This window comes from Listeria sp. Marseille-Q6474 (assembly GCF_946902005.1).
GTDB lineage: Bacteria > Bacillota > Bacilli > Lactobacillales > Listeriaceae > Listeria > Listeria innocua.
In genome coordinates, this window is the sequence record NZ_CAMPPS010000001.1 from 346,030 (window position 1) to 461,372 (window position 115,343).

Consider the following 115,343-nt stretch of genomic DNA (forward strand, 5'->3'; position numbering starts at 1 on the left):
TATTTCTTTAAAAAGCGACTCATCAAGTACTTTTTTATAATGATCTAGAAAAAGTGTCAAATCTTGCAAATTTATTCACCATCCGCTTCAAAAGGAATTTCTTCTCCTGCTTCTGTGACTACTTTAGCCATTCTTTGCTCAGCTGATTGCAATTTATCTTGGCATAATTTCGTTAATTCGATTCCTTTTTGATACATATCAAGAGAATCTTCAAGTGAGGCACTACCGTTTTCGAGCGCTTCTACGATTGTTTCTAGTTCTGCGATTGCTTCTTCAAAAGTTTTCTTTTTAGTTGCCACTTGTATCTTCCTCCTTTGCGGTAATATGTGCGTCTATGTGTCCACCTTGCATTTTCACTTGAATATTATCGCCAATTTCCAATTCTTGAACGGTTTTAACTAACTCTCCTGCTTTATACGTTACACCAAAACCACGTTTCAATAAAGCGAGCGGGCTTAAATGTTCTAAAGCCTCGACTTGTCTAATAAAAGCTTGTTGTTTATCTTTAAGTTGTTGTTTCATTGCTTTATCTAGCGCTTGCTTGCGTAATGTTATTTGCTCTTTTTGTAAGGCTATTTCTTTCTTAGGATGATAATAGTGTAAGCGATCATTTAGTCGGTTAAAAGTAGTTTGTTTTAGCAATATTTGCTTGGAAAACGCATTTTTTAGTCGTTCAGCAAAATAATCTGTACGTTCCATTTGCTGTTCTAATTGATGTTTTGGCCCATTTAAGATTAAATGTTGTTTTAGTTGCTCAAGTGTTCTTTCTTTACGTTCTAACAACTGCCTTGTAACTGCTAATAAGCGATATTTACGTTCTGCAAGTCTTTCTTCTAGATCGCGATAATCTGGAACCGCTAGTTCAGCTGCTGCGGTTGGTGTCGCTGCTCGAACGTCTGCTGAAAAATCACTGAGGGCAAAGTCTGTTTCATGTCCTACAGCAGATATTACAGGTACATCAGAATCATAAACTGCTCGAACAACTGGCTCTTCATTAAAAGCCCATAGTTCTTCGAGAGAGCCACCACCACGACCGATAATCATCACATCAATATCATTTCGCTGATTGATTCGACCAATGTTTTCTACTATTCGCTGTGCTGCCTTATCACCTTGAACGACTGTAGGGTACACGATTACTTCCACCGAGGGCATTCTACGATGAATCGTTGTTAAAATATCCCTTACAGCAGCACCTGTTTTAGATGTAACTACCGCAACTTTGGACGGGAAAGAAGGAAGCACTTTTTTATGCGCTTCCGCAAAAAGTCCTTCCTTTTCTAATTGTGATTTCAGCTGTTCTAATTGAATATATAGTGCACCGACGCCATCTGGTTCCATATGTTCGGCATAAAACTGATAACGTCCAGCTTTTGTGAAAACGCCAATTCGCCCCGTGATAAGTACATTCATACCATCTTCTGGAACAAAACCAATCTTTTGAACTGCTTTTTGAAACATGACAGAACGAAGCATAGCAAATTCATCTTTCACCGTAAAATACAGATGTCCACTCGCTGGTTGTTTTAAATTAGAAATTTCTCCGCGCACGAATACTTGTTTCATATACGGATCAACTTCAAATTTCTTTTCAATATATTTGGTTATTGCGGCTACCGTTAAATATTTATCTTGTTCCATCATTTCACATCCAATTAATCAATTCATCTTCCAAATGCGTTTTGCAGCTTTTAATGTATTAGCAAGAAGCATGGTAATTGTCATTGGCCCAACGCCTCCTGGAACTGGAGTGATGAATCCTGCTTGCTCTTTAACATCATCAAAATCTACATCGCCACATAATTTATTGTTTTCATCGCGGTCCATACCAACATCAATAACAATTGCGCCTGGCTTAATGTATTCTTTTTTAACAAATTTAGCTAATCCTGTTGCAACAACTAGAATATCGGCTTCTTTTGCCACTTGAGGTAAATCTTTTGTACGGCTATGAGCTATTGTTACTGTAGCATTTTCATTTAATAATAATTGTGCTACTGGCTTACCTACAATATTACTTCTGCCAATAACGACTGCTCGTTTGCCTTCTATTTGAGTGCCGGTTGATTTAATTAACTCAATGATTCCTGCAGGTGTGCACGGAACGAAAGAATCTTTACCAATGAATAAGTTACCTACATTCACTGGGTGGAAACCGTCAACGTCTTTGTCAAAACTAATAGCATCAATGACTTTTTCTTCTGAAATATGTTTTGGTAAAGGTAATTGTACCAATATACCATGAATTGTATTATCTTCGTTTAACTCTTCTACTACTTTTAGTAATTTTTCTTCTGTTACTGTTTCAGGAAGTTCAATTAAAACAGATTTCATTCCTGCTTCTTCAGTACGTTTTTGTTTATTTCTAACATATGTACGAGAGGCTTGGTTATCTCCTACGAGCACAACTGCAAGACCCGGTTTTTTACCTTGTTTTACTAATTCAGCTACTTCTGATGTTACTTTCTCTTGGATTTCTTTGGCTAACTTTTTGCCATCAATAATTTCTCCCATGAGTTTGGCCCCCTTAAAATACTTTCCACGCTATTATGCTTAAAAATCGCGAAATAAGGGAGTGCAAGGAAAACCTTGCACTCAATCAAGTTTATTTATCTTCAGGTGCAATATTAGCAAGTACGCCATTAATAAATTTACTTGATTTTTCATCGCTGTAAATTTTCGCAATTTCTATGGACTCATTTAAACTAACTCGATTTGGTACGTCATCCAAGTACTTAATTTCGTAAACGCTTAGTCGTAGCAAAGAAAGATCTACTTTGTTCAAACGATCGATGCGCCAATTATCCAAGTTAGGCTCAATAATTGCATCTATTTCAGCTTTATTTGCCATAACTCCTTCAACTAATTGCTCCATATAATCGTCTTGTTCGTCTTCCATGATGTTTTTAATGGCTTGATCTAACGACATTTCGTTTAATTCGATTTGGAATAATGCTTGAAGTGCTTTCTCGCGCGCTTCTCTTCTTTTCATGTTAAGGCTGCTCCTTTTTTTCCTTGAATTTTAAAGCTCAAAATCATCGAAGGAAAGTGTTTCTGTTTTTTCAAATTGTACGCCAACGATATGCACGTTGATTTCAAGAACATTCAAGCCTGTCATATTGAAAATAGTATCTCGGACAGCATCTTGAATATTTTGAGCAACAAGTGGAATAGTTGCACCGAATAGTACAGAACAATAAAGTTCGATTAGAATACCTTCTTCAGTTAGCTCTACCTTAACACCTTTACGGTAGTTAACAGCGCCACTGAATTTTTCGCGCATTTCTGTAGCAAAGCCACCTTGCATATACGCAACATTTTCGATTTCACTCGCAGCAAGACCAGCAATTACACCAATAACTTCTGGCGCAATTTCTATTTTACCAAGTGGTGCATCATTTTGTTTTCTTAAATCTTTTGTGTAAGCCATTTTTAGCCCTCCTTAGAAAGATTCATTACATCATTTTGCTCCAAGAATTTTGTATTAAAGTCTCCTGACAGGAATACATCGTTATCTAACACACGTAAATGGAACGGTATTGTGGAAGGAATGCCATCAATAGCAAACTCCGAAAGTGCCCGTTTCATTTTTTGAACAACTTCTTCACGTGTTTCTGCATAACAGATTACTTTTGCAATCATTGAATCATAAAATGGCGGGATTTTGTAGTTTGGATATGCTGCTGAGTCAATTCGAACGCCTAAGCCACCTGGTGGAAGATAAAATTTAATTTCTCCTGGTGCTGGCATAAAGTTTTTCTCAGGATTTTCAGCATTAATCCGACATTCCATCGCCCAACCAGTTAATTTAACATCGGCTTGTTTGATTTTCAGTTCTTCACCTGAAGCCACTAAAAATTGTTGTTTTACTAAATCAATACCAGTAACAAGCTCTGTTACAGGATGTTCTACTTGGATACGAGTATTCATTTCCATAAAGTAAAAATTATTTTCGTGATGATCAAAAATAAATTCGATCGTTCCTGCACCCGAATAATTCACGGCTTTTGCAGCTTTGACAGCAGCTTTACCCATTTTTTGGCGTGTCTTTTCATCGATAGCTGGTGAAGGTGATTCTTCAATTAGCTTTTGTAAGCGACGTTGAATACTGCAATCACGTTCTCCTAAATGAATAACGTTACCATGATTATCGGCAAGCACTTGGATTTCTACATGGCGGAAATCTTGAATGTATTTTTCTAAATAAACGCCAGGATCTCCGAAAGCTGCTTCGGCTTCTTGTTGTGTAGTTTGAATACCAGAAATTAGTTTTTCTTCGTTTTCTGCTACACGAATACCTTTACCTCCACCACCAGCAGTTGCTTTGATGATTACAGGATAACCGATTTTTTTAGCGATTTTTTTGCCATCTTCTACATCAGCGACAATTCCTTGTGAACCAGGTACGATTGGTACACCAGCTTTTCGCATTGTTTCGCGAGCCACATCTTTTGTCCCCATTTGTGAAATTGCAGAGGCACTTGGCCCAATAAAAGTGATGTTGCAGTCTTCGCACAACTCAGCGAAGTCAGCATTTTCAGCCAAGAATCCGTAACCAGGATGAATAGCATCACAGTTTGTTAAAACAGCAAGACTAATAATATTAGACATATTTAAATAACTATCTTTTGTTGCCGCGGGACCTACACAATAAGCTTCATCCGCTAGCTGAATATGTAGCGCTTCTTTATCTGCTTCCGAATAAATCGCCACTGTCTCCACTCCAAGTTCTTTTGCAGCGCGAATGATACGGACAGCGATTTCTCCACGGTTCGCTACCAGTACTTTTTTAATCATGTTTTTCGACCCCTTATTTTTTTCTAACTTTGAATAGTGGTTGTCCAAATTCGACTAATTCGCCACTTGAAACAAGAATTTCTGCGATTTCTCCGTCAATGTCAGCAGTGATTTCATTGAATAATTTCATTGCTTCTACAATACATACGACAGATTGTGCGGATACTTTAGAACCAACACTAACGAAATTCGCATCTTCTGGTGAAGCAGATGCATAAAAAGTACCAACCATAGGAGAGGTGATAACTTCTAACCCTGCATCAGACGTAGTTGTTTCCGCTTGAGGTGCCGCCGCTTGTTCAGTTGCTTGTGCTTGAACTGGCGCTGGTGTTACAGCAACAGGTACTTCTACTTGAGGCGCAGAAACCACTGTTTTATTCTTCTTAAGCAAAATCTTACTATCCTTTGTTTCTAACTCAAATTCATCTAGAGTTGACTCGTCAATCAGCTCAATTAGCTGTTTAATTTCATCTATTGATAACATTCCATTTACACTCCTTAATAATACTAAAAATAAAAAATTGCATGAATCACGCATTGTCCTTATTGTACCATACTTTTTATTCAAAAGGTGTACAGGAAGCGCTAGCAAATAGAAAAAACAGCTGAAGAATTAACTCCAGCTGTAATGAACTCTTCTTTCTTACGCCCGAGAAACATATGCCGCTTCGGTTGTATTAATTACTAGTTTATCTCCTTCATTAACGAAAAATGGCACTTGGACAACAAGACCAGTTTCAAGAGTGGCTGGTTTAGAACCACCTGAAGAAGTATCACCTTTAATTCCAGGATCAGTTGCAGTAACAACTAATTCTACTGTATTAGGTAAATCAATACCAATTGTTTCGCCTTGATACATGATAATATTAATTTCCATATTTTCTTTTAAGAATTTAAGCTCATGAGCAATTTGGTCTTCTGGAAGCTCAATTTGTTCATAAGACTCATTATCCATGAATACATGATTTGTACCATCAGCGTATAAGTAAGCCATTTTACGATTATCAATTTGTGCTTTTGCAACTTTTTCGCCACCACGGAATGTTTTTTCTTGGATTGCACCTGTACGAAGATTACGTAATTTGGAACGAACGAATGCTGCTCCTTTTCCGGGTTTTACATGTTGGAAATCTAGCACACGCCAAATACCATTATCTACTTCTATTGTTAACCCTGTTTTAAAGTCATTTACTGAAATCATGTTTTTCCTCCTGTAATTTGCAAAGTATCTTTATTTGGAGCATATTAAAACTGCTCATTCTTCCTTATTTAACCATAAAACACACAAAGTTACAAAGGAATTTTATAAAATAATTAATTCTTTTGGTGAATGAATTAAAATCTCATTACCAGTTTCAGTAATTAAAAGATCGTCTTCAATTCTAACCCCGCCGATTCCTGGCAAATAAATTCCTGGTTCATCTGTAACAACGTGACCAACTTCCAATTTTTGAGGGCTTTTGAATGATAAATTAGGTCCTTCGTGAATTTCTAATCCAATCCCGTGGCCTAATGAATGTCCAAATGCATCGCCATAACCAAAGGAAGCAATATAATCACGTGCAATGGCATCTGCTTCAATTCCAGTCATACCTGGTTTTAAGCTATCGATTACTTTTAATTGCGCATCTAAAGTAATTTGATAAATTTCTTTTAATTTTTCAGCAGGTTCACCGACAGCAATTGTTCTTGTCATATCAGAGCAATAACCGTCATAGTAACAACCATAATCCATCGTTACAAAGTCGCCAACCTCAATTTTTTTATCAGAAGCAACACCATGCGGAAGTGCAGAGCGAACACCCGAAGCAACAATTGTATCAAACGAAGATGATGTAGCTCCAGCACGTCTCATAAAGAATTCTAGTTCATTGGATACTTCAATTTCTGCCATTCCTGGTTTAATGAACTTAATAATATGCGCAAATGCAGCATCTGCAATGTCACAAGCCGTCCGAATAGCTTTCAATTCGCTCGCTGTTTTTACTTTACGCATTTCTTCAAAAAATCCAGTAAGAGGAATTAATTGACGATTAAACACGCGTTCCATTTGTTTAAATTCTGATACCGTTACATAATCCGCTTCGAAATGTAGCGTTTTTGTATCATTTTTAATTAGCAAATCTTCTACTGTATCAAAAATCGGTCCTTCATGTTTAACAATTTCGTATCCCTCAGCTTGTTTAGCCGCTTGTTCTGTATATCTGAAATCTGTTACAAAATATGCTTTTTCAGGCAAAATGAGTGCTACACCACTAGTTCCAGTGAAACCTGAGACATACCTTCTATTAAATTCACTTGTAACAAGAACCGCTTCTATCTTTTCCTTGCCAAGTGTTTCTTGAATTTTAGTTAATTTAGACATTTTTATTCCCCCACTTTTATTAAATTTTAAGCCAGCAAAAATCGCATTATTAAACGCGTTCGAAACTATTTTATCACAATTTAGAAAAAATAACTTTTTTTAGACGTTTTGCGCTATACGAAAAACAGTTTTTAGCGTAAAATAACATATTAGTAAACATGAATAGGCTGGTGAAAAGTTTGAGCAAACAAAACGTGCCATCATATGGTGGGCAGGCTGTTGTAGAAGGCGTCATGTTTGGCGGCAGAAAACAAACAGTTACAGCTGTTAGACGTATAGATGGTTCATTAGAATATTTTTATTTAGAAAAACATAGCCCAGTTTGGGTCATGCGTATGAAGAAAATTCCTTTTTTAAGAGGTATTGTTGCTTTAATTGAATCTAGTGCTATCGGTTCCAAACACCTCGCTTTTGCGACAGACCGATATGATGAGGATCCAAATAACCCTGTTGAAGAAGAAAAAATCGAGAAGAAAGAATCGAAAATTGCGATGTGGTTAGGTGTTGCGGTAATCGGTATCTTATCTTTCGTTTTTGCTAAATTTGTGATGACGTTAATTCCGGTCTTTTTAGCGGAGTTATTTCGCCCTATCGTTCCAGGCGACACAGCACAAGTGTTTTTAGAGAGTTTTTTCAAATTGATTCTGCTATTAACTTATATTTTTGCAGTTTCTCAAACTCCAATTATTAAACGAGTGTTTCAATATCATGGATCTGAACATAAAGTAATTAACTGTTACGAAGAAAATTTACCTTTAACAGTGGAAAATGTTCAAAAGCAGTCACGACTTCATTACCGCTGTGGTAGTAGTTTTATTTTATTTACAGTTATTGTTGGTATGTTTATTTATTTGCTAGTTCCAACTGACCCACTTTGGCTTCGGGTTGTCGACCGGATTTTACTTATTCCAGTTGTACTAGGTGTAGCATTTGAAGTTTTACAATTAACCAATAAATGCCGAAATATCCCAGTGCTTAAATATTTAGGCGTTCCTGGACTGTGGCTCCAACTTCTTACAACTAAAGAGCCGTCCGATGATCAAGTAGAAGTTGCCATTGCGTCATTCAACGAACTTTTACGTGTTGAAAAAGAATGCGCTCCAGTTGATGCGGCTGAACCTGAGAATCTGGAACTTTTAGAATAGGAGTTGATTCATAGTGAAGAAATATCCTCTTATTGTTATTATTTTACTCGCGCTGGTTGGTATTGGGCTTTTAATGGGTGGTTTTAAATCATTTTTCATATTAATAATTTCTGTTTTAATTGGTACACTTATTTTCACCCTACTTCTAAGACTTTTTGCTAATAGAAAAACAGATACAAATTACCAAAAAGCAGTGAAACAATCAAAGAATTTACATGATCCGAAGAAAAAAACGAAGAAAAAACGAAAATCTTCTTTTAAAGTGATTGATGGCGGCAAAAAATAAGTTATAATAGAAAAGGATGCTTTAAAAAAAGCAGTTTTCAGGATGAAAGGGGTTTACACAATTGATTAGTTGGATTATAGCAATTATCATTCTGGTTATTCTTTTAGGATACGAAATTTACCAGTTTGTAATGCGACGTAAAGCACTAAAAGTTTTAACAGAAGAAGAATTTAAAAAAGGTTATCGTAAAGCACAGTTAATTGATGTTCGCGAGCCAAATGAATTCGATGCTGGACATATTCTCGGAGCTAGAAATATCCCAGTTACACAAATGAAAAATCGGACAACAGAGATTCGTCAAGATTTACCAGTTTACTTATACTGCCAAACAGCACAACGCAGTAACCGCGCAGCTATTATGCTGTATAAACGTGGTTATAAAGATGTTTATCAGCTTAAAGGCGGCTATCGTAAATGGACAGGTAAAACAAAATCTAAATAAGAAAAAGCCTTGCCGTGAGATCCATGGCAAGGCTTCTTTTTTATACTTCTTTTTGATAACGTAACACTGGTTTTCTGGCAGCTCTTGTTTCGTCCAGTCGTTTCACGTAGGTGCTATGCGGCGCTTCTTGAACGATTTCAGGATTTTCTTCTGCTTCTTTAGCAATTTTCAGCATTGTATCAATAAAGGAATCAAGTGTTTCCTTCGATTCTGTTTCAGTCGGTTCAATCATAATTGCTTCACCAACAATTAATGGGAAGTAAACAGTTGGTGGGTGGAAATTATGATCTAGTAAGCGTTTTGCAATATCAACAGTGCGGACGCCAAGTTTCTTCTGTCTATTACCACTTAAAACAAATTCATGTTTGCAAACTTGGTCAAATGGTAAATCATAAGCGTCTTGTAATTTGCGCATCATATAATTGGCATTTAAAACAGCGTATTCTGTCACTAATTTCAAACCATCAGGCCCCATAGTGCGAATATAAGTATAAGCGCGCACATTAATGCCAAAGTTACCATAATACGGCTTCACTCGCCCAATAGAATCAGGATAATTATAATCAAATGTATAAGCATCGTCCTTTTTCGTAAGGACTGGCGTTGGTAAGAATGGAATTAACTCTTTTTTAACACCAATTGGCCCCGAACCAGGTCCACCGCCGCCGTGAGGACCAGTGAATGTTTTATGCAAGTTTAAATGTACTACGTCAAAGCCCATATCTCCTGGTCTAACTTTTGCCATGATTGCATTTAAGTTGGCACCATCGTAGTATAATTTTCCTCCAGCTGCATGGACAATTTCTGCCATTTCAACAATATCTTTTTCAAAAAGACCTAATGTATTTGGATTTGTAAGCATTAGTGCAGCTGTATCTTCACCTACTACTTTTTTCAAATCAGCAACATCGACAAGCCCTTTTTCATTGGATTTAACTGTAACCACATCAAAGCCAGCAACTGCCGCAGAAGCCGGATTAGTACCGTGCGCGGAGTCTGGAATGATTACTTTCGTACGTTTTGTATCACCATTTTTTTCATGGAAAGCACGAATTAACATTAAGCCGGTCCACTCACCGTGCGCCCCAGCAGCTGGTTGTAGCGTTACTTCATCCATTCCAGTAATTTCAACTAAACTTGTTTGTAAATCATAAAGCAGCTCTAGCGCACCTTGGACAGAACTTTCTGGTTGGTTAGGATGAATATTGGCAAACCCAGGGAATCTAGCTACTTTTTCATTAATTTTCGGATTATATTTCATCGTACAAGACCCAAGCGGATAAAAACCAGAGTCTACACCAAAATTATGGTTGGACAAATTGGTATAATGACGCATAATTTCCAGTTCACTGAGTTCAGGTAAATCTGCTGGTGTGGAACGAAGATATGCTTCATCAAAATAGTCACCTGCATTTGTTTCGGGAACATCACTTTCTGGCAAACTAAAACCAATTCTTCCTGGAATAGAGCGTTCAAAGACTAATGGCATTGTTTCTTCTAAATTCATTTTACACCCTCCAAGCTTGCCACAAAGGCATCAATTTCTTCTTTTGTACGCATCTCTGTGACAGCTACAAGCATATGTTGTTCGTATTTAGCATCATAAAAACCGAGGTCATAACCACCAATAATGCCTTCATCTAGAAGCGATTCATTTACTTCTTTAATTGGTTTAGAAAGCTTAACAACAAATTCATTGAAAAAACCATCAGAAAATAATACTTCAAAGCCATTTTCGCGGAATTTTTGTTTAGCATAATGAGATTTATCAAGATTTTGTTTCGCCATCTCTACTAGCCCAGTTTTTCCAAGTGTCGCCATAGCAACTGAAGAAGCTAATGCATTTAAAGCTTGGTTTGAACAAATATTGGAAGTAGCTTTATCGCGGCGAATATGTTGTTCGCGCGCTTGCAATGTTAGAACGTAACCACGTTTTCCATTTTCATCTACCGTTTCCCCGACTAAACGTCCAGGAACTTTACGCATTAATTTATTTGTTACCGCAAAGAAACCACAGTGCGGTCCACCAAATGATTCTGGAATACCAAACACTTGAGAGTCACCAACAACAATATCCGCGCCAAATTCTCCTGGTGGCGTTAGTAAGCCAAGAGATAGCGGGTTACTTGAAACAAGAAGTAAAGAATTATTTTCATGAACCAATTTTTCTAATTCTGCTAAAGGTTCTACTTGGCCATAAAAGTTCGGATATTGTACAACAAACCCTGCAATATCATCGGAAAGAGCTTTTTTTAGAACATCTATATCCGTTTTGCCATCCAATTCAGGAATAACTTCAACTTCAATATGTTGACCTGTAGCGTAGGTTTTTAGGACATTAATGCTCTCTGGATGAACCGCCCCTGAAATAAGGATTTTTTTGCGTTTAGTATGTCCGCTTGCTAACATCGCTGCTTCGGCAAGAGCTGTTCCACCATCATACATGGAGGAATTCGCTAAATCCATTCCAGTTAATTCTGCAATCATCGTTTGGAATTCAAAAATCGCTTGTAGCTCCCCTTGCGAAATCTCTGGCTGATAAGGCGTATAAGCTGTATAGAATTCTGAACGAGAAATAACGTGATCTACCACAGTTGGAATATAGTGACTATATACACCAGCTCCTAAAAAGGATGCATATTCTGAAGTATTGGCATTTTTAGAGGCAAGTTTAGATAATTCTCGTAACAACGCCGGTTCTGATTTTGCCGGTTTTAAATCATAATCCCGCTTAAATCTAATTTTTTCTGGAATATCTTGAAATAAGTCATCAATCGACTTAACCCCTATCACTTCAAGCATTTCCTTCTCATCTTGTTCCGTCATTGGTAAATAACGATGTTTTGCCATATTATTTCCTCCTTTTTACTTTGCGCGTTTATAAAATGGTGTTGGTACTACTTTTGCTTTTACTTTCTTATTTCGAATTCCGACTTCTAGTTCTTGGTCTAATTCAGTATAAGCAGTATCTATTAATGCCAAACCGATATTGGTGCCAAGAGTTGGAGATTGGGTGCCAGAAGTGATAACTCCAATTTCTTTATCATTTAGAAATACTGGATAGTCGTGACGCGGTATGCCTCGCTCAATCAATTCAATCCCAACTAATTTTCTCGTTAGCCCCGCTTCTTTTTGCTTGATAAGTGCTTGTTTTCCGATAAAATCTGCTTCTTTTTTTAATTTCACTGCAAAATTAAGGCCAGCTTCAAGCGGAGTAATATCTTTACTCAATTCTTGACCATAAAGCGCAAGAACTGCTTCTAGACGTAGCGTATCACGAGCTCCAAGACCGATTGGCGCTACACCTTCAGCCAAGATTGCCTCGAATACTTTTCCAGCATCCGCACTTTGCATGTATATTTCAAAACCATCTTCTCCAGTGTATCCACTTCTCGATATAATTGTTTTCACTCCAGCAACATCAGCATCTTCTATAAAACCAAAGAAGCTTATAGAGCTTAAGTCCGCATCTGTTAATTTAGAAAGGATTTTTTCTGCATTTGGTCCCTGTAAAGCTAACTGTCCAAACTCCGAAGAGACATTTTTAACCGTAACATCCCCAACAATATTTTGAACCATCCACTCAAAATCTTTTTCTGTATTTGCCGCATTGACGACAAGTATGTATTCGGTTTCTGATTTCTTATAAACAACTAAATCATCTACTGTTCCGCCTGTTTCATAGCACATAATATTATATTGTGCTTTCCCTATTTTTATTTTCTCTATGTCGTTAGATAACAAATACTGTAAATAAGAAGTACTGTCAGGGCCTTCCACCAAAATTTCGCCCATATGGGACACGTCAAATAACCCTGCATCAGTTCGCACGGCCTCATGTTCTGCTTTTATTCCAGCAAATTGTACTGGTAAATCCCATCCGCCAAAATCAATGGTTTTCGCACCATATTTTGCATATAGTGGATGAATCGGTGTTTTAAGTAATTCCGTCATTATTATATCCTCCTTTTTCACATAACAAAAAGGCTTATATAGTTCATAAGCCCTGTCGTGACATAAAAATGACTCCAGAGTTGCGTCCCGTAAACATCCTTTTGCCTGAGAGTTTCACATAACTTATGCTTTCCCCGTCGGCGCTGCTTTTCACAGTCTCTCTGTTTACATTCACCCGCTAATTCTATTATGTATCTGCCTTTTCTATAGCTTATCACGAGTTGTATTGTTCGGCAAATAATTAGTTTTATTCCTAAAAAATTCTTATTTTAATAGCTTCGTTCGGAATGTAAGGGCTTTATCTTGATTTAAAGTTCTTATTATACGCTTGTTACATTACGCACAAAGATTGTGAAAATATAATAAATGTGAAAAAAGTTTTTTCTATGGGCTGAGATACACTAAAAAGATTTTTTAATAAAGCATTTTCTATCATCTGACTCTTTTTAACTAAGAAAATCGCTTTTTAGTTTTTGTGAAAAATCGTTTAAGAAAGGATTTTAGACACAGATGCAGAATATGACTTGTAAGGAGGTTGTTATGCCAAAAAAACTAATGGATCATATTACATCTCAAGCACTTCGGGTTAATGCAAGCGATATTCATATCCACCCTTTAAGGAACCGTTATTTGCTTCGTCTCCGGGTCAATGGAACACTCATGCCACTTCTCTATCTTTCCTTCGATGTTGGTGAAAAGCTAATATCATTTCTCAAATTTCAAGCTGCTCTAGATATAAGCGAAAAACGAAAGCCTCAATCTGGTAGCTACGAGAAAGAAACTAAATCTGAAAAAATAGCTTTAAGACTTTCTACCATGCCTAATAAAGACTTTCACGAAAGTATGGTAATTCGTATTTTTCGCTATAAATACCCAATCCCTTTTTTAAAGTCTTGTATATTTCCTAAGGTAGCTAAACAAATTTTACAACTATGTAATAACCAAACAGGATTGTTTCTTTTTTCAGGGAGCACCGGTAGCGGAAAATCAAGTTCCATGTATAGTTTAGTTTCCTCTATAGAAAATAAAACTGAACTTCAAGTAATTACAATTGAAGATCCTGTTGAGCACTATTCTCCTGGTTTTCTCCAAGTGGAAATTAATGAAAAAGCTAATATCACTTATGCCCCCGTTGTTCGTTCTGTTCTTCGCCATGACCCTGATATTCTTATAGTTGGAGAAATTCGCGACTTTGAAACTGCAAAAATTGTAGTACGTGCTGCTCTAACAGGTCATTTGGTATTTAGCACTGTTCATGCTGGTGATACTTATGGAGTTTTATTAAGATTGCTTGAATTTGGCGTTAGCAAAGAAGAATTAGCTCAATGTTTACTTGGTATTAGTTTTCAACAATTATCCCATTTATATTGTGTCTATTGTGGTTCAAAGTGCCATCCACTTTGTAGCCATTTACAGCGAAAAAGAACAGCTATCTATGAAGTAATCACTAAAAAAGATATACAAAATTATTTTAATTCAAGCTATCAACAAAACAAACCTAAATATACATTAGATGCAATTTATCAGAAAGGAGTCGCTTATGGCTTTTTTTCACCGGATTAATTGGAAAGACGATGGCGAATTTTTAATTAGAATTGCTAGTTTACTTGATAAAGGTTTTTCGCTGGAGTCAGCTATTAGTTATTTAAGCATCACCACTCCTAAACATAGCGAGCGATATAGGCAAATTATCGCTTCCCTTGCAGTTGGCAACTCTTTTTCTTATGCCCTTAGACAAAGCGAGTTTCCAGAGTTTATTTGTTCTCAACTTCATTACGCCTCTAATCATGGTTTTTTTATTCAAACAATCCAAGAAACAGGCATTCATATGAAAAGAAAAGCTGAAGAAAAAAACGCCTTAATGAAAACATTTCAATATCCACTAGTTTTATTTTCAACAGTTATTGTAGTATTTTTCTTGCTTCGAATATTTCTTTTACCAAAATTCGAACTATTATTTTCGCAACTTGCAAGTAATGGTTCACTTGGCACTAATTTCACTTATTTTTTGCTTGAAAAAATGCCGATTATATTAGGTGCTATTTTGCTCACTCTCTTTCTTTTTGTTGGTTTTATTATTAGAAAGCAAAATAAAAAATCAGCTTATGAACGCGCTTATTTTTATTGTCGTGTCCCTTATATAAAACAGTTCGTCAAAATTCATTATTCGCAATATTTTTCACGAGAAATAGGTTACTTATTAAAAAGCGGCCTTTCTATTTCTCATGTTATGCAATTGTTTGCGCGAGATGACTCCCCGGCTTTTTTTCGTTCGATAGCCAAGCATATTATTCCTTCACTTGAAGCCGGTTTATCTTTAACAAACGCATTAGAAAAAATTCCTATTTTTGAAAAAGAACTATATTACATTGCTATACATGGAGAAAAAAATGGTAATTTAGCAGAAGAATTTTTATTCTATTACAATTTATGCCATCAAAAAGTATTACAAAAAACAGAAAAACTATTTTCATTTATCCAACCAATTGTTTTTATAATTATCGGAGTTTTAATCATATCGATTTATTTATCAATTTTATATCCAATGTTTTCCATGGTAAATCAAATTTAGAGGAGGAGTTCTAATGTATAAATTCAAAATAGACTGGAAAGATGATCGAGGCTTTACCTTAGTAGAAATGCTCATCGTTCTTTTAGTTGTCAGCGTATTATTACTTCTAACCATTCCAAATATCGTTACACAAAGTAAATCTATTAATAACAAAGGTTGCGAGGCTTTTATTTCGATGGTTCAAGGACAAGTTCAATCATACCAGCTAGACAAAAATTCGATACCGTCAGTAAATGACTTAGTTAGTGGTGGTTATTTGAAATCCACTCAAAAATCTTGTCCTAATGGAAAAAGCATTAAAATAGACAGTTCAGGAAATGTTTCTGAGAATAAATGAAAAAGAACGCCTTCACTTTACTAGAAATGTTACTCGTCTTATCCATTAGTCTCACTATGATTACCCTAACTATTTATCCCATTTCAAACACTATCTCTGCACTTACAGAGAAACAACTATTAGAGGAAGTAAAAGCCGCTATTTACCTTGCCCAAATAAATGCTATAACATCAAAACAAGATACTACCATTTCTTTTATTCCTAGTGAAAATCAATTCATTGCGACTTATAACAATCAACCACTTATCACTATTCCATTTGGAAATACTTTAAGTTTACAACAAACCAAAATTGAGAATTATCGTTTTTCTAGTCTAGATGGTACTATCAATCGTTTTTCTACGATTCATCTTTCAGGAACAAATAAAAAGTATAAGATTATATTCCAAATTGGGAAAGGACGTTTTCGAGTTGAATAAGGTTAATGGATTCTCATTAGTAGAAAGTATGGTTTCTTTACTGCTTTTCTCTATTGTATGTAGTTTTTTGTTACCAATTTCTATGACTATTTTTCAAAAGCTAGATCAGCAGAAAGAAATTAGCCAACTATATCAACAAATTTTCGAACACAGCGAGCTACTACGTTTTAGAAGTGTTCCAGTTATTTTCGATGATGAGCAAATAAAAAGCTTTTATTATCAAGGAGGTATCCAAGTTTGTGCAAAAACTAATACAATTGAAAAATGTACATTATAAAAAGAGCACATCAGCCTTCACTTTGCTTGAAACAATTCTATCGATCACCATCGTTTTAAGTATCAGCTCTCTTATTCCATTATTTTTCGAATGTTATCATAAAACTATCCAGCTTAGTAATTTAGATCAAACAAGTGAATGGCAATTATTTTTGGTACAAACTCGGTTAGAATTAGAAAAAGCAACAAATATACAAGTACATCCAGAAAAACTATCTTTCCAAGTAAATGATAATCTCGTTACTTATTCAAAATACAATAACATTCTACGGCGGCAAGTAAACGGTAAAGGACATGAGCCTTTATTACACAAAGTAACTAACTGGCAAATTACCAATGAGGAAAACCAGCTTATTTTAAAAGTTACTTTTTCCAATAATAAGTTCTATACTTCCAAATTCCCTTTGACGAAAGCGAATGAATTCTAATGAAAAATAATGGATTTACGCTCCCGTTTATACTTTTTATAGCGTTGATTACAATATTAATTGTGACAGGTAGCGCTTCAATTTTTAAGACTCAAATTCAATATGAAAAACAACTTCAAAACTATTATTTAGCATCTGCAGAGTTGAATTTAGCACTGTTAGTAGCAAAAGATGATTCGATGTTAGCCAACCAACTTAACATAAAATACGGTAGCTCAATAATAAAATGTCAATCAACTGACGATACTTTATCTAGCTTTAACTGCAACATCACCCTAGAAAATGGTTATACGCTAACAAAAACAACGAACCCATAAGCAAGAGTTCGTTGTTTAAAAAGATTTAGTTGGTGTATTGATTAAATTATACATTTTGCCAGTTTTCGTATCAATAACCTTATCAAATAGATAACCATAGAGCACTAAGTCTCCTGTTTCATACGATAAAATAGGTTGATTATCCATTAATTCGAGTACCGTTGTTTCTTTTTTGTTCGTCGGATCAACTTTTACCAATTTATATTCATGTGGCCCACTGCTTATTTTTTGACTCTTATAAGGTACGAAAGTTAAAAAAGTATTTTTATCAAAATTTATATCAAAATACGGGATAAAAGTTCCTAATTCATCATACTCTCTTGCTGAATCATAAGAGAAAAAATTTTGAAAACCTATTGTTCTAAAAACATACAATAATTTTTCATTCGAAGATTTCTCAATCGTAAGTAAAACATTATCATGTACAGCAAATTGCATTATATTAGCAACAATTAAACTTTTAGTGGCATTATCTCTAATATCTTGTAAATATAAGTTTCCTAATTCATCATCTGGTTTATCTTTATTATTTGAAATAACCAAATTATCACCATACCAAGAGATAAACGGAGATACTAAATCTACATTATCAACTTGATTAGTTGTATAATCCCAGTTCTCAATATGAAAATTCCACTGAGGACTATAAGTCACAAACATTATTTTTTCAGGCGATTCATCATTCCAATAGAAAGTTGTCGTTAGCGGTTTAGTATCTCTAGACGCCACTATTGATCCATCATTTAAGGCGATGATTCGCATGGTTGCTTTTTTGTCTGACTCAGCAGAATAAAGCAAAATATTTCGATAATCTGGACTAATTTGGACTTCTGAAATAGATTCATTTGTATTAAAGATAGCACGCTTTTTTTCATTATAAATATCTAATTCTTCAAAGTAGGTTGTCCCATGTTTTTTGGTTTGTAACAAGACAGTATCTTTTGACAACCAGCCAACAACACGTTGGAATTCTTTTGTTTTAATTTGAACACCCTGAACTTCTTTTGCAGTCTTTTTTGGCGTTTCTTTTTCCTCTGAGCAACCAAAAGAGATAAAAACCAAGCCCATTAACAAGGTAATTAGCAAAAAAGCTTTTGATTTTTTCATCTCTGGCCTCCAATCTCTCTATGCTAGAATTTTACCCTTTTCATAGTAAGCTAAAACAATGAGTGATAGAAAGATCATCTTAAGTAAGATAAGCTACAATAATGGAGTGTTATTGTAGCTTATAAAAATTATTAATCTTCAACTGGTAATGCTAACCAAGCAGCACCTATTATCCCAGCGTCATTCCCTTTTGTCGCAATGGATAATTTAGTGGATTCTTTAACTGCTGGAAATACCATTGTCTCAAAATAATTTCTGACAGGTGTTAAAAGTTGATCTCCTGCTGCTGAAACTCCCCCGCCGATAATGATTTTTTCAGGATTTAACATGTTGCCGATGTGACTAAGTGCTAGAGCCAAATAGAAAGAGATTTTATCAATCGTTTCATTTGCTAATTTATCATTTTCTGCACCTAATTCAAAAATTAATTTAGAAGTAATAGTTTCTTGTTTATTGATGGCTTCTTTAAGTGCTGATTCACCAGTAAATTCTTTTGCTAGATCTTTTGCTACACGCACAATACCAGTTGCGGAAGCTACAGTTTCTAAACAACCTTTTTTACCGCAAGTACAATCATAGCCATTTTCTGGAACAACTGTTACGTGACCGATTTCACCTGCTGCGCCACGAATTCCGTGAAGAATTTTACCTTCTGCAAAGATTCCACCGCCGACGCCTGTTCCAAGTGTTACAAATACAACATTCGCACCACCTTCACCAGCACCTTTCCAGCGTTCACCTAGTGCTGCAACATTCGCATCATTATCTAATTCTATTTTTAAACCAGTAATTTTTTCTAAGTCTTCGCTAACATTTTGTTCTTCGGCCCAGCCAAGGTTATATGCACCTTTAACTGTTCCTGTTTCGTAATTTACTGTTCCTGGAGTTCCCATTCCAATACCGTAAAAAATGTCATTATCCAACTGTAAGTCAGTTAGTTTTTGATTAATAGAATCACCGATGTCTTTTACAATATGAGCACCTTTATCCTCAATATTTGTATCGATAGTCCATTTTTCTTCAATGTCGCCTTCTTTTGTTAAAATAGCTAATTTTGCAGTTGTCCCGCCTAAATCTACACCAATTAATTTTTTGTTCATTCTGCTGTTCTCCTTATAATCAATTTAATTTAAACTACTATTTTTTCGTTGTTCTTTGATTAATTCTTGTTTCAATATACTGCGAGCTCTAGCAAAAACTTCTCTATCTAAAATATTATGCTTAAAAAGTTCTGTGACTTCATATTCCATCATTTCGATGTCGTATTGTCGCTTTCCTAAATAAACAATTATGCCATGCTTTCGTAATAATTGAGCAACATCATAAACTGTTTTCACATTAAAAACCTCTTATTCTTTGCTTTTTTCTAACTCATCATAATAAGAATCAAAAAACGGATTACTGGATAATTGTTTAGCAGTATCGGCTTCTTTAAGGGCGCCCTCTATATTCCCTTGTACTCTATAACAAAAAGATAAATAATAGTGGGCTTCTGGGATGTCGTTATCCAGACTAATTGCTTCGTTCGCCATATCTTCTGCCTTATCTATTTGCTTATTTTGTAAAGCAATAGATGATGCATAAGTATAAGAATAGCCATCAGCACTTCCGCTTTCAATTAAATTATCTATAATTTTTGTAGCTTCTTCTTTGTTATGTTCTTGCAAATATTGTTGAACTGCTATATTGGCTGGCATGGGATCATAAGGCTGTTCCCCTTTTTGGAAACCAAAATATAAAAAGAGGATAGCTACTGCAACAAGGGATACTCCATAAGCAAGTCTACGCCAATGGAAAAATTGTTTTGGTAACGATAATGCTCCCGCGAGTAAAAATCCGCCAACTAATCCACCAATGTGACCAGCAATATCAATTTGCGTAGAGAAGACATCTATCAGTAGATTAATCGCTACTAAGGAAGCAATACTTGTTCCAATTGTTTTCGCATAAAGATTTGGTTTTAATACAACTAAATATAATAGTGCACCCATTACAGCAAAAACTGCCGTGCTAGCCCCAACGGATAAATTCATATTTAACGCAAAGCTTGCTATGTTACCACAAATACCACCTAAAAGAAGTATAAGAATATATCGCCATTTACCATAAATACGCTCTGCCCATGCACCAACAATGTAGAGCATTACTGCATTGGATGCAAGATGAATTAGACCGCTATGGAGAAAAATTGGTGAAATAAAGCGCCACCATTCCCCGGCATAAATAAGTGGGTTGAATTTCCCGCCCCATTTAATTAAGTTAAAAGTATCTGTTGAGCCACCTTGGAAGGTAACCCATAGAAATGCTGCAACTATAAGTCCAATAAATGAATACGTGACAATTGGCTTAGAATTTCTGGCTACTTTTTGTTCTTCATTTACTTTAGTAGTAATATAAGTGATTACTTGCTCACGTTCTTTTGCTACCATTTCTTTTGTTATTTCATTAGGAAGAATAAATGCTTCTTCTGGTACATCTAGTTTTTTTATAAGTAATTCAAGGTGCTCCTGCATCTGCTCGTTTGCAAGTAATATATTTTCTAATTTCACTTTTTCGTTTGGAGACGCAATAGTTTGTCCAAAAAAAGGCGAAATGTCACCCATAGGCTCAAATGGAGTTATATATATATTAACAAGAGGCAATTTTAAGCGTCCCATTTGCTTACGAAGGTTTTCAGTTACATGTAATGTGTGGGTCACATCACGTTCCACCACATTTGCCCAACTTAATTCTTTCATCTGAATACGGATGACTGGTCTTTTTTTCTGGCTGGTATTTTCTAACCAAAGTTCTTGTTTCTCCTCATGAAGATGGATCAAACGGTATTTTTCAACACCCAAGAAATAGTTAGTTAGGCGCCAGAAGACATATTGTTCTTGGAAGCTCAAAAAATTCCCTGCTTTCATTACAAATTATATTTACTACTATACGCAAAAAAAGGGGCGTTGTAAACAATCCACCCTATTTTCTATAGAATTATTTTTATCTATCCTTCAATAAGAATAGAAACAGGTTTATCATGGCTTTCTGGAGTGAATTCTATTTGTTGCTCATATAAACACAAAGAGACTGTTTCTCCTTTAAAATCGGCTAAAAATCTATCATAGAAGCCGCCGCCAAAACCTATTCTAAAATGCGCTTTATTAAAAACAACTCCTGGAACTATTAATAAGTCAATTGCATCTTTATCGACTGTTTCTGCTAACTCATGAGGCTCTAAAATACCAAATTTTGTTTTAATAAGCGGATGACTAGAATCCATTTTTTTAAATTCCATTTTTCTACTTGGGTAAAATGTTTTTGGAATTAAAACGGTCTTTCCTTCTTTTTTCGCTTGAAGTATTATTGTTTCCGTTTCAATCTCTGGATGTCTTGCTAGTGTAATCCCGATTACTTTTGCTTGATTCCACTCTGGTAATAGAAATAGTTTTTCTGCAAGTTTAATAGAACGTTCTCGGTGTTCTACTTTATCAATAGTGTTTAAATTACGCAAAACTTTCTCTCGAATAAGGTGTTTGTCTGCCATCTTGACTTCCCCCTTTTTTATAATAAAAAAAGCAACAGAATGGAGATCCTGCTGCTTACTTAGTTTCGCGGTGTAAAGTTACACGGCGCAATCTTGGACAATATTTTTTTAATTCAATACGTTCCGGATTTTCACGCTTATTTTTAGTAGTGATATAATTACGATCACCGCATTCAGTGCATTCTAAAGTAATATTAACGCGCATTATTTTTCCCTCCAACTCCGACTGACGAATTTATTTACTAAACCTGTATAATAATATCATTTTTACACAGTTGTTGCAAGGACTCTATGCATTTTCTTTTTATTTTCTTTACAAAACCTTATTTCGGATGGTGTTTTATGTTAAATTATGCTATAACTAGTAGTAGAGTTTATGGAAGAGAGGTGTTTATAAAACCCATGACCACAGTCATAATTATCTTATTAATTGCTGCTATTGCGCTGTTTGTCATTTCATTTTTACAAAAAGGCGATAATAAGCAATTAGAAAAAGAACTGGAAGATGTTGCTGCTCAGTGGATGCAAGAAAACTTTGAATTAAAACAACGTGTCTCTGAATTAGAAAAAGCAATGAAAATGGATGCCCCTACCGTTGAGGTTGAGCAAGTTCCTGAAAGTCCAAAAGTTCGCGAATTGATGAAAAAACAAGTGATTACCCTTTATACTTCTGGAATCGTAACTTCAGAAATTGCTGAACAGTCATCCCTACCTAAAGAAGAAGTAGAAAAAATCATTGAAGAATATTTAAAACATTGATTTAAATTTTAAAGGAGGAGCCTATCTGTGAAGAAAAACTTACGGATGTTGGCGCTAGGTTTCTTAATTTCTGCCGTTGTCTTACTGGTTTATAATCAGTTTTTCTCAACTCAGACCAAAGCAGATGAAACTAAAGTCACATCAAAAAAAACTGGTTCTGATGAAAACTCAAAAACATGGAAAAGCAAATACGAAAAATTATTAGCTCAACAAGAATTAGATAAACAAGCAGAAGCGGACGCAAAGAAAAAAGCCGAAGAAGCTGCTAAAAAGAAAGCTGAAGAAGCTAAAAAAGTAAAAAGCTATACATTAACGATTTCTAGAGGAGATCCCTCTTCCAAAGCTGGCGACGAACTTGAAGCAAATGGTATCGTTAAAAGTTCTTCAGAGTTCGATAAATACTTAAGAGATAATAATTATGAAAAATACATTCGTGACGGTAGTTATACGCTCAAGAGTGACATGGATTATGAAAAAATCGCAAAAATCTTGACACATAAAGATTAATTATTAAAAAAGGAAATGAGTCTAGAACTTATTTCCTTTTTTTGTTATTATTTAAGAAAGAAAGGATGATGAGATATGGAAAATGTAAAAATGAAAAACCTCATAAATAATACGGGGGTATTTTACCTATAGAATGCTCCCGACTTACAAAGGAGCGAAACAATTGATACTTGAAAAATATGGTTTTACAAGTTTTTTTGAAGAACAAAAAATTGCTGCTACTTCTTCATACGGGAGAGTTACAGCGGTATTTAGAGATTTTTATCGTGTTATAACGGAAAATGGGGAATTTTTAGCCACGCTTAAACGAGGAAATTTTTACGAATTATCCCCTTCTAATTTGCCAGCTGTCGGTGACTTTGTCGAAGTAAGCAATGAGAAACAAATTTTATTTGTATTACAAAGGAAAACAATTTTTTCTCGAATGACTAAGGATTTAGAGGAACAATTAATTGCCGCAAATTTTGATTATGCGCTTATTGTTATGAGTTTGAACCATGATTTTAATTTAAATAGGCTAGAACGTTATTTAACGGTTGCTTGGGATAGTGGTGCTACGCCAATTATCATTTTAACAAAAGCAGATTTAGTTGATGATCTTAGTCCCTTCACTATGGAGCTCGAAACGGTCGCTTATGGCGTTCCTACTTATTATGTAGATAATTTATCGCACCGTGGTTTTGAAGCTCTGGAGGCTGATTTGAAGCCAAATAGCACCCTCGTTTTACTCGGATCATCCGGGGTTGGTAAATCCTCCTTTATTAATAGTCTTGCAGGAGCGAATCTGATGAAAACTTCGGAGATTCGCGAGGATGACAGTAAAGGAAAGCATACAACGACTCATAGAGAAATGCACTTGCTTGCTAATGGTTGGATTATTATTGATACGCCTGGTATGCGTGAATTCGGGATTGGTTTAAATCAAGCTGGTCTAGAAACTACATTTTCTGACGTAGAAGAATTAAGTAAAGATTGTCGTTTTCACGATTGTTCTCATATAAGTGAGCCTGGCTGTGCGGTTCAGGAAGCATTAGCAGATGGGACACTTTCGCTAAAACATTATGAAAATTGGCAGAAATTACAACGTGAAATGGCTTATCATGCTCGAAAAAACAGCCCTGCTTTAGCCAGACAAGAACGGGATCGCTGGAAAACGATTCAAAAATCACTTCGAACACATTTAAAAACACGACCAAAAAGATAATAAAAAAAGCAAGTAGTTTTTAACTACTTGCTTTTTTGCTATTATTTAGATTCTGGTTTTTTTGTTTTAGGATAGAATTTTTTCTCTGCTTGAGGTTTTTTGTCGCCTTCTGGTTGTTCTTTTTTCTCTAGCAATGCTTTACGTGATAAGTTAACGCGGCCTTGGTGGTCTACTTCGATAACTTTAACCGTTACTTCATCGCCAAGTTTTAAGATGTCTTCCACTTTACCAACACGTTCATGTGCTAATTCAGAAATATGAACTAAACCATCTGTACCTTTGAATAATTCAACAAACGCGCCAAATTTTTCGATACGACGAACTTTACCAGTGTAAACTTCTCCAACTTCTACTTCACGAACGATGTCTTCGATGATAGCAATTGCTTTACGGTTCATCGCTTGATCTTGTGAAGCAATGTAAACTGTACCATCTTGTTCAATATCAATTTTTACGCCTGTTTCTTCAATGATTGCATTGATTTGTTTTCCACCAGGTCCAATAACATCTTTAATTTTTTCTGGTTTGATATTAAGCGTAATAATTTTTGGAGCATACGCAGAAAGTTCTTCACGAGGTTCGCTAATTGTACTTGTTAAGTGTTCTAGAATATGCAAGCGACCTTCTTTTGCTTGTGTTAATGCTTCGTCTAAAATTTGACGACTTAAGCCATCAATTTTGATGTCCATTTGAAGTGCTGTAATACCATCTTTTGTTCCAGCAACTTTGAAGTCCATATCGCCAAAGTGATCTTCCATACCTTGAATATCAGAAAGAATCGTGTAGTCATCACCAAGTTTTACAAGACCCATTGCGATACCAGCAACTGGTGCTTTAATTGGAACACCAGCATCAAGCATAGCAAGTGTAGATCCACAAATACTTGCTTGAGAACTAGAACCGTTCGATTCAAGAACTTCTGATACTAGACGGATAGTGTACGGGAATTCCTCTTCGGAAGGAATAACATATTGTAATGCACGTTCACCTAACGCACCATGACCGATTTCACGACGACCCGGCGCACGACGAGGACCAGTTTCCCCAACACTAAATTGCGGGAAGTTATAATGGTGCATGAATCGTTTATATTCTTCTGTTCCTAAACCGTCAATGATTTGGTGTTCACGAAGCGGCGCTAGTGTACATACGCTTAAAGCTTGTGTTTGACCACGAGTGAATAAACCTGAACCATGGACACGTGGAAGCATACCAACTTCAGAAGAAAGTGGACGAATTTCGTTTACTTTACGACCATCTGGACGGATTTTATCTTGAGAAATTAAACGACGCATTTCGTCTTTTTCAATCATTTCAAGAATATGAGCTACTTCACCAAGAATTTCTGCTTCATTTTCTAATTCTTTTGCTTTATAGCTTTCTAAAATTTCTTCTTTTACTTCTTCAATTGCAGCTTCACGAGCTTTTTTCTCTTCTGTTTTGATAGCTGCTTTCATTTTACCTTCACTTGCTGCTTTTACTTCTGCTTCAAGTTCAGGATCGCTTACGAAAAGTTCGATTTCGCGTTTTTCTTTACCAACTGCAGCGATGATTTGTTGTTGGAATTCACAAAGGCGTTTAATTTCTTCATGTCCAAACATAATTGCTTCAAGCATTGCTTCTTCTGAAACTTCTTTTGCTCCAGCTTCTACCATGTTGATTGCATCATAAGTTCCTGCAACAGTTAAGCTAATATCACTTTTTTCAGCTTGTTCAATAGTTGGGTTAATAACGTATTTTCCGTCAATACGGCCAACATCAACACCAGCGATTGGTCCTTCAAATGGAATATCAGAAATAACTAATGCAACAGAAGATCCAAGCATTGCTGCCATTTCTGGAGAACAATCTTGATCCACACTGAATACAGTAGAAGTAATTTGAACTTCATTACGGAAACCTTCTGCAAATAATGGACGGATTGGACGGTCAATTAGGCGCGCTGTTAATGTTGCACGATCACTTGGACGTCCTTCACGTTTTAAGAATCCACCGGGAACTTTACCCACGGAATACATTTTTTCTTCATAGTTAACTGTTAATGGGAAAAAGTCGCCAGGACGTGGTTTTTTTGAACCAACTGCAGCTGTTAAAACGACAGTATCGCCGTAACGAATTAAGGCTGCTCCACTTGCTTGTTTTGCTAATTGACCTACTTCGACAGATAATGTCTTACCTGCCCATTCTGTTGAAAATACTTGTTTTTCAGACATATTTTAATCTCCTTTGATTAGGAAAAACACGAACCAGAAACTTTACCATGCATAAGAATGTTCACGCACACTTTAGATTTTCTAAAGCACACATGAATCCAAAAACCTGCTAAAAATAGCGATTTTTGAAGCACGTTTTTGGATTCATGCGATAAAGTTTCATTTCTTCGGCGTGTTTTCCAAAATTTAGTATAGTTAATACTCAAAAAAAAGCGGGAACTTTTGGTATCCCGCTTTCGTCTGGTTTTTATCGACGTAAACCTAAACGTTTGATAAGTTCGCGGTAACGTTGAACATCTTTTTTACGTAGGTAAGTTAATAGGTTACGACGGTGACCTACCATTTTCATTAATCCACGGTAAGAGTGATGATCTTTTTTGTGTACGCGAACGTGTTCATTTAAGCTATTGATTTCAGCAGTTAATACAGCGATTTGTACTTCTGGTGAACCAGTATCTGTATCATGGACACGGTACTCTGCAATAATTTCATTTTTGCGTTCTTGAGTTAAAGCCATTTCTTTCCACCTCCTTCTAAAATATCCCCGATTATTGAGCCAAGCGTCGGTGAGTCGCAAAAGCCAAGTAATGGTTCTGTTCGTACAGATTTAAAGATACACTATTTAGGCTCCAAAAGCAAGCAGAAATAGTCGTTTAATCATCTAAATTGTCAAAAAAAGCTCTTGTATCTTGCTCGTCTTTTTCTAATTGTGCAATCAAGCCTTCTACACCATTAAATTTAAGTTCAGGACGGAAAAATTGATACCATTCAATCTCTGCTTCTTCGCCGTAAATTTCGCGGTGGAAATCTAAAATATAAACCTCAATAGACAACGCTTGGTCATCTTTAAAAGTAATGTTATAACCAATGCTCGCCATACCAAGATGCGTTTCACCGTTCACGCGGAATTTCACTGCATAGACACCAAGCTTTGGAATCAAATAATCTTCATTAACAAGAATGTTTGCTGTCGGGAATCCAATAGTTCTGCCGCGTTTATCACCATGAATAACGGTTCCTTTTGTTGTATAAGGATAGCCTAGTAATTGGTTTGCTTCTTCCAGTTCGCCTTCTGTAATTGCTCGGCGGATGTTAGTTGAACTTATTTTATCACTAGCAGCTGTTTGTTTATCCACAATAGTTACTTCAAAACGATCATTTGCGTAGTTTTCTAATTCCGTCATTTTTCCTTCGCCTTTTTTTCCATACGAATAGTCGAAACCAGCTACAACATGTTCTACATTTAATGCAACGAGGTATTTATCAACAAACGCTTGGGGGGAAAGCTCTGAAAACTGTGTAGTAAAGCGAACTACATACATTATATCAACACCAAGTTCAGCCATTTTTTCTGCTTTATCTTCGAGTGGCGTTAAATATTTCACTTGTTTCCGAATATTGCTTAAAACGACAGATGGGTGTGGATCGAACGTCAATACTGCTGTTTGAAGTCCTTTTTCTTCAGCAATCTGTTTCGCTTGTTTGATGACTGCTTGATGACCTAAATGAACCCCATCAAAGAATCCAAGTGCCATTACTTTTTTTACGTCAGTCCATTCATCCGTTGTAATTGGATGATGTAAGTATATCGTCTTCATTTTTTTGCCACTTCTCCTCTAAATTCGAATTCCTCTAATATCATAATATAAGAAAGTTGCAGTCGCAATTACTATGCTTGTTGTAACTCAATGACTTTTTCTGGTTTAAAGAAATCTTTTTTCTCCGGGTGCGGTTTATAAATTGCCGTTAATTTCTCTTGAAAAATAAGTGCGACACGAGGTTCGTTTTCAACTGTTTGGAATAAAGATTTTGGTAATAATACGCCGTTTAAAACTTTTGCGTGTATTTCTTCATCTATTTCTAGTTTTGCCATTGATTCAATGCCTTTTTCAAGCGGATATAAAAAATCAGTATCATTTGCTTGCATCTTTTCATCAATTTCTGCCAGGGTTAGACAATCTTCTTTTTTGAAAAAGCCGCTACGGGTCCGTTCTAGTTTGGACATATGGGCTGGATACCCCAGCAATTCGCCGATCATGACAGCTAATGTGCGGATATATGTTCCTTTACCACATGAAATTTCTAATTTAAAAGTCGGATTTGATTCAGTTAGCGGAGTGACGCCATCTAAACGGACTAATGAATAAATATCCACTTGTCTGGATGGTCGTTCTACCTCTATTCCTGCTCTTGCATATTCATACAACTTCTTACCGTTAACCTTTACGGCTGAAAACATCGGTGGAATTTGTGTGATTTTTCCGGTCAGCTTTGTAAGGGCAGCTTGAAGTTCTTCTGCTGAAATTTCGGCTAATTCCTTCGTTACAACAGTTTCGCCCGTGGCATCTTCTGTTGTTGTGGATTTACCTAATGTTATTTCAGCTACATATACTTTCCCTTCATCTGTCACATATTCCGCCAATTTTGTTGCACGACCGATACAAATTGGGAGAACGCCTTCCACTTCTGGATCAAGAGTACCGGTATGGCCGACTTTTTTTGTATGTAAAATTTTTCTTAATTTAAAAACGCAATCATGACTTGTCATTCCGCGTTCTTTCCACAGTGGGATAATGCCGTTCATCTAGCTCCTCCTTCTAAGAAAAAAAGTTTAAGACAATTCTCCACTTACATCCCGTTTGACTGAGAAGATAAAGGGATTGCCTTAAACTTTTATTTATTATTGATCGTTATTTAAGTCACGAAGCAATTCATCGATTCGATTTCCGTAAGCGATGGAATTATCTATTTCAAAAGACATTTCTGGAACTTTACGAAGTCGAATACGGCGACCGATTTCAGAGCGGATAAAGCCATGCGCTTTCGCAAGTGCGAGTAACGTATTTTCTTTTTCCTTATCGGTACCAAGAATGGAAATGAACACCTTAGCTTCTTGTAAGTCCCCAGTAACATCTACTCCCGTTACAGTAACAAAACCTAAGCGAGGGTCTTTGATTTTACGATTTAAAATATCGCCCAATTCTTTTTTCATTTGTTCACTGACACGATTTGCTCGTACGTTCAATTGTATTCACCTCTTTTATAACTTCTCCATTACTGTCTCAGCTCGCTCCCACTCTGGAAAAGAATCTAGAAAAGCAAGTACTTCTCTAGCTTCTTTTTCAGCTTGGATATGCGAGGCGGATACAACAGCAAAGCTAATTTCAGTTCGCTGCCATAAATCCTGATAATCTGTTTCAGCAATGGAGATATTGAATTTTTGCTTTGTTCTCGTTAAAATTCGTTGCAATATAGCGCGTTTTTCTTTGAGGTTTTGTGGTTCCTGCATGAAAAATTCACTAATTACTGATTGAATCATTTTCTTTCAATTTCTTCCATAACGTATGCTTCGATTACATCGTCTTCTTTAATATCGTTGAAGTTTTGAACTGTAATACCACATTCGTAACCTTTTGCTACTTCTTTAGCATCATCTTTAAAGCGTTTAAGTGTTGCAATTTCGCCTTCAAAAACAACGATTCCGTCACGGATAATACGAACGCCACTATCACGAGTTATTTTACCATCTGTTACGTAACAGCCGGCAATTGTACCCACTTTAGAAACATTGATTGTTTGACGAACTTGCGCTTGACCAATAATTTTTTCTTGGAATTCTGGGTCAAGCATACCTTTCATCGCTGCTTCAATTTCATCAATTGCTTTATAAATAACACGGTGTAGACGAATATCTACACTTTCGTTTTCTGCTGCTTCACGAGCTTGTGTAGTTGGACGAACGTTAAATCCAATAATAATTGCATTAGAAGCTGCAGCTAAAGTAATATCTGATTCATTGATCGCACCAACGGCAGTATGAATGATTTTAACGTTAACGCCTTCTACGTCAATTTTGCGAAGTGACGCAGCAAGAGCCTCTACAGAACCTTGAACGTCTGCTTTAATAATAACGTTAACTTCTTTCATTTCGCCAGCTTTCATATGTTCAAATAAGTTATCTAAACTTACGCGGTTTGTTGCTGAACGTTGAGCTACAAGTGCGCGACTTGCGCGAGTTTCCCCGATGTTTCTTGCTGTTTTTTCATCTTCAAAAACAACGAAGCGATCGCCAGCTTGTGGAACATCATTTAATCCAGTGATTTCAACTGGTGTACTAGGTCCAACTTTTTTCACGCGGCGGCCTAAGTCATTAACCATGGCACGAACACGACCAAAAGTATTCCCGACAACGATTGGATCCCCGATATTAAGCGTTCCGTCTTGTACTAGTAAAGTCGCAACTGGACCACGGCCTTTATCAAGTTCTGCTTCAATAACAGAACCAATTGCACGACGATCAGGATTAGCTTTTAATTCTTCTACTTCAGAAACAAGTAAAATCATATCTAACAAGTTCTCAAGACCTTCACCAAATTTAGCTGAGATTGGTGCGAAAATTGTATCGCCGCCCCAAGCTTCTGGAACTAATTCATACTCAGTTAATTCTTGCATTACGCGGTCTGGATTTGCTTGTGGTTTATCAATTTTATTAACAGCAACAATAATCGGCATTCCCGCAGCTTTCGCGTGGTTGATTGCTTCAATTGTTTGTGGCATAACGCCATCATCTGCTGCTACAACTAAAATCGTAATATCAGTAATTTGCGCACCACGAGCACGCATTGCTGTAAACGCAGCATGTCCTGGAGTATCTAGGAAAGTAATTTTTTTATCGTGAATTTCTAGTTGATAAGCACCAATATGTTGTGTGATACCACCAGCTTCTCCTAAAGTAACTTTTGTATTACGAAGGGAATCTAGTAAAGTTGTTTTACCATGGTCAACGTGACCCATAATCGTAACAACTGGTGGGCGTTCAACAAGTTTAGACTCGTCAACAGCTTCATTTAGTTCATTTTCAAAGTAAACATCTAAGTCTGTTACATCGACTTTGATTTCTTCTTCTACTTGCACACCGTAATCATCACAAATTAATTCGATTGCATCTTTATCTAATGATTGGTTAATTGTTGCAACAACACCAAGCATAAATAGTTTTTTGATTAGTTCAGATGGTTCTCTATATAATTTTTTAGCTAATTCCGCTACTGTTAGAGATTCGCTGAAAACGATTTTTTCAGGAAGTTCTTTTGGTTTCGGCGGCGTTGGTGGTACTGTACTGTGGTTTAATTTACCTTTTTTCTTCGTGTTACGGCCCTTATTGTTAAAATTGCCGCCACGATTCGGACGATTGTTGCCGCCTGGACGGTTTGGATTGCCGCCGCCTGGACGATTACTGTTGTTATTGTTGTTGCGTTTTTGTCCGCCAGCTGGTTGCTTATTGCCGCTTGATTGTGTCTGATTACTTGTGTTTGCTGGTTTATTTGTCGCTGGTTTTGCACCTTGGCTTTTGTTTGCAGTTGCTGGTTTATTAGCTTGTCCTGCTGGTTTATTTAGTTTATTCGACTTTTCATTACTATTTGTCATATTTGGTTTGTTTGGCCCCTTACTATTTCCATTTTCGTTGCTAGTAGTTTCTTTCTTGGATGCTTCGGCTTTTTTATTTGTACCATCGATAGCATTATCTAATTGTCTTAACGCATTTTCATTAATAGTGGACATATGGTTTGCCACTTCAATACCTAAGTCTTTTAATGCTTCAATGACTTTTTTACTTGATACTTGATGTTCTTTTGCATATTCATATACACGAACTTTACTCATGTCGTACACCTCCGTATAAGATTCAACCGAGTAATTCTGCTAACTTATTAGCAAATCCTTTATCAAGTATTGCAACTATTGCACGTGTATCTTTGCCGATTGCACCCCCTATCATTTCCCGGGTACCGGCCTTTTTCACGACAACATTGTAGTATTCACACTTGTTGCGGATTGTTTTCTCGGTTTTTTCGGATATATCTTCTGAAATGAGAACGAGTTTCGCTTTCCCATTTCTAACTGCTTTTAGTACTAATTCTTCACCAGTGGTAATTTTACGTGCTCGGTTAGCAAGGCCTAATAAGGAAAGTGCTTTTTTATCCATTAGTTGGTTCCTCGAGAGTCTTCACATAAGCAATTAGCTCATCATAAAAGGACTCTTGTTCCGGCATTTTTAGTTGATGAAAAATAGCGTTTTTCTTTTTCGCTTTTTCACAAGCTTCTACATTTTTAACAATATAAAAACCGCGTCCAGGGGCTTTTCCAGTAGGATCTATCGTAAGCGCTCCGTCTTTCGAATACGCAATACGAAGAAGTTCGCCTTTTGGCAAGCGTTCACCGGTAATAATACATTTTCGAAGGGGGATTTTTTTATTACGCATGATAATTCTCCTTTTTACTCTTCATCTTCTGTAAAAGTTTCGCTCTCTGCTTCTTCAACAACAGGTGCTTCTACGTCATTACGAGGATAGATGCCTAGTTCAGTTGCAACTGTTTCGCTTTTAATATCGATTTTCCAGCCAGTTAATTTCGCTGCTAAACGGGCATTTTGACCACGTTTACCAATTGCAAGTGATAACTGATAATCCGGTACGATAACGGTTGTAGCTTGGTCTGCTTCGTTTACAATAACATCTAGCACTTTTGAAGGACTAAGAGCATTGGCTACGAATGTGAAAGGATCTTCTGACCATTCAACGATATCGATTTTTTCGCCTTTAAGTTCATTGACGATTGTTTGTACACGTGCGCCTTTTGGTCCTACACATGCGCCAACTGGATCTACTTCTTCATTTGCTGTGTAAACAGAGATTTTTGAACGATCTCCAGCTTCACGAGCAACTGATTTGATTTCTACAACGCCATCATAAATTTCAGGTACTTCCATTTCAAAAAGACGTTTAAGTAAGCCCGGATGTGTACGGGATACAAAGATTTGTGGTCCTTTTGTAGTCTTTTCTACTTTTGTTAAATACACTTTGATGCGGTCATGTGCATGGTAAGTTTCGTTTGGCATTTGTTCGTTTTGAGATAAAATGGCTTCGATTTTACCAAGGTTTACATAGATAAAACGAGAATCTTGACGTTCAACAATACCAGTCATAATATCATCTTCACGGTCGATGAACTCATCGTAAATGATGCCACGTTCCGCTTCACGAACACGCTGAGTAACGACTTGTTTCGCTGTTTGAGCAGCGATACGTCCAAAATCTTTCGGTGTTACTTCAAGTTCCACGACGTCACCTGGTTTGTATACTGGATTCAGTTTGTGCGCTTCTTCCATCGAAATCTCAAGACGAGAGTCAAATACTTGCTCTACCGCTTCTTTTCTAGCTAATACACGGATAGAACCGTTTTCCATATTTAAATCTACGCGTACGTTTTGTGCATCTTTGAAATTTCGTTTATATGCAGAAGTAAGAGCAGCTTCAATCGCTTCCACTAAAACCTCTCTTGAAATACCTTTATCATGTTCTAACACATGAAGAGCATCTAATAATTCTGTGCTCATTTTTTATTCAGCTCCTTATTCTTTGCTTTTTAAAATTGAATTGCGAGTCTTGCTTTGGCTACTTTGTCTTTTGGAATTTCACAAGTGATTTTGCGTGTTTTATCTGTGATAGTAATGACAAGTGTCGTGCCGTCATAACTAACAAGCGTCCCTTCCCACATTTTACGACCATCAATTGGTTCATAAGAAGTCACATGGACATATTTACCTACCGCATTTTCAAAATCTTGCTCTTTCTTCAGCGGACGTTCAGCCCCTGGTGATGAAACTTCCAAAAAGTAATTTTGTGTAATTGGGTCAGATTCATCCATTTTTTCGCTAACTTTTTCACTTACAGCTGCGCATTCATCAATGTCCACGCCACCATCTTTATCAATAAAAATTCGCAAAAACCAGTTTGGACCTTCTTTTTCAAACGCAATGTCTACAAGCTCCAATTGAAGTTCATCCGTGATTGGCGCAACAATTGCTTCTACTTGTTCTAGTACTTTACTCATTTCAGCCTCCTTAAGAGATACGCTTTTCCAGCTAATTCGTCCCCTACTTCTGCCACAGGTGACTCTTTGACAGATTTGCAAAACGAAAGCGTGGGCATTGGCCCACGCTTGGCTGAGTTATCGTAGTATTTCTTAAATAAGTTTATCACAAATTGTGACTACAAGCAAGTTTTGCCCATTTTTAGAACAATGACAGCTGATTTTGATCAGGCAATCCTTCCAAGCATCCTTGGTCATCCATGTACTGAATAATCGTTTTGGATACTTTTCCTCGTTGTTGTAAGTCTTCTTTGGATAAAAATTCCCCATTTTCACGAGCGGCAACTATTTGTTTCGCTACGTTGGTTCCAAGGCTTGGAATCGCATTGAATGGCGGAATAAGTGAGTCTCCATCAATAATAAACTCATCAGCAGACGATTTATACAAATCGACTTTTTGGAAATGGAAACCACGAGCAAGCATTTCGTTCGCAATTTCTAAAACGGTTAGCAAGTTTTTCTCTTTTGTTGAAGCTTCCATCCCTTTATCATTTACTTCTTTCATGGTTGCTTTCACGGCTTCTTTTCCGTTTACCATCGATGTTAAATCGAAATCATCGGCACGAACGGTGAAATAAGTCGCGTAAAAATATAATGGGTGATGTACTTTGAAATAAGCAATCCGAACCGCCATTAAAACGTAAGCAGCGGCATGGGCTTTCGGGAACATGTACTTGATTTTTTTACAAGATTCAATGTACCAAAGCGGCACTTTATTTGCTATCATTGCTTCTTCCATTTCCTCGGTTAAACCTTTCCCTTTACGGACAGATTCCATAATTTTAAAGGCTAATGAACTTTCTAATCCTTGGTAAATTAGAAATACCATAATATCATCACGACAACCAATTACGTCTGGTAGTTCGCATGTTTTATTTTTAATTAATTCCTCCGCATTTCCAAGCCAAACATCGGTACCATGGGAAAGACCAGAGATTTGTACTAACTCAGAAAATGTCGTTGGTTTTGTTTGTTCTAACATTTGTCGTACAAAACGAGTTCCAAATTCGGGAATTCCAAGCGTCCCTGTTTTTGAATCGATGTCTGCTGGTTTAACACCAAGCGATTCCGTAGAACCAAATAATTTCATCACATCTGGATCATCTGTTGGAATGGTTTTCGGATCAATACCGCTTAAATCCTGTAACATCCGGATAGCGGTCGGATCATCGTGCCCAAGTATATCGAGTTTAAGCACATTGTCGTGAATCGAGTGGAAATCAAAATGGGTTGTTTTCCATTCTGAGTCCGTTGCATCTGCTGGGAACTGAACAGGAGTAAAATCATAAACATCCATATAATCAGGAATAACGATAATACCACCTGGATGCTGCCCAGTAGTCCGTTTAACACCCGTACATCCAGCAACAAGGCGATCCACCTCAGCCCCGCGGATGGTCATATTCATATCACGTTCGTAATTCCGAACATACCCAAATGCAGTTTTTTCGGCAACTGTACCAATAGTACCTGCACGGAAAACATAATCTTCCCCAAAAATTTCTTTTGTATAGGCATGGGCTACCGGTTGATAATCTCCTGAGAAGTTTAAGTCAATATCGGGTACTTTATCCCCTTTAAATCCTAAGAAAGTTTCAAAAGGAATATCTTGGCCTTCTTTTTGGTAAGGCGTTCCGCAGTGCGGGCAATCTTTATCAGGTAAGTCAAAACCAGAACCAACTGAACCATCATCAAAGAACTCAGAATCCTTACAATTCGGGCAAAGATAATGTGGTGGAAGTGGGTTTACTTCGGTAATTTCTGTCATTGTAGCGACAAAAGAAGAACCAACCGATCCCCGAGACCCTACTAAATAACCATCTACAAGTGATTTCTTAACGAGTTTATGTGAAATAAGGTAAATAACCGCAAACCCGTGACCAATAATACTCTTCAATTCTTTTTCCAGTCTAGCTTCTACGATTTCCGGTAATTTTTCACCGTATAATTGGTGCGCCATCCCATAACTCATATTACGCACTTCATCTTCTGCGCCATCAATTTTTGGTGTGTAAAGTTCATCTTTAATCGGTTTTAAATCATCCATCCAATCGACAACTAAATTGGAATTTGTTACGACGATTTCTTTTGCTTTTTCTTCTCCAAGAAAGGCGAATTCTTTCAACATTTCATCTGTAGAACGGAAATGAACATCTGGTAATTCCGCACGATTGAGAGGATTAGCTCCCCCTTGTGAATGAATCAAAATTTTACGGTAAATTTTATCAACTGGATCTTTGTAATGCACATTCCCAGTCGCAACGACAGGTTTTCCAGTTTTTTCACCAACGCGGACAATGTTTTTTAATATTTCTTCTAACGCTTTTTCATCACGAACAAGTTCACGTTCTATTAACGGAGCATATACGGGTTTAGGTTGAACCTCAATGAAGTCGTAAAATTCGGCTACCTTTTCTGCAGCTTGCATTCCTTTTTGCATCATCGCTTCAAATAATTCACCTTGACTACATGCTGTCCCGATGATTAAGCCTTCTCTCATTTTTTTCAACTGCGAGCGAGGGATTCGTGGTACTCGGTAGAAATAGTTAATGTTCGACATAGTGATTAATTTAAATAGGTTTTTCAAGCCTACATCTGTTTGCGCATAAATAGTTGCATGGAAAGGTCTAGCGCGTTTGTATGCATCGCCTTCTCCCATATAGTCATTTAAGGAATCATGAAATTCAATATCGTGCATTTCTTTTGCATCTTTAATTAGTTTCCAGGCTAAATATGCGGTTGCTTCAGCATCGAATACAGCCCGGTGATGTTGTTCAAGAATAATATTAAATTTCTTTGTTAACGTATTTAAACGATGATTTTTAAAGTGCGGATAAAGGAAACGAGCTAACTCCAAGGTGTCAACAACTGCATTATTTGCTTTTTCAAGCCCAACTTTTTCATAAGCGGTATTAATAAAGCCCATATCAAAGGAAGCATTGTGGGCAACAAGGATGTCGTCGCCGCTCCATTCCCTGAATTGTTTTAATACAACATCAATCGGATCAGATCCTTTTACCATATCATCCGTAATACCTGTTAGATTAATCGTAGTTGCTGAAAGTGGATGCCCCGGATCGATAAACGCTTCAAATTTATCAATAATTTCGCCGTTTTTCATTTTTACGCCTGCAAGCTCGATAATGGTGTCATAAACAGCGGATAAACCTGTAGTCTCAACGTCGAATACACAATAGGTTGCATCTTCTAAAGCGATATGTTGATCATTATATGCGATTGGTACTCCGTCATCAATAAGATTTGCTTCGATACCAAAAATTACTTTTAAGCCATATTTTTGACCTGCTCCGTATGCTTCTGGGAAAGATTGCGCAACGGAATGGTCGGTAATAGCAATTGCTTTATGACCCCAATCAGCTGCTTGCTTAAACAGTGAATCAACTGATGAAGTCGCGTCCATTTGACTCATCGGTGAATGGAGATGAAGTTCTGCACGTTTTTCTTCGGCAGTATCAAGACGCTTCACTCCAGCAATTTCGTTGATGTCTTGAGCCATCATAATTAAATCGCGCACAAAGGTGTCATTTTGAACACTGCCTCGTACTTTCACCCACATGCCTTTTTTCAAATTTTGGAACATGGCTGCGTCTTCGTTATCACGCGAAAACATTTTTATAATCATCGAACTAGTATAGTCGGTAATTTTGAATTGCAAAAGACTACGACCACTACGAAGCTCGCGAATTTCTGTTGCAAAGATGAGCCCTTGAACAGTAATACGACGTTCTTCATCATAGACATCACCAAGGCGTTTAATTTCTTCATCATCCTTGATTTTATAGCCAATTTGAAATGGACCAGTAAGTGGTGCTGCATTTGCACTTCCGCTTTGTCCTTCTGCTTGACGTTTTTGCATTACTTGGACAGCTTCTGCGGCTTTTTTCTGGTCTTCTTCTTGTTTCGCCTGTGCAAAAGCTTTATATTCATCGGTTTCTGATTGATCCAGCATATGCATTTTCATTGCTAGTCGTGGAAAACCGGCTTTTCCGTAGTTTTCGATAATTTTCGCTTGGAATCGTTGTTGAATTGTCGCTTCTTCCATATCATTATGAACCGCTACTTCAATAAAATGCGGCTCTTTGAACGTAGGCTTTTGCTCCATTAAAAGTTTCCCGATCATTGGTGACTGTTTTCCAATTGGCTCAACAATCAAGTTCCAATACTCTTGAATAAGTGTTTCGTTAATCGTCTGATTTTCCGGAACTATTTGCATTTCTGTTTCTGCAATTTGGCTAAATGCACGCTTCATACCAACATCCATCATATGAAAAAGTGCAGCTGGGAAAATTTGTGGTACGTGTAAATGAAATTGCCAAGTTTTATTTTTCTTATCGGCGACTAATTTTTCGATTTTAGCATCTTTCGTGAATTCTTCGTAAGTAGTTACATCTTGTAAACCAATTTGTGTCATTAACAGCTGAAATCGTTCTTGTTTTTCTTCCTCTTTTGCAGTCATTCCGAATAACACCCCTTTATCCAAATTTATAAAAGCCAGATGTCCCTCATGACCCGTTTTCACATGGAACGAGTGGAGTTTCATCTGGCACAATTGTATCAGTAATTATTTATCTCCAAAAAGAATTGGTAGCGTATTTAGTAGCTCATCTTGACGAACTTCAATCATTTCGCCTGTTTTTCTAATTTTCACTTCAACGATACCTTCTGCGGCTTTTTTACCAACCGTAATACGAATTGGTAGACCGATTAAGTCAGCATCCGCAAACTTAACGCCAGCACGTTCAGTCCGGTCGTCTATTAGTACGCTAAATCCTGCTTTTTGTAACGAGTCATAAAGTGATTCTGCAAATGCAACTTGCTCTTCACTCTTCATATTAACAGGAATTAAATGTAAATCAAATGGGCTAATTTGCTTATCCCATACAAGGCCATTTTCATCATTGGATTGTTCAGCAATAGCAGATAAAATTCGAGACAAACCAATACCATAGCAACCCATGATAATTGGTTGTGCACGACCGTTTTCATCTAAAATAGTCGCATTCATTGCTTCACTATATTTAGTACCAAGTTTGAAAATATGACCAACTTCAATACCTTCTGCAAACTTGATAACGCCCTGACCATCAGGAGACAAATCGCCTGCTTGAATCATACGCAAGTCAAAATAACTTGTAACTTCAAAATCACGATTTGGATTAACATTAACATAATGATAACCATCTTCATTTGCTCCAGCTACAGCATTAACAATATCTTTTACTGCATTATCAGCAAAGACACGAATTTTTTCAGGAACACCGATTGGCCCTAGGGAACCAAAATTAGCACCGAGTAATTCAAACGCAACATTTGGGTCTACTAATTCGACATTTGTTGCATCTAAGGCATTTTTAATTTTAATATCATTTACTTCATGGTCACCACGAACTAAGACCATAATCACTTCTTCATCTACTTGATAAAGCATTGATTTCATTGTTTTCTCAATAGGAACTTCTAAAAATTCAACAATATCAGCAATAGTTTTTTGATTTTCTGTTGCTACTTTTTCAAGTTCTTTCTCAAGTTCATGCGATTTTTTCTCCATATATAAAACTGGTGCCATCTCTGTGTTTGCTGCATAGTCAGAAGCATCGCTATAAGCAATGGTATCTTCACCAATATCAGATAATGCCATAAATTCTTTTGATTCATTTCCGCCAATTGAACCAGAATCTGCAATAACAGAACGGAATTCAAGGCCGCAACGACTAAAGATATTAGAATAAGCTTGGTGCATTAGCTCAAATGTTTCATCTAGGCTTTCACTTGTCGCATGGAATGAATACGCATCTTTCATAATAAATTCCCGTCCACGTAATAGACCGAAGCGAGGACGTTTTTCATCACGGAATTTTGTTTGGATTTGATATAACGTAATTGGTAAACGTTTATAAGACTTAATTTCATCACGTAAAAGGGACGTAATCAATTCTTCATGGGTTGGTCCGAGCACAAAATCACGAGCGGCACGATCTTTTAGACGCATTAGTTCTGGACCATAATCAGCCCAACGACCAGATTCATGCCATAGTTCCGCAGGTTGAAGCGCAGGCATAAGCATTTCTGCAGCGCCAATTGCTTCTAATTCTTCGCGGACAATTGCTTCAATTTTTCTTAATGTTAATGTCGCAAGTGGTAAATAACTGTAAATCCCACTCGCTACTTGTCTAATAAAACCAGCGCGAAGAAGTAATTGGTGACTCTTTACTTCCGCATCAGCTGGAACTTCTTTTAATGTTGGTATAAATGTCATCGTTTGACGCATTTAAAACACCCCTTTTTCCCTTTATTAGTCTTTCTCTTTTTAGAAAAATGCTCGTTGTATATCGTTCCATGTCACAAGTATCATCAGAACCATCAAAAGTGCAAATCCGGCAAAATGGATAATACCTTCTTTTTTAGGATCGATTGGTTTCCCGCGAACGAGTTCGTATAAGAAGAACATCAAGCGTCCACCATCAAGTGCTGGTAACGGTAATAAGTTAACAATTCCTAAGTTAATACTTAAAACAGCAGTCCAGTTTAACACGGTCATAAATCCGTATTGAACTACTTGTTGCGTACTTGTATAAATACCAACTGGCCCATTTAGCATATCCAGTGAAAATCCACCAGTAAACATGTTACCCAGAATCGTAAATATTTGAACAATCCAGTTCCATGTTTGCGTGAAGCCATTGGTTATTTTAGCAGTAAATGAAGTGTCCATTGGTGTTTCTACTCCAATTTTCCCAACTTCTTTACCATTTTCTTTTTGCGTCGCCGGTTTCACATCAATATCTTGTGTTTTTCCATCGCGATCTATTTTGAAATCAAGTGTTTTTCCCGGGTTTTCAGAAACACTTTGAACAATATCTGTCCAAGACTTTGTTTCTTTACCATTAATAGAAAGAACCTCGTCTCCTTTTTCTAGACCGGCTTGTGCAGCTGCCCCATCCGGCATTACGTTACCAAGTGTATTATCGGTACTCGGGACCCCACCTTGAACAAAAGCAAGTGCGGTAAAAATTAAAATTGCTAAAATAAAGTTGAACAGCGGGCCCGCAAAAATAGTCATCGCCCGGTTTCCTAAAGATTTTGCATTAAAAGAACGGTCATATGGCGTAATCATCGTTTCGATTTTACCATCAATAACAAGTGCATTACGTTCTACTTGGTACCGGACTTTCTTCGTGTCGTCATAGTCTTCATAGCCTTCGATAAATAGTTCTTTCTCTAAATCACATAGAGAAACTTCAATCGGTTGGGCGTTGACATATTGATCCTTACCGTTAACGATAATTTTGCTAACAGTTTCTTCTGGAGTTAATTCAAGCCCTACTCGGTAACCAGGTTTTAGCTCAATTTCTTCCCCGTCTTCCCCGGCCATTCGAACATAGCCACCAATTGGTAGTAAACGAATGGTATACTGCGTTTCTTTTTTCCGATAAGCAAAAATTTTCGGTCCGAAGCCAATCGAAAAATCTTTGACCATAATGCCAGCTCGTTTTGCAAACAAGAAGTGACCCAGCTCATGGAAAAATACAATCAGTCCGAAAACGAAAATAAAAGCAATAATAGTTGTCAAAATAGCTTCACCTCTATAAAAGTGTCTTTACATACGCTCGTGTTTCTTGATCAACTTGTAAAATAGTATCCAAGTTGGGATTAGAAATACTAGTATGACGGTTCATTGCATTTTCAACAAGCGCTTCAATATTATAAAAAGCGACTTGCCCATTTAAAAAGCCAGCAACAGCAATTTCATTTGCCGCATTCAAAACTGTCGGCATTGTTCCACCTATTTTACCAGCATTATACGCGAGTTTCAATGCCGGAAATCTTTCATAATTCACTTCTTCAAAATGAAGCGCTGAAAAATCAGTAATCCGGAATTCTTTTTCGTATGGAATAGAAAGTCTATCGGGATAAGTTAACGCATATTGAATAGGCATCCGCATATCCGGTGTGCCTAGTTGCGCAATAAAGCTTCCGTCCACGAATTGAACCATAGAATGAACAATACTTTCACGCTGAATGACTACTTCAATATCGTCATAATCCACACCAAACAGCCAGTGCGCTTCCATTACTTCTAAGCCTTTATTAAACATCGTAGCTGAATCAATGGTTAATTTATTACCCATGTTCCAATTAGGATGTTTTAAAGCTTCTTTTACTGTAACTTCGCTAAGTTGTTCCCGCGTTTTATCTCGGAAACTACCACCACTCGCAGTTAGTATGATTTTCTCAATTCTTTCCCGATTTTCACCGTTTAATGCTTGTAAAATAGCAGAATGTTCACTATCAACAGGTAGTAGTGAAATGTTCTTTTCTTTTGCAGCTTGCATAACTAAATGTCCTGCTGTAACAAGTGTCTCTTTGTTTGCTATAGCGATTGCCTTACCAGCTTCAATAGCATCTAGAGTCGGTAATAACCCAACACTCCCCATAACAGCATTTAAAAGAACGTCCCCATCTAGATATGTTGCTACTTCTCTAAGTCCATCTAAACCATTAAAAAACTTCACATCTGGAAATTCAGATTCCAGTGTCACACGGTCTCTCGTATGCCAAACAGCTACCATTTTAGGTTTAAATTCTTGAATAATTGCCCGGCCGCGCTCAATATTACGTCCAAAACTAAAAGCAACAAGTTGAAATTTTTCCGGATTTTCTCGAATAATTGTAAGTGTTTGCGTTCCAATAGAACCAGTTGCGCCCAGTAAAATAATTTTTTTCATTATCCCATCTCCAATTAAATAATTTGAAGTATATGTAGCAGAGGTAATACGAATAACAAACTATCAAATCTGTCTAAAATACCGCCATGGCCAGGTAAGATTTTCCCAGAATCTTTAACACCGTAAAATCGTTTCAAGGCTGACTCTACTAAATCTCCCAGTTGACCAAAAATAGATAAAAATACTAGAAGCGCCAAAACAAGTGCTATATTTCCTGGTAGTTCTGCAAAATAATAAAAACCTCCTGCAATTACAAGTGCGCAAACAATCCCACCGACAAAACCTTCTACCGTCTTATTAGGACTAACATTTGGTGCTAATTTATGCTTACCAATTGCTTTCCCAATAAAATAAGCCCCCGTATCGGTTGACCACACAATAAATAATGCAAAAAGGACGTACATTAATCCAGCTTCCCGAGTTAGTGCTAAATAATGGAACCCAAATCCAGTATAAAAAGCAGCAACCATACAAATTCCAACTTGATCAAAATGGAATTTATTGCGAGAAAACACCGTACTAGCAAGTAAAAGTGCCATTAAAATAAAAATAACTTCCATTTCAGTAATATGCAGTTTATCTAAAAAGTCCAAATATCTATCTGGCACGACAACTAACCACATTAATAGTAAGGTAATTATTCCATTCATCGAAAAAATTCGTTGTTTCGTCATTACAAGCACTTCATATAACGCAATAGTTGCAAGTAAAATACTTAATAATTCAAATGGAATTCCCCCGTAAACAACAAATGGAATAAAAAATATAAGCGCAACAACTGCAGTAATAATTCTCGTTTTCAATCTTTTTTCCTCCCTAGAGCCCTCCAAAACGACGCGACCGATTTTGATATTCAATAATCGCCTGTAAAAAATCTTCTTTTGAGAAATCAGGCCAATGTGTTTCTGTAAAATAAAATTCGCTATAAGCAAGTTGCCATAACATAAAATTACTTAATCTCAGTTCCCCGCTAGTACGAATTAATAAATCAGGATCCCCAAGACCGTGACTCATTAAATGATCATTCAGTAATTCTTCTGTTAAGTCCTCAGATGATTTGCCCTCTGAAACAAGTTCTTTCATCGCTTCTTTTGCTGCTGTGATTATTTCTGAACGTCCACCGTAGTTAAGCGCAAAATTAAGCGTAAGACCTGTACAATGAGCTGTATCCGCAATTGCTTTTTCTACTGCACGCATTGTGTGTTCAGGCAAATTTTCTCGATACCCCATCACATTAACACGAACATTTTCTTCTATCAACTCTGGTACAAAAGAGTCAAAAAATTCTACAGGTAGTTTCATTAAAAAATCCACTTCATCTGTAGGTCGTTTCCAGTTTTCAGTTGAAAAAGCATAGAGTGTAAGAACATCAATGCCTATCGCGTTTGCATATCGTGTAACTCGTTTAACAACATCCATACCTTCTTTATGCCCTGCAATTCTCGGTAAGAAACGTTTTTTTGCCCATCTCCCATTTCCGTCCATTATAATTGCGACGTGACGTGGAATTGGCAAATCTTCTGCAAGTTCACTATTTAATATATTTTCATCTTGTCGAAATAGCTTTTTAAACATCATAAATCCTCCAATTGATACACTTCTTAGAGCATGTCTATACCTATAATAACAAAAAAGAATCAATTAATGTACTAAAAATTCCATGTGAACAGATGAGATTTTCATGAGAGAGATGGAATTGCCCATTAAAAAACATTCCTAACCCAACACATATGGAAAGAATTAGGAATGTCACTTCAACTTAAAAGGTGTTTAACCCTATTTGTTACTATTTGAAAAGTATCAATTAAACTTCTAAGATTTCCGCTTCTTTGTCTTTCGTGATGCTATCGATGTTCTTGATGCTTTCATCTGTTAATTTTTGAACGTCTTCACCGTAAGAACGTAAATCATCTTCAGTGATGTCGCCATTTTTTTCTAGTTTTTTCAAGTCTTCATTTGCTTCACGACGAATGTTACGAACAGCAACTTTCGCTTCTTCTGCTTCTTTTTTCACTTCTTTAACTAACTCTTTACGACGTTCTTCTGTTAATTGTGGAATAGATAAACGTAGTACAGAGCCGTCATTATTAGGTGTTAAACCTAAATCTGATTTTAAAATTGCTTTTTCGATTTCACCTAAAATAGTTTTATCATAAGGTGTAATAAGCAACATTCTAGCTTCTGGAACGCTGATAGATGCCATTTGGTTTACCGGTGTAGCTGCTCCGTAATAATCGACAGTTAAGCGATCAAGTAATGACGCGTTAGCTCGACCAGCACGGATAGTACCTAATTGTCTAGTTAAAGCTTGTTCTGCTTTTTCCATTTTTTCTTTGGATTTAGATAATACTTCTTTACTCATTATTTTTTCCCCCTGACAGTAGTCCCGATTTTTTCACCTAAAATAACTCGCTTGATATTATTACCTTGTTCAGTAAATGAGAAGACGATTAATGGAATATCATTGTCCATACTTAGTGATGATGCTGTTGTATCCATTACTTCTAAACCTTCTTTAATAACATCAAGATAAGAAAGCTCTTCATATTTTTTCGCATTTTCATCTAATTTTGGATCGGCATTGTAGACACCATCTACATTGTTTTTCGCCATTAAAATTACATCTGCTTCGATTTCAGCTGCTCTAAGTGCTGCCGCAGTATCAGTAGAGAAGTACGGGTTACCCGTTCCACCTGCAAAAATAACTACGCGACCTTTTTCAAGATGACGAATTGCTTTACGACGAATGTACGGTTCAGCAATTTGACGCATATCAATTGATGTTTGTACACGTGTTGCAACTCCAATATTTTCAAGAGAATCTTGTAAAGACAAGGAATTCATAATAGTCGCAAGCATACCCATTTGGTCTGCTGCTGCACGGTCCATTCCCATTTCACTACCAAGTTTACCGCGCCAGATATTTCCGCCGCCAACTACGATAGCTACCTCTACTCCTAATTCTACTACTTCTTTGATTTGAGCAGAAATTAAATTGACTACGCTCGGGTTAATTCCAAAGCCATCATTTCCCGCAAGTGCTTCACCGCTTAATTTTAATACAACTCGTTTATAATCTGGGGTATCCATAATAGCCTCCAATTTCATATTCTATTCATAGACAGAAAACTTTTCCATCCACCATTATCTATTCTACTAAAAAGCTAGCTATTACAAAAGTGTTTTCTATCAAAAAGTGAAAAAACATTTTAAAATTCACAAAATCTCCAAATTTTATTAGCTAAATTACTTACTTTGTCATTTGTTAGACACCCAAAACAGTATTTTTTCACAATTAAAATGGTTTTGTAAAGTATCATAGCTGTATTTATGTTAAAATAAACACATAAATAGCTAAAAAATGAACGAAAATGACAAAACACACGGGAGTTTTAGATTTAATGGTAAAATGGAACAAAATTTATACATATAGCGAAAGAATTGAAGAATGGGAAAAACAAACAATTATAGAAATACCCTCTTATAGTGAATATGCGGGTTATTTTTTCTTATTGCCGCGAAAAATGGTATTTTCTGTTTCTCCGGATTATAGTTATTTTTATTTTCCAGATACATGGATTTTTACATTAAAAAAGCATACCGAAAAAAAGAGTATAGATGCAGCAACAATGATGCTCCTTTTTAAGCAGGAAAACGAAGAAATAATGCAACGTTTTCAAACAAAAAAAATAAACGATAGTATCGTCAAAGTTCGTACACATATACCTAAAAAAATTGAAAAAGATGTGATAATTGCAAATGACCTTATTAGACAACCAAATACAAGCAATACAGAAACTTAAACAATATAATGTTGGCGCTTTATTTATGAAACCCGGTGCAGGCAAAACACGTGTAGCTTGCGAATTAATTAAGGAAGTAAGTCCTGATTATGTCTTGTGGATCACGCCATTCCAGACGAAAGAAAATCTCGCTAATGAGATTAAGAAATGGGGCTATGAATTTCCACAAGATATTATTGGCATTGAATCCCTTTCCAACTCAGATCACTTATATCTAAAATGCCGGGACAAACTAAAAAAATCGTCTAACAGCTATATTATTATGGATGAAAGTTTAAAAATAAAAAATAAACACGCGCTCCGAACGCAACGAGCCATTAAACTTTCTCGATTAGCAAACTATCGACTAATCATGAATGGAACTCCATTAAGCAGAAATATTTTAGACTTATGGTCGCAACTGGAATTTCTCTCTCCTAAAATATTGAACTTAAGTTTTTCCCAGTTCAAAAAAACATTTTGCGAATATGTAACCATTACCCAAGTATCGAAAAACAAACAACAGTCAATGGACATTATTAAGAAATATCATAATTTAGAGTATTTATACCAATTAATCGCTCCTTTTACATTCTCTTCTTCGCTTGAATTAAAAGTCAATTGGCATTATATTCGTCACGATTTCACTATAGACGACGAACTTTTGCAAAAATATTATGAAATAAAAGATGATTACCTTCAAAAAGCAGCTGCTTACACAATTAATATTAATTTTCTAGAGATGTCCCAAGTGATGCAACATTGTTATTGCCTCTCTTCAGAAAAATTCACTATTGTCGAATCTTTAATTGCAGGAAAAGAAGCTACAACCATCATTTTTTGTAAATATAAGCGATCAGAAGAAGCATTAATTAAAGCGTTTCCTAATGTAAAAATTACCACTTTTGCTAAATCGTCTTACGGGCTTAATTTGCAATATTATAATCAAATTATTTATTTTGACAAAACATTTGATTATTCTCAGCGCGATCAATCAGAACGTCGGATTTACCGCACCGGCCAAACACAAGACTGTTACTATCATGATTTAAGCGGAAATGTTGGTCTAGATAACCTAATTGATTCAAACATTTCTAAAAAAACGAGTTTATTGCATGAATTTAAAAAAGAACTCTCACAAAAAAATTCTTTTGAGGTGATTATGGATGCTTTCTAAAACAGTCTTTGATGCTTCCCAAGAAAGAATGGAAGTTATTTTTTCCGAATTCGATAACATCATTGTGTCATTTTCTGGCGGTAAAGATAGTGCTGTGATGCTTCATTTAATGATTGATTATATAAGAAAAAATAATATTCAAAAGAAAATTTATGTATATCATTTGGACTATGAAGGCCAATATTCAGCGACGAGTGATTTTGTAGCTGAAATCTTAACTAGTAACTTAGATATTATCGAGCCGCTTTGGTGTTGCCTTCCTATTGCAGCCCAATCCGCAGTTTCGATGTATACCGACCACTGGATACCTTGGGAAAAATCAAAACAAGATATTTGGGTAAGAGAAATGCCTGATTATCCATCTGTGATAAATGAAGACAACGCCCCTTTTGATTTTGATTTCCATACAATTTGGGACTACGAATTCAACAAGAAACTTATCCACTGGCTGCATACTAAAAATAAAGCTGAAAAAACCATTGCCTTAATCGGTATTCGACAACAAGAATCGCTCAACCGCTATAATGCGATCCATAAAAAAGAACGCATGTATAAAAATTATAATTGGACTACTGAAATTTCCAAAAACATATATAACGCCTACCCGATTCATGATTGGTTAGTAGAAGATATATGGACTGCAAATGCTAAATTCGATTGGCCTTACAATAAAATTTACGATTTGTTTTACCATGCCGGTTTAACTTTAAACGATATGCGCGTCGCTAGCCCTTTCAATGATTCCGCAACCGAGAGTCTTAAGTTATATCGCGTAATTGAACCTGCGCTTTGGTCTAAATTAGTTGGTCGCGTGAACGGAGCCAATTTCACAGCTATTTATGGTGGAACTTCAGCGATGGCATGGAAAGAAATTAATTTACCTCCAAACCACACATGGAAATCTTATTTGGAGTTTTTACTTACAACGTTACCAAGTTATACAAGAGAACGTTATTTAAAAAAATTTAAAACAAGTATTAATTATTGGACCGAAAAAGGCGGCGCTTTAAAAGTAGAAACCGTAGAGGAATTAAAAAACTTAAATGTACAAGCTGACTTCCTTGGAAAACCTCAAAATAAACGTACATATTCCAATCCCATGGAAATTGTTCGCTTCAAAGAATATCCAGATGACTTGAAAATCAAAGAATTCGCCAGCGTTCCAACATATAAAAGAATGTGTATCGCTATTTTAAAAAATGATTATACCTGTAAGTATATGGGTTTTGGTCAAACCAAGCTTGAATTAGAGAAAAGAAAACATGCACTAGAGAAATATAATAATATTTTATGAGGTGATATAATGAATTATAAAAGCCCAGTATACAACGTCACTCCCATTCACTACACCAAACTTCAAGCAAATAATTATAATCCAAATACTGTTCCAGCCACGGAACTAAAACTACTAGAAAAATCTATTTGGGAAGATGGATTTACACAACCAATCGTTTGCTACCCCTTGGAAAACTCTGATAAATATGAAATAATAGACGGGTTTCATCGATATACTATCATGCAGACTTCTAAACGGATCCGCGAAAGAGAAAAAGAATTATTACCAGTAGTTATTTTAGAAAAAGATACCGTAAACCGAATAGCTTCTACTATTCGTCATAATCGTGCTCGCGGTTTCCATAACGTAGAACTTATGTCTTCAATCGTTGGCGAATTAGCAGATAGCGGCATGTCAGACAGTTGGATTATGAAAAATATTGGAATGGATGCAAATGAAATCTTACGCTTAAAACAAGTGAGCGGCCTTACTCACCTCTTCTTAGATAAAGAATTCAGTAAAGCTTCTGATTAATTGAAGAAAAGAGGAATTAAAATTGAAAGAAAATAAATACGATGACAAAGAATTTTTTGAACAATATAGTCAAATGCCTCGTTCTAAAAACGGACTTGCAGCAGCTGGAGAGTGGCATGAATTTAAAAAACTTCTCCCAGACTTTAATGGAAAGACAGTGCTTGATTTAGGCTGTGGATTCGGTTGGCACTGTATTTATGCAGCCGACCATGGTGCGAAGAAAGTAGTTGGAATTGATTTATCTGAGCGCATGTTAACCGAAGCAAAACAAAAAACTACTTCAAATGCAGTTAGTTATAAACAAAAAGCGATAGAAGATATGGATAATGAACCAGAGATGTATGACGTTATTATGAGTTCACTTGCTATTCATTATGTCGCTTCCTTTCAAGACATTTGCCAAAAAGTCCATACTAATTTAAAAACCGGCGGCGAGTTTATTTTCTCTGTCGAACATCCAGTTTTTACCGCGGATGGCAGACAAGATTGGTACACTGACGAAACAGGTAATAAGTTACACTGGCCAGTTGATCGCTATTTCAACGAATCGATTCGAACAACCCATTTCCTTGGTGAAGATGTAAAAAAATACCATCGCACCCTTACAACTTATATCCAGACACTCCTTCAAAATAATTTTGAGCTTAAAAGTGTTATTGAACCAGAACCGGCTCCAGAACTTAAAAATTTACCAGAAATGCAAGATGAATATCGTCGTCCAATGATGTTAATTATTTCAGCAACTAAAAAGTAATCAAAAAACCCTTCTAATTATTATAGAAGGGTTTTACTTTGTTAAAAGATTATTTCTTTGCTTTTTTTGGTTTTTCTTTTTCTTGCTGTTTGTTCATCGCGCTCATCATTTGATTGATTTTCTTTTGTGATGGTTTTTGACCCATTTGCGCCATCATCATTTGTAACATTTGTTCGTTAATTGGCGGATTGTTTTTTAAATAGCTCATCATATAACGTCTTGCAATAAAGAATCCTCCCGCAAGACCAGCTAGTAAACAAATAATGCCGACAAGAATGTAAATCCACATAGTCTCTTTTCTCCTCCTTGAAACAAAATCCTCTTTTATTGTACTTGATTTATATTAAACAGACAATACTTTTCAAGAAAACTTATCATCTAGATCAATTTATCAATAAAAGCTGCAAACAACCTCGTAATTATACCATTAAAGGCACCCCTGCGCAATCTATAAAAGCATAAAAAAAAGACCGCCCTAGATAAATATCCTAGACGCGGTCTGTTTGTTTAATTAAAGTGATTTTACTGTATTAACAACGTTTTCTACAGTAAAGCCATAATTTTTAATAACTGTTTCACCTGGAGCAGAAGCACCAAATTTGTCAATTCCAATCACTTTACCATCTAAACCAACATAACGTTCCCAACCAAAGCTAGCACCCATCTCTACTGCTACACGTTTTCTAACAGCATTTGGTAAGACGCTTTCTTTGTATTCAGCTGATTGTTTTGCAAATAGATCAAATGATGGCACACTCACAACGGATACATCTGTTCCTTGAGCTTGAAGTTCTTTTTGCGCTTCAACAGCTAAATTAACTTCAGAACCACTTGCAAGAATAATTGCTTCTGGAACCTCACCTTTAGCTGGAGAGATAACATAAGCACCTTTTTTAACGCCTTCTGCAGATAATTTTGCAGAATTTGGTAAAGTTGGTAATCCTTGACGAGTAAGAACAAGCACATGTGGAGTATCTGTCGAAGTAATCGCTAGTTTCCAAGCCTCTACTACTTCATTTCCATCAGCAGGACGGATAACAGAAAGTCCTGGCATAGCACGTAAGCTTGCAAGTTGCTCGATTGGCTCATGGGTTGGACCATCTTCCCCAACAGCAATACTATCATGTGTCATTACGTATGTTACAGGTAAATGTTGGATTGCGGATAAACGAATCGCAGCACGTACATAGTCAGAGAATACAAAGAATGTACCTCCGTATACTTGTAACCCGCCGTGTAGTGCCATACCGTTTAACGCTGCACCCATTGCAAATTCACGAACACCAAACCAGATATTTCTTTCTGCTGGTGTTTTTTTAGTGAATTCACCATCTGTTTTAATTGTTGTATTGTTAGAACCAGCAAGGTCTGCTGAACCACCAAAAATAGTAGGTATTTTCGCAGCTAATGCATTGATAACTTCACCACTTGAAGCACGGCTAGCAAGTGCTTTAGAATCGTCATATACTGGAAGCTCTGCATCCCAATCAGCTGGTAACTTGTTATTTAAGCTATCTTCTAATTGTTTAGCAAGCTCTGGGTATTTCGCTTTATAAGAAGCAAATAATTCGTTCCATGCTGCTTCTGCTTTTTCACCGCGTTCTCCAATAGTTTCTTTAAAGCGAGTTGTAACTTCTTCAGGAACAAAGAATTTTTCTTCGTAGTTCCAACCATAAGCTTTTTTCGCTTCTAAAATACCTTCGTCACCTAGAGGAGCACCATGAACTTTACTAGTACCTGCATTAGGAGCACCAAAACCAATAACTGTTTTAACTTCAATCATTGTAGGTTGTGATGTATTTTGTTTTGCTTTTTCAATAGCAGCTAGGATTTCTGCTGTATCATTGCCATCTTTAACTAATAAATGTTCCCAACCATAAGCTTCAAAGCGTTGTTTTACATTTTCAGAGAAAGATTTGTCTAAATCGCCATCAAGAGAAATATCATTGGAATCGTATAAAACAACAAGTCTTCCAAGTTGTTGGTGACCTGCGTAAGAAGCCGCTTCAGAAGCAACACCTTCCATTAAGTCTCCATCTCCACATAGCGCATAAGTATAGTGATCCACAACTGGGAAACCATCTTTGTTATATTTTGCTTCAAGATGTCTTTCTGCCATAGCCATACCAACAGCCATCGCAATACCTTGACCAAGTGGACCAGTAGTTGCATCTACTCCATCAGTATAACGATATTCTGGGTGACCTGGAGTTTTACTTTCCCATTGACGGAAGTTTTTAAGGTCTTCTATTTCTAATTTGAAACCACTTAAATGTAATAAACTATATAAAAGCATTGAGCCGTGTCCAGCAGAAAGTACAAAACGATCACGGTTAAACCAATGTGAATTTTTAGGGTTTGTATTTAATACGCGAGACCAAAGTGCATAAGCCATTGGAGCCGCTCCCATTGGTAATCCCGGATGACCAGAATTTGCTTTTTGAATTGCATCAATTGATAATGTACGAATTGTATTTACTGCTAAACTATCTGTGTTATCGAACAAATGAAACATCCTCTCTTCAATATAATTTTAACTACTTTTAATAATAAGCCTAAAAAGCAATTAACACAACTAATAATTGCTTTAAATTGCTTAATTGATTGGTATTTTTGTTCATTTGCGCAAAAATGTTCATTTGGTACTAATTTTTACTTCTTATTTTTTCTCATTTGTTTTATTTTATGCGGTGTTACATCATTTCCTTTAGGGTCAATAATCGTAGTATTTTCGATTGTTCCCTTCATATGAGTGCGAAACGACTTAATATATTCTTTTCTTAATTTTTCTTGTTCTACTTTTTCATCAGCAGTTAGAGTCCCTGCTTTTTTCTTTTTAGAAAGTTCATTGATTCTATCTATTTTAGCTTTTTCTAGCATCACACTTCATCCTTTTCTTCATTATATTAAAATAAGAAAGCAGCTAAATCGCTACTTTCTTTATTATATCATAAACGATACTAAAATCGTTTCTACTGGTTTGCTAATTGAATAGTGCTATCACTTCTTTGTAACTTTGTTTCGTGTACTGGTATAACTACAGAATCCCCAGCTTTCACATGTCCATCTGTAAGGTTATTTTCTTTTTCAACCCAAGATACAAAATCTGCTTTTGCCATATCGCTCTTCGCTGCATATTGGTCTGCAATTGCCCAAATAGAATCCCCTTCATTTACATCTACCTCAGAATACTCACTGCCACTCCCAATAACAGTGCACATCAATATAATTCCTAGAACTAAACAAGTTATTACAAATATAATAGAAACATAAAATTTATCCCAAATTAATTTTAAAGTCATTAATAATCCCTCCAAAAAAGAATGTACGTTCGCTTTTCTATATTATAGAACAGCCGTTCGCATATGTCAATAAAAAAACGAACCTTTGTTTGCATATTGGATTTTCTTTTGCTATACTTGATTTATAAAATAACCATTAAATCAATGAGGTGAAACCATGAAAATATCTAAACGTCAACAAGATATATATGAATTTATAAAATCAGAAGTAAAAGAAAAGGGTTATCCACCTTCCGTACGTGAAATCGGTGAAGCTGTTGGTTTAGCATCTAGCTCCACAGTCCATGGCCATCTTGCTCGACTTGAAGGTAAAGGACTAATTAGACGTGACCCTACGAAACCTCGTGCTATTGAAATTTTGTCTTTAGAAGATGAAGCAGAGACGCCGAATGTAGTCAATATCCCAATCATCGGTAAAGTTACTGCCGGAATGCCTATTACAGCGATTGAGAATATAGAAGAGTATTTCCCACTCCCTGAATATATGGCTGCAGGAGAAACCAATGTCTTCATGCTTGAAATCGACGGAGAAAGTATGATAAATGCCGGGATTTTAGATGGAGATAAAGTAATTGTTCGACAACAAAGTTCAGCAATTAATGGTGAAATTGTTGTAGCGATGACCGACGAAAACGAGGCGACTTGTAAACGTTTCTATAAAGAAGCGAATCATTTTAGATTACAACCAGAAAATGATGCACTAGAACCAATTATCTTAAATAACGTTACTATTTTAGGCAAAGTTATTGGCCTTTATAGAGATATTCACTAAAAGCTATATTTTGTTAGGCGGTTTTTATATTGATTTATTTTGAAACAGATAGACTAATTGCAAGAGATTATGTAGCAAGTGATTATGTTCCCTTTAGCGAAATGAACGGTGACAAAGTCGTAATGAAGTACTTTCCGTCTACACTTTCGAAAGAACAAAGTAATGCTTTTTTAGATAGAAATCAGCAAGAATTAGCGGCACTTGGCTACGGACTTTTTGCCATTGAAGAAAAATCTACTGGCGAATTTATTGGTTTTACCGGTTTTCATGAAGCAACTTTTGAAGCTGCGTTCACCCCTTGTATCGAAATTGGCTGGCGCTTAAAGAAAAGTGTATGGAACCAAGGTTATGCAACCGAAGCCGCACTAGGAGCTCTCGATTTCGCCAAACAGAAAACAACTATTGATGAAATTTACAGTTTCACCGCTATGTTAAATAAGCCATCAGAACAAGTAATGAAAAAAATCCATTTTACAAAAGTAGCTACATTTATGCATCCGGCTATAGCGGACGGACATCCATTAAAGCCACATATTCTTTATAAAGCATAGTAAAAAAACCTGTACAAAATTGTACAGGTTTTTTTAGCTCCAAATAAGAAGCGAAATATAAAGTCCGACGAGTGTAATAAACAATACTGGAATAGTAATCACGATACCTATTTTAAAATAGGATCCCCAGCTTATTTTTATACCCTTTTGAGCCAATACATGTAACCATAATAATGTTGCAAGCGAACCGATCGGCGTTATTTTAGGTCCTAAATCAGATCCGATAACATTTGCATAGACTAACGCTTCTTTCATCACTCCTGTAAATGAAGTATGATCGATTGCAAGTGCATTAATCATAACTGTTGGTAAATTATTCATTACAGACGACAATATCGCGGCAATAAAGCCCATCCCAATCGTACCTACGAAAAGCCCATAATGCGCAATATATGAAATAGCCTCTGCTAATAATTTAGTAATTCCCGCGTTTTGCAAACCGTATACGACGACATACATCCCAACCGAGAAAAACACAATATTCAACGGCGCCCCTTTTAAAATCTTCCTTGTTGAAACAGCATGACTCTTTCCACCAACTAGTAAAAAGATAAACGCTACAAGTAAAGCGATAAATGACACTGGAATGTCCAAAAAGCTACTTAAGAAATATCCAATCACAAGAATGATAAGTATTCCCCATGAAATCCGAAACATTTTTTTATCTTTAAGCGCAGAAGCCGGCTCACGAATTCCACTAATTTCATAAGTTCTAGGTAACGCTTTTCTAAAATAAATATAAAGAACAATAATACTCGCAACCAACGAAAAAAGCGTCGGAATCAACATTATTAATGCGTACTTTGAAAAACTAATGCCGAAAAAGTCAGCCGAAACTATATTCACTAAATTACTAACAACAAGCGGTAAAGAAGTCGTATCAGCAATAAATCCACTGGCAATGATAAAGGGAAACACCTTTTTTTCATCAAAATTAAGCGCACGCACCATCGCCAAAACAATTGGAGTTAAAATCAGAGCTGCCCCATCATTCGCAAAAAGGGCTGCCACTAGAGCTCCCAAAATAGAAATAAGTACAAACATGAGTAATCCGTTCCCTCTTGCTAACCTTGCCATATGTAACGCTGCCCATTCGAAAAAACCAATCTCATCTAAAATAAGTGAAATAATAATAATTGCAATAAAAGCGAGTGTTGCATTCCAAACGATGCCTGTTACAGTTACAACATCTGTTAAAGTGACAACGCCAAGTAATAATGCGAGTAATGCTCCAATACAAGCGGACCATCCAATCGACAAGTTTCTAGGTTGCCAAATAACAAATATAAGCGTTAAGGCGAATACTAAAACAGCTAAAGTAATCTGCATACCTGCCCCTTTCCCTAGCAAATATTAATCCCTTTTGCTAGCACATTTATAAATATATGCCTCAATCACCAAAACATCAAACATTTGATTTTCAATTGCATAAAAAAAGCTCGCTCCCAAGTCGGAAACGAGCTTTTTAATATTAATAAATTTCAAGATATTGTTCACGTTCCCACGGATGAACCGCTGTACGGAACATATCACATTCAATTGTTTTCGCTTCAATGAAATGTTCGAAAATATGTTCACCTAAGCCATCACGGATGATGTCATCTTTTTCAAGCTCGATTAAAGCATGACCTAAGCTTTCTGGTAAATCATAAATTCCTGTTGCTTCACGTTCCTCTTCGTTCATGCCGTAAATGTTACGGTCAACTGGCGCTGGAGGAGTTAGCTCATCTTTAATGCCGGACAAACCAGCTTTTAGAAGTACAGCCATTGCTAAATATGGATTAGCAGATGGATCCACACTACGTAATTCGAGACGAGTACTTAATCCACGAGAACTAGGAACACGTACTAGTGGGCTACGGTTCTTACCTGACCATGCAATGTAACATGGTGCTTCGTATCCAGGAACTAAACGCTTGAATGAATTAATTGTTGGGTTAGTAACAGCTGTAAATCCACGAGCGTGTTTTAACATACCCGCTAAGAAATGATAAGCTGTTTTGCTTAATTCAAGTTCGCCTTCTTTATCAAAGAATGCATTACCTTCTTCTGTAAATAAGGACATATTGAAATGCATCCCTGAACCATTTACACCAAATAGTGGTTTCGGCATAAATGTAGCATGTAAACCGTGTTTGCGAGCAATTGTTTTAACTACTAACTTAAATGTTTGGATGCTATCACACGCAGTAATCGCATCTTCATATTTAAAGTCAATTTCATGTTGACCTGGAGCTACTTCATGGTGAGAAGCTTCAATTTCAAAGCCCATTTCTTCTAATTCAAGTACAATGTCACGACGACAGTTTTCGCCTAAATCAGTTGGCGCTAAATCGAAGTAACCACCGCTATCATTTAATTCAAGTGTTGGGCGACGATTTTCATCTAGTTTGAACAGGAAGAATTCTGGTTCTGGTCCTAAGTTGAATTCAGTGAAACCTAGCTCTTCCATTTCTTTAAGTACACGTTTTAAGTTGGCACGTGGATCTCCTGCAAATGGTGTCATATCAGGATTATAAATGTCGCAAATCATTCTTGCTACTTTCCCTTTTTCAGCTGTCCAAGGGAATACTACCCATGTGTCTAAGTCCGGGAATAAATACATGTCGGACTCTTCAATTCTTACAAAACCTTCTATGGAGGAACCATCAAACATAATCTTGTTATCTAGTGCTTTCTTTAGTTGGCTAACAGGAATTTCCACATTCTTTATTATCCCGAGAATATCCGTGAACTGTAAACGAATAAATTTTACATTTTGTTCATCTGCAAAGCGGAAAATGTCTTCTTTTGTATATTTTGCCATAATCTAAATTCCTCCTAAATAATCTTTTTATATTAACTTCTAAATAAAGTAAATACCTCTTCTAATCTTTTTAAAACCTTGGTAATTGTTGTTTTCCTGTGGCATCTTGTTTTACAAAGCGGCCGGCTTGTTGCATTTCTTTTCTAAGTATTTTGCGTACATCATCATCTGTCAAAGGTTCTTTTGATTCTTTTTGCTGCATTTGATACATTTTCTTAATTCCCGCAATATTCAGACCATCATTCAAATAATCTTTTATCTCTAGCAAAACATCAATGTCTTGAAGTGAGTACAAACGGTGATTTCCTTGATTGCGTGCTGGATGGATTAATCCTTGGTCTTCATAGTAGCGAATTTGTCTAGCGGTGAGATCGGTTAGCTTCATCACAGGCCCAATTGGAAACAGCGGCATCGATCTCCGGATTTCCTTTTCACTCACGACAATTCCCCCTCAAAACATAATTATTTTTTGATGATAGTAGCATTATAATGTACGTCAGATGTTTTGTCAAATTTATGTAAGATTATCTAACATCTCTCACAAACCCATATATATCAACATTTTTACAACAAAAAAACCACGATAGAAACTACCGTGGTAAAAAAATAAAAACTTTTTTGAAAATGGATGTTACTTTTTTATAAAGAATTTTCTATTGCTCTAGTGACAGCAATTTTAACGTGTTCGTATGTTAAACCGCCTTGGACGTATAGTTGATAAGGTTCTCTAATCGGTCCGTCCGCTGTAAGTTCAAGGCTAGCTCCTTGAATAAATGTACCTGCTGCCATTATCACGTCATCTTCGTAGCCCGGCATATATGCGCCGATTGGCAAAACATGTGCATTAACTGGGGAGGCAGCTTGGATTGCTTGAGCAAAAGCAATCATTTTATCTTTGTTGTGGAAAGATACACTCTGGATTAAGTCAGTTCTTTTGGCATCCCAAAGCGGATCTGCTTCTACGCCGAATTCAGCTAACATAGCAGCAGTAAAACGAGCTCCCTTAATTGCTTGAGCAGTTACATGTGGTGCTAAGAAGAATCCTTGATACATTTCTAATAAGCTATAAAGCGATGCGCCCGCTTCTCTTCCTATCCCAGGAGTCGTCAACCGGTAGCCGCATAGGTCGACCAAAGCATTTCTCCCAGCAATATAACCACCAGTTTTTGCCAAACCTCCACCCGGATTTTTAATGAGCGATCCTGCAATAATATCTGCGCCTACTTCGGTCGGTTCTATTCGTTCCACAAATTCCCCGTAACAATTATCTACAAAAACAATGATATTGGGATTGATGTTCTTTACAAAAGTAACCATTTCTTTTATTTTCTCTATTGTAAAAGAAGGTCGATCTGCATAACCTCTAGAACGCTGAATACCAATCATTTTTGTGTTAGGGGATATTTTTTTAGATACTGCCGGATAATCTATTTCACCATTTGTTAGTAGCGGTACTGCATCGTAGCCAATTTGAAAGTCTTTAAGCGAACCTTGACCTTCGCTTCTAATACCCACGATTTCTTCTAACGTATCATATGGCTCACCAGTTATATATAACAACTCATCCCCTGGGCGCAAGATTCCGAATAGAACGGTAGAAATTGCATGCGTACCAGAAATGATTTGCGGTCTAACGAGAGCAGCTTCTGTTTTAAATACGCTTGCATACACGCGTTCTAACGTATCTCTCCCTTCGTCATCATAACCGTAACCAGTCGATGGATTAAAATGAAAATCACTTACTTTATTTTCCTGGAAAGCATCAAGCACTTTTGCTTGGTTAAATTCGGCAATTTCATCAGTTTCGTTTTGTAATGAAGCAATTTGTTGTTCGACTTTTTTTCTTATTGTTTGAATTTCAGTCATTAGTAGTTTCCTTTCTAGGTCGATAACCCTCGATTCGGTAACATGCTTTTTCTTCCATATATTCAAGCTTTGTTATCCATGCTTGTTGTTTCAGTTGCGCTAATTCCTTACCTTTTTCCTCAGATAAATCTTCTATAAAGAAAGTCCAGTTTTTCTCAATTAGTTCAATCATTCGTTGTTTTATTTCTTTAGGAGCATCTTGATCCAATGCTGAAATAAGTAGGTGCTCTGGGCGATCAGGTACGAATGTAGACGGCGCTTTGTCCATTTTATTATAGACAATTAATGTTGGAAGGTGACTCATCTCAAGCTCTTCTAGCAAGTTTATTACAGTCGTTTCATGCTGTAAGTAATCTGGGTCAGAGGCATCCACTACATGAATTAAAACATCAACATTTGCGGTTTCCTCCAACGTAGAACGAAATGCTGCGATCAAAGTTGTTGGCAAGTCTTGAATAAAACCTACTGTATCTGTTAAAAGTGCTTGAAACCCGCCTTCAAATCGAATTTTTCTTGTGGTTGGATCGAGTGTTGCAAATAATTTATCCTCTTCAAGTGTCGTCTCATTTGTTAGACGGTTGAAAATGGTTGATTTTCCCGCATTCGTATAACCGATTAAACCGAAACGAAATACGGATTGGGTGTTTCTTCTATCAATAATACGCTTGCGATGTCGCTCGACGTGTGTCAGTTGTGCTTTTATATCATGCATTTTTTCGCGGATATGACGTTTATCCATTTCTAGTTTCGACTCACCTGGACCTCTTGAACCAATTCCGCCCCCTAATTTCGAAAGCGAGGCACCTTGTCCACTAAGTCTAGGTAGTAAATATTTGTACTGAGCATAGGCGACTTGCAGTTTACCTTCTTTAGACTTAGCGCGCATCGCAAAAATATCTAAAATCAATTGTGTGCGGTCAATAATTCGGGCATCCACTATTTTAGAAATATTGCGCACTTGTGTAGCACTAAGTTCACTATTAAAAATAACGACATCCGCTTCATGCATTTCCACTAACTCTGAAAGTTCCATCAGCTTACCTGAACCTATGAAGGACGTCTGACTCACACGTTCTAATTTTTGAATCAACTCATCCATAACTTCCCCGTTCGCCGTTTTAGCAAGGCTATGGAGTTCGCTCATGGAGTTCCAAAAAGCTTCTTCTGTTTTATTTGGCAATATGACGCCTACAAGTATTATTTTCTCCCGTTCCACAAGTACATCTCCCTTTTTCAGACAAAACTAATCGTAGCATATTTTTGGTGTAAAAAAAAGACATGAAACATCGCCAAAACGAGTTTCTTGCCTTTTAAAGGAATTGCTTATTCCGCATCAGGATTCAAAGCGACATTCTTTTGCGGGGAGAAAGTTGAAATTGCGTGTTTAAATACAAGTTGTTGTTTTCCTTCGACATCTAGTAGTACGGTAAAATTGTCAAAACTTACAACGCGTCCTCTTAACTGAAAGCCATTTGTTAAAAATACTGTTGCAAGAATTTTTTCCTTACGCAATTGATTTAAGTAATAGTCCTGTAACCCTTGTCCACCTTGTTTCATAATTTCCCTCTCCAATCTCTATCTTATACTAAAAAATTCCCAAACCCCAATGTAGTTTCATTGTGCAATTGGTTGGCTAATTTCAAATACCCTTTATTTCTTACTACCAAACAGAAAAGTGTTATTTAGATGCTAAAAATGTCTTCACTTTTTCCATTGCTTCAGTGTCAGTTGTGCTAACACCCGCTTGAATCCAGTCAATATCCATTCTATTTCTAAACCACGTTAACTGTCTTTTCGCGAAATGACGCGAGTTTTTTTGAATTAATTCTTTTGCTTCTTCAAGCGAACTATTTCCGTCAAAATAAGTAAATAATTCTTTATAACCGATACCTCGTATGGCTGGAACATCGACTAAATGTTCATTATATAGTTTCGATGCTTCTGAAACTAGTCCTTCTTCAAACATTAGCTCTACGCGCCTATTGATTCGTTCATAAAGCAACTCTCTGTCTAAATCAAGTCCTAGAAAAAGAGGTTGATATGCTTCGTTTAACGTATGATGAACTTGATATTCAGAAAAAGGTTTTCCAGTCAAATGTATCACTTCTAGAGCCCTTATGACACGCCTTTTATTATTTTCATGAATAAGTTCTGCGCTTTTTGGATCAAGTTGATCTAACATTTGCCATAAAGTCGTTTTGTCCAATTGATCTAGTTCTCTTCGGTAAGCCTTATCTTCACTTGCATTTCCAAAACCATAATCATAAAAAACAGACTGAATATATAGTCCTGTTCCACCAACTATTATTGGAAGTTTTCCTCTATTATGTATGGATTCAACTAAGCTCCTTGTTTCTGCTTGGAATTTTGCTGCTGTAAAAGGAACAGCTGGGTCAGTTACATCAATTAGATAATGTTTTATCCCATCCATTTCTTCTGGTGTGATTTTTGCGGTACCAATATCTAATCCACGATATACTTGCATAGAGTCGCCGCTAATGATTTCTCCATCAAAATTCTTCGCTAAGGTAATACTAAGACTTGTTTTACCGACAGCAGTTGGGCCAACGATGACGATAACAGGAATCTTACTCAAAAAAAAACCTCCTTTTCGCCTGTAATCAATGTACCATGAAAATGGTTTCTTGAAAATAGCGAAAATGATTTTTTTCATAAAAAAAGCGCAAATCTGGAAGAAATGCGCTCTTTTTATGATTCTTTTATCTATCATGCCAATCTGCTGGTTCTCTGGCATCATTAATTTGGATATTTAATTCTTCTATATAAGTTTGTTTTACATCGTCGCTCCAGTGGAATTGTTTGGCCATTTCATCTACAACAGCGTCTTTCCATTCAAGTAAATATGGCATATCAAATAGCAAGTAACCGGTACGGCGTAACAAGAAATCAATCGGCGTTGTTACGGCTTCATGTTGAATCGAATAGCGAAGTTCTGCATAAAGGCTATTTGGTAGAGTAGTTTCATTTTGGTCTTTGTGTTCTTGCGCGTAGGTAAATAATTGATCAATATTACTACCAAACCGTTTAGCAATTTCGCGACCTTCTTCTAGTGTCCAACCGAAACGATTATTTCCTTCTTTCGCTTTTTTCGAAAGGAATGCTTCTAATTGTTCTGAACCACCAATGTCTCCGCCTGAGATAGGTAAATGTTTTGTTTGTACTGGTTTATATTTTTTACCAGTTTCTTTGGATAATGTTTTGGATACATCGTCTAGTAATTTTTCAGCCATTTTACGGTAGCCTGTTAATTTACCACCAGCCATTGTGATTAAGCCACTTTCAGAGAACCAAACTTCATCTTTCCGAGAAATTTCAGAAGGATCTTTTCCTTCTTCGTAAATAAGCGGACGCACGCCAGCCCAGCTTGATTCAATGTCTTTTTCGCTAATATGCACATCTGGGAACATATAGTTGATCGCTTTAATAACATAATTATGGTCAGACTCGAGTGCTTTCGGATTAATTACTGCTTCATCATAAACTGTATCCGTTGTACCAACATACACTTTTTTATCACGAGGGATAGCAAAAACCATTCGACCATCTGGTGTATCGAAATAAACCGCTTGTTCCATTGGGAATTTTTGTTTATCGATAACTAAATGAATACCTTTTGTTAAGCGAAGGTGTTTATTATTTGTAGCATAGTCGAGTTTTCTTACTTTATCTACCCATGGTCCAGCAGCATTAATTACGCGATGTCCTTTAATATCGTAAGCTTTGCCAGTTAGACGGTCTGTTACAGTCACGCCGACCACTTGTTTTTTATCATCATATAAGAAGTGTTCTGCTTTTGTATAATTAATTGCGTTTGCGCCAAGTTCAACGGCTTTTTTCATTACTTCAATCGTTAATCTGGCATCATCGGTCCGGTATTCCACATAATAACCAGAGCCTTTTAAGCCATCTTTTTTAACAAATGGGTTTTTCGCTAATGTTTCTTTGGCGCTTAAAATCTTGCGACGTTCATTTTTCTTCACGCCTGCTAAATAGTCATATAAACGAATACCAAAGGAAGCTGTTGTTTTACCCATATTTCCACCTTTATGGAATGGCAACATCATCCATTCTGGAGTCGTAACGTGTGGACCATTTTCATAAACGATAGCGCGTTCTTTCCCAAGGTCTGCTACTTCTTTAATTTCAAATTGTTGTAGGTAACGTAAGCCACCGTGGACTAATTTCGTGGAGCGACTTGAAGTTCCGCTTGCGAAGTCACCCATTTCTACTAGCGCCACACTCATACCTCTGGAAGTTGCATCTAATGCGATTCCTGCTCCAGTAATACCGCCACCAACAATGACTAAATCAAATTTTTCTTCTTGTAAATTTCTTTCAATGGTTTCTCTATCAAAAGCTGAGAATAATTGTACCATTTTGTTTGCCCCCTTCAAATTGTTTACGTCTGATTTATGCCTTCTTGCTACTTTTCCACTATTCCAATGAACTGAAACGCTTTAAGTTATAAAAAAACAAAAAAAGAGACTGCAAATGAAGGCGATTGCGCTCGCCTTTTGCAGTCTCTCCGAATCTCAGACAATTTAATTATTAACTTACTTCGATTATAGCTTGTAATCTTTTAGAATGAAAGCGTTTTGCTCAGAGACTTGTTTTACTCTCTTTAATTGCTACAGCTCTTTCCGGAAAATCAGTCATAATTCCTTTTGCATGAATATCTATAAAATGAGTTATGTCCGCTTCTTTATTCACTGTCCAAAAACGCGCTGGAATGTGTTGGAGAATTGGGTTGTTTTCCGCTTTTATTGGCGGATGAACCGCGTCTAAGTGAATTTTTTCATGTAGGGGAAGCACCTTGTCTAAATTGCCATGTGTGATAAGCGCTAACCTTGCTCCACTATCTAGTTCTCTAAGGCGAATGAGGGTATCAGGATTAAAAGAAGAATACATCCGCTCAACATTCGGAAACTGACTGGCTAATTCTAACACTTTTTTCTCAATACCTTCATATTCAAAGACGTCTGTTTTTAATTCAATATTGAGGCTTACTCCAGTGTGATTCACTAATTTAAATACTTCTTCTAAAGTAGGCACGCGAACTTTTCTAAAAAAGTGTTTGGCGGTATATAATTTTTTCACCTCAAGCAATGTAAAATCTTTTAAAAATCCTGTCCCATTAGTCGTTCTGTCCACACGTTCGTCATGCATTACGATTAATTCTCCAGATTTTAGTACATGTATGTCTAATTCTATCCCATCTGCACCTGTTTCTATAGCTTTTTTCATAGCCGGCAATGTATTTTCAGGATGTGTGCCACTACTTCCTCTATGAGCATAAATCTCTGTCAAATCGCTTCCCCCCAAACTATTTACTTATAATTACTATAACAAAAATAAGTAAATATACTCAAATTTTTAAAATCCATGTATAATTTCAGCTTTTTAAATTACTTCTTGTTTTATCTATGGTATTATAGTATGGAGCTAAAAACAGATGGCTTTACTATCTCTGTCTAAGTTTACACACATATATTTATCACAAATAGGAGATGTTAATTTGAAAAGGACTACTCGCTACAGTAGAAAATATGTTCCGAGTATTGATGGACTTCGAGCACTCGCTGTTATCGCTGTAATTGCCTACCATCTGAACTTCAGTTGGGCTAAAGGCGGATTCATCGGCGTCGACATATTTTTCGTCTTATCTGGTTATTTAATTACGAACATTTTATTAACACAATGGGAAAAAAATCAATCACTGCAGTTAAAGCAATTTTGGCTCAGACGTTTTCGACGGCTTATTCCAGCTGTTTACGTGATGATTGTAGTAGTTGTGATTTATTCCGTGTTTTTCCATCCTGAAATTTTAAAAAACTTACGTGGTGACGCCATTGCTTCATTCTTTTATGTAAGTAATTGGTGGTTTATTTTCCATAATGTATCTTATTTCGATTCATTTGGACTCCCATCACCGTTAAAAAACTTATGGTCTCTTGCAATTGAAGAACAATTTTATATGGTTTGGCCTTTGTTTTTACTTGTATTCCTCAAGTGGGTTAAAAATCCTAAATTACTTTTAAAAATCGTTGTAGGATTAGGCCTTCTTTCTGCGATTTTAATGACTGTGTTATATGTCCCGGGAACTGATCCGAGTCGAGTTTATTATGGAACAGATACAAGAGCATTTGATTTACTAGCTGGTTGTGCACTCGCTTTTGTTTGGCCTTTTAACCGACTTAGCCCAGTTGTACCGAAGAAAAGTAAAGCTGCTCTTAATATTGCTGGAACAATTAGTATTCTTTTCTTCCTATTATTTACAGCGTTTGTTAGTGAATACCAACCATTTTTATACCGCGGTGGTTTGCTGTTAGTTGCCATTCTTGGTGTTATCATGATTGCAACTATCTCCCACCCAGCCTCTTATTTAAGCAGAATTTTTAGTTTTAAACCGCTTAGATGGATTGGGACACGTTCCTATGGTATTTATTTATGGCACTATCCAATTATTACTTTGACTACACCTGTTTTAGAAATCACGCAGCCCAATATTTGGCGCGCTATCTTGCAAGTTGCCGCAACATTTATTATCGCTGAATTATCGTTTCGTTTCATTGAAACACCTATTCGCAAAAACGGCTTCATTAATTATTTCAAAGGATTCAAAGATAAAAATTATTTTGTCTTGAAAAATAAACCGGTTGGCAAATGGCTTAGTATTGCTGGCCTTGTAGCTGTTTTAGCAGTGTTTGCGCTTGGGATGACTAATGTTCTTTCTGTAAATACAAACGCAGAAAAACAACAAACATCCGTTAAAACCACAACATCCACAAAAGATACTGAGAAAGAAACCAAAAAAGAAACAGAAGAGAAAGAGAAAGAAAAAGAAAAAACAACAACGGATACAGAGAAAAAGAAAGAACCCGAAACAAATAAAGCTGCGGGACAAAATGATCCAACCCAACCAGATAACAAAGATAAAGCTGCAACTCCAACCCCTACGATTACTCAAACGGTAGCTATTGGTGATTCGGTAATGCTTGACATCGAACCATACTTAAAAGAAGCAGTTCCTAATGTAACAATTGATGGTCTAGTTGGCCGACAATTGCGCGATGCTATAAATACTGCAACTGGTTATAAGAAGTTTAATAGCGAAAACAGCTCAGTAATATTAGAACTCGGCACAAACGGTCCTTTCACTGAAGATCAACTGAATACACTATTAGACCAATTCGATAAAGCAACTATTTATCTAGTCAACACACGAGTCCCTAGAGGATGGCAAAATGAAGTAAACAAAAGCATTTCTAACGCAGCCTCACGTCCAAACGTGACTGTCGTTGATTGGTATTCAAGGTCAAGTGGTCAGTCGCAATACTTCGCTCCTGATGGTGTTCATTTAACTAAATCAGGTGCTCAAGCCTATGTCGCGATGTTAACAAGTGTAATGAAAAAATAGTAAGCTGCCCTAATCCGGGCAGCTTTTTTGTTTACTATATTTAAACCTTGTCTATTGATAGCCAAAAAAACTACCCGTTCACTGATTAAACGGGTAGTTTTTGTATATTATTTTTTACGAGCAATTAGAACGCCTAATCCTAAAACTAGGAATCCTACTGCTACTCCAGTTACAGGTAAAGAATCACCTGTTTTTGGTAAACTTGCTTTGCTGGCTGTTACTAATGTTGAGTTGCCAGAGTTAGCTTTTTTACTAGCTTTCGGACTAGAAGAACTTGAATCTTCTGATGTTGAATTAGTTGAGTCGGTTGAGTCCATTGAATCCGTTGAGTCAACAGATGTTCCAGGATCTTCTGCTGGCGCTGGATCATTTGATGGATCAGGGTCAGATGCAGGATCCGGTGTTGGCGTTGGGTCTGGTGTTGGATCCGGCGTTGGTGTAGGCGTTGGATCTGGCGCCGGTGTTGGATCTACAACTTTAACAGTAACTTTAAATGGTGTTGCTTTTTGTTTCGCTGTTCCTGCATTTAGTGTAACTGTATATTCACCAGCTGTTGTTAAATCAACAACTGTATCAAAGTCTGTCGTAATCGCAGCACTATTGTTCGTTACAGCATTAATATCCGTTAAAAATTCAGCTTCTGTTTTTGCGTCATTCATATTGTAACTAACTTCTGTTTCTGCAGTAATCACTGTTTGTTCAACGATAGTAACGGTTACTTGTACTGGATCAGCCGTTAAACCAGCTGAATTAGATGCATTTAAAGTAACTGTATAAGTTCCTGGTGTAGAGAAATCTACTTTATCTGCAAAGTCGCTTGTAATTGTTCCACCATTGGCACTTGCATTAATATCTTTTAAGAATTGTTCTGGTGTAACGGTTTGTCCTTGCGTATAAGATACATTATCGTCTGCTTCAATACTTACGGAATGATCGACATTATATAATCCGCCAGAAAGAATATTTGTTATATTAAACGTTCCATTGGCTAAATTTGGTGGTGTTGCAATGTTATTTCCATCGAAAGCAGCAACCATATATAACATTCCCATACTATCATAGTTTTCTTTGGAAAAATTCTTTAGTGTCACACCTTCTTGTGAAATGGAAGTTTTAGCATCCGTAAATTCATAACCACAATCTACTTCAATCATTAAATTAGCAGGATTTGTATCGTACTGTAAAATGGTTCCATCGTAGTTATAAATCGTTTGTTTATCCAAAATTTTAAATGGAATAAATAACGTTTGTTCTGCTTCATTAAATGTTAGCTCGCTACTCTTAATATTCTTGCTTGCTTCATCTTCAAATCTTTGATCATTAGCAATAAAAGATTGTAATTTTGGAAACTCTGCAAGCCCTCCGAAATCGTCAATTTGACACGATATAGCCATTAAATTGGTTAAATTAGGCAGGCTTTTTAATGAAGCAATATTAGTTATTTGGTTATTATAACTTATATTAAGATCTTTCAAATTGGGAATCTCGTTAATTTTAGTAAACACCGAATTGTCAAGATTTGCTTGGTATAAATTTAAAGTTACTAAATTAGTCATATTATTTAGGTTAGGGATTTTATCAGTGGTAACATTATTACCCTTGATACTTAAAGTTTTAAGTTCAGGAAATTTTGTTACTATGTCATAAGATATATTCATATTATTGAATGATAGTCTCGTAATATTCTTTGCATATTCTAAACCTGTTAAATTAGTAATTTCCCCATCCAATGAAACACTCTCTAACCTGCTCATTTCATCCTCTGTAATATCAGCAGTAGCGGGTTTCATCATATGTTCGTTTAATTGTTTTTTTAGTTCTGGATCTGGAATATTTACTACATCTTGACTTGCTTGTAATCCTTGTTCTTCTGCGGCAAAACTAGGTAAAGAAACTTGAGAAAGTGGTACCATAACCATGACACTACAAATCCCGACTTTCATAATTTTAGATTTAATCGACATATGCTGTTGTTCCTCTCTGTACTTAGATTAATTACAAATGTAATCGTCTAAAACGGCTGTCTGCTCGTCTTAACAATGTAAATTATAGTCCGGTATAGACCAAATACCAATGGACAAATTGTGAACATTCCACGATATATTAATCATATAATTAAAAAAGAACTATGCTAGCCAAGAGGAATGGCTTAGTAATGAGCCTTGGAAGAGTATTTTATTGAGTAGTAAACGAATCATAAAATATGGCGAAAGTGTGACTTTTTGGCGGAATACGCTTTCAAAAAAACAAGTATATCCCGCGAAAGGTCTCTACTAAGAAAAAAACTCCCTATTCACATAGAGAGATTTTTCCGTTTATTCACCAAAGACATTTTTCCATTCGCTTCGTTTCGCTAAGAATTCTTCTGCAAGCTCTTTGGCACCTTCTAAACTATGACTCGCTGCCCAACCGCATTGTACTTCATTGCATGCTGGAACAGAATCGGCAGCTAATACATCCGTTAAAGTGGTAGCTAAAATTTCTAAAGCGTCATCATAATCATTATGGTTGATAAATGACATATAAAAACCAGTCTGACAGCCCATTGGACTAATATCGACTAATTTATCAGTATGGTTTCTGGCAAGTTCAGCCATCAAGTGTTCTAGAGAGTGCAGTGCAGGCATTTCCATATGTTCTTTATTCGGTTGCTTAAAGCGAACATCATACTTATAAATCTCATCCCCATGCACACCAACTTTTGTTCCAGCAAGTCTAACAAAAGGCGCTTTTACTTTGGTGTGATCTAAATTAAAACTTTCTACGTTCATTTTTTCTGCCATCATTGTACCCTCCTTTTATTCTTAGTTATTATATCAAAAAAAAGAATCCTTGCATATTTTCTATGCGAGGATTCTTACTTTTATTCGTCTTTAGCGTCTGTTGTATCTTTTATTTCTGGTATATCTAGCCAGATAGAAGTTGGTTCACCTTCCATCGTTTCATCTAATACGAAAGAGCCATTAGAATAACGATCCGTTACACGAAGGTTTGCTACATCTATTTCTACAATTTGTTCTCTGTTAGTTTCAATAAACAAGTGGTCTTTACTATCAGCAAGCGTCAGACCAATGAAACGATGCGGATTACTTTTCAGTTCGCGAAGCATTAGTAAGCCACGTTTTGCTCTTGAAATTGGTTCAAATTCACTTGCTTTCATTTGTTTCAAGGAGCCGCGTTGTGTGGCTAATAAGATATGTTTGTTATCATTCGGTGTAAGCACCACTCCGCCTATAACCACGTCACCTTGTTTAAGATTGATTGCTTTAACACCCGCAGTTCTAGCGCCTGATTCAGGAATTTCAGCGATTGGATAACGTAATCCATAACCATTCCTAGTAGCTAGAAAAATATCTTCGGTTCCATCAATTAAATATACATTCAAAAGTTCATCTTCTTTTAACTTAATGGCCATCATTGATTTAGAATAACGCTGCGGTTTGTAATTTGTAATAGCCGATTGTTTTGTCATGCCGTTTTTGGTGACAAATAAAAATCGTTTTTGTTCTGTAAAGGAATCGATAGCGATAACAGAGCGAATTTCTTCCCCTGCAGATAAATCACTCGCTAAGTGACTAACGTGATCGCCAAGGTTTTTCCAGCGAATATCAGGTAGTTCGTGTACTGGTCGATAAATGAAATTCCCTTTATTTGTAAATAATAATAACGAATCAAGAGAATTCATTTTTTGAATGAAAATCGCGTGGTCTGCTTCCTTCATTGCTAACTCTGCACCATTTGAAGCCGCATAAGAACGCTGACTTGTGCGTTTAACATAGCCTTCTTTTGTTACAGAAACAATCACATCTTCATTAGCCACAAGTACTTCTGTGTCAATTTTGATTTCTGTAATTTCAGCTTGTACTTCTGTCCGACGAGCAGTTTTGTATTTTTTCTTAATATCAGCTAATTCCGATTTTAAGACTGCAACAAGTTCTGCTTCGTCGCCAAGGATTTTCTCTAAAATACTAATTTGTTCTGCAAGTTCTTTTGCTTCACTTTGAAGTTCGTGAATATCTGTATTCGTTAAACGATAAAGTTGCAAGGATACAATTGCTTCAGCTTGTTTTTCACTAAAATCGTATGTTGTTTGCAAGTTTAATTTCGCATCACGTTTATCTTTAGAACCACGAATTAATTTAATCACTTCATCTAAAATAGAAAGAGCTTTGATTAAGCCTTCTAAAATATGTTGGCGAGCGCGCGCTTTTCTAATGTCGTATTCAGAACGTTTAGTAATAATTTCTTTTTGGTGTTCGATATAAGCATCAAGCATCGGGATAATTCCCATTAATTCCGGACGCTTATTATGAATTGCAACCATATTAAAATTATAACTTACTTGTAAATCTGTATTTTTAAAGAGGTAATTCAGTACGCCTTCCGCATTTGCATCTTTTTTAAGTTCTACGGCAATACGCAGTCCAGTGCGGTCAGTTTCATCGCGCACTTCTGAAATCCCTTCAATTTTTTTCTCAATACGAAGTTCGTCCATTCGCTTAACTAAATTGGCTTTATTTACTTCATATGGAATTTCATGAATGGTAATTTGCTTCCTACCGCCACGAATATCTTCAATCTCTGTTTTAGAACGAACAACTACGCGGCCTTTTCCTGTTTCATAAGCTTTACGAATTCCGTCAATCCCTTGAATAATTCCACCAGTTGGGAAATCGGGGCCTTTGACAATTTTCATAATATCTTCTGTTGTCGAAAATGGCTTATCAAGACGTTTAATTACAGCTTCAATAATTTCAGTTAAATTGTGTGGCGGGATATCAGTTGCGTATCCGGCCGAAATACCAGTTGAACCATTTACCAAAAGGTTAGGAAAACGCGCTGGTAAAACAGTTGGCTCACTAGAAGTATCATCAAAGTTTGGGATAAAATCGACTGTTTCTTTTTCAATATCACGTAGTAGTTCAGCTGATATTGGAGAAAGACGTGCTTCGGTATAACGCATTGCAGCTGGTGGATCACCGTCAACACTACCGTTATTTCCGTGCATTTCGATAAGCATATTACGTACTTTCCAGTCTTGACTCATCCGTACCATCGCTTCATAAACGGAAGAATCACCATGCGGATGGTAATTACCGATAACGTTTCCGACTGTTTTAGCAGATTTACGGAAACCTTTTTCAGCAGTATTTCCTTCGACATTCATTGCAAATAAAATTCGGCGTTGTACGGGTTTTAGTCCGTCTCGCACGTCTGGAAGCGCACGTTCTTGAATAATATATTTACTATATCTACCAAAACGGTCGCCCATAACTTCTTCAAGTGCTAAGTCTTGGATATGTTGTTCTGGATTACTCAAATGTCTTTCGCCTCCTCAACCATCATGTTTTCATTTTCTAAAATGTTTTGGTTATCTTCCATAGAAAACTCGACATGCTTTTCAATCCACTGACGTCTTGGTTCTACTTTGTCGCCCATCAGTGTTGCTACGCGTCGTTCTGCGCGTGCGGAATCATCTACGCGCACACGAATTAACGTACGTGTATCTGGGTTCATTGTTGTTTCCCAAAGTTGGTCTGCATTCATTTCCCCAAGACCTTTGTAACGTTGAATCATATAGCCTTTACCGATTTTTTGAATAGCTGCATCTAATTCTTCGTCTGTCCAGGCATATTCAATCACTTCTTTTTTTCCAGAACCACGGCTTACTTTGTAAAGTGGTGGTAATGCGATAAAGACTTTTCCTGCTTCCACAAGAGGTCGCATATAACGGTAGAAAAATGTTAATAATAGTACTTGAATGTGGGCACCATCCGTATCAGCATCGGTCATGATAACTACTTTGTCATAGTTACAGTCCTCAACATCAAACTCAGTACCAACTCCAGCACCAACTGTATGAATAATGGTACTAATTTCTTCGTTTTTTAGAATATCTTGCAATTTTGCTTTTTCGGTATTAATTACTTTTCCTCGAAGTGGCAAAATTGCTTGGAAACGGCGGTCACGACCTTGTTTGGCAGATCCACCAGCCGAGTCTCCTTCGACAAGATACAGTTCATTTTTGTTAGGATTTCTTGATTGTGCTGGTGTCAATTTTCCAGAAAGAAGTGTTTCTGAACGTTTCTTTTTCTTGCCATTACGTGTTTCTTCACGGGCTTTTCTGGCTGCTTCTCTTGCTTCTCTTGCTTTAACTGCCTTTTTAACTAGAAGAGAGCTTGTTTCTGGGTTTTCAGCAAGGAAGTAAGCTAAATGTTCCGCCACAACTGCATCAACTGCTTGACGCGCTTCCTGTGTCCCTAGCTTCTCTTTTGTTTGACCTTCAAATTGAAGAATTTTTTCTGGTACGCGAATAGAAAGTACAGCGGATAAGCCTTCGCGAATATCGCTACCTTCAAGATTTTTATCTTTTTCTTTTAGTAAGTTTACCCGACGAGCGTAGTCATTGAAAATACGTGTCATCGCAGCTTTCATTCCAGACTCATGCGAACCTGCTCCACGAGTTCGTACGTTATTAACAAAACTCAAGATATTTTCAGAGTAGCCATCATTGAATTGGAACGCCATTTCTACTTCAATGGTCGCATTTTCTCCTTCAAAACTGACTACTGGGTGAAGTACATCTTTTCCTTCATTAATATATTCAACAAAGTTCTTCACACCTTCTTCAAAGTGGAAAGACTCTGCCATTCCAACACGTTCGTCGACTAATTGAATTAGCATGCCTTTAAGAAGAAATGCCGATTCTCTTAAACGTTCGGATAATGTTTCATAATTAAAGGAAGTTGTTGGGAAAATGGCTGGATCTGGTTTAAAGCGAATCGTAGTACCAGTGGCTTTAGATTTGCCGATTTTTTTAAGTGTTCCATCTGGTTTCCCGCCATCTTTAAATTTTTGCTGGTATGTTGCGCCGTCACGATTGATTGTAACAACTAGCCATTCAGAAAGTGCATTTACAACAGAAGACCCTACGCCGTGAAGTCCTCCACTTGTTTTATAGCCACCTTCTTGGCCAAACTTACCGCCAGCATGAAGAACGGTCAAAATAACTTCTACCGTAGATTTACCAGTTTTATGCATTCCAACTGGCATTCCGCGGCCTTCATCGCTAACACTAACGCTACCATCATCATGAAGCGTCACAACTATCTTTTTACCAAATCCTGCAAGGGTCTCATCGACCGAGTTATCTACTATCTCATATACTAAATGGTGCAGCCCGCGTACATCAGTTGAGCCAATATACATCGCTGGGCGTTTCCGGACCGCTTCCAGTCCTTCAAGCACCTGAATAGAATCATCATTATACTCATTCCGATTCATATTTCAAAACTCCCTTCATTCCATCAATCTGCAACTTTACGTTGTTCTTCGCTTAAAACCACCTTATCAGAATAGCATTAACCAGCTAATTAATAAAGTGATAGTTTAGTGACAAATTCCTTTTCATAAAAAAACAGGCTCTGCTATAAGAACCTGCTTCCTTCAAAAATGGTTGTTAGTAATCCATTTCTTGATAAGCAACCTTAATGCAATAATCCATGACAGTAGAATATCCTTTTTCTGTCAAAAAATCAAATGCTTCCTGATTAACAATGCCAAGTTGTGCCCAAAACACGTCTGCGTCTATTTGGTCGAATTCCCGCGCTATGTCTGGTAAAAATTCCGAGCGACGGAAAACATTCACAATATCAACGTGTTCTTTAATGTCAGTTAATCTCTTTACAGCTTTTTCTCCAAGAATTTCATTTGCATTAGGATTTACTGGAATAATTTTATACCCAGCTTGTTGCATGATTTGGCTTACTCGGTAACTTGTGCGGTCTGGTTTATCACTCAAACCAACGACTGCGATTACTTTTGCTTCTCTTAAAATATGCGCTATTTCCTCTTTTGTTGGATTTTGCATTAGTCTAATCGCCCCCTACTATTCTTTCTAATCATAAGCTATTTTTGCGGTTTTTTCAACTTTTCATCGTGTTTTATCAGAACAATTTAGCCAAAAATCTTTTTTTTATGCTATAATTCTTTATGGAAAACATCATTTCTTCTTGAGGGGTTTAAAAATGACTATTAATTTAATTCTGCTTTCTTTGTTAGCTTATGTAATCGGTTCAATACCTTCTGGCTTATGGATCGGTAAAATTTTTTACAAAAAAGATATTCGTGATTTTGGTAGCGGAAATTTAGGAGCTACAAACTCCTTCCGTGTTTTAGGGGTAAAAGCGGGCAGTATTGTTACAGTGATGGATATTTTAAAAGGTACTGTCGCAACATTACTTCCATTCTTTTTCCAACTAAATGTTAATCATCATTTCTGGTTACTTACGGGAGCATTTGCGATTATCGGACATAGTTTCCCGCTTTTCGCAGGATTCAGAGGTGGGAAAGCAGTTGCTACTTCTGCTGGTGTTATCCTTGCTTATGCACCACTTTTGTTTGTAGCAGCACTAGTCGTTTTCTTATTAACATTAAAAATCAGCAAATATGTGTCGCTTAGTTCAATGATTGGAGCACTTGCAGCATTAATTATTTCTTTTTTCATGGGAGACTGGATTTTAATTATCCTCGTTGCTTGCATCGCTCTCTTTGTTATTTGGCGCCACCGAGCAAATATTACGCGCATTCGAAACGGCGAAGAACCAAAAATAAAATGGATGTAATAAAAACCCAGCAGAGTTATTTAGCTCTGCTGGGTTTTTGTTTTAACCAATAGTAATTTTATATTCAGAAGCGAAAACTGCTTCTGGTTCTAGATGTTCAATACCTGCTTTATCTCGAAGCTCAACAGATTTTCCAGCACCATCTGCAATTCCGTACCAAGGTTCGATACATAAGAAAGGCGTTCCTGCTTTTGCTGTCCAAACCCCAACAAACGGGAACTCTGGAAATGACACTTTTACAAAATGTGGAGTTTTGTCTGATTTAATCGTAATTTCTTTTTGCTTTAATGCTTCAAAAATCAGTGCATCATTTTTAAATAAATCATAGCTTAATGGCAAATATCTTGCTGGTTCATTGACAACTTTTTCAATTTCCCCACTGCGATAAGGACCTTCTAAACAAAGTGTTTCGAGATTCTCTTCTGTTCCAAAATCCAAATAATAATCTTCAAATGTAGTTCCGTCAGTAAGTGGTAAATTAAAGGCTGGATGCGCACCGATGGAAAAATAGATGCGCTTATTGTCTGTATTTTCCACTTCATAAGAAACCGCAACTGAATCTTTTTCTATTGTATAAATAATCGATAATTTAAATTTATACGGATAAATCGTTAATGAATCTTCATCCGCATCTAGTTCAAAGCGTACAGCGTTTTCTGTGTGCTCCACTACTTTAAAATCACGATCACGCGCAAAGCCATGTTGACCTAAGTGATACGGGTTACCATCTACAAAATAAGTATCCTCAACAAGTCTACCTACCGTCGGAAATAGAACCGGAGAATGGCGCCCCCAAAAGGCACTATCTGCATTCCATAAATACTCTAACTTAGTATCTTTGTGGAAAATTCGCGTTAATTCAGCACCAGCTTCTTTCATTTCTACAAGTAGTAATTCATTTTCTAGTTTAATCATTGTTATTTCTCCTCCAAATGAAACCGCTCGATTTGTTCAAAGGCTTTTTCTTTTTTTAGTACAACGAGTTGCATCTCGCCAAACAAATCATAATGCGGAAAGTTTTTTCGACGGTTATCAATCCAATCTGGCGCTAAACCATATTGTTTTCCCCATTCTTGCAGTTTTTTCAAATCGACACATGCAACCTTGGTTACTGTTTTTGAATCAGGAAAACGATCATCTAGCCAGTAATGCGTAATAATCGCAATCTCGCCACGAGCTGCTTTTTCTTTCCATAATTCCATTTCATTGCGTTTTACACCAAAAGCCATTTTTCATCACTACCAGTCTTATTTATTCTAAAGCTTTTAGATAGGCTTCATGCCAATTCGGGAAAGTTCTTCTTAACGAAACAGGCCGAAAATCTTCTTTTGTTACACAAACATGTTCTGTTTCTCCAGTTATTGCTACTTCATTTGTTTCTTCATAGCAAATTTCATAACCATAAGTAACACGAAGTCCATCATACCCTTTTATCCATGTTTTTACAACTGCTTTCTGTCCGTAGCGCAGTGGTTTTCCGTAATGAATATGCACATCTAATACCGGAGAAAGGTACCCCGCTTCTTCCATATCAAAATAACGAAAACCTAATTGTTCAATTAATCTTGTTCGACCAATTTCCATCCAAACAAGGTAATTATTATGATAAACAACCCCCATTTGATCTGTTTCCGCATAGCGTACTTCAATGGTTGTTTCAGCAATTTCCATTCTAAATTCCTCCAGTCACAACTACTTCTTCCTTCTTATTTTACCAAAGCAATTAAAAAAAAGCTCTCCCTGAATATTTTCAGAGAAAGCTTTTTTGGTTTTTTAGTTATTTTTAAGTTTTTCAAGTTCTACTAGGAATTTATCATTGAGTACACGGATAAATGTACCTTTCATTCCTAATGAGCGAGAATCAATAACGCCAGCACTTTCTAATTTACGAAGTGCATTAACGATTACAGAGCGTGTAATGCCGACACGGTCTGCGATTTTAGAGGCAACAAGAAGGCCTTCTTTACCATTTAATTCATCAAAAATATGCTCAATAGCTTCTAATTCACTGTAAGAAAGAGAGCTAATTGCCATTTGTACAACTGCACGGCTACGAGCTTCTTCTTCAATTTCTTCTGCTTTTTCATGTAGGATTTCCATACCAACAACTGTTCCGCCGTATTCAGCTAATAACAAATCATCGTCTGTGAAATTGCTTTCTAAGCGAGATAAGATAAGTGTTCCAAGGCGTTCGCCACCACCAACGATAGGTACGATAGTTGTTAAACCTTTAGTAAACAAATCACTGTTTTCGATTGGAAAAGCAGTATATTGACTTGATACTTCTAAGTTAGAAGAAGTTTCACCAACATTAAATAAACTTTGAGTATATTCTTCTGGGAATTGGCGTTCTGTAAGCATTTGTTTCATGCGGTCGTTTTCGATTGGTAATGCTTCAGAATAACCAAGTAATTTACCTTTACGGCTTACGATATACGTATTTGCTTCAATTACGTCTGTTAAAGTATCAGCCATTTCTTTAAAGTTTACTGTTTTTCCTGCAGCGTTTTGTAACATAGCATTAATTTTTCTTGTTTTTTCTAATAAAGTCATTATTAGATCCTCCTAGTATTTTATAAAATAAATTGTGTTAAGTCTTTATTCGTCATTATTGGCGCAAGTTTTTCATTAACATAGTTTTCTGTTACTTTGATGGATTCCATATTAATTTCAGGTGCTTCAAAAAGTAAATCCTCTAGTAATTTTTCTAAAATGGTATGAAGTCTTCTTGCTCCGATATTATCTGAATCTTGATTAACTTGGAATGCAATCTCAGCGATTCTTTCTACAGCTTCTTTTGTAAAAATCAAGTCTATTCCTTCTGTTTTGAGTAAAGCTTTGTATTGTTTAATTAGCGCATTGTCTGGTTCTGTTAAGATTTTGTAGAAATCTTCTTGTGTTAACTTATCCAGCTCAATTCTAATTGGAAAACGACCTTGAAGCTCTGGAATTAAATCACTTGGTTTAGACATATGAAAAGCTCCAGCGGCAATGAATAAAATGTACTCCGTGTTGACTGTACCATATTTGGTAGAAATTTGCGACCCCTCAACGATTGGAAGAATGTCTCTTTGAACACCTTCACGGGAAACTTGCGCATTTCCGCCGCCTTCTTTACTAGCGATTTTATCAATTTCATCAATGAAAATCATACCCATTTGCTCTGCGCGATGAATTCCTTCTGCTGCGAGTTCATCTGAATCAATCAATTTAGAAGCTTCATCCTCAAAAAGAATTTTCTTCGCTTCACGAACGGTTACTTTGCGTTTTTTCTTCTTCGATGGGAACATACCTGAAAGAGCATCTTGCATGCCGCTCATTTGGTCCATTCCAGTTCCACGCATCATATCAAACATCGGGTTTTGTTGCTCTTTTACTTCAACTGTTACTATTTCATCATCAAGCTCTCCGTTTTGAAGGCGCCATTCAATTTGGCTTCTTTTATTCTTTAATTCTTGGTCTACTTCTTCCTCAGCAGGTTCATCAGGTTGATTCATACTGCCAAAAAGCGCCTCTAGTGGATTTTGTGATGTTGTTTGCTTTTTCTTTTGACTTGGTGCTAGTAATTTAATTAGTCGTTTTTCGGCATTTTTTTCAGCCTTCACACGTACTAATTGCATTTTTTCTTCTTTTACTAAACGTACTGACACTTCAACTAAATCGCGAACCATTGATTCCACGTCGCGTCCAACGTAGCCGACTTCAGTAAATTTAGTAGCCTCTACTTTTGAAAAAGGTGCGCGAACGATTTTTGCAATTCGGCGTGCAATTTCTGTTTTACCTACCCCAGTTGGGCCAATCATCAGAATATTTTTTGGAATAATTTCATCTCGGATAGATTCATCCATCAGTTGTCTACGATAGCGGTTTCTTAGTGCTACAGCAACTGATTTTTTCGCTCCGGTTTGTCCAATAATATATTGATCCAGTTTTTCGACAATTTGCTTTGGTGTCAACTGGTTCATTAACGTTAAATTTGTCAAATTAACCACTCCTTCAAAGCTCTTCTACTGTAATATGGTCATTCGTAAACACACAAATTTCAGAAGCGATTTCCAGTGCATGACGAGCTATGTCTTTAGCTTCCATTTGTCCGCCATTATGTCTTTTTAACGCTCTACCAGCAGCTAGAGCATAGTTACCACCAGAACCGATTGCTAAAATACCATCATCTGGTTCAATAACTTCACCTGTTCCAGAAACTAACAACAATGTATCTTTGTCCATTACGATCAACATCGCTTCTAATTTACGTAGAACACTGTCACTTCGCCATTGTTGTGCGAGTTCCACAGCAGCTCTTTCTAAGTTTCCATTATATTCATTTAATTTTGCTTCGAATTTTTCAAATAAAGTAAAGGCATCTGCAACGGATCCAGCAAAACCAGCTATTACCTTATCATGAAAAAGGCGGCGAACTTTTTTGGCAGTGTGTTTCATTACTACCGATTCACCGAGCGTGACTTGACCGTCCCCAGCCATCGCAGCTTTACCATCGTGCTGCACAGCAAAAATTGTAGTAGCATGTAATTCCATTTTCCTTAACCTCCTCCAAATTTAAGCTCTCGGATGATGTTTCATATAAGTAGATTTTAAATGTTCTTTTGTCACGTGCGTATATATCTGGGTGGATGATAAGCTAGCATGTCCAAGCAACTCCTGCACCGTCCTCATATCCGCACCGTTGTTAAGTAAGTCCGTTGCAAAGGTGTGGCGTAGCATATGCGGATGGATTTTTCGAGTTAATGAAGCTTTACTAATTATTTTCGTTAAACAATATCTAATCCCTCTTGTTGTAAGCGGATCTCCGTAATGATTAATAAGTAATGAGTCATGCGTTTTTTTGAAACGAGTCATTAATTCTGTTCGCCCACTTAAATAATCTGTTATCGCATCTTCCGCATAGGCACCAAACGGTACATAGCGTTCTTTATTCCCTTTTCCTCGAATCAGAATTGCTTGATAAGATGTATCTAAGTCAGAAAGCATGATTCCTGCACATTCACTCACCCGAATTCCAGTACCATAGAGCACCTCTAAAATCACTCGATCTCTCAGCGTAAGCGTTTCATTATCTTCATAAACCACTTGAAACAAAGCTTCCATTTCTTCTGAATAGAAAAATTTGGGAAGCCTTAGCTGATTTTTCGCATGTGAAACGTAGGTAAACGGATTTTCAGTAATCACATTTTCTCTTAAAAGAAAAGTGTAAAAACTCCGTAAACTTGAAATCTTTCGAGCTACAGTTGTTCTAGAAAAAGATTTTTGCTTTAATTCAGTTAAATAAATCCGAACGTCTAAAAATGTAACTTGTTGATACTCTGTAATAGCTTGTTCATTTAAGAAGCGACGAAAATCACTTAAATCATTTTCATAAGCCGTACTAGTATGTTCTGAATAATTTCGTTCTGAGTGAAGATAGTCAAGAAATCGCTTCTCTAACTGCCCCTCTTGCGTCATGCGAATACACCTCTCAAACACTATCATGTTAACATAAGAATATGCACGTTGCAATAATTTTATACATTTTTCGCAACTTTTCGAATTAATCAGGATTTATAATCAATTCAATCTAATTAAAGCTTTTATGTGAAAAAGTCAACATTTATTAACGTGATTTGTCTAGACCATTCACTCGAAAGAAAAACTGCCTTTTCATCACTATCGAATCTCTTAAAAATATAAAAGCGATAATCGTGATGAAAAGAACAGCAAAGAATAGTCCTCAATTATTATAGTGTTTTTAAAGTTGTTCTGCAACCTTTTTTATTGCATCTAATGCTCTTTCAGCCAATTTTTCATTACGCTCTTGCTTCGCGCGAATCTTAGCAGGTAACTCCGGAAATAGACCGAAATTTACGTTCATTGGTTGGAAAGATTTTTTACTAGCACTTGTAATGTAATTTGCTAAACTTCCAATCGCAGACTCAGGAGGGAAAACAATCGGCTCTTTGTCTTGTACAAAATTAGCTGCATTGATTCCTGCTGCAAGTCCACTAGCTGCTGACTCCACATAACCTTCCACACCAGTCATTTGACCAGCGAAAAATAAGTCGTTTCTCGTTTTCAATTGATAGGTTGGCTCAAGTACAGTCGGGGAGTTAATAAATGTATTTCGGTGCATTACTCCATAACGAACAATTTCCGCATTTTCTAGGCCTGGAATTAAGCCAAATACACGTTTTTGTTCGCCCCATTTAAGATGCGTTTGGAAGCCTACCATGTTATAAAGCGTCCCTGCTGCATCATCTTGTCTTAATTGCAACACTGCATATGGTCTTTTGCCAGTTTTTGGATCTTCTAATCCAACTGGTTTAAGTGGGCCAAATAGCATTGTTTTAATACCACGTTTTGCCATTACTTCTATCGGCATACATCCTTCAAAGAAAACTTCTTTTTCAAATTCTTTTAATGCGGCTGTTTCGGCAGTTACTAATGCTTCATAAAAAGTGTTAAATTCTTCTTCTGACATTGGGCAGTTTAGATAAGCTGCTTCCCCTTTATCATATCTTGATTTTAAATATACTTTGTCCATGTCGATACTATCTTTTTCAATAATAGGCGCTGCTGCATCATAAAAATAAAGATACTCTTCACCCGTTAAGCGTTTAATTTCTTCGGCTAGAGCTGGGCTAGTCAGTGGACCTGTTGCAATGATGGTTGGTCCTTCTGGAATAGATGTGACTTCTTCAGTATGAATTGTAACGAGTGGATGATTTTTCACTTTGTCCGTAATATAGCCAGAAAATTCATGGCGATCAACCGCAAGTGCTCCTCCAGCTGGCACAGAAGCTTTGTCAGCTGATTCAATAATAATCGAGTCAAGTATCCGCATTTCTTCTTTAATTACGCCCACCGCATTAGTTAAGCCATTAGCTCGCAGTGAATTGGTACATACTAACTCCGCAAATTTATCAGTATGATGAGCTGGTGTTTGCTTTACCGGTCTCATTTCGTATAAATCTACCTTTACACCTCGTTTTACAAGTTGCCAAGCTGCTTCACTGCCAGCTAATCCTGCTCCAATTACATTAACACTTTTTTCCATTTGTCCGCCTCCTCGCGCAACAATGGCAACACAGGAACTATCCGAGTGCTGCCATTTTTCCATTTATTGTTGTGTGGATTCTTTATAATCACAATTTGTACATTGTACTTGTACGCCTTTTTTCAATTTCTTCTCTACTAATGCACGCTTATTACATTTCGGGCAAGCTCTTTCGACTGGTTTATCCCAAGAAACGTAATCACAATCTGGATAGCGATCACATCCGTAGAAAATACGTTTTTTCTTGCTTTTTCTTTCTATTACATGTCCTTTTTCACATTTCGGACAAGTCACGCCGATTTCTTTAACGATTGCTTTTGTATTTCGGCAATCAGGAAATCTGCTGCACGCAAGAAACTTACCATATTTACCCATTTTGTATACCATTGGTGCCCCGCATAGGTCACAATCGATACCGGCTGGTTCATCTTTAATTTCGATTTTTTCCATTTCGGCATCAGCTTTAATAACATTTGGTTCAAATTGTTTATAAAACTCATCGATAACTTTGACCCATTCAACTTCACCGTGCTCCACTTCATCTAATTCGCTTTCCATATTAGCAGTGAACTTCACATCTAAAATTTCAGGGAAATATTCCTCAATCATTTCATTGACGATTTCACCAAGTTCAGTTGGAACAAAACGTTTATTTGTCAGCGAAACATAATTTCTACGTTGGATTGTATCTAGTGTCGGTGAATACGTCGATGGTCGACCAATACCAATTTCTTCAAGTGTTTTTACTAATCTAGCTTCTGTGTAACGTGGAGGTGGCTGCGTGAAATGTTGACGCTGTTCGAGTGATTCGGACTGCACCTTATCTCCTTTTTTCAAATCCGGTAAAATATTTTCTTTTTCTTCCGTATTATCATCGTTACTTTCAACATAGACTTTCATAAAACCATGGAATTTGATTTTAGATCCATTTGCTCTAAAGTTAACACCGTTATTGTCTAAATCAACTCGCATTGTATCTAAGACAGCTGGTGTCATTTGGCTAGCAATAAAACGTTCCCATATTAAGCGATATAATCGAAGTTGATCTCGAGTTAGATATTCTTTCACTTCTTGCGGGCTTCTCATAGCGCTTGTTGGGCGGATTGCTTCATGGGCGTCTTGTGCGCCTTTAGCGTTTTTATCAGACCGTTTATGATTACGGGAAAATTCAGCTCCGTATGTTTCTTTAATATAATTACTTGCTTCTAGAATGGCGGAATCTGCAATACGAGTAGAGTCAGTACGCATGTATGTGATTAGACCTACTGTACCTTGTTTTCCAAGTGTGATTCCTTCATATAGTTGTTGAGCAAGCATCATTGTTTTTCTAGTACGATAATTTAATTTCCGGGCTGCTTCTTGTTGTAAACTTGATGTAGTAAATGGTGCTGCTGGGTTTCTAAGTCGTTCTTTTTTAGTTACGTCGGTTACATCAAATGTTTTACCTTTAATTGCTGACATTACTTCTTTTACGTCATCAGCAGTGGAAAGTTTTCTCTTCTTACCATTCACGCCATAAAAATTAGCTTGGAATTTTTTCTTACCTTTTAGAAAGTTCCCGTCAATTGTCCAATATTCTTCTGGTTTAAAATTATTTATTTCTTTTTCGCGATCAATAATAATTCGTAGCGCAATCGATTGCACACGTCCCGCACTTAGACCTTTTTTAACTTTCTTCCATAAGATAGGACTAATATTGTAACCTACTAAACGGTCTAAAATTCTCCGTGCTTGTTGAGCGTTCACAAGGTCCATATCAATTTTCCGTGGTGTCTTGAATGATTCTTTTACAGCTTCTTTTGTAATTTCATTAAACACCACACGTAATTTATCTGATTGATCTAAATCAAGACTATTGGCTAAATGCCATGCAATTGCTTCTCCTTCGCGATCTGGATCGGCTGCGAGATAGACTTTTTTCGCTTTTTTGGCCGCTTGTTTTAAATCTTTCAATACAGGGCCTTTTCCGCGAATCGTAATGTAACGAGGTTCGTAGTCATGTTCAGTATCTACACCCATCTGACTCTTTGGTAAATCCCTAACATGTCCCATCGAAGCTTTAACTTTAAATTTCTTTCCTAAATACTTTTCAATTGTTTTTGCTTTTGCAGGTGACTCTACAATCACTAAATAATCTGCCATATCTATATATTCCTCCCTGATTTGGGTCAATACACGGGCTTAACTAGTTGCTATTATACTATTACAGTCTTAGCCTCGCGTTCAATAAGTTTGCATGCTGACTTTTCACATAATTCAGTAGTAAATATTAGCCCTTCCTACTGGGTTTGTCAATGACTTTTATTAAAAAAATCCATTTTATGTGTTGTAAAACAGCTTTCTTTAGCAAACTTATCTTAAAAAATCAGGAATTGCAAGTCAAATCACTTAAAAAGGATAATTTGACTACTTTTATGGTTTAATTTGAAAAAATTCTTCTATTATATTGTTTGCATTTAAAACTAACTTCGCACCTTCTTGAATCAAACGGTTTGTACCTCTCCAAGTATCAATATAAATATTACCGGGAACCGCAAAAACTTGTCTATTTTGTTCCAAAGCAAAGTCAGCTGTTATTAAGGAGCCACTTCTTTCGGCAGCTTCAACTATAACCGTACCAAGAGCTAAGCCACTAATAATACGGTTGCGCTCAGGAAAATACCATCTTCTTGCTTCTTCATTTGGTAAATACTCGCTAAGAAGTAAACCTTGCGCGATTACTTCTTTGGCTAGTAGTTCATTCGAACGAGGATAAATTTGATTTACTCCAGATCCAAGTACTGCAATGGTGGCGCCGCTATTACGGAGGCTAGCTTTGTGCGCTTCAGCATCTATTCCAAGCGCAAGTCCACTAACTATCGTAAATCCATGGTTTGAAAGTTCAGCAGCAAGTGACGTGCATGCTTTTCTACCATACTCACTCATTCGTCGTGTCCCTACAATTGCAATAGCTTGTTTTTTTAATAGGTCTAGATTTCCTTTATAAAACAAAAGCGGTGGTGCTTCATATATTTCTTTAAGTAACTCGGGGTAGTTTTCATCAAGAATACAGACCACACTCGCTTCTTCTGGCGAATAAATTGCTGCTTCCTCTAATTCAGTAATTATTTGTTCTTTTTTGTCCGCAGTAAAAAAATGAGTTGCAATCTGTTCAATCGACATCTCCCAACAATTAAAAGTGGTAATTTTTTGCCAGATAACTGCCCTTTTTTTAGCGGAAATAGATTTACATGAAGCGATTTTTAACCAAGTTTCTCGTTCTTTAAAGTTCATCTTCTGCACCTCCGTGATAGTTATTCACAAGTGTACAAAGATTAGCTCTTTTTGTAAAATCGGTAAAATTTTCTTTTCAGCTCAAAAAAGCGTACTTTCTATTAAGAAAATACGCTTTTGCTTTAAGTATTTAGCTATTTTAGACTCTCAAAATGTAACTTTGCTTCTTTTACGGGAGAAAAGCTTAACCTGTGAATTGGACAAATTCCGATAGTATCTAAGCCATTCAAATGTTTTTTCGTCCCGTAACCCATATTGTTTGCAAAATCATACCCTGGATATAATTCATCATACTGTTGCATCATTCTATCTCTTGTAACTTTGGCGATGATAGAGGCAGCAGCGATAGAAATACTTTTCGTATCTCCTTTTATAAGCGATAACTCTGATTCAGAATATTTCAGTGGCATCGCATCAATTAGGACGAAATCTGGCGCTGGATTCAACTTTTCTAAAGCTTCGCGCATAGCTATTTTTGTAGCTTCATAAATGTTTACTTGATCAATTATGTCATGGTCAATAATCCCGATACCAATGGAGATAGCTTCTTTTTTTATGACCTCAAAAAGCATATCTCGCTTGGCTTCATTTAACTGTTTAGAATCATTGATCCCAACGACAGAGAAATCAGCTGGTAAAATAACTGCGGCGGCAACCACAGGACCTGCTAGCGGACCGCGCCCCACCTCATCTACACCAGCGATATACTGAAACCCTTGCTTAAAAAGATCTGTTTCATAGCGTTTCATTTCTATTAATTTTGCAGCTAATTTTGCTTCTTTTTCCCATTTTTTTCGGATCGATTGAAGAAGGTTCTGTACACCTTTTCGTTCGTCTTGAGTGCAAAGTTGAAAAAAAGGGTCTTGTTCTGAGGTCACTAGGCTGAGTTTTTCTCGAATAACAGCGATAGATTCACTCATTCAGCATCGTCTTCCCAATTAGGGAAATCAAAAGACATTCTTCCTAATTTTTGTTGACGGATTTCTCGAACAACAGTCTCAGCTGCGCGTGAATAATCAGGATCATTATAACGATCTAGAAGTCCTCTTTTTTCAGCTATAAAAGCTAGTGTTTCAATTGGATCTTCTGATACTTTCTCTACTTTTAGCCAGTTTTGAAGGCGATCGGGGTAATGTTTTTCTAAGAAACGTAATCCATAACCCGCAATTTCTTCCATTTGTAATAAATCGTCTTTAATCGCACCTGTTAAAGCTAACTTATATCCAATTTCTTGATCTTCAAATTTAGGCCATAGAATTCCTGGTGTATCAAGAAGTTCTAATGTTTTCCCTACTTTGATCCATTGTTGAGCTTTAGTTACCCCTGGTTTATTACCAGTTCGCGCAATATTCTTTTTCGCCAAACGATTAATCAATGTTGATTTTCCTACATTCGGGATTCCGAGTATCATCGCGCGAATTGCTCTTGGTTTCATACCTTTACTTCTTAAACGTTCAAACTTTTCGGCCATTAATTTTTCAGCCGCTTGTTCGATTTTGAATAGGCCTTTTCCATCTTGAGCATTTACTGCTACTGCTGGTAAGCCTTTCTCAGCAAAATAATCAATCCATTCTTTGGTTGTTTTCTCATCAGCTGTATCTGCTTTATTTAAAATAATCACTCGTCTTTTTTGGTGGATAATTTCTTCTAGCATTGGATTGGATGAGGATAGCGGGATACGTGCATCCACTAATTCAAAAATCACATCTACTAGTTTTAATTTTTCTGTCACCTCACGACGAGCTTTGGCCATATGACCTGGAAACCATTGAATTGTCATCATATACTCCTAATCTATTAGTTTTGCATCTTCAATTGGCCAATAACAAATTGGTGTTGTTCCGAGTACCTTACTTAGCGGAATCGGTCCTATTATCCGGCTGTCTTTACTCGCTCTCCGGTTGTCACCTAAAACAAAATAGGTATCTTTTGGAATTTTGCCGCCATCTAGTTGGTCTTTAGAACTGTAATCATCTGTTAAGTAGCCATCCTTCAGCTTTTCTTTGTAAGTATCTAAATACGGTTCATCATATTTTTTTCCATTGATGTAAAGTTGGTCTGCTTTATATTCTACCGTATCGCCAGGTAAACCAATCACTCGCTTAATGTACTCTTTTCCATCTGCTTCACGAAAAACAATTACATCAAAACGATCTACCTCGCCAAAACGGTTTATAATTACACGGTCATCACTATGAAGTGTAGGCATCATCGAAATTCCATCCACAAGAATAGGCACGAACAAATAAAAACGGATTATAACAGCTAATAACACTGCTAAAACAGCCGCCCAAATCCAAGACCATAACCGTTTTAAATTCTTCTCCTTCAAAAAACTGCACCGCCCTATTTTTTACTAACAGTCTTATTATAAACGAAAAAACTTTCATTTAATAGAGAAATCCGCGAAAAAGTAACTTTCACGGATTTCTTATTATTTCCCAAATTGAATTACAGTGCCGTTTACAGTTTTGTCATCAATAAATCCAAAAACTCGGCTATCCGAACTACCACCGCGATTATCCCCAAGAACAAATAGTTTGCCTTTAGGAACCGTACTTTCTCCCGTCATATCCTCTAACGTATAATCCGCTATGTAAGGCTTTTGGGTGGGGTCCGGGTTCCATAGAGTTAGTGTTCCTTCTGGCAAATAACTTTCAACTTTTCGCTTGCCATTTAAGTATAATTCGCCATTTTTAAAAGCAATTTTATCTCCCGGCATACCGATAACACGTTTGATAAAATGTTCACCTGAGCCAATCATTGGTGGTTCATCAAATACAATAATATCAAATTGATCTGGATTTGTTATTTTTTCAATAAAAATTCGGTCGCCATCTTGATAGGTTGGAACCATAGATGTTCCTTCTACTTTTACTGGTGCAATAACAAAATTACGAATTACTAATGCTATTAAAAGCGCCGCTACGATAACAAGCACCCAGCTTAATAATTGATGCGCCCCACTTTTTTTCTTAGGCTTTTCTTCCAAATAATCTGCCATCTATGTCTCCTCCTAGAACTCTTCGCGGGTTTAAATTATCGCTGCAAAGACTTTCCAAACGAAATTACTTTCCCAAGAACTGTGTCTTGCGATATGAAGCCGATATAGCGACTATCCTTACTTACTTGACGATTATCCCCTAACACAAAAAGTTTGCCATCTGGAACGGTAAGTGAGCCGTCAGAGTATGGAATATCAGCCATTGTGAAATTAGGATCGCCCTTATCATCTGTAGTCAAATAACCACCTGTTAAAGCGCTTTTCTCAGAATCTAAATACGGTTCATCATACTTTTTACCATTAATATAAAGTTGGTCTTCTTTATACTCCACTTTATCTCCTGGAAGTCCGATTACGCGCTTAATATATTCTGCATTTTCTTCATCAGGAGCTGGAAATACAATAATATCAAAGCGTTTTGGGTCTGATATTTTGTTAATAAATAGATGTTCACCGTCATGTAGTGTTGGATCCATTGATTTCCCATTAACAGTAACTGGAGAAATTAAAAAATAGCGAATACCGAAAGCGAGTATGAGCGCAATGATAATTATTTTTATCCATCCAAATGCCCCAGAAAAAAATTTATTTTCACTTTTCATGTCTTTTTATCCTCTCCAATTATTATTAATAAAGTATAGCACGAAACAAGCTAGATGTTACAGTAAAACAAGCTAGATTGATAGAAAAAATGCGCGCCAATTACGACGCGCATTTCGAATCATGCTGATGTTTTAATAGGGATAATGGAGCCATCCTCTAATTGCAGTTGCGGCTCTTCTTCTCCGCGCGCTGCTTTCTCAGTAATAATACACTTAGTAATGTCATCACGAGAAGGGATTTCGAACATAACTTCTAACATGATTTGTTCAATGATAGAACGAAGACCACGTGCTCCAGTTTTGCGTTCAATCGCTTCTTTCGCAATTTCAATTAAAGCTGTTGGTTCGAATTCAAGCTCTACGTCATCAAGCTCTAACATACGTTTGTATTGTTTTACTAAAGCATTCTTCGGTTCTGTCAAAATGGAAACAAGTGCTGCTTCATCTAATTGTTCAAGCGTCGCGATAACCGGCAAACGACCGATAAATTCAGGAATTAAGCCGAATTTCAGTAAATCTTCCGGAACGACACGGGATAAATAAGTTTCATCTTCTTTTAGTTTCGCATTATCAGTTCCAAATCCAATGACTTTTTCACCCATTCGATTCTTAACGATTTGTTCGATTCCGTCAAATGCACCACCAACGATAAATAGAATATTTCCTGTATCAATTTGAATTAATTCTTGATGAGGATGTTTTCTACCACCTTGAGGAGGAACACTTGCGACAGTGCCTTCTAGAATTTTTAGTAATGCTTGTTGAACGCCTTCACCGGAAACGTCTCTAGTAATAGATGGGTTTTCGGATTTACGAGCAACTTTGTCGATTTCATCAATGTAGATAATACCTTTTTCTGCTTTTTCAACATCATAGTCAGCAGACTGAATTAGTTTAAGAAGAATATTTTCTACATCTTCCCCAACGTAACCAGCTTCTGTAAGTGAAGTTGCATCTGCAATTGCAAACGGAACATTAAGAATTCGCGCCAGTGTTTGGGCAAGAAGTGTTTTACCACTACCTGTTGGACCAATTAAACAAATATTACTTTTTGACAGTTCTACCTCGTCTTCTTTTGTTTCATTGGAATTAATTCGTTTGTAGTGATTGTAAACTGCTACAGCGAGTGCTTTTTTAGCTCGCTCTTGACCAATAACATAGTCACTTAATATATGACGGATTTCTTGTGGTTTTGGCACTTCGCCAAAATCAACAAATTCAGAAATACCTAGCTCTTCTTCAATAATTTCATTACAAAGCTCGATACATTCATCACAAATATAAACACCTGGACCGGCCACTAATTTACGTACTTGATCTTGAGTCTTTCCGCAAAAGGAGCATTTAAGTTGGCCTTTTTCGTCGTTAAATTTAAACAAAATATTTCACCCCTTCGCATAGGTATGTTGCTTATAGGCGATTTTTTCATCTCCTATGTGTGTTAATAATATCATTTGTTAATTAGAAATGCCAATCATCTGTATCCTTATTTCTACATTCAGAAGGACACGAGTATAACTCATGTCCCCCATTTTTTAATGAAATTATTAAATCATTCTTTGCTTATTTTTCTACTGCGCTATCTAGTAAAACGTCAATAGCTTTACGGATTTTAAGGTCTGATTTAAGTTCGCTCATATCGCCAAGAGCAGCACGAACAGCGTCTTTTTCCATACCATATTTTTCAGCTAATGTAGAAATTTCTTCGTCAATAGCTTCTTCAGTTGGCTCAATGTTTTCAGCTTCAGCAATAGCTTCAAGCACTAGGTTCATTTTCACGCGTTTTTCAGCGTCTTTTTCCATTTGTGCGTGCATTGCTTCTTCTGTTTGACCAGTGAATTGGTAATATAATTCAGGAGTTAGACCTTGTGCTTGTAAATCTTGTGCAAAATGATTCATTAAATGATCAGCTTCATGGTGAACCATTGCGTGTGGAATATCCACTTCTGCATTTTCAACAGCTTTAGCAATAACTTCTTCTTGTTTAGCTTGAGCAACAGAATCTTCTTTTGCTTCTTGTAAACGTTTAGAGATTTTTTCTTTTAGTTCATCTAAAGTTTCTACTTCTTCGTCGATGTCTTTTGCAAGTTCATCGTCAAGTGCAGGAACTTCTTTAGTTTTGATTTCGTGTAGTTTCACTTTGAAAACGACAGGTTGTCCAGCTAAGTCTTCCGCATGGTATTCTTCTGGGAAAGTTAACTCGATGTCAGCTTCGTCGCCAGCTTTTAAGCCAACTAATTTTTCTTCAAATCCAGGAATGAATTGACCGCTTCCAAGTTCTAGAGAATGATTTTCAGCTTGTCCGCCTTCAAAAGCTACGCCGTCTTTGAATCCTTCAAAATCAAGGATGACAGTGTCGCCATTTTCAGCTGGAGCATCTTCTTTAACAACTAATTCAGCTTGACGCTCTTGTAATTGTTTTAATTCTGCTTCTAATTCTTCTGTTTTTAGTTCTGTTTCGCGTTTTTCAACTTCAAGACCTTTGTAGTCTCCAAGTTTAACTTCAGGTTTTACAGTTACATCTGCTGTTAGAACCCAAGTTTCGCCTTTTTCCATAGACTCAATATTTACTTGAGGAGTATCAACTGGATCAATTCCAGCTTCATCAATTGCTTGAGAATATACTTCTGGAAGCAAGATATCAAGTGCATCTTGGTAAAGAGCTTCTTCGCCGAAACGTTGGTTGAAAATTTGACGTGGAACTTTCCCTTTACGGAAGCCTGGTACGTTAAGAGTTTTACGTACTTTTACGAAAGCTCTATCTAAACCTTCTTTTACTTTTTCTTGTTCAATTTCAAAAGTAAGTTTTCCAACATTACCTTCTTGTTTTTCCCATTTTACTGACATGGTATAATTCCCTCCATCATCTATTTAGTTCAATTTAATTACTCTCATGACAAGTTTCAGCCATACTCACTAATAATAACACAGATATCCCTGACTTGAAAACAACAAATATCATTATATGAAATAATTTTGCTGTCTGATTTCTAACTCCTCAATAATAGAAATTGCTTCTTCTACTGCCGCTTGATTTACTGCATCTGAAATCAGACTAACATCACCGTACATCGAGTTGGCCCATTTAAAGTAGGCATTCACCCATACATCCACTTCTTTTGGCTCAAACTCAAACGGATAAAGCATAAATAAATGTTGTTGAATAATCCCAATTATTTGTTCTAATAAACTTGGATTACTGTGTTCAAGTTTATCCGCAAGGCCAGCGAATAGTTCCATTGCAAATGCGTTTTCGGCTAACATCGGCACCTCACTCGGATTAAAAATATCATGCTTATCAATTTTTCGGACTTCTATTTCTTCATTCACTTCTTTTTCTTGCATCAACTCAAAGATCATTGATTGCACAAACGGGGAAAAACTTTCGTCCGCTAAAAACATTTTAAAAGCCGGCAAAAAATCATCAATTTCTAGAAAACGAGCTTCTTGCAAAAACTCTAATTGTTCCGCTGTTTGCCATGACGCAAAATCACGGATATCTTTTCTAGGAACAAATTGTTTAGGAAATGGAATGACATTATTTGTGACTTCTTTTGTATCTTCCTGTTTTTCTTCTTCCATATAATGACGAACTAACGTGAAATAAGTATCCATATTATCTTCTTGCATGAAAGTTACAGATAACTCCCCTAAAATTTCCTTATTGTAACCATTCATTGTTAAGAAATTTTGACCTATTTCTTGCGCTTTTTTGGTTTTATTCGTCTGATTATAAAATTGAATTAACCTATGTACAATTTCCTCGTTGCATGGTTCTTGATGATACGCATTTTCCAAATAATGTAGCGTACTCATTTTTTCTTCTTCGGTCAACGAGGCAATCCCTTTTTCCATAAATTTTTTAACGCTCATTGGAAAAAAAGCACCACTTTCACTCATCGTTTTATCTCCTTTTATTCGAAAAAGCTTTATTTATTCTAACTGGATTTACCCTTATTGTAGAAAGTCTAACCCTTTTCAACAAAAAAAGTTGACTTGGATTTGATTCATTCTACTTGGATAGTTTAGTTCTGTCAAGTGAGTTTTGTGGTGTTTTATTGCGCAAAATCGTCTGGAATAAGCTTTAATTTTTATAAGCAGAAAGATAGACCTCGATTTTTATCTCGAGGTCTATCAAGTATCTAGATTACTTTATTTACTCACTATATTCTGTTAAAACTTCTTGATAGATTTCCTGATAAATTTCTTCTATATTTTTTGCATCTACTGTAGCTTCACCCTCATCTAAGAATAATTCTTCTTTGGGTAACTCTTTCACAGGAAATTTACTTATTACGGCGTTTGATGGTATATAGTTATCACCATCTGGATTTTTCTCTAGGAAAAGTGTATATTCTTCCCCTTTTTCCATATTTTTGTAGCCATCAAGGGTTAGATCACATTCTTCTCCTTCTACTAAGACATCTTCTACGCTATACTCTAGCACTTTAATGGACATATTCTCTTTCAATTTCCCAGTTGTATCTTTTTCAATAGAATTTATTTGCACATCGCTCATCGTATAAAACTCGGTTGGAAATACATTTTCTTTCGTTTCTTTTTTTACTGTTGCTTTTTCAGATTTTTTAGTTGCTTTAATGATAATTGGAGCGTCTCTCTCAAGAGTATCCACATCTTCAGCAAGTTCGAGGTATTTCCCGTGATAAGAAACAACGCCATTATTCGCTTTTACTGTTTCTGATACACTTTGTGTGGTTGTTTTTTCCCCTGATGGCTTTTCTTTTACACTTTGGCTATTTGAACAAGCGGTTAATATACTAAGACTTAATAAGCCTATGATTATCGTTATTTTTTTCTTCATCGTCAAACCTCCTTTTTACTTATATAAAGCTTTGATGCCATTAAAATCGTCTTTTTGCGGTTTAGTTTTGTTGATGAAACCTTTATCTAACATAATTGCATTTCTAGTTTTCACATGTCCTAATCCAAATCCATGACCAAATTCATGCGCTACCGTTTCTATTTTATGGTTGGTTGAAAGTGAACGGAAGCCTTTGTATAGCGTAATTTCATTTTTCACAATTAATTTATTTGATTTGTAGTAAGTTGTATTACATACGGCTAAAACTCTCCCTTTGTTCGTTCCTGAACTACTGACCGTAAAGTTAGGCCTCACATCGTTTCCCATAGTTACTGTGTTTAAATACGGGGAAGGATTCCAAGATTTTGCCCCTCTAATAATGATATTTCGATATCCTCGCGCAGAACCATTAACATAAACTTTAAAATTCTTGGCGCTAGCCTTCGTCATCACATATCCAAGTCTCGAATACGCACTTGCATTCGTTGGTAGAAATAACGAAACTAACACAGTAAAAATAAGAAACATTACTAAAGTTTTTTTCCTCATGTTGTTTGCTCCTCTTTTATAGTTTCACACATTGTGTGTATTTTATCAAAAATAAAGAAAGGCACTCATTATGTGTGCTTTCACTTTATTTTTCAACAAGCGTTATTCATAAAAACATTTTAAATCACACATTAGCACCTCACTCAAAATAACGGCATTTTTATGTGATAACCGTACGCTCCCTTTTTCGATATTACTATAACCTGATGTATACTTATAACCCATTTTTCTTGCAATAAAAGCTTGTGTTATTCCCCGTTCTAATCGTAATTCCCGAATTTTGGCCGTGTTAATTTTTCTGCTGTCTATTGTTTTCATGTCATCTTCTCCTTATCTACACAGTTTGAGTTATTAATACAATAATACCAACTCGATAAGAGGTTGTCAATTGCGAAATAATTCACTTTGTGTTAAATTATAGCTAAATTGTGTAATTTATTGTATAATCAAACAAAAAGGAGTGAAATCATGCCAAATTTAAGTAATAGACTCACATTACTACGAGAAAAACAAGGCTGGTCAAAAGCTGAAACAGCAAGAAGATTAGGTTTGAAAGCACCTTCTACTTACGGCAACTGGGAGTATGGTATTCGCGAACCTGATTTAGATATGGTTACACAAATTGCAACACTTTACGACGTTAGTGTCGATTATTTACTAGGTCAACAAAGTATCCCTACATATGCTCCTAGTGAACTTCAAGGTGAGAAAGATATTGCTAAAAGAATGATAAAAATTAGTGAAGATTTAAGATATGAAGATGATTTGAATTTAAACGGCAAGCCTTTGAATGATTCAGCTGCTCATTTTCTAGCTGATTCGATAGATTTCCTATATGAACAAGCGAAAAAACTTAATGATTAAATTCATCACCCGTTTAACTTTGACTTTTTTTGGGAATAATTAACAGAGTCAAACTAAAAAGTTAAAGGGGGAGTTTCATTTGTCAGAATGGTACTTCAAAAAGAACGAACAGAAAGTTGGGCCTTTTACTAATGTAGAGATGATAGCTCTATATAAAAAGAAAGAGATTAATGATTTAACATTGGTCCAAAAATCCCCTCATCCAGAGTGGGTCGCATTTAAACAAACAGAATTACATCAACATGCGTTAAATCACGGGAATTCAGAATTAAAAATTGGAAATCTTTTCTCTGCTGTGTTTAAAAAGCACTCTAAAGAGGAAGGCGAAAAAGTATTTATCGCAGGGACAAAATATACGACGCCTGCAACTAGTGACATTCCCCATACTTGGCCTCATCCATGGGTGTTTTCTAGAGTATTCTTAGTTTTAATCATTACGTACTTTTTACTTCTTGCTTGTACATATTTGTTTGATAACAGCAATACCATACCTGGGCTGATGGTTATTGGCTCTTTTGCAGTTCCATTTTCGGTCTTATTATTCTTTTTCGAAACAAATGCACCGCGAAATATCAGCGTTTTTGATGTTGTAAAAATGTTTTTCATCGGTGGTGTCGCAGCACTTGTTGCAACACTTGTCATTTATTCGATTATTCCAGTTGGGAAATTAAACTACTTTAATGCTTTATTAGTTGGTTTTATAGAAGAAACCGGAAAAATGATTATCGTAGCCCTATTCATCCGCTCGCTTAATTCGAAATATATCCTAAACGGCTTACTTATTGGTGCAGCTGTTGGGGCTGGGTTCGCTGCTTTTGAATCGCTTGGATATGCATTTAACTATAGTGTCGATGCAGCATTCTTATTCAAGGATATTCATATTGCTGGTGAAACAATGATGAATGTTATCTTTAGTCGTGGTTGGCAGTCTATCGGTGGTCATGTTGTATGGGCTGCAATAACTGGTGCCGCACTTGTAATTGCTAAAGGAGATCAAAAACTAGGAATGAACCATATTTTCACAGGCACTTTCTGGAAATGGTTTATTATTCCGATTGCTTTACATTTCGTTTGGGATTGTCCTTTCAACCCACTACCAGCCATTGCGTTTAAACAAATTGTTCTAATCGTAATTGTGTGGTTCGTTATTTTACGCCTAATAAGCAAAGGATTAAAACAAGTTTCAGTCATCTCAGCTGCGAGTAAAGCTACAAAATAATAAAAAAGGATTCTAAGACAATTTCTTAGAATCCTTTTTTTAGTGATTACTTGACCAAACAACAATATATTATAGACATATCTCTATTTTCATGTAAAATAGAAGTATTATCTAATTAGCAGAGGGGTCATAGAAATGCGCGAATCTTTAAAAAATAGCAAGAGATTAGTTATCAAGGTTGGTACAAGTACATTAATGTATGGAAATGGCCATATTAATCTTAGAACTATCGAAAAATTAGCGATGGTTTTATCCGATTTACGTAATGAAGGCAAAGAAGTTATCTTAGTTTCTTCTGGGGCAATCGGCGTTGGCTGTCATAAATTACAACTTCCAGTGCGACCTACAAGCATTCCCGAACAACAAGCAGTTGCTTCTGTCGGTCAGAGTGAATTAATGCATATATATAGTAAGTTTTTTGGTGAATACGGACAAGTTGTTGGTCAAGTACTACTTACTCGAGATGTAACTGACTTCCCTATTAGTAGAGAAAATGTTATGAACACGCTTGAAAGTCTCTTAGAACGCGGCATTATTCCTATCGTAAATGAAAATGATACAGTTGCTGTTGAAGAACTGGAACATGTAACTAAATACGGCGATAACGACCTTCTTTCAGCTATTGTAGCTAAACTCGTGCAAGCTGATTTACTTATCATGCTATCTGATATTGATGGCTTTTATGGTAGTAATCCTTCAACTGATCCAGATGCAGTTATGTTTTCTGAAATCAATCAAATAACACCAGAAATCGAAGCGCTTGCTGGTGGTAGAGGTTCTAAATTCGGAACTGGCGGCATGTTAACTAAACTTTCTGCTGCTTCTTATTGTATGAACGCTAACCAAAAAATGATTTTAACCAATGGCAAAAATCCTACAATTATTTTTGATATAATGCAAGGTGAACAAATCGGGACTTTATTTGCAAGTAAAAAGGAGGAATTTTCCCATGACGGAACTCATTAAAAAAGGAAGTGCCGCTAAAGAAGCAGCCCAATTTTTAGCGCAAGCATCAACTAAGCAAAAAAATGCAGCATTGCTAAATCTAAGCAATGATTTACTTGCTCATACAGCTTCCCTTCTACAGGAAAACAACAAAGATATTATACGTGCTCGGGAAAAAGGGACACCTGAAACAATGATTGATCGCCTCCGTTTAACAGAAGAAAGAATAAAAGAAATTTCTGATGCGGTTAAACAAGTTGTTGCTTTGAAAGATCCTATCGGTGAAGTAAGAAATATGTGGAAAAATGAAGCCGAACTCACTATCGGAAAAACGAGAGTGCCACTTGGAGTTATAGGTATCATTTATGAATCAAGACCAAACGTAACAGTCGATGCTTCTGTACTTTGTTTTAAAACTGGTAATGCTGTTATTTTACGTGGTGGTAGTGATGCAATTGATTCGAATAAAGCGCTTATGTCCGTTATTCAGGATTCGCTTGAGGCATCTGGATTCCCTCGTTCTAGCGTTCAATTAATTGAAGATACATCTCGTGAAACAGCTCGTGATATGATGCGTTTAAATCGCTTTTTAGATGTTCTTATCCCGCGCGGTGGAGCTAAATTAATCCAAACAGTTCTTGAAAATGCTACTGTTCCAGTCATTGAAACCGGCACAGGAAATTGTCATATTTATGTCGATAAAGCTGCTGAAAAACAAATGGCAATCGATATTTTAGTGAACGCAAAATGTTCGCGTCCTTCTGTTTGTAATGCAGCAGAAACCTTACTTATTCACCGAGATGTGGCAGAAGCCTTTCTTCCTGAAATGGAAACCGCTTTAAAGGAATATAACGTTGAATTACGCGCGGATGAACGCGCACGAGAAATTCTAAAAGATTCTAAAGCAGCAACAGAGTCAGACTGGGAAGATGAATTTTTAGACTTTATTTTGGCCATTAAAGTTGTAGATTCAGTAGATGAGGCAATTAATCACATTAATAAATACGGGACAAAACATTCCGAAGCAATTATTTCGAATGATTATGCAACTGGACAAGCTTTTCATCAAAAAGTCGATGCTGCGGCAGTATATATTAACGCTTCTACTCGCTTCACAGATGGTTTTGCAATGGGATTTGGTGCAGAAATTGGTATTAGTACTCAAAAACTTCATGCCAGAGGTCCAATGGGCTTAACGGAGCTTACTTCAACTAAATATATTATTTTCGGGGACGGTCAAATCCGTAATTAATGAAAAGGAAGCCTAATAGTTAGGCTTCCTTGTTTTTTGTATTCAACCAAGCAATAACATCTTTAAAAACAGTTTCTTTACATAATTCATTGACAAGTTCATGGCGCGCATCTTCGTAGATTTTATAGGTAACATCTTCCACTCCAGCTGCTTCTAAAGCTAATGCAATTTTAGGCGTATCTTTTCCAAAATGGCCTACCGGATCATCACTGCCCGAGAGTAATAATATAGGCAAATCTTTCGGCACACTTTCGACAGTTTCTTTTTGCTGGCTTATTTTAACGGCTTCAAAAAGATTATGGAAAAATCCGCTCGTTCCCACTACTGGACCGCAAAACGGATCGTTCTCATAAGCTTCATAAATCGCCACATCACGTGAAAGCCAACTGAAGCGATGATTTTCATTAAACGGCTTATTATAGCCCCAAAATGCTAATTTATTTAGAAATCCGCTTCGTTTCATTTCATCTTTTTTTACCCGTTGTTTCGTTATAATTTGCCCCATTTTCAGGAGAGGGATTGGTTGTAATCCGCTTCCGCTCAGTATTACTCCATCCACTTGATGTTTCGCCATAAAAGTTCTGATTACGAAACTTCCCATACTGTGTGCGAAAATAAAATAGGTCAGTCCGGGATAAGTTTCTTTTAAATAAGTTCGAACGACTACTTCATCTTGTATCATATTTTGAAAACCTGTTTCGCCGTCTAAATGACCCAAATAAGTTTCATCTATAGCTGATTTTCCAAACCCACGATGATCGTCTGCTACTACGATATATCCCGCTTCATTCAAACGTTCAGCAAACAAGCCATATCTAGCCCCGTGCTCTGCCATGCCGTGAACAATTTGAACTACACCAACTGGATTTTCAACTTCATCCCATATATGTAAATGTAAATCTAACCCATCTGTCGCTTTTAATTTCATTTGTTTGTACATGTGTCTCCCTCCCATTCCATCTTAATATTAGTATAACATCTGGTAGTTATTTTCACTATTTCATTGCCTTTTATTAGGACTTTTGTATAACTAGTTAAAAAGTTACAGTTCCAACTATTCATTTATCCTAACTTGATTGTTCACATAATCACAATGTGCTATAATAAACCCATAAGGAGATGACACACATGGATAACTGTTTAGCGCAATTACAAATGTATGATTATTTACTAAAAAAATACCGTAACAAAGAGGTTTTCCCCGATACGCGAATGATTGTTGAAATCGATGGAAAACTTTGGACAGGTGACTTCCTCCAACTTGACGATTGCCATATCATTGAGATTGATTGGGAAGATACTCGTTTTACAAGAATTGAACGCACAAAAGATGCTATCAATGATGAATTTAATGAAAAAGTAACGAACTCCAATGTGAATGTTAGTGAAAACCGCATTGATTCAAAAATTGGTAGTCTAAAAAATATTGAAATTTTGTATCAAGAAATTGGTAATTTTGTTCGCCAAGTCGAGAGCTCTACAACGACTTTAAAACCTTTACTATACAACGCATATTGCTTAGATACACGTGTTAAATTACCATTTTTAGACCTTAGCAAAAAAGAAATTACATTAGTATCTTTGACTAATTAAATGAACCCCCGCGAAACTTATATTTCGCGGGGTATTTTTATGCTGTTTATTGAATGTGTTTTATACGATCACTTGAAAGTTGAGTTAGTTCTGTTTGGAGGAATTTTGGCAATATTTCTATCTCGCTCACCTTGTCTATTTCAAACCATTTAAAATTTAACTCGTAACCTGTCTCCCCGTACTGCCCAAACTGTTCTATTTTTGTAAACGTCGAAAGTTCTAATAGTGAGCTGTTTGGATATAATTCCACAGCATAATAAAACTCAATACTATCAATTTCCTCGCCATGATATACAAAGCGATTTTCTGCGATAATTTTTAAATTGCGAATAATCACTTCTTCTCCAAGTTCTTCTCTCATTTCTCGCTGTAAGCCTTCGTTAGTTAACTCATTTTCAACGGCACCACCCGGCAATGTCCAATAACTTTCATTTTTAGTTGTGTGGAGTAAAATTTTGTTTTGATGCCTGATAATCGCTGCTACTCTTATATGTTTCATGCCCATCTCTCCTTTAGTTTATTTTAACATAATTAAAGTGGTTGCGCTTTCAACTGATTTATAGTATAGTAATGGCGAACAACTTGTATATACAAGTTAAAAAGGAGGAAATTTTATGGTTGACTATAAAAAGGATGCAAGCGCTCTCTTAGAATTAATAGGCGGAAAAGAAAATATTTCATCTGTTACACATTGTGCAACAAGAATGCGTTTTGTTTTGCTAGACCCTGATAATGCTGACGTGGAAGCTATCGAAGACATTCCAGCTGTAAAGGGAACGTTTACTCAAGCTGGGCAATTTCAAGTTATTATAGGTAATGATGTAGCTATTTTTTATAATGAATTTACAAAAATTAGTGGTGTGGAAGGTGTAAATAAAGAGGATGCCAAAGTAGATGCTAAGAAAAATATGAGCTTACTTCAACGCTTGCTTGCCGGATTAGCTGAAATTTTCACACCGTTAATTCCTGCAATCGTTGTTGGTGGTCTTATTCTCGGTTTCCGTAATGTTATCGGTGATATTAAGTTTTTAGAAGACGGTACTAAGACGATTGTTGATGTGTATCCATTTTGGGCTGGTGTTTATAGTTTCTTATGGCTGATTGGTGAAGCTGTATTCCACTTCCTTCCAGTTGGAATTACATGGTCAATCGCGAAAAAAATGGGAACAACTCAAATTCTAGGGATTGTCCTTGGTTTAACGCTCGTTTCCCCGCAACTGCTAAATGCTTACAGTGTTGTTGAAACAAAAGCTGGCGACATTCCTGTCTGGGATTTTGGCTTTGCTCAAGTGCAGATGATTGGTTATCAGGCACAAGTTATTCCTGCAATTATGGCAGGTTTCTTACTAGCCTATCTCGAAATCTGGTTACGTAAATTTATTCCAAATGCAATTTCGATGATTTTTGTTCCATTCTTTGCCCTTGTTCCAACTGTTCTAGCTGCTCATGTCATTCTTGGACCTATTGGATGGAAAATTGGCGACGCGATTTCAAATGTCGTTTATGCTGGTTTGACTGGTGGACTAAGTTGGTTATTCGCTGCCCTATTTGGCTTCTTATATGCCCCGCTCGTTGTTACGGGACTGCATCATATGACTAACGCTATCGACTTACAATTAATGAGCCAATTTAAAGGAACAAATCTCTGGCCGATGATTGCTTTATCTAATATTGCTCAAGGTTCAGCTGTTCTTGCTATTATTTTCCTTCACCGCGGTAATGAAAAAGAAGAACAAGTTTCTATTCCTGCAACTATTTCTTGTTATCTTGGTGTAACTGAACCTGCGATGTTTGGTATTAACTTGAAGTACTTATATCCTTTCGTTGCTGCCATGATTGGATCAGCAATTGCAGCTGTCGTTTCCGTTTCTAGTGGTGTTATGGCTAACTCCATTGGGGTTGGGGGATTACCTGGAATCTTGTCAATTAATCCTAAATACTATGCAATCTTTGCTGTATGTATGTTGATTACAATTGTTGTTCCATTCGTTCTAACTGTATTATTCCGCAAATATAATATTTTAAACAAAGTAGATACTGCTCCAATTCGAACTTTTGGAAAAAAAGAATATCGTGGTTCTGCTAAATCAACCAATTAAAAAGTGAGGCTTCTCTTTATGACAAAGTTTGCTCAAAAAACTATTTATCAAGTGTATCCAAAATCTTTTTTTGATACGACTGGCGATGGTACTGGGGATATTCCTGGTATCACCGCTAAGCTTGATTACTTACAGGAACTCGGAATTGAGATGATTTGGATTAATCCTTTTTATCCTTCTCCGCAAAATGATAACGGGTATGATATTTCTGATTATACGGCTGTAGATCCGTTATTTGGAACTATGAATGATGTTACTACGCTTATTTCTGAAGCCAAGAAAAGAAATATCGGAATTATGATTGATTTAGTCTTAAATCATACTTCAACCGAACACCCTTGGTTTAAAAAAGCTCTCGCTGGTGACCCTTTTTATCGTGATTTTTATTATTTCCGTCCGGCAAAAGCAGATGGATCTCCGCCAACAAACTGGGAGTCTAAATTTGGCGGAAGTGCTTGGGAAAAGTTACCTAATTCATCTGAGTATTATTTGCATTTATATGACGTTACTCAAGCTGATCTTGACTGGGCTAACAAAAATGTACGTGAAGCGCTTTTTGATGTGGTGAACTTTTGGATTGATAAAGGTGTGGAAGGATTTCGTTTAGATGTGTTAAACGTTATTGCGAAACCTAAGTTTTTAGAAGATGATTTTGAAGGTGATGGTCGTCGTTTTTACACGGATGGGCCAGGCATTCACGCCTATTTAAAAGAGTTAAATGAGCGAACTTTTGGTGATAAGCCGATTGTAACTGTTGGGGAGATGTCTTCTACTGATATTGATAATTGTATCCGTTATAGCGACCCGAAAGAAAAAGAATTATCGATGGTATTTCATTTCCATCATTTAAAAGTGGATTATCCTGATGGGGAAAAATGGCGTTTAGCGGATGTGAATTTTGCTAATTTGAAATCGATTTTCCATACGTGGCAAGTCGCAATGTCTGAAGAGAATGGCTGGGATGCGCTTTTTTGGAATAATCATGATCAACCTAGAGCGCTCGGGCGTTTTGCTTCTGATCGTCCGGAACATTATTATCACTCTGCCACCCTGCTTGGTGCGACAATTCATTTTATGCGTGGAACTCCCTTTGTATATATGGGAGAAGAAATTGGCATGATGAATCCAAAATTCCCTACAATTGATGATTATGTCGATATTGAAACACTCAATCATTTTGACATCTTACACAAAAACGGGCTAAGTGAACAAGAAGTAATGACTATTATTAAAGAACGTTCGCGTGACAATAGCCGGACACCAATGCAGTGGGATAGTTCGAACAATGCTGGGTTCACGACCGGCACTCCTTGGTTAAAAGTAGCAGATAACGCCAATGAAATTAATGTTCAAAAAGCGCTATCCGATAAAACAAGTATTTTCTACTTTTACCAAAAACTGATTGCTTTACGTAAAGAATATCCAGTCATTCAAACTGGTGATTATACGCCATATTTGACCGAAGAAGATTTGATTATCGCCTATAAGCGTTCAAATGAAACCGCATCGCTACTAGCAATTCATTACTTTGGAGCTACAAAGAAAAAAATACAGCTTCCAAAAGAATTTTCGGACGGAAAGATATTACTATCAAATTATGACCGTAAAGAAATTAGTGCCGAGATAGAGTTATCGCCTTATGAAACATTAACTTTAATTCAATAAAAAAAAGCCCGGGAATGTTTCTCGGGCTTTTTAACGTCTTCTAGCAAAATCAATAAAACGAAATTTATCCAATCGGTGACGTGACTCTGTATATTGAAAAAGAGTTGTGTCTTTTAGAAATACGGTGCTTTTTACGACAACCACATGAGTATCACCGTGGAGCGCTAAGTATTTCTTATCTTCTGCGTTCAGCGGCTCAACCGTAATTTCTTTTTGAGCGTAACTGATTTCATAGCCTTTTTCATTTTCTAAGTACTGGTAAAGAGAGTCTTCTAAAATCTCGGTTTCAATCGGATTGGTATTGTCTAATAAATAATCGTAGTCTAGAATGGTTGCTTCTCCTTCTAAATAACGAACTCTCAAGATAGCTAAACAAGATGATCCACGCGGAAGACCAGCGAAATCAGCAATACGATTTGGCAAGGTTGCTCGCTCGTTTCGAATTACTTTGGTGGTCGCATTCATATGTTCGGATTTTTGTAATTCTTTAAAACTAGTTAATCCCGAAACTGGAAATGAATATCGTTCCCTATCAATTACAATCGATCCTTTACCTTGGAGCTTTTGAATACAGCCGTTTTCAAGTAGTAAAACAAGTGCTTTTCTGATTGTTTCACGGGATACTGAAAAACGTTTGGCCAGGACATTTTCACTCGGAAGTAGTGTGCCTGCTGGATAAACGCCGGATGTAATATCTTGCTCTAATTCTAAATAAATGTCAAAAAACTTATTTTTTTTATTCAAATTAACTCACCCACCGCTATTGTAGCATATTTGCAGATAAATGTAACCGAAATTTGCTAGTCCGCTTTATTACCAAAATCACGTGAAATTTGTTACACTAATAGTAGTAAGATTTGTTCTTGTGTTTTGATTTAAGAGGAGGTATTTTCTATGACTAAAGTTATTTTAACTATTATCGCAATTATCGTTCCAGCATTTCTTGGATTTTTATTTGCTTATCAGATTTATAAGAAAAAAACTGCCACTTATATGCCACTAAAAAATGAATTTGTACACTGGGCAAAGTAAGCATCTAATAGGGAGGGAATCAAGGTGAAAAAAACAGAAAGTGAAAAACCGCTTGTCATCAAAATTGTTATTAGTGTTCTTGTTGGTTTATTTTTACTTAATTTAATGCCATTCTTAGCGATCTTCGGTTAATTTTTTTACTTAATAGTGCTTGAAGCAGCTTATTTTTTATGGTATATTGTAAATTGTGTTGAAATGAATAGCAATTTTTTATGGTGAGACAATTAATGACAGAGATGTCAGTTAATGCTTTTTTTATAAAAAGACTCCAGAGTGCCGATTTCGCGGTGTTCTTGGGTCTTTTTTTGTGTGGAAAGGAGAAATGGATATGAAAAATAAAACTGGTTGGAACATCGCAAAAATTATTGTTGGAGCGCTTATATTCTCGCTTGCGGTCAATGTTTTTGCAATCCCTAATAATCTTGGGGAAGGCGGCGTGACGGGGTTAACGATGATGCTTTACTACTTGCTTGGTTGGACTCCAGCGATTACGACGTTTATTTTTAATGGTATTTTACTTGTTATTGGTTATAAGTTTTTGGATCGCATGACGATTGTTTGGACGATTGTCGCGATTAGTTTCACTTCGCTATTCTTACATTTTTCTGAACCGCTTGCTTTTGTTGCAAGCCAATCTATCGTGGCAGCGATTTTTGCTGGATTAATGATGGGAATTGGTATGGGGCTTATTATGAACGGTGGTGGAACTACTGCTGGAAGTGCTATTTTAGCAAAAATAGCAAATAAATATTTAGGTTGGAATACTAGTTATGCGCTATTATTCTTTGATTTAATTGTCGTGATCCCTTCTGTTTTTGTTATTGGTTTTGAAAATATGCTATTTACGGTTGTTTCTCTCTATATTTCTACTAAAGTGCTTGATTTCATTCTAGAAGGTTATAATCCTAAAAAATCTGTTACGATTATATCTGACTACTATGAAGAAATTGCTACCGAAATCGATGCGAATTTGGAACGAGGAATTACGCTTTTTAACGGTCAAGGATTCTATATGCGTCAAGATAAAAAAATCCTTTATATCGTGATTAGTCGTGATCAACTTCTCCCACTAACAAAAATCGTGAATAAATATGACGAAAAAGCATTCTTTATTATTAATGACGTGCAAAGTGTTGTTGGAGAAGGCTTCACAAAACAAATTACAAGCGAATGATGTTGTTTTATGAAACTTATGTTACAATGATGTGGAAATTATTTTTAATGTAAGTGAGGCGTCCTTATGAAAATATCTAAACCGGCATATATGGTTTTACTTGTTGTTGGCTTGGTTTTTGTTTTTTTGGGACTATCTAATATCGGAATTTCTATTTTTTGGGACTTTAGCGACTTAGAAAATATGCTGGTTGGCTCTTTGCTAATCATCATTGGGCTTATTACACTTAGAGTTCGATATACATTTAAAAAAAGAGGATAGAAAAGCACTGCAAATTATGATTGCAGTGCTTTTCTACTGTTATCATTTAAAAAATTACGTTTTCTTGAATAACATCTAATTTTTTTATGATAATATAGCGGTTTTTCATGGTGATGACGCCCTCTTTTTTTAATTGTTGAAAAATCCGATTGACACTGCTCGCTGAATTTATTCCGCAAAAGTGACCAATTTCTTCATTACTCACTAAAAAATCGATTAAAAATTGATCTTTTTCGATTTCCACGCCGAAAAGTGTATAAAGTTCGTATAACTGTGTGCAAATTGCGCCAAGTTTTCCGTTCATCAGCATTTGCTGCATTTTTTTGATGGATTGTAAAAGTCTTGTGCGATAATAATCTTTGACATAAATTTGCAGATCAACGTCACGGTTTACATCTTTCCAAAAACGTACTCGGTCTACTTGATATAGTTCTGCTGTGTCTGACTCCACACGAATATTGAACGGCGCATTGGCAAATTGAGAATACTCATCTTTTAAAAGTGAGATAATATCCATTTTATTAATGTAGTTTAAATTAAATTCCCTGCCATCCCTTGAGATAATACTCGTTTTAATAATCCCTTTTTTAAGTATGTACACATAAGAATCTTCAAGCCCTTCGTAAGTTAAATATTTACGTTTTCCCCTTGTAATAACTGGAAAATCATTTGTGCTTACATAATTATTAAGAATATTTTGTTTCATGTTCTTAACCTCCTTTTTGTCATTCCAGTTAAAGCATATTAATCATACAAAATACTATTCCCTATTTTTTCAACATATGTTATACAAATTTGTATATATCAGAAATAATTACCAAATTAAAAAGTCTACTCTTAAAATTTCGCCTATAATACTCTTTGTCGCTGAGATAAATCACACGTAGGAAGGGATTTTAATTTATGAAAGAAAAATTATTTAATAAGGGTTTTGTTTTAATAACATTGATTAACTTTGTCGTTTATCTTGTCTATTATTTGCTGATGGTGATTATCGCTGTCATTGCCCAAGAAGAGCTGGGTGCATCACTCGGCGAAGCGGGTTTTGCTTCTGGTATTTATATTATTGGTACGCTCCTTGCGAGACTTTATATGGGGAAAAAGCTTGAGTTATTTGGTCGTAAGCAAGTTTTAAGGTTTGGTATTTTATTTTTCTTAGTAACGACGATGGCTTACTTATACATGCCGACGATTGCAATTATGTTTATTATTCGCTTTTTAAATGGGTTTGCATACGGAACAACTTCTACTGCAACAAACGCCATTGTCACTGCTTATATTCCTAATTCTAGAAACGGAGAAGGCATTAATTATTATGGTCTTAGTACGAGTCTTGCTGCTGCCATTGGACCGTTTATTGGAATGATATTGTTAAGCAAAACAAGCTTTTATACGATTATTATTTTTTCCACGGTTATTGTCTTATTAACTGCACTGCTTTGTTTCTATCTACCAGTAAAAAATATTGTTTTAACAAAAGAACATCGGACAGCATTACAAACTTGGACTGTCAAAAGTTTTATTGAAACGAAAGTTATTCCGATTACTTTTATTGCCTTTTTGATGGGGATTTCTTATTCAAGCGTACTTACCTTCCTTGCTTCGTATGCGCGAGAAATTAATTTAGTTAGCGCTGGTACTTTTTTCTTTGTTGTCTATGCGTTAGTTATTACTTTTACCAGACCTATGTCAGGGAAACTATTTGATGCAAAAGGTGAAAAATATGTCATGTATCCTAGTTATCTCTTTTTAGCAGTTGGTCTAGTTGTGCTTAGTACTGCAACATCAAGTATTGTTTTACTTATTTCAGGTGGATTAATTGGTTTAGGTTATGGAACTTTTATGTCGAATGGACAAGCTGTTTGTTTGAAAGTTTGTGAACCCCACCGTATTGGCATTGGTTTATCTACTTACTTTATTGGGCTTGATTTAGGCCTTGGTATCGGACCTTATATTATGGGTGAAATTCATCATGTTCTTTCATTCCAAGGTATTTACATTATCGCTGGTGCTATCGCATTTGTTTGCGTATTTATTTACATGTTTTTATCCAGAAAAAAAGTGTCCAGTGGCGCACATGAACAACTAAAAGGGAGCGAAGAATTATGAATAAATTATTACTCATTACCGCAGCAGGTTATATCGTAGGAGTCCGAGCGATTGAAAGTGAAAAAAATCATTCTATTTTGCTTAGCGATGTCTATATTAATAACCCATCGCAGCGATTAATTGACCATTTTGAAAGTCTAGAAATTGCAAAAGAACAAATTATCGGGCATAAAAAATTATCTACCGATGATGCTCAAAATTTAATTAGTAGATGGGAAGCTAATTATTTTACTACATCTTGATAAATGGAAGCATTGCGAATCAGCGCAATGCTTTTTTTATAAGACTTGATGGCTAATATGTAATAATGTATTTTCATGGTATTTTGTTGTAACTTCTATTCTCTTCAAATCATCCGGAACATGTTTGATTAGATAAGGTAGATTGTTCACTACACCAGTATTCTCTTGATTAAGTATCCATGATATTTTTTTAAAGTCGAGAATTCCTTCATCGGTTGCCAGCGGGGTTTGGTATATAAAGTCATCTTTCAGTTTAGCAACAAACAAATGCATGCCGCCAAGGTTCTCCCCTTCTACAAACCATTTCATTTCACCAATATCACGTATTTCGTAGTCGGCTGCATTAATTCCAGTCTCTTCTTTGATTTCACGTTTGATAGATTCAATGAGTAATTCTCCGGGCTCGATTTTCCCACCCACACCGTTCCAACTTCCCATCCAAGGGGATTTTTGTCTGTTTAATAATAAAATTTCATCAGCTCTTTGGATAAAGCAGAGCGTGTATTTATACATAGTTTAACCTTCTTTTTTCGTTTTTATTAGTATAGCATATTTAACAGCATAAAAAATAACAGCATCCGTGTTTAGGTTGGGAAACGGATGCTGTCAGGTGAGATATTTCATTGAAAAAAAGGTTACTCTTAATATACCGAATAAATATGAAAAAAGTATGAACAAACTAAGAAAGTTCATTTTTAATTTTTTGAAGTAAATGATCACCTTGCTGCGTCATACTATAATATTTTTTATTATTATTATTTTCGTCACGTATGATAAAGCCATGAAATTCAAGCCAGTAAGTGCAGTATAACAACTCATTTCTCGTAGAATTGCCAACAATATCACTTTGCAGAAAATTGATGGTTAATGATTTTATATTGTATACAGGATTTTTGACAACTTCTAACACCATTATAATAAGTCGATTATCTGGCCTTTCCATTGCGTGACCTTCTTTGCTTTAAATTATCGTTTTCTTGCTTCGTTGACTTTGAGACGTCTGCCTTTCACTTTTCGTGAGCGCATCATTTCAAGGACAGCTGGGCCTTTTCCGTTTAAAATTTCGACAAAGGATACATGATCTTCAATCGTAATAATACCAATATCTTCCGCTGTAATCCCTTCTAATTTAGAAATGGTTCCAACAAAATCTACCGCACGGATTTTTTTCTTTTTACCACCGTTAAAATAAAGTTTCATAATATTTTTATTTAGTTTTTCACCGCGAGCTTTCTTTATGGTTGGGCGTTTTTGTTGTTTTTTACGGAAAGCTTCTTCATTTGCTTTTACTTCGATGATAGTTGGTTTCCGCTTTTTCTCAATCGTAATATTTAGCATTTCTTCTATATCACGAAGAAGCGGATTTTCATTCGTCTTAACAAAACTGATAGCTTTTCCACTTTTTCCAGCACGGCCAGTACGTCCGATTCGGTGCACGTAGTTCTCTTTTTCAATTGGTAAATCATAATTAATTACAAGCGAGACATTATCAACATCAATTCCTCGACCGGCTACATCTGTCGCAATTAAGAAACGTGATTTACCGCTTTTGAAATCATCCATAGCGCGGAAACGATCTTCTTGTCTTAAACCGCCATGAATTTTACTAGCTTTTACATCGAGTAAATCGGTGAGTTCATCGACTTGATTTTTCGTATTGCAAAAAATAATTGCACTGTCAGGATTTTCAGTAATTAAAACATCTTTTAACGTTTTTTCTTTATTATCCGTTTGCATTTCCACATGAAAAATTGGATTTGTTTTTTCGGAAGCCATTTCAATTACCATTGGATTATCTTGATAGCGTTTAATTAAATCTTGCATTTCTTCAGGTAATGTCGCTGAGAAAAATAAGTTTTGACGCTGTTTTGGTAAACGGCTAAGAATATCTTCTACTTGGTCAATAAAGCCCATGCTTAACATTTCGTCTACTTCATCTAAAACTAAATGGGCTACTTTGTCGACATTAAGTGATCCTTTTTCGATATGGTCCAGTAATCGACCCGGAGTTCCAACAACAATATGATTTTTTTGACTTAATTCTAATTTTTGTTTAGCAAAAGGTGATTGTCCATATATTGCTGCTGCTTTAATTCGTTTAAATCGTCCAATATTCGTACATTCTGTCTTAACCTGCATTGCAAGTTCTCTCGTTGGTACGATAATTAGCGCTTGTGGTTTGTTTTCTTCCCAAACAACCTGTTCTGCAATTGGAATCGCAAATGCTGCTGTTTTCCCGCTACCAGTTTGTGATTTAGCAACAATATCTTCTCCTGTTAAGGCAACTGGAATTACTGCTTTTTGAACAGGGGTAGCTTCTTTATATCCTAGTTCATTAATGGCTCTTTTAATTTCTTCACTTAATTTTAAATTATTCATGTCAGTCCTCATTTCCTCATATCATCATACCATATTTTTTCACAAATGACGGAACGAATTGTTTGTACTTCGCTCCTACTTCCTTTAAAATGGACTCTAAGCTTCCAAAATAAGGAGGAAACAATGAATTTAGATGATTTGAAGAATAAAGTTACCGAGTCCCTGCCCCTGGAAAATCTAGGAACACTGACAGAAGAGGCAACAACCAAAGCATCTGAGCTTGGCGAACAAGCAAGTAATGTCACTGAGAATCTGCAAAATGAAGCAACCAATTTAACAGAAAACTTACAGGATAAAGCGAGCGGCCTTACAGAAAACTTGCAAGATACAGCGAATGAGTTAACTGGTGGGTTTTTGGATAAAATAAAGAATTTGTTTCAATAAGAAAAAAGCACTCATTTACGAGTGCTTTTTTCATTTGGCGCTTTCTATATGTGTCTCTTTATCAAAATCATGATTAATAAAATTGACTAATGTGAATTGACCGTTTTCATATTCAAATTTTAAAATACAGCAGTTTTTTAATCCTGTTACTTTGCCAATTTTGCTCGTTTTTTCCCAGTAGCGGGCAAACTGAGCGCAAGCGGCTCCGTGTGATACAGCGAGAACGGTATCGTGATCATCTTGGCTCATAATGCTTTCCATTGTTTCCACTAAACGGTCTCTAAAATCAGCTTCACGCTCGCCTCCAAAGGTCGCAAAGAAGTCACCATATGGCAGCGGCGGGTTTAAGTCTTCGCTCTCCCCTTCAAAAGTACCGAAATTCCATTCTTTTAATCCTTTTAGACGAGTGTATTCTTTTGTCGTAACAAGCTCTAAAGTGTCGCATGCACGCTCTGAAGTAGAACTATATGCTTTGTCGAATGTAATATTGTTTTCTTTAAAGTAGCTTCCCGCTATTTTTGCCTGTTTAATACCTAGTTCTGTAAGTGGTGCATCGCAAAATCCTTGAATTTTTTTGCGTTGGTTAAATAAAGTTTGACCGTGGCGCATTAAATACATTGTTTTTTTCATGTAAATTCCCCCGTATCTATATCTTATTTCAAGTCTATCACCTTGGAGTAGCTCTAAGTCAAGTAATAATTAGCTTAATTTTTCCTCTTTTTCATCGTATCTGCTATAATAAATACACCAAAATGAATAGAACTATAGCGAATAAAAATCGAGGAGGAATTCAAATGACGTTAAATGTTTACTTGAATTTTAGAACACAATCCAGAGATGCTATCGCGTTTTATGAAGAAATTTTTGGAACAAAGTGTACAGATTTGATGACATATGGGGAAATCGAGTCCGCTGAAGAACCTATAGAAGATTCGCTAAAAGATTTAGTTATGAATGCTAGTTTAGTACTCGATGGAGTAAAAGTCATGTTTTCCGATGTGCCGAAGTCTATGCCACTTACATTTGGAGATAATATCACACTCGTTATCGATACAACGGACGAAATAAAACTGACAAAACAATTCCATCAACTTGCGGAAGGCGGCAATATTATTATGCCACTCGGAAAAACATTTTGGTCAGAAAAATATGGTCAAGTTACTGATAAGTTTGGTATTGGTTGGCAGCTTAATCTATCCTAAAAGCAAAAGAACCTGGGATAAGTTTCAGGTTCTTTCTTTAAGTCATTTTGTCCTAAAAAAGTATATTTGCACGAGGTAAAACAACACATATTTAAGAGTAGAAAAGAGGTATTCTTTATGGCAAAGACAGAGTTAAATCCTAAAGTAGATTCGTTTCTTAATAAACCTTCTACCTGGCAAGCTGAATTCAAAGCATTAAGAGAAATAGCTATCACATTTGAACTAGAAGAAGAATTTAAATGGGGAAAACCTTGTTATGCTGTAGACGGGGGAAATGTTTTCTTAATTCATGGTTTTAAAAACTACTGTGCACTACTCTTTATGAAAGGCGCACTACTCCGTGACCCAGACAATATTTTAGTGCAACAAACAGAAAATGTGCAAGCTGCTAGGCAAATTCGCTTCACTAATTTACAAGAAATTCTTGATCAAAAACAGATTTTAAAAAAATATATTCAAAATGCAATCGAAGTTGAAAAAGCTGGTTTAGAAGTAGCGCTTAAACCAAGAGCGGAAACGCCTATTCCAGAAGAGTTACTTGTGAAATTTGAGGAATTACCTGCTTTAAAAACAGCTTTTGAAGCGTTAACTCCTGGTCGCCAAAAAGCGTACTTGCTTTATTTTGCGGCTCCAAAGCAATCAAAAACGCGTGTTTCGCGCATTGAGAAATATGAAGCAACGATTTTAGATGGATTAGGACTTAATGATTAATAAAAAGAGGCGCAACTATTAAAAGTTACGCCTCTTTTTATTTATTTAACTTCTTCAAAATCATATAGTTGCCAGCTATTGTCAAATGCTGGTTCAGTTGGTCCGTAAATACGGAAGTACGTGAACCAATTGGCATCAGGAACAGTTTGAATCCAAGGTAGCGACTCATCTTCTGGTGGATTTGGTCCAAAGTAAAGCGTTGTATTGCCGTCAGCATCTACTTCAAAGGTATCTTTAATTGAATTAAGCGCTGGCATAAACTGTTCAGTAACAATTTCTGAACGAGTATCCATATCATAAACAGTTACAGACCAGAAAATACTTGTTGGCACTGGTGTTGGCACTTTTAATGTATAATTTTTACCACCGTCCAGGTAATTTCCTTCTTTATCTTTTACCCCTAGCATATAAACGGAACCAAATCCGACTTTATGCATAAACATCATGTGTGTTTCGAGTGTCGCTTGATAGAACCAGCGCTCTCTTACAGGAAGGTTTAAATACGTTTTTTCATAGAAGTCATTATTCTCACCGTATACAGCCCATTCCCAGTTTTTCCCTGGCCAAACAATGGCTGCAGGATCATCTGTATTAAAGGAATTCACAAACATCATCTTATCTGCTTTTTCGGCAGCTTCAATTAACAATGCTTTTGTGTCTGAATCAGGATTAAATTCTTTATTTGGAACCAGTCCAATT

At 36.4% G+C, this 115,343-nt stretch carries 123 protein-coding genes and 1 riboswitch (2 of these 124 only partly in view); of the genes, 37 read left to right on the top strand and 86 right to left on the bottom strand.

Translation table 11 applies throughout. The features are described 5' to 3' along the window. The 10 genes from OC533_RS01660 to OC533_RS01705 form a co-directional block, all read right to left on the bottom strand. A protein-coding gene (locus tag OC533_RS01660; RefSeq protein ID WP_003771729.1) for a polyprenyl synthetase family protein crosses the window boundary here: on the bottom strand, nt 1-69 show its beginning. It extends 813 nt beyond the left edge of the window; 69 of the gene's 882 nt are visible here — the first part of the coding sequence; the start codon lies at nt 67-69; the stop codon falls past the left edge of the window. A gap of 2 nt (nt 70-71) precedes the next feature. Next, nucleotides 72-299, bottom strand: a complete 228-nt coding sequence (locus tag OC533_RS01665; RefSeq protein WP_003762111.1) for an exodeoxyribonuclease VII small subunit — start codon at nt 297-299, stop codon at nt 72-74. Continuing rightward, nucleotides 289-1,641, bottom strand: a complete 1,353-nt coding sequence (xseA, locus tag OC533_RS01670; RefSeq protein WP_194323430.1) for an exodeoxyribonuclease VII large subunit — start codon at nt 1,639-1,641, stop codon at nt 289-291. The genes OC533_RS01665 and xseA overlap by 11 nt, the downstream gene beginning before the upstream one ends. A gap of 18 nt (nt 1,642-1,659) precedes the next feature. Next, nucleotides 1,660-2,514 carry a bifunctional methylenetetrahydrofolate dehydrogenase/methenyltetrahydrofolate cyclohydrolase FolD gene (gene folD, locus OC533_RS01675; protein WP_003771725.1) on the bottom strand — a complete coding sequence of 285 codons (855 nt, stop codon included), beginning with the start codon at nt 2,512-2,514 and terminating at the stop codon, nt 1,660-1,662. A gap of 91 nt (nt 2,515-2,605) precedes the next feature. Further along, nucleotides 2,606-2,992: a transcription antitermination factor NusB gene (gene nusB / locus OC533_RS01680; RefSeq protein WP_003762105.1), complete on the bottom strand. Its 387-nt coding sequence runs from the start codon at nt 2,990-2,992 to the stop codon at nt 2,606-2,608. Between the two features lie 30 nt (nt 2,993-3,022). After that, the gene (locus tag OC533_RS01685; RefSeq protein ID WP_003722485.1) at nt 3,023-3,430 is read right to left on the bottom strand and encodes an Asp23/Gls24 family envelope stress response protein; all 408 of its coding nucleotides are present in this window, start codon (nt 3,428-3,430) and stop codon (nt 3,023-3,025) included. A gap of 2 nt (nt 3,431-3,432) precedes the next feature. Next, nucleotides 3,433-4,797 (bottom strand): acetyl-CoA carboxylase biotin carboxylase subunit, encoded by a 1,365-nt coding sequence (gene accC / locus OC533_RS01690; protein ID WP_003762104.1) that lies wholly within the window; start codon nt 4,795-4,797, stop codon nt 3,433-3,435. A 13-nt stretch (nt 4,798-4,810) separates the two neighbouring features. Next, entirely contained in the window at nt 4,811-5,281 is a 471-nt protein-coding gene (gene accB / locus OC533_RS01695; RefSeq protein ID WP_003762103.1) for an acetyl-CoA carboxylase biotin carboxyl carrier protein, read from the bottom strand. 159 nt (nt 5,282-5,440) lie between these two features. After that, nucleotides 5,441-5,998, bottom strand: a complete 558-nt coding sequence (gene efp, locus OC533_RS01700) for an elongation factor P (protein WP_003722482.1) — start codon at nt 5,996-5,998, stop codon at nt 5,441-5,443. A gap of 102 nt (nt 5,999-6,100) precedes the next feature. Next, a complete protein-coding gene (locus OC533_RS01705) occupies nt 6,101-7,162 on the bottom strand; it encodes a M24 family metallopeptidase (RefSeq protein ID WP_003766779.1) in 1,062 nt (353 codons plus the stop codon). A gap of 179 nt (nt 7,163-7,341) precedes the next feature. On the opposite strand from OC533_RS01705, the gene OC533_RS01710 reads away from it, so the two are divergent. The 3 genes from OC533_RS01710 to OC533_RS01720 all read left to right on the top strand — a co-directional run bounded on the left by OC533_RS01710 (nt 7,342) and on the right by OC533_RS01720 (nt 9,035). After that, nucleotides 7,342-8,307: a DUF1385 domain-containing protein gene (locus OC533_RS01710; protein ID WP_194323429.1), complete on the top strand. Its 966-nt coding sequence runs from the start codon at nt 7,342-7,344 to the stop codon at nt 8,305-8,307. A gap of 13 nt (nt 8,308-8,320) precedes the next feature. After that, on the top strand, nt 8,321-8,593 hold the full coding sequence (locus tag OC533_RS01715; RefSeq protein ID WP_045554143.1) for a hypothetical protein: 273 nt from the start codon (nt 8,321-8,323) through the stop codon (nt 8,591-8,593). A 61-nt stretch (nt 8,594-8,654) separates the two neighbouring features. Continuing rightward, nucleotides 8,655-9,035 carry a rhodanese-like domain-containing protein gene (locus OC533_RS01720; protein WP_003762099.1) on the top strand — a complete coding sequence of 127 codons (381 nt, stop codon included), beginning with the start codon at nt 8,655-8,657 and terminating at the stop codon, nt 9,033-9,035. 40 nt (nt 9,036-9,075) lie between these two features. Here the strand turns inward: OC533_RS01720 and gcvPB are convergent, their stop codons facing one another. Genes gcvPB through gcvT form a run of 3 tightly spaced genes read right to left on the bottom strand, consistent with a single transcriptional unit; the run spans nt 9,076 to nt 12,989 of the window. Then, complete coding sequence (gene gcvPB, locus OC533_RS01725) at nt 9,076-10,542, bottom strand: aminomethyl-transferring glycine dehydrogenase subunit GcvPB (RefSeq protein ID WP_010991511.1); 1,467 nt, start codon at nt 10,540-10,542, stop codon at nt 9,076-9,078. Next, a complete protein-coding gene (gcvPA, locus tag OC533_RS01730) occupies nt 10,539-11,885 on the bottom strand; it encodes an aminomethyl-transferring glycine dehydrogenase subunit GcvPA (RefSeq protein ID WP_194323428.1) in 1,347 nt (448 codons plus the stop codon). Before gcvPA ends, gcvPB begins: the two co-directional genes overlap by 4 nt. Before the next feature lie 15 nt (nt 11,886-11,900). After that, the gene (gene gcvT / locus OC533_RS01735; protein ID WP_033533061.1) at nt 11,901-12,989 is read right to left on the bottom strand and encodes a glycine cleavage system aminomethyltransferase GcvT; all 1,089 of its coding nucleotides are present in this window, start codon (nt 12,987-12,989) and stop codon (nt 11,901-11,903) included. A gap of 83 nt (nt 12,990-13,072) precedes the next feature. After that, a riboswitch (glycine riboswitch) is annotated at nt 13,073-13,164 on the bottom strand. A 365-nt stretch (nt 13,165-13,529) separates the two neighbouring features. Between gcvT and comGA the strand changes: the two genes are divergently transcribed. Genes comGA through OC533_RS01770 form a run of 7 tightly spaced genes read left to right on the top strand, consistent with a single transcriptional unit; the run spans nt 13,530 to nt 17,338 of the window. Continuing rightward, nucleotides 13,530-14,552 carry a competence type IV pilus ATPase ComGA gene (gene comGA, locus OC533_RS01740; protein WP_194323427.1) on the top strand — a complete coding sequence of 341 codons (1,023 nt, stop codon included), beginning with the start codon at nt 13,530-13,532 and terminating at the stop codon, nt 14,550-14,552. Then, nucleotides 14,530-15,561 carry a competence type IV pilus assembly protein ComGB gene (comGB, locus tag OC533_RS01745; protein ID WP_262265212.1) on the top strand — a complete coding sequence of 344 codons (1,032 nt, stop codon included), beginning with the start codon at nt 14,530-14,532 and terminating at the stop codon, nt 15,559-15,561. The genes comGA and comGB overlap by 23 nt, the downstream gene beginning before the upstream one ends. 13 nt (nt 15,562-15,574) lie before the next feature. Then, nucleotides 15,575-15,898 (top strand): competence type IV pilus major pilin ComGC, encoded by a 324-nt coding sequence (gene comGC / locus OC533_RS01750; protein WP_003771709.1) that lies wholly within the window; start codon nt 15,575-15,577, stop codon nt 15,896-15,898. Beyond that, on the top strand, nt 15,895-16,317 hold the full coding sequence (comGD, locus tag OC533_RS01755) for a competence type IV pilus minor pilin ComGD (protein ID WP_185484180.1): 423 nt from the start codon (nt 15,895-15,897) through the stop codon (nt 16,315-16,317). Before comGC ends, comGD begins: the two co-directional genes overlap by 4 nt. Beyond that, nucleotides 16,310-16,594 carry a competence type IV pilus minor pilin ComGE gene (gene comGE, locus OC533_RS01760; protein WP_160463878.1) on the top strand — a complete coding sequence of 95 codons (285 nt, stop codon included), beginning with the start codon at nt 16,310-16,312 and terminating at the stop codon, nt 16,592-16,594. Before comGD ends, comGE begins: the two co-directional genes overlap by 8 nt. Continuing rightward, nucleotides 16,557-17,021 (top strand): competence type IV pilus minor pilin ComGF, encoded by a 465-nt coding sequence (gene comGF / locus OC533_RS01765; protein ID WP_185501089.1) that lies wholly within the window; start codon nt 16,557-16,559, stop codon nt 17,019-17,021. The genes comGE and comGF overlap by 38 nt, the downstream gene beginning before the upstream one ends. After that, the gene (locus tag OC533_RS01770; RefSeq protein ID WP_045554138.1) at nt 17,021-17,338 is read left to right on the top strand and encodes a hypothetical protein; all 318 of its coding nucleotides are present in this window, start codon (nt 17,021-17,023) and stop codon (nt 17,336-17,338) included. The genes comGF and OC533_RS01770 overlap by 1 nt, the downstream gene beginning before the upstream one ends. A gap of 15 nt (nt 17,339-17,353) precedes the next feature. Here OC533_RS01770 and OC533_RS01775 read toward each other — a convergent pair whose 3' ends face one another. The 6 genes from OC533_RS01775 to rpmG form a co-directional block, all read right to left on the bottom strand. Next, a complete protein-coding gene (locus tag OC533_RS01775) occupies nt 17,354-18,445 on the bottom strand; it encodes a hypothetical protein (RefSeq protein WP_045554137.1) in 1,092 nt (363 codons plus the stop codon). Between the two features lie 131 nt (nt 18,446-18,576). Continuing rightward, entirely contained in the window at nt 18,577-19,545 is a 969-nt protein-coding gene (locus tag OC533_RS01780; protein ID WP_003762078.1) for an ROK family glucokinase, read from the bottom strand. A gap of 24 nt (nt 19,546-19,569) precedes the next feature. Next, a complete protein-coding gene (locus OC533_RS01785; protein ID WP_003762076.1) occupies nt 19,570-19,782 on the bottom strand; it encodes a YqgQ family protein in 213 nt (70 codons plus the stop codon). Between the two features lie 12 nt (nt 19,783-19,794). Next, on the bottom strand, nt 19,795-21,333 hold the full coding sequence (locus OC533_RS01790) for a rhomboid family intramembrane serine protease (protein ID WP_003766750.1): 1,539 nt from the start codon (nt 21,331-21,333) through the stop codon (nt 19,795-19,797). A gap of 98 nt (nt 21,334-21,431) precedes the next feature. Then, nucleotides 21,432-21,971, bottom strand: a complete 540-nt coding sequence (locus OC533_RS01795; RefSeq protein WP_003762069.1) for a 5-formyltetrahydrofolate cyclo-ligase — start codon at nt 21,969-21,971, stop codon at nt 21,432-21,434. 55 nt (nt 21,972-22,026) lie between these two features. Next, the gene (gene rpmG / locus OC533_RS01800) at nt 22,027-22,176 is read right to left on the bottom strand and encodes a 50S ribosomal protein L33 (RefSeq protein WP_003719608.1); all 150 of its coding nucleotides are present in this window, start codon (nt 22,174-22,176) and stop codon (nt 22,027-22,029) included. Nucleotides 22,177-22,373: 197 nt separating this feature from the next. Between rpmG and OC533_RS01805 the strand changes: the two genes are divergently transcribed. The 3 genes from OC533_RS01805 to rsgA all read left to right on the top strand — a co-directional run bounded on the left by OC533_RS01805 (nt 22,374) and on the right by rsgA (nt 24,441). Continuing rightward, nucleotides 22,374-22,730 (top strand): hypothetical protein, encoded by a 357-nt coding sequence (locus OC533_RS01805; RefSeq protein WP_010991501.1) that lies wholly within the window; start codon nt 22,374-22,376, stop codon nt 22,728-22,730. A 27-nt stretch (nt 22,731-22,757) separates the two neighbouring features. Then, on the top strand, nt 22,758-23,237 hold the full coding sequence (locus OC533_RS01810; protein WP_003762065.1) for an endolytic transglycosylase MltG: 480 nt from the start codon (nt 22,758-22,760) through the stop codon (nt 23,235-23,237). 163 nt (nt 23,238-23,400) lie between these two features. Next, on the top strand, nt 23,401-24,441 hold the full coding sequence (rsgA, locus tag OC533_RS01815; protein ID WP_194323426.1) for a ribosome small subunit-dependent GTPase A: 1,041 nt from the start codon (nt 23,401-23,403) through the stop codon (nt 24,439-24,441). Between the two features lie 41 nt (nt 24,442-24,482). Here the strand turns inward: rsgA and pnp are convergent, their stop codons facing one another. The 19 genes from pnp to pyrH form a co-directional block, all read right to left on the bottom strand. Then, nucleotides 24,483-26,654 (bottom strand): polyribonucleotide nucleotidyltransferase, encoded by a 2,172-nt coding sequence (gene pnp / locus OC533_RS01820; RefSeq protein ID WP_003771683.1) that lies wholly within the window; start codon nt 26,652-26,654, stop codon nt 24,483-24,485. A gap of 247 nt (nt 26,655-26,901) precedes the next feature. Then, the gene (gene rpsO, locus OC533_RS01825; RefSeq protein WP_003719603.1) at nt 26,902-27,171 is read right to left on the bottom strand and encodes a 30S ribosomal protein S15; all 270 of its coding nucleotides are present in this window, start codon (nt 27,169-27,171) and stop codon (nt 26,902-26,904) included. 136 nt (nt 27,172-27,307) lie between these two features. After that, a complete protein-coding gene (locus OC533_RS01830; protein WP_194323425.1) occupies nt 27,308-28,252 on the bottom strand; it encodes a bifunctional riboflavin kinase/FAD synthetase in 945 nt (314 codons plus the stop codon). A gap of 71 nt (nt 28,253-28,323) precedes the next feature. Continuing rightward, nucleotides 28,324-29,238 (bottom strand): tRNA pseudouridine(55) synthase TruB, encoded by a 915-nt coding sequence (gene truB / locus OC533_RS01835; protein WP_194323424.1) that lies wholly within the window; start codon nt 29,236-29,238, stop codon nt 28,324-28,326. A 96-nt stretch (nt 29,239-29,334) separates the two neighbouring features. Beyond that, nucleotides 29,335-29,679, bottom strand: a complete 345-nt coding sequence (gene rbfA / locus OC533_RS01840; RefSeq protein ID WP_003719600.1) for a 30S ribosome-binding factor RbfA — start codon at nt 29,677-29,679, stop codon at nt 29,335-29,337. Between the two features lie 15 nt (nt 29,680-29,694). Continuing rightward, nucleotides 29,695-29,973, bottom strand: a complete 279-nt coding sequence (locus OC533_RS01845; RefSeq protein ID WP_003762053.1) for a DUF503 domain-containing protein — start codon at nt 29,971-29,973, stop codon at nt 29,695-29,697. Next, on the bottom strand, nt 29,970-32,318 hold the full coding sequence (infB, locus tag OC533_RS01850; RefSeq protein WP_194323423.1) for a translation initiation factor IF-2: 2,349 nt from the start codon (nt 32,316-32,318) through the stop codon (nt 29,970-29,972). The genes OC533_RS01845 and infB overlap by 4 nt, the downstream gene beginning before the upstream one ends. Before the next feature lie 22 nt (nt 32,319-32,340). Next, the gene (locus OC533_RS01855; RefSeq protein ID WP_003762050.1) at nt 32,341-32,640 is read right to left on the bottom strand and encodes a YlxQ family RNA-binding protein; all 300 of its coding nucleotides are present in this window, start codon (nt 32,638-32,640) and stop codon (nt 32,341-32,343) included. Beyond that, on the bottom strand, nt 32,633-32,917 hold the full coding sequence (gene rnpM / locus OC533_RS01860; protein ID WP_003752263.1) for an RNase P modulator RnpM: 285 nt from the start codon (nt 32,915-32,917) through the stop codon (nt 32,633-32,635). Before rnpM ends, OC533_RS01855 begins: the two co-directional genes overlap by 8 nt. Before the next feature lie 14 nt (nt 32,918-32,931). Next, a complete protein-coding gene (gene nusA, locus OC533_RS01865; RefSeq protein ID WP_003771672.1) occupies nt 32,932-34,050 on the bottom strand; it encodes a transcription termination factor NusA in 1,119 nt (372 codons plus the stop codon). Between the two features lie 29 nt (nt 34,051-34,079). Continuing rightward, complete coding sequence (gene rimP, locus OC533_RS01870) at nt 34,080-34,547, bottom strand: ribosome maturation factor RimP (RefSeq protein WP_003762048.1); 468 nt, start codon at nt 34,545-34,547, stop codon at nt 34,080-34,082. Nucleotides 34,548-34,728: 181 nt separating this feature from the next. Beyond that, on the bottom strand, nt 34,729-39,063 hold the full coding sequence (locus OC533_RS01875) for a PolC-type DNA polymerase III (RefSeq protein ID WP_194323422.1): 4,335 nt from the start codon (nt 39,061-39,063) through the stop codon (nt 34,729-34,731). A 105-nt stretch (nt 39,064-39,168) separates the two neighbouring features. Further along, nucleotides 39,169-40,875, bottom strand: a complete 1,707-nt coding sequence (locus OC533_RS01880) for a proline--tRNA ligase (RefSeq protein ID WP_033533071.1) — start codon at nt 40,873-40,875, stop codon at nt 39,169-39,171. A gap of 39 nt (nt 40,876-40,914) precedes the next feature. After that, nucleotides 40,915-42,177: an RIP metalloprotease RseP gene (gene rseP / locus OC533_RS01885; protein ID WP_003771665.1), complete on the bottom strand. Its 1,263-nt coding sequence runs from the start codon at nt 42,175-42,177 to the stop codon at nt 40,915-40,917. A gap of 13 nt (nt 42,178-42,190) precedes the next feature. Beyond that, the gene (locus OC533_RS01890) at nt 42,191-43,333 is read right to left on the bottom strand and encodes a 1-deoxy-D-xylulose-5-phosphate reductoisomerase (RefSeq protein WP_003762042.1); all 1,143 of its coding nucleotides are present in this window, start codon (nt 43,331-43,333) and stop codon (nt 42,191-42,193) included. A gap of 14 nt (nt 43,334-43,347) precedes the next feature. Further along, a complete protein-coding gene (locus OC533_RS01895) occupies nt 43,348-44,136 on the bottom strand; it encodes a phosphatidate cytidylyltransferase (RefSeq protein WP_262265213.1) in 789 nt (262 codons plus the stop codon). Nucleotides 44,137-44,149: 13 nt separating this feature from the next. Next, nucleotides 44,150-44,908, bottom strand: a complete 759-nt coding sequence (locus OC533_RS01900; RefSeq protein ID WP_003762040.1) for an isoprenyl transferase — start codon at nt 44,906-44,908, stop codon at nt 44,150-44,152. A 229-nt stretch (nt 44,909-45,137) separates the two neighbouring features. Further along, complete coding sequence (gene frr / locus OC533_RS01905) at nt 45,138-45,695, bottom strand: ribosome recycling factor (protein ID WP_003771660.1); 558 nt, start codon at nt 45,693-45,695, stop codon at nt 45,138-45,140. Further along, nucleotides 45,695-46,423, bottom strand: a complete 729-nt coding sequence (pyrH, locus tag OC533_RS01910) for a UMP kinase (RefSeq protein ID WP_003723449.1) — start codon at nt 46,421-46,423, stop codon at nt 45,695-45,697. The genes frr and pyrH overlap by 1 nt, the downstream gene beginning before the upstream one ends. 311 nt (nt 46,424-46,734) lie before the next feature. On the opposite strand from pyrH, the gene OC533_RS01915 reads away from it, so the two are divergent. From OC533_RS01915 to OC533_RS01935, 5 genes are read left to right on the top strand one after another with little or no spacing between them, the layout of a single operon-like run. Then, nucleotides 46,735-47,136 carry a hypothetical protein gene (locus OC533_RS01915; RefSeq protein ID WP_185354139.1) on the top strand — a complete coding sequence of 134 codons (402 nt, stop codon included), beginning with the start codon at nt 46,735-46,737 and terminating at the stop codon, nt 47,134-47,136. After that, nucleotides 47,087-48,292 carry an SNF2-related protein gene (locus OC533_RS01920; RefSeq protein WP_077904834.1) on the top strand — a complete coding sequence of 402 codons (1,206 nt, stop codon included), beginning with the start codon at nt 47,087-47,089 and terminating at the stop codon, nt 48,290-48,292. Before OC533_RS01915 ends, OC533_RS01920 begins: the two co-directional genes overlap by 50 nt. Continuing rightward, complete coding sequence (locus tag OC533_RS01925; RefSeq protein WP_003771653.1) at nt 48,282-49,586, top strand: phosphoadenosine phosphosulfate reductase; 1,305 nt, start codon at nt 48,282-48,284, stop codon at nt 49,584-49,586. The genes OC533_RS01920 and OC533_RS01925 overlap by 11 nt, the downstream gene beginning before the upstream one ends. A gap of 9 nt (nt 49,587-49,595) precedes the next feature. After that, a complete protein-coding gene (locus tag OC533_RS01930; protein WP_003762025.1) occupies nt 49,596-50,102 on the top strand; it encodes an IbrB-like domain-containing protein in 507 nt (168 codons plus the stop codon). Between the two features lie 22 nt (nt 50,103-50,124). Beyond that, the gene (locus OC533_RS01935; protein WP_160463884.1) at nt 50,125-50,856 is read left to right on the top strand and encodes a class I SAM-dependent methyltransferase; all 732 of its coding nucleotides are present in this window, start codon (nt 50,125-50,127) and stop codon (nt 50,854-50,856) included. A gap of 49 nt (nt 50,857-50,905) precedes the next feature. Here the strand turns inward: OC533_RS01935 and OC533_RS01940 are convergent, their stop codons facing one another. From OC533_RS01940 to yneA, 4 genes are all read right to left on the bottom strand, one after another. Further along, on the bottom strand, nt 50,906-51,145 hold the full coding sequence (locus OC533_RS01940) for a YneF family protein (protein WP_003723442.1): 240 nt from the start codon (nt 51,143-51,145) through the stop codon (nt 50,906-50,908). Nucleotides 51,146-51,367: 222 nt separating this feature from the next. Continuing rightward, entirely contained in the window at nt 51,368-53,362 is a 1,995-nt protein-coding gene (gene tkt, locus OC533_RS01945) for a transketolase (RefSeq protein WP_185590011.1), read from the bottom strand. Nucleotides 53,363-53,508: 146 nt separating this feature from the next. Beyond that, nucleotides 53,509-53,736: a DUF896 domain-containing protein gene (locus tag OC533_RS01950; protein WP_003771647.1), complete on the bottom strand. Its 228-nt coding sequence runs from the start codon at nt 53,734-53,736 to the stop codon at nt 53,509-53,511. A 92-nt stretch (nt 53,737-53,828) separates the two neighbouring features. Continuing rightward, entirely contained in the window at nt 53,829-54,158 is a 330-nt protein-coding gene (gene yneA, locus OC533_RS01955) for a cell division suppressor protein YneA (RefSeq protein ID WP_033533074.1), read from the bottom strand. Between the two features lie 157 nt (nt 54,159-54,315). Between yneA and lexA the strand changes: the two genes are divergently transcribed. Together lexA and OC533_RS01965 are read left to right on the top strand one after the other, a co-directional pair. Next, on the top strand, nt 54,316-54,930 hold the full coding sequence (gene lexA / locus OC533_RS01960) for a transcriptional repressor LexA (RefSeq protein WP_003762009.1): 615 nt from the start codon (nt 54,316-54,318) through the stop codon (nt 54,928-54,930). A 29-nt stretch (nt 54,931-54,959) separates the two neighbouring features. Next, nucleotides 54,960-55,481 carry a GNAT family N-acetyltransferase gene (locus OC533_RS01965; RefSeq protein WP_194323421.1) on the top strand — a complete coding sequence of 174 codons (522 nt, stop codon included), beginning with the start codon at nt 54,960-54,962 and terminating at the stop codon, nt 55,479-55,481. Nucleotides 55,482-55,514: 33 nt separating this feature from the next. On the opposite strand, the gene OC533_RS01970 is transcribed toward OC533_RS01965, so the two are convergent. The 9 genes from OC533_RS01970 to OC533_RS02010 all read right to left on the bottom strand — a co-directional run bounded on the left by OC533_RS01970 (nt 55,515) and on the right by OC533_RS02010 (nt 65,481). Then, the gene (locus OC533_RS01970) at nt 55,515-56,810 is read right to left on the bottom strand and encodes an arsenic transporter (protein WP_262265214.1); all 1,296 of its coding nucleotides are present in this window, start codon (nt 56,808-56,810) and stop codon (nt 55,515-55,517) included. 142 nt (nt 56,811-56,952) lie between these two features. Beyond that, on the bottom strand, nt 56,953-58,287 hold the full coding sequence (glnA, locus tag OC533_RS01975; protein ID WP_003762004.1) for a type I glutamate--ammonia ligase: 1,335 nt from the start codon (nt 58,285-58,287) through the stop codon (nt 56,953-56,955). Between the two features lie 70 nt (nt 58,288-58,357). Then, nucleotides 58,358-58,726, bottom strand: coding sequence for a MerR family transcriptional regulator (locus tag OC533_RS01980; protein WP_003719570.1), 369 nt, complete (start codon nt 58,724-58,726; stop codon nt 58,358-58,360). A gap of 200 nt (nt 58,727-58,926) precedes the next feature. Beyond that, nucleotides 58,927-60,153 (bottom strand): aminotransferase class I/II-fold pyridoxal phosphate-dependent enzyme, encoded by a 1,227-nt coding sequence (locus tag OC533_RS01985; protein WP_194322271.1) that lies wholly within the window; start codon nt 60,151-60,153, stop codon nt 58,927-58,929. After that, a complete protein-coding gene (gene hflX, locus OC533_RS01990) occupies nt 60,146-61,369 on the bottom strand; it encodes a GTPase HflX (RefSeq protein ID WP_045553005.1) in 1,224 nt (407 codons plus the stop codon). The genes OC533_RS01985 and hflX overlap by 8 nt, the downstream gene beginning before the upstream one ends. Before the next feature lie 107 nt (nt 61,370-61,476). Further along, a complete protein-coding gene (hfq, locus tag OC533_RS01995) occupies nt 61,477-61,710 on the bottom strand; it encodes an RNA chaperone Hfq (protein ID WP_003719566.1) in 234 nt (77 codons plus the stop codon). A 121-nt stretch (nt 61,711-61,831) separates the two neighbouring features. Continuing rightward, nucleotides 61,832-62,749, bottom strand: a complete 918-nt coding sequence (miaA, locus tag OC533_RS02000; protein ID WP_194323420.1) for a tRNA (adenosine(37)-N6)-dimethylallyltransferase MiaA — start codon at nt 62,747-62,749, stop codon at nt 61,832-61,834. A 124-nt stretch (nt 62,750-62,873) separates the two neighbouring features. Continuing rightward, nucleotides 62,874-64,550 (bottom strand): glycerol-3-phosphate dehydrogenase/oxidase, encoded by a 1,677-nt coding sequence (locus OC533_RS02005; protein WP_033533077.1) that lies wholly within the window; start codon nt 64,548-64,550, stop codon nt 62,874-62,876. Nucleotides 64,551-64,773: 223 nt separating this feature from the next. Beyond that, complete coding sequence (locus tag OC533_RS02010) at nt 64,774-65,481, bottom strand: glycerophosphodiester phosphodiesterase (RefSeq protein ID WP_185482118.1); 708 nt, start codon at nt 65,479-65,481, stop codon at nt 64,774-64,776. Nucleotides 65,482-65,689: 208 nt separating this feature from the next. Here OC533_RS02010 and OC533_RS02015 point away from each other — a divergent pair, with 208 nt between their 5' ends. Beyond that, a complete protein-coding gene (locus tag OC533_RS02015) occupies nt 65,690-67,591 on the top strand; it encodes an acyltransferase family protein (RefSeq protein WP_194323418.1) in 1,902 nt (633 codons plus the stop codon). Between the two features lie 107 nt (nt 67,592-67,698). Here the strand turns inward: OC533_RS02015 and OC533_RS02020 are convergent, their stop codons facing one another. From OC533_RS02020 to OC533_RS02040, 5 genes are all read right to left on the bottom strand, one after another. Then, entirely contained in the window at nt 67,699-69,555 is a 1,857-nt protein-coding gene (locus OC533_RS02020) for a LapB repeat-containing protein (RefSeq protein WP_194323417.1), read from the bottom strand. A 351-nt stretch (nt 69,556-69,906) separates the two neighbouring features. Beyond that, complete coding sequence (locus OC533_RS02025; RefSeq protein ID WP_010990926.1) at nt 69,907-70,374, bottom strand: S-ribosylhomocysteine lyase; 468 nt, start codon at nt 70,372-70,374, stop codon at nt 69,907-69,909. Nucleotides 70,375-70,454: 80 nt separating this feature from the next. After that, complete coding sequence (gene parC, locus OC533_RS02030; RefSeq protein WP_160463895.1) at nt 70,455-72,911, bottom strand: DNA topoisomerase IV subunit A; 2,457 nt, start codon at nt 72,909-72,911, stop codon at nt 70,455-70,457. Next, nucleotides 72,908-74,875, bottom strand: coding sequence for a DNA topoisomerase IV subunit B (parE, locus tag OC533_RS02035; protein WP_003771622.1), 1,968 nt, complete (start codon nt 74,873-74,875; stop codon nt 72,908-72,910). Before parE ends, parC begins: the two co-directional genes overlap by 4 nt. Nucleotides 74,876-75,050: 175 nt before the next feature. Continuing rightward, nucleotides 75,051-75,461: a CoA-binding protein gene (locus OC533_RS02040; protein WP_003761982.1), complete on the bottom strand. Its 411-nt coding sequence runs from the start codon at nt 75,459-75,461 to the stop codon at nt 75,051-75,053. A 157-nt stretch (nt 75,462-75,618) separates the two neighbouring features. Between OC533_RS02040 and plsY the strand changes: the two genes are divergently transcribed. Next, entirely contained in the window at nt 75,619-76,215 is a 597-nt protein-coding gene (plsY, locus tag OC533_RS02045) for a glycerol-3-phosphate 1-O-acyltransferase PlsY (RefSeq protein ID WP_003761980.1), read from the top strand. Between the two features lie 42 nt (nt 76,216-76,257). On the opposite strand, the gene OC533_RS02050 is transcribed toward plsY, so the two are convergent. The 21 genes from OC533_RS02050 to OC533_RS02150 all read right to left on the bottom strand — a co-directional run bounded on the left by OC533_RS02050 (nt 76,258) and on the right by OC533_RS02150 (nt 95,831). Continuing rightward, nucleotides 76,258-77,130 (bottom strand): aldose 1-epimerase family protein, encoded by an 873-nt coding sequence (locus OC533_RS02050; protein ID WP_185484199.1) that lies wholly within the window; start codon nt 77,128-77,130, stop codon nt 76,258-76,260. Nucleotides 77,131-77,132: 2 nt separating this feature from the next. Next, nucleotides 77,133-77,444 (bottom strand): hypothetical protein, encoded by a 312-nt coding sequence (locus OC533_RS02055; protein WP_262265215.1) that lies wholly within the window; start codon nt 77,442-77,444, stop codon nt 77,133-77,135. Between the two features lie 22 nt (nt 77,445-77,466). Further along, nucleotides 77,467-77,886, bottom strand: a complete 420-nt coding sequence (locus tag OC533_RS02060) for an acyl-CoA thioesterase (protein WP_045552999.1) — start codon at nt 77,884-77,886, stop codon at nt 77,467-77,469. A 102-nt stretch (nt 77,887-77,988) separates the two neighbouring features. After that, entirely contained in the window at nt 77,989-78,768 is a 780-nt protein-coding gene (codY, locus tag OC533_RS02065) for a GTP-sensing pleiotropic transcriptional regulator CodY (protein ID WP_003747412.1), read from the bottom strand. Between the two features lie 20 nt (nt 78,769-78,788). Beyond that, on the bottom strand, nt 78,789-80,198 hold the full coding sequence (hslU, locus tag OC533_RS02070) for an ATP-dependent protease ATPase subunit HslU (protein ID WP_185324876.1): 1,410 nt from the start codon (nt 80,196-80,198) through the stop codon (nt 78,789-78,791). A gap of 13 nt (nt 80,199-80,211) precedes the next feature. Next, nucleotides 80,212-80,751, bottom strand: a complete 540-nt coding sequence (hslV, locus tag OC533_RS02075; RefSeq protein ID WP_003761964.1) for an ATP-dependent protease subunit HslV — start codon at nt 80,749-80,751, stop codon at nt 80,212-80,214. A 21-nt stretch (nt 80,752-80,772) separates the two neighbouring features. Next, nucleotides 80,773-81,675, bottom strand: a complete 903-nt coding sequence (xerC, locus tag OC533_RS02080) for a tyrosine recombinase XerC (protein WP_003766677.1) — start codon at nt 81,673-81,675, stop codon at nt 80,773-80,775. Between the two features lie 283 nt (nt 81,676-81,958). Continuing rightward, on the bottom strand, nt 81,959-83,263 hold the full coding sequence (gene trmFO / locus OC533_RS02085) for an FADH(2)-oxidizing methylenetetrahydrofolate--tRNA-(uracil(54)-C(5))-methyltransferase TrmFO (RefSeq protein WP_003766675.1): 1,305 nt from the start codon (nt 83,261-83,263) through the stop codon (nt 81,959-81,961). A gap of 63 nt (nt 83,264-83,326) precedes the next feature. Beyond that, complete coding sequence (gene topA / locus OC533_RS02090) at nt 83,327-85,405, bottom strand: type I DNA topoisomerase (protein ID WP_003766673.1); 2,079 nt, start codon at nt 85,403-85,405, stop codon at nt 83,327-83,329. Nucleotides 85,406-85,675: 270 nt separating this feature from the next. After that, nucleotides 85,676-86,536 carry a DNA-processing protein DprA gene (dprA, locus tag OC533_RS02095; protein WP_194323415.1) on the bottom strand — a complete coding sequence of 287 codons (861 nt, stop codon included), beginning with the start codon at nt 86,534-86,536 and terminating at the stop codon, nt 85,676-85,678. A 134-nt stretch (nt 86,537-86,670) separates the two neighbouring features. Next, nucleotides 86,671-87,456, bottom strand: coding sequence for a ribonuclease HII (locus OC533_RS02100; protein WP_185482123.1), 786 nt, complete (start codon nt 87,454-87,456; stop codon nt 86,671-86,673). Then, nucleotides 87,453-88,316: a ribosome biogenesis GTPase YlqF gene (gene ylqF, locus OC533_RS02105; RefSeq protein WP_194323414.1), complete on the bottom strand. Its 864-nt coding sequence runs from the start codon at nt 88,314-88,316 to the stop codon at nt 87,453-87,455. The genes OC533_RS02100 and ylqF overlap by 4 nt, the downstream gene beginning before the upstream one ends. A gap of 9 nt (nt 88,317-88,325) precedes the next feature. Next, complete coding sequence (sipZ, locus tag OC533_RS02110; RefSeq protein WP_003771599.1) at nt 88,326-88,868, bottom strand: type I signal peptidase SipZ; 543 nt, start codon at nt 88,866-88,868, stop codon at nt 88,326-88,328. Between the two features lie 102 nt (nt 88,869-88,970). Then, on the bottom strand, nt 88,971-89,540 hold the full coding sequence (sipY, locus tag OC533_RS02115; protein WP_003761950.1) for a type I signal peptidase SipY: 570 nt from the start codon (nt 89,538-89,540) through the stop codon (nt 88,971-88,973). Between the two features lie 35 nt (nt 89,541-89,575). After that, nucleotides 89,576-90,142 carry a type I signal peptidase SipX gene (gene sipX, locus OC533_RS02120; protein ID WP_003771597.1) on the bottom strand — a complete coding sequence of 189 codons (567 nt, stop codon included), beginning with the start codon at nt 90,140-90,142 and terminating at the stop codon, nt 89,576-89,578. Between the two features lie 119 nt (nt 90,143-90,261). Next, on the bottom strand, nt 90,262-91,521 hold the full coding sequence (clpX, locus tag OC533_RS02125) for an ATP-dependent protease ATP-binding subunit ClpX (protein ID WP_003766662.1): 1,260 nt from the start codon (nt 91,519-91,521) through the stop codon (nt 90,262-90,264). Between the two features lie 184 nt (nt 91,522-91,705). Continuing rightward, nucleotides 91,706-92,989: a trigger factor gene (gene tig / locus OC533_RS02130; RefSeq protein ID WP_194323413.1), complete on the bottom strand. Its 1,284-nt coding sequence runs from the start codon at nt 92,987-92,989 to the stop codon at nt 91,706-91,708. A 114-nt stretch (nt 92,990-93,103) separates the two neighbouring features. Next, the gene (locus tag OC533_RS02135; RefSeq protein WP_160463903.1) at nt 93,104-94,042 is read right to left on the bottom strand and encodes a hypothetical protein; all 939 of its coding nucleotides are present in this window, start codon (nt 94,040-94,042) and stop codon (nt 93,104-93,106) included. A gap of 256 nt (nt 94,043-94,298) precedes the next feature. After that, on the bottom strand, nt 94,299-94,964 hold the full coding sequence (locus OC533_RS02140; RefSeq protein WP_070753248.1) for a hypothetical protein: 666 nt from the start codon (nt 94,962-94,964) through the stop codon (nt 94,299-94,301). 15 nt (nt 94,965-94,979) lie between these two features. Beyond that, nucleotides 94,980-95,513 (bottom strand): matrixin family metalloprotease, encoded by a 534-nt coding sequence (locus tag OC533_RS02145; RefSeq protein WP_070753250.1) that lies wholly within the window; start codon nt 95,511-95,513, stop codon nt 94,980-94,982. Nucleotides 95,514-95,615: 102 nt separating this feature from the next. Further along, complete coding sequence (locus tag OC533_RS02150; RefSeq protein ID WP_003761933.1) at nt 95,616-95,831, bottom strand: helix-turn-helix domain-containing protein; 216 nt, start codon at nt 95,829-95,831, stop codon at nt 95,616-95,618. A gap of 150 nt (nt 95,832-95,981) precedes the next feature. Between OC533_RS02150 and OC533_RS02155 the strand changes: the two genes are divergently transcribed. The 4 genes from OC533_RS02155 (at nt 95,982) to OC533_RS02170 (ending at nt 99,793) form a co-directional block, all read left to right on the top strand. Then, the gene (locus tag OC533_RS02155) at nt 95,982-96,377 is read left to right on the top strand and encodes a helix-turn-helix domain-containing protein (RefSeq protein ID WP_003771574.1); all 396 of its coding nucleotides are present in this window, start codon (nt 95,982-95,984) and stop codon (nt 96,375-96,377) included. A gap of 79 nt (nt 96,378-96,456) precedes the next feature. Beyond that, a complete protein-coding gene (locus OC533_RS02160; protein ID WP_003771572.1) occupies nt 96,457-97,596 on the top strand; it encodes a PrsW family glutamic-type intramembrane protease in 1,140 nt (379 codons plus the stop codon). A 135-nt stretch (nt 97,597-97,731) separates the two neighbouring features. Then, on the top strand, nt 97,732-98,562 hold the full coding sequence (gene proB / locus OC533_RS02165) for a glutamate 5-kinase (protein WP_045554113.1): 831 nt from the start codon (nt 97,732-97,734) through the stop codon (nt 98,560-98,562). Next, nucleotides 98,546-99,793, top strand: a complete 1,248-nt coding sequence (locus OC533_RS02170) for a glutamate-5-semialdehyde dehydrogenase (protein ID WP_262265216.1) — start codon at nt 98,546-98,548, stop codon at nt 99,791-99,793. Before proB ends, OC533_RS02170 begins: the two co-directional genes overlap by 17 nt. A 19-nt stretch (nt 99,794-99,812) precedes the next feature. Here the strand turns inward: OC533_RS02170 and OC533_RS02175 are convergent, their stop codons facing one another. Then, a complete protein-coding gene (locus OC533_RS02175) occupies nt 99,813-100,733 on the bottom strand; it encodes an alpha/beta fold hydrolase (RefSeq protein WP_194323412.1) in 921 nt (306 codons plus the stop codon). Nucleotides 100,734-100,921: 188 nt separating this feature from the next. Between OC533_RS02175 and OC533_RS02180 the strand changes: the two genes are divergently transcribed. Then, nucleotides 100,922-101,386, top strand: coding sequence for a hypothetical protein (locus OC533_RS02180; RefSeq protein ID WP_003723558.1), 465 nt, complete (start codon nt 100,922-100,924; stop codon nt 101,384-101,386). 46 nt (nt 101,387-101,432) lie between these two features. On the opposite strand, the gene OC533_RS02185 is transcribed toward OC533_RS02180, so the two are convergent. Beyond that, nucleotides 101,433-101,885: an NUDIX hydrolase gene (locus OC533_RS02185; RefSeq protein ID WP_194323411.1), complete on the bottom strand. Its 453-nt coding sequence runs from the start codon at nt 101,883-101,885 to the stop codon at nt 101,433-101,435. Nucleotides 101,886-102,000: 115 nt separating this feature from the next. Here OC533_RS02185 and treP point away from each other — a divergent pair, with 115 nt between their 5' ends. After that, nucleotides 102,001-103,485 (top strand): PTS system trehalose-specific EIIBC component, encoded by a 1,485-nt coding sequence (gene treP, locus OC533_RS02190; protein WP_045552992.1) that lies wholly within the window; start codon nt 102,001-102,003, stop codon nt 103,483-103,485. Between the two features lie 18 nt (nt 103,486-103,503). Then, complete coding sequence (gene treC, locus OC533_RS02195; RefSeq protein WP_185482129.1) at nt 103,504-105,150, top strand: alpha,alpha-phosphotrehalase; 1,647 nt, start codon at nt 103,504-103,506, stop codon at nt 105,148-105,150. A 30-nt stretch (nt 105,151-105,180) separates the two neighbouring features. On the opposite strand, the gene treR is transcribed toward treC, so the two are convergent. Then, nucleotides 105,181-105,894, bottom strand: coding sequence for a trehalose operon repressor (gene treR, locus OC533_RS02200; protein ID WP_003771559.1), 714 nt, complete (start codon nt 105,892-105,894; stop codon nt 105,181-105,183). 150 nt (nt 105,895-106,044) lie between these two features. Between treR and OC533_RS02205 the strand changes: the two genes are divergently transcribed. From OC533_RS02205 to OC533_RS02215, 3 genes are all read left to right on the top strand, one after another. Beyond that, nucleotides 106,045-106,182: a hypothetical protein gene (locus OC533_RS02205; RefSeq protein WP_003761913.1), complete on the top strand. Its 138-nt coding sequence runs from the start codon at nt 106,045-106,047 to the stop codon at nt 106,180-106,182. 328 nt (nt 106,183-106,510) lie between these two features. Then, nucleotides 106,511-107,356, top strand: a complete 846-nt coding sequence (locus OC533_RS02210; protein ID WP_003766635.1) for a YitT family protein — start codon at nt 106,511-106,513, stop codon at nt 107,354-107,356. A gap of 66 nt (nt 107,357-107,422) precedes the next feature. Next, nucleotides 107,423-107,617 (top strand): hypothetical protein, encoded by a 195-nt coding sequence (locus OC533_RS02215; RefSeq protein WP_003761910.1) that lies wholly within the window; start codon nt 107,423-107,425, stop codon nt 107,615-107,617. Nucleotides 107,618-107,663: 46 nt separating this feature from the next. Here OC533_RS02215 and OC533_RS02220 read toward each other — a convergent pair whose 3' ends face one another. Beyond that, a complete protein-coding gene (locus OC533_RS02220; protein WP_003761907.1) occupies nt 107,664-108,323 on the bottom strand; it encodes a Crp/Fnr family transcriptional regulator in 660 nt (219 codons plus the stop codon). Between the two features lie 197 nt (nt 108,324-108,520). Here OC533_RS02220 and OC533_RS02225 point away from each other — a divergent pair, with 197 nt between their 5' ends. Then, nucleotides 108,521-109,726, top strand: a complete 1,206-nt coding sequence (locus OC533_RS02225) for an MFS transporter (RefSeq protein ID WP_003771551.1) — start codon at nt 108,521-108,523, stop codon at nt 109,724-109,726. Further along, nucleotides 109,723-109,968, top strand: a complete 246-nt coding sequence (locus OC533_RS02230; protein ID WP_003761904.1) for a hypothetical protein — start codon at nt 109,723-109,725, stop codon at nt 109,966-109,968. Before OC533_RS02225 ends, OC533_RS02230 begins: the two co-directional genes overlap by 4 nt. A 36-nt stretch (nt 109,969-110,004) precedes the next feature. On the opposite strand, the gene OC533_RS02235 is transcribed toward OC533_RS02230, so the two are convergent. The 3 genes from OC533_RS02235 to dbpA all read right to left on the bottom strand — a co-directional run bounded on the left by OC533_RS02235 (nt 110,005) and on the right by dbpA (nt 112,347). Then, complete coding sequence (locus OC533_RS02235; RefSeq protein WP_185590030.1) at nt 110,005-110,481, bottom strand: NUDIX hydrolase; 477 nt, start codon at nt 110,479-110,481, stop codon at nt 110,005-110,007. A gap of 166 nt (nt 110,482-110,647) precedes the next feature. Continuing rightward, on the bottom strand, nt 110,648-110,911 hold the full coding sequence (locus OC533_RS02240) for a DUF3116 family protein (protein WP_160463912.1): 264 nt from the start codon (nt 110,909-110,911) through the stop codon (nt 110,648-110,650). A 23-nt stretch (nt 110,912-110,934) separates the two neighbouring features. Further along, nucleotides 110,935-112,347: an ATP-dependent RNA helicase DbpA gene (gene dbpA / locus OC533_RS02245; protein ID WP_010990836.1), complete on the bottom strand. Its 1,413-nt coding sequence runs from the start codon at nt 112,345-112,347 to the stop codon at nt 110,935-110,937. 123 nt (nt 112,348-112,470) lie between these two features. Here dbpA and OC533_RS02250 point away from each other — a divergent pair, with 123 nt between their 5' ends. Next, a complete protein-coding gene (locus OC533_RS02250; RefSeq protein WP_010990835.1) occupies nt 112,471-112,731 on the top strand; it encodes a hypothetical protein in 261 nt (86 codons plus the stop codon). A 30-nt stretch (nt 112,732-112,761) separates the two neighbouring features. Here OC533_RS02250 and OC533_RS02255 read toward each other — a convergent pair whose 3' ends face one another. Next, nucleotides 112,762-113,361, bottom strand: a complete 600-nt coding sequence (locus OC533_RS02255) for a histidine phosphatase family protein (RefSeq protein ID WP_194322284.1) — start codon at nt 113,359-113,361, stop codon at nt 112,762-112,764. A 164-nt stretch (nt 113,362-113,525) separates the two neighbouring features. On the opposite strand from OC533_RS02255, the gene OC533_RS02260 reads away from it, so the two are divergent. Together OC533_RS02260 and OC533_RS02265 are read left to right on the top strand one after the other, a co-directional pair. Next, complete coding sequence (locus OC533_RS02260; protein WP_010990829.1) at nt 113,526-113,933, top strand: VOC family protein; 408 nt, start codon at nt 113,526-113,528, stop codon at nt 113,931-113,933. Between the two features lie 117 nt (nt 113,934-114,050). Beyond that, on the top strand, nt 114,051-114,644 hold the full coding sequence (locus OC533_RS02265; RefSeq protein ID WP_194323410.1) for a YdeI/OmpD-associated family protein: 594 nt from the start codon (nt 114,051-114,053) through the stop codon (nt 114,642-114,644). Nucleotides 114,645-114,685: 41 nt separating this feature from the next. Here OC533_RS02265 and OC533_RS02270 read toward each other — a convergent pair whose 3' ends face one another. Continuing rightward, nucleotides 114,686-115,343, bottom strand: partial view of a DUF1254 domain-containing protein gene (locus OC533_RS02270; protein WP_194323409.1) — the 3' portion only. The gene runs 701 nt beyond the window's last position; the window shows 658 of its 1,359 coding nt (coding positions 702-1,359); its start codon lies beyond the right edge, outside the window; it ends in the stop codon at nt 114,686-114,688.

Coding starts and splice junctions, on each gene's coding strand:
- hfq (WP_003719566.1), bottom strand. CDS start 61,710: ATGAAACAAGGTGGACAAGGGTTACAGGACTATTACTTAAATCAATTG.
- OC533_RS01940 (WP_003723442.1), bottom strand. CDS start 51,145: ATGTGGATTTACATTCTTGTCGGCATTATTTGTTTACTAGCTGGTCTT.
- xerC (WP_003766677.1), bottom strand. CDS start 81,675: ATGACGCAAGAGGGGCAGTTAGAGAAGCGATTTCTTGACTATCTTCAC.
- OC533_RS01930 (WP_003762025.1), top strand. CDS start 49,596: ATGAATTATAAAAGCCCAGTATACAACGTCACTCCCATTCACTACACC.
- OC533_RS02175 (WP_194323412.1), bottom strand. CDS start 100,733: ATGTACAAACAAATGAAATTAAAAGCGACAGATGGGTTAGATTTACAT.
- OC533_RS02135 (WP_160463903.1), bottom strand. CDS start 94,042: ATGAGTGAAAGTGGTGCTTTTTTTCCAATGAGCGTTAAAAAATTTATG.
- OC533_RS02140 (WP_070753248.1), bottom strand. CDS start 94,964: ATGAAGAAAAAAATAACGATAATCATAGGCTTATTAAGTCTTAGTATA.
- plsY (WP_003761980.1), top strand. CDS start 75,619: ATGACTATTAATTTAATTCTGCTTTCTTTGTTAGCTTATGTAATCGGT.
- OC533_RS01890 (WP_003762042.1), bottom strand. CDS start 43,333: ATGAAAAAAATTATTTTACTGGGCGCAACTGGTTCTATTGGAACGCAA.
- topA (WP_003766673.1), bottom strand. CDS start 85,405: ATGGCAGATTATTTAGTGATTGTAGAGTCACCTGCAAAAGCAAAAACA.
- efp (WP_003722482.1), bottom strand. CDS start 5,998: ATGATTTCAGTAAATGACTTTAAAACAGGGTTAACAATAGAAGTAGAT.
- trmFO (WP_003766675.1), bottom strand. CDS start 83,263: ATGGAAAAAAGTGTTAATGTAATTGGAGCAGGATTAGCTGGCAGTGAA.
- OC533_RS02145 (WP_070753250.1), bottom strand. CDS start 95,513: ATGAGGAAAAAAACTTTAGTAATGTTTCTTATTTTTACTGTGTTAGTT.
- dbpA (WP_010990836.1), bottom strand. CDS start 112,347: ATGAATAATTTAAAATTAAGTGAAGAAATTAAAAGAGCCATTAATGAA.
- OC533_RS01775 (WP_045554137.1), bottom strand. CDS start 18,445: ATGAAAAAATCAAAAGCTTTTTTGCTAATTACCTTGTTAATGGGCTTG.
- OC533_RS01950 (WP_003771647.1), bottom strand. CDS start 53,736: ATGCTAGAAAAAGCTAAAATAGATAGAATCAATGAACTTTCTAAAAAG.
- OC533_RS01770 (WP_045554138.1), top strand. CDS start 17,021: ATGAAAAATAATGGATTTACGCTCCCGTTTATACTTTTTATAGCGTTG.
- pyrH (WP_003723449.1), bottom strand. CDS start 46,423: ATGGATACCCCAGATTATAAACGAGTTGTATTAAAATTAAGCGGTGAA.
- ylqF (WP_194323414.1), bottom strand. CDS start 88,316: ATGACAATTCAATGGTTTCCAGGTCATATGGCCAAAGCTCGTCGTGAG.
- nusA (WP_003771672.1), bottom strand. CDS start 34,050: ATGAGCACAGAATTATTAGATGCTCTTCATGTGTTAGAACATGATAAA.
- accB (WP_003762103.1), bottom strand. CDS start 5,281: ATGTTATCAATAGATGAAATTAAACAGCTAATTGAGCTGATTGACGAG.
- rnpM (WP_003752263.1), bottom strand. CDS start 32,917: ATGCGTAATAAAAAAATCCCCCTTCGAAAATGTATTATTACCGGTGAA.
- comGA (WP_194323427.1), top strand. CDS start 13,530: ATGCCAAAAAAACTAATGGATCATATTACATCTCAAGCACTTCGGGTT.
- OC533_RS01855 (WP_003762050.1), bottom strand. CDS start 32,640: ATGGATAAAAAAGCACTTTCCTTATTAGGCCTTGCTAACCGAGCACGT.
- accC (WP_003762104.1), bottom strand. CDS start 4,797: ATGATTAAAAAAGTACTGGTAGCGAACCGTGGAGAAATCGCTGTCCGT.
- OC533_RS02005 (WP_033533077.1), bottom strand. CDS start 64,550: ATGGTACAATTATTCTCAGCTTTTGATAGAGAAACCATTGAAAGAAAT.
- yneA (WP_033533074.1), bottom strand. CDS start 54,158: ATGACTTTAAAATTAATTTGGGATAAATTTTATGTTTCTATTATATTT.
- glnA (WP_003762004.1), bottom strand. CDS start 58,287: ATGGCAAAATATACAAAAGAAGACATTTTCCGCTTTGCAGATGAACAA.
- OC533_RS01805 (WP_010991501.1), top strand. CDS start 22,374: ATGACCACAGTCATAATTATCTTATTAATTGCTGCTATTGCGCTGTTT.
- OC533_RS01925 (WP_003771653.1), top strand. CDS start 48,282: ATGCTTTCTAAAACAGTCTTTGATGCTTCCCAAGAAAGAATGGAAGTT.
- OC533_RS02220 (WP_003761907.1), bottom strand. CDS start 108,323: ATGAAACAAAATATTCTTAATAATTATGTAAGCACAAATGATTTTCCA.
- OC533_RS02155 (WP_003771574.1), top strand. CDS start 95,982: ATGCCAAATTTAAGTAATAGACTCACATTACTACGAGAAAAACAAGGC.
- OC533_RS02050 (WP_185484199.1), bottom strand. CDS start 77,130: ATGATTAAACTAGAAAATGAATTACTACTTGTAGAAATGAAAGAAGCT.
- OC533_RS02060 (WP_045552999.1), bottom strand. CDS start 77,886: ATGGAAATTGCTGAAACAACCATTGAAGTACGCTATGCGGAAACAGAT.
- OC533_RS01705 (WP_003766779.1), bottom strand. CDS start 7,162: ATGTCTAAATTAACTAAAATTCAAGAAACACTTGGCAAGGAAAAGATA.
- OC533_RS02265 (WP_194323410.1), top strand. CDS start 114,051: ATGGCAAAGACAGAGTTAAATCCTAAAGTAGATTCGTTTCTTAATAAA.
- xseA (WP_194323430.1), bottom strand. CDS start 1,641: ATGGAACAAGATAAATATTTAACGGTAGCCGCAATAACCAAATATATT.
- OC533_RS01915 (WP_185354139.1), top strand. CDS start 46,735: ATGGTAAAATGGAACAAAATTTATACATATAGCGAAAGAATTGAAGAA.
- rpsO (WP_003719603.1), bottom strand. CDS start 27,171: ATGGCTTTAACTCAAGAACGCAAAAATGAAATTATTGCAGAGTACCGT.
- hslV (WP_003761964.1), bottom strand. CDS start 80,751: ATGGAATTACATGCTACTACAATTTTTGCTGTGCAGCACGATGGTAAA.
- gcvPA (WP_194323428.1), bottom strand. CDS start 11,885: ATGGCAAAACATCGTTATTTACCAATGACGGAACAAGATGAGAAGGAA.
- rimP (WP_003762048.1), bottom strand. CDS start 34,547: ATGAGTAAAGTACTAGAACAAGTAGAAGCAATTGTTGCGCCAATCACG.
- OC533_RS02150 (WP_003761933.1), bottom strand. CDS start 95,831: ATGAAAACAATAGACAGCAGAAAAATTAACACGGCCAAAATTCGGGAA.
- frr (WP_003771660.1), bottom strand. CDS start 45,695: ATGAGTAAAGAAGTATTATCTAAATCCAAAGAAAAAATGGAAAAAGCA.
- dprA (WP_194323415.1), bottom strand. CDS start 86,536: ATGAACTTTAAAGAACGAGAAACTTGGTTAAAAATCGCTTCATGTAAA.
- OC533_RS01970 (WP_262265214.1), bottom strand. CDS start 56,810: ATGCAGATTACTTTAGCTGTTTTAGTATTCGCCTTAACGCTTATATTT.
- OC533_RS02040 (WP_003761982.1), bottom strand. CDS start 75,461: ATGCAAAATCCAACAAAAGAGGAAATAGCGCATATTTTAAGAGAAGCA.
- OC533_RS02225 (WP_003771551.1), top strand. CDS start 108,521: ATGAAAGAAAAATTATTTAATAAGGGTTTTGTTTTAATAACATTGATT.
- truB (WP_194323424.1), bottom strand. CDS start 29,238: ATGAACGGCATTATCCCACTGTGGAAAGAACGCGGAATGACAAGTCAT.
- OC533_RS02100 (WP_185482123.1), bottom strand. CDS start 87,456: ATGAGTGAATCTATCGCTGTTATTCGAGAAAAACTCAGCCTAGTGACC.
- tig (WP_194323413.1), bottom strand. CDS start 92,989: ATGTCAGTAAAATGGGAAAAACAAGAAGGTAATGTTGGAAAACTTACT.
- parE (WP_003771622.1), bottom strand. CDS start 74,875: ATGAATCGGAATGAGTATAATGATGATTCTATTCAGGTGCTTGAAGGA.
- OC533_RS01830 (WP_194323425.1), bottom strand. CDS start 28,252: ATGAAGACGATATACTTACATCATCCAATTACAACGGATGAATGGACT.
- OC533_RS02260 (WP_010990829.1), top strand. CDS start 113,526: ATGACGTTAAATGTTTACTTGAATTTTAGAACACAATCCAGAGATGCT.
- treP (WP_045552992.1), top strand. CDS start 102,001: ATGGTTGACTATAAAAAGGATGCAAGCGCTCTCTTAGAATTAATAGGC.
- OC533_RS01880 (WP_033533071.1), bottom strand. CDS start 40,875: ATGCGTCAAACGATGACATTTATACCAACATTAAAAGAAGTTCCAGCT.
- OC533_RS02185 (WP_194323411.1), bottom strand. CDS start 101,885: ATGAAACATATAAGAGTAGCAGCGATTATCAGGCATCAAAACAAAATT.
- lexA (WP_003762009.1), top strand. CDS start 54,316: ATGAAAATATCTAAACGTCAACAAGATATATATGAATTTATAAAATCA.
- OC533_RS02215 (WP_003761910.1), top strand. CDS start 107,423: ATGAAAATATCTAAACCGGCATATATGGTTTTACTTGTTGTTGGCTTG.
- OC533_RS02025 (WP_010990926.1), bottom strand. CDS start 70,374: ATGGCAGAAAAAATGAACGTAGAAAGTTTTAATTTAGATCACACCAAA.
- sipY (WP_003761950.1), bottom strand. CDS start 89,540: ATGGCAGATTATTTGGAAGAAAAGCCTAAGAAAAAAAGTGGGGCGCAT.
- treC (WP_185482129.1), top strand. CDS start 103,504: ATGACAAAGTTTGCTCAAAAAACTATTTATCAAGTGTATCCAAAATCT.
- OC533_RS01900 (WP_003762040.1), bottom strand. CDS start 44,908: ATGTTTAAAAAGCTATTTCGACAAGATGAAAATATATTAAATAGTGAA.
- OC533_RS02180 (WP_003723558.1), top strand. CDS start 100,922: ATGGATAACTGTTTAGCGCAATTACAAATGTATGATTATTTACTAAAA.
- folD (WP_003771725.1), bottom strand. CDS start 2,514: ATGGGAGAAATTATTGATGGCAAAAAGTTAGCCAAAGAAATCCAAGAG.
- sipX (WP_003771597.1), bottom strand. CDS start 90,142: ATGAAAAGTGAAAATAAATTTTTTTCTGGGGCATTTGGATGGATAAAA.
- comGC (WP_003771709.1), top strand. CDS start 15,575: ATGTATAAATTCAAAATAGACTGGAAAGATGATCGAGGCTTTACCTTA.
- OC533_RS02250 (WP_010990835.1), top strand. CDS start 112,471: ATGAATTTAGATGATTTGAAGAATAAAGTTACCGAGTCCCTGCCCCTG.
- OC533_RS01845 (WP_003762053.1), bottom strand. CDS start 29,973: ATGATTCAATCAGTAATTAGTGAATTTTTCATGCAGGAACCACAAAAC.
- OC533_RS02230 (WP_003761904.1), top strand. CDS start 109,723: ATGAATAAATTATTACTCATTACCGCAGCAGGTTATATCGTAGGAGTC.
- OC533_RS02255 (WP_194322284.1), bottom strand. CDS start 113,361: ATGAAAAAAACAATGTATTTAATGCGCCACGGTCAAACTTTATTTAAC.
- OC533_RS01685 (WP_003722485.1), bottom strand. CDS start 3,430: ATGGCTTACACAAAAGATTTAAGAAAACAAAATGATGCACCACTTGGT.
- nusB (WP_003762105.1), bottom strand. CDS start 2,992: ATGAAAAGAAGAGAAGCGCGCGAGAAAGCACTTCAAGCATTATTCCAA.
- rpmG (WP_003719608.1), bottom strand. CDS start 22,176: ATGCGCGTTAATATTACTTTAGAATGCACTGAATGCGGTGATCGTAAT.
- codY (WP_003747412.1), bottom strand. CDS start 78,768: ATGACTTTATTAGAAAAAACAAGAAAAATTAATGCTATGTTACAAAAC.
- OC533_RS02235 (WP_185590030.1), bottom strand. CDS start 110,481: ATGTATAAATACACGCTCTGCTTTATCCAAAGAGCTGATGAAATTTTA.
- gcvPB (WP_010991511.1), bottom strand. CDS start 10,542: ATGAATTTAGAAGAAACAATGCCATTAGTCTTTGAACGCTCTATTCCA.
- OC533_RS01795 (WP_003762069.1), bottom strand. CDS start 21,971: ATGGCAGACAAACACCTTATTCGAGAGAAAGTTTTGCGTAATTTAAAC.
- OC533_RS02055 (WP_262265215.1), bottom strand. CDS start 77,444: ATGGCTTTTGGTGTAAAACGCAATGAAATGGAATTATGGAAAGAAAAA.
- infB (WP_194323423.1), bottom strand. CDS start 32,318: ATGAGTAAAGTTCGTGTATATGAATATGCAAAAGAACATCAAGTATCA.
- pnp (WP_003771683.1), bottom strand. CDS start 26,654: ATGTCTGAAAAACAAGTATTTTCAACAGAATGGGCAGGTAAGACATTA.
- OC533_RS02210 (WP_003766635.1), top strand. CDS start 106,511: ATGAAAAATAAAACTGGTTGGAACATCGCAAAAATTATTGTTGGAGCG.
- gcvT (WP_033533061.1), bottom strand. CDS start 12,989: ATGACGGAATTACTTAAAACACCGATTCATCCACTATATGCAAAATAT.
- OC533_RS02205 (WP_003761913.1), top strand. CDS start 106,045: ATGACTAAAGTTATTTTAACTATTATCGCAATTATCGTTCCAGCATTT.
- OC533_RS02020 (WP_194323417.1), bottom strand. CDS start 69,555: ATGTCGATTAAATCTAAAATTATGAAAGTCGGGATTTGTAGTGTCATG.
- comGB (WP_262265212.1), top strand. CDS start 14,530: ATGGCTTTTTTTCACCGGATTAATTGGAAAGACGATGGCGAATTTTTA.
- OC533_RS02240 (WP_160463912.1), bottom strand. CDS start 110,911: ATGGAAAGGCCAGATAATCGACTTATTATAATGGTGTTAGAAGTTGTC.
- comGD (WP_185484180.1), top strand. CDS start 15,895: ATGAAAAAGAACGCCTTCACTTTACTAGAAATGTTACTCGTCTTATCC.
- proB (WP_045554113.1), top strand. CDS start 97,732: ATGCGCGAATCTTTAAAAAATAGCAAGAGATTAGTTATCAAGGTTGGT.
- OC533_RS01780 (WP_003762078.1), bottom strand. CDS start 19,545: ATGAACAAAAAATTAATTGGTGTAGATTTAGGCGGGACAACTGCAAAA.
- OC533_RS02170 (WP_262265216.1), top strand. CDS start 98,546: ATGACGGAACTCATTAAAAAAGGAAGTGCCGCTAAAGAAGCAGCCCAA.
- OC533_RS01985 (WP_194322271.1), bottom strand. CDS start 60,153: ATGACTGAAATTCAAACAATAAGAAAAAAAGTCGAACAACAAATTGCT.
- OC533_RS01875 (WP_194323422.1), bottom strand. CDS start 39,063: ATGACTGCAAAAGAGGAAGAAAAACAAGAACGATTTCAGCTGTTAATG.